This window comes from Sphingobium sp. Cam5-1, assembly GCF_015693305.1.
Taxonomy (GTDB): domain Bacteria; phylum Pseudomonadota; class Alphaproteobacteria; order Sphingomonadales; family Sphingomonadaceae; genus Sphingobium.
In genome coordinates this window covers 852844-965697 of sequence record NZ_CP065139.1, presented here as the reverse complement: position 1 = coordinate 965697, position 112854 = coordinate 852844, and the positions used below count along the sequence as shown (strand labels likewise).

112 protein-coding genes and 1 pseudogene (2 of these 113 cut by a window edge) are annotated in these 112854 nt (G+C 62.9%); 54 read left to right on the top strand and 59 right to left on the bottom strand.

Going from position 1 to position 112854, the window contains the following annotated elements:
- The 4 genes from IZV00_RS18375 to IZV00_RS18360 all read left to right on the top strand — a co-directional run.
- Positions 1-22, top strand: partial view of a Flp family type IVb pilin gene (locus IZV00_RS18375; RefSeq protein WP_230463425.1) — the end only. Its footprint begins 158 nt before the window's first position; the window shows 22 of its 180 coding nt (coding positions 159-180); its start codon lies off the left edge, out of view; the stop codon is at positions 20-22.
- A gap of 7 nt (positions 23-29) precedes the next feature.
- Positions 30-491, top strand: a complete 462-nt coding sequence (locus tag IZV00_RS18370; protein ID WP_196227035.1) for a TadE/TadG family type IV pilus assembly protein — start codon at positions 30-32, stop codon at positions 489-491.
- Between the two features lie 230 nt (positions 492-721).
- Entirely contained in the window at positions 722-1684 is a 963-nt protein-coding gene (locus IZV00_RS18365) for an aldo/keto reductase (protein ID WP_196227034.1), read from the top strand.
- A 199-nt stretch (positions 1685-1883) separates the two neighbouring features.
- Positions 1884-4034: an oxidoreductase gene (locus IZV00_RS18360; protein WP_196227033.1), complete on the top strand. Its 2151-nt coding sequence runs from the start codon at positions 1884-1886 to the stop codon at positions 4032-4034.
- 190 nt (positions 4035-4224) lie between these two features.
- On the opposite strand, the gene IZV00_RS18355 is transcribed toward IZV00_RS18360, so the two are convergent.
- From IZV00_RS18355 to IZV00_RS18325, 7 genes are all read right to left on the bottom strand, one after another.
- The gene (locus tag IZV00_RS18355) at positions 4225-5721 is read right to left on the bottom strand and encodes a flavin-containing monooxygenase (protein ID WP_196227032.1); all 1497 of its coding nucleotides are present in this window, start codon (positions 5719-5721) and stop codon (positions 4225-4227) included.
- Between the two features lie 99 nt (positions 5722-5820).
- Positions 5821-7284, bottom strand: a complete 1464-nt coding sequence (locus IZV00_RS18350; RefSeq protein WP_196227031.1) for an FAD-dependent oxidoreductase — start codon at positions 7282-7284, stop codon at positions 5821-5823.
- Positions 7285-7315: 31 nt separating this feature from the next.
- Positions 7316-8071 (bottom strand): SDR family NAD(P)-dependent oxidoreductase, encoded by a 756-nt coding sequence (locus IZV00_RS18345; RefSeq protein ID WP_196227030.1) that lies wholly within the window; start codon positions 8069-8071, stop codon positions 7316-7318.
- Between the two features lie 22 nt (positions 8072-8093).
- Positions 8094-8909, bottom strand: coding sequence for an SDR family NAD(P)-dependent oxidoreductase (locus IZV00_RS18340; RefSeq protein ID WP_196227029.1), 816 nt, complete (start codon positions 8907-8909; stop codon positions 8094-8096).
- A 5-nt stretch (positions 8910-8914) separates the two neighbouring features.
- The gene (locus tag IZV00_RS18335; RefSeq protein WP_196227028.1) at positions 8915-9706 is read right to left on the bottom strand and encodes an SDR family NAD(P)-dependent oxidoreductase; all 792 of its coding nucleotides are present in this window, start codon (positions 9704-9706) and stop codon (positions 8915-8917) included.
- 37 nt (positions 9707-9743) lie between these two features.
- On the bottom strand, positions 9744-10817 hold the full coding sequence (locus tag IZV00_RS18330; RefSeq protein WP_196227027.1) for an alkene reductase: 1074 nt from the start codon (positions 10815-10817) through the stop codon (positions 9744-9746).
- 5 nt (positions 10818-10822) lie between these two features.
- On the bottom strand, positions 10823-11452 hold the full coding sequence (locus IZV00_RS18325; protein WP_196227026.1) for a nuclear transport factor 2 family protein: 630 nt from the start codon (positions 11450-11452) through the stop codon (positions 10823-10825).
- A gap of 78 nt (positions 11453-11530) precedes the next feature.
- On the opposite strand from IZV00_RS18325, the gene IZV00_RS18320 reads away from it, so the two are divergent.
- Complete coding sequence (locus IZV00_RS18320) at positions 11531-12631, top strand: helix-turn-helix transcriptional regulator (RefSeq protein ID WP_196227025.1); 1101 nt, start codon at positions 11531-11533, stop codon at positions 12629-12631.
- Here IZV00_RS18320 and IZV00_RS18315 read toward each other — a convergent pair.
- On the bottom strand, positions 12618-13487 hold the full coding sequence (locus IZV00_RS18315; protein ID WP_196227024.1) for an LLM class flavin-dependent oxidoreductase: 870 nt from the start codon (positions 13485-13487) through the stop codon (positions 12618-12620). The two genes, IZV00_RS18320 and IZV00_RS18315, sit on opposite strands and share 14 nt — an antisense overlap.
- A 276-nt stretch (positions 13488-13763) precedes the next feature.
- On the opposite strand from IZV00_RS18315, the gene IZV00_RS18310 reads away from it, so the two are divergent.
- Together IZV00_RS18310 and IZV00_RS18305 are read left to right on the top strand one after the other, a co-directional pair.
- On the top strand, positions 13764-14552 hold the full coding sequence (locus IZV00_RS18310) for an SDR family oxidoreductase (RefSeq protein ID WP_196227023.1): 789 nt from the start codon (positions 13764-13766) through the stop codon (positions 14550-14552).
- Positions 14553-14679: 127 nt separating this feature from the next.
- Positions 14680-15144: a nuclear transport factor 2 family protein gene (locus tag IZV00_RS18305; protein ID WP_230463424.1), complete on the top strand. Its 465-nt coding sequence runs from the start codon at positions 14680-14682 to the stop codon at positions 15142-15144.
- A 146-nt stretch (positions 15145-15290) separates the two neighbouring features.
- On the opposite strand, the gene IZV00_RS18300 is transcribed toward IZV00_RS18305, so the two are convergent.
- The 14 genes from IZV00_RS18300 to IZV00_RS18235 form a co-directional block, all read right to left on the bottom strand.
- The gene (locus IZV00_RS18300) at positions 15291-15848 is read right to left on the bottom strand and encodes a carboxymuconolactone decarboxylase family protein (protein WP_196227021.1); all 558 of its coding nucleotides are present in this window, start codon (positions 15846-15848) and stop codon (positions 15291-15293) included.
- 49 nt (positions 15849-15897) lie between these two features.
- Positions 15898-16680: a glucose 1-dehydrogenase gene (locus IZV00_RS18295; protein ID WP_196227020.1), complete on the bottom strand. Its 783-nt coding sequence runs from the start codon at positions 16678-16680 to the stop codon at positions 15898-15900.
- A gap of 493 nt (positions 16681-17173) precedes the next feature.
- Positions 17174-17686: a DinB family protein gene (locus IZV00_RS18290; protein ID WP_230463423.1), complete on the bottom strand. Its 513-nt coding sequence runs from the start codon at positions 17684-17686 to the stop codon at positions 17174-17176.
- Between the two features lie 103 nt (positions 17687-17789).
- Positions 17790-18296, bottom strand: a complete 507-nt coding sequence (locus tag IZV00_RS18285; RefSeq protein ID WP_196227019.1) for a nuclear transport factor 2 family protein — start codon at positions 18294-18296, stop codon at positions 17790-17792.
- Between the two features lie 75 nt (positions 18297-18371).
- A complete protein-coding gene (locus IZV00_RS18280; protein ID WP_196227018.1) occupies positions 18372-18863 on the bottom strand; it encodes an Lrp/AsnC family transcriptional regulator in 492 nt (163 codons plus the stop codon).
- The gene (locus IZV00_RS18275) at positions 18860-19342 is read right to left on the bottom strand and encodes an Lrp/AsnC family transcriptional regulator (protein ID WP_196227017.1); all 483 of its coding nucleotides are present in this window, start codon (positions 19340-19342) and stop codon (positions 18860-18862) included. The genes IZV00_RS18280 and IZV00_RS18275 overlap by 4 nt, the downstream gene beginning before the upstream one ends.
- A 109-nt stretch (positions 19343-19451) precedes the next feature.
- A complete protein-coding gene (locus IZV00_RS18270) occupies positions 19452-20408 on the bottom strand; it encodes an alpha/beta hydrolase (RefSeq protein WP_230463422.1) in 957 nt (318 codons plus the stop codon).
- Positions 20409-20454: 46 nt separating this feature from the next.
- A complete protein-coding gene (locus tag IZV00_RS18265; protein ID WP_196227016.1) occupies positions 20455-21264 on the bottom strand; it encodes a sugar phosphate isomerase/epimerase family protein in 810 nt (269 codons plus the stop codon).
- A 65-nt stretch (positions 21265-21329) separates the two neighbouring features.
- A complete protein-coding gene (dmpG, locus tag IZV00_RS18260; protein ID WP_196227015.1) occupies positions 21330-22373 on the bottom strand; it encodes a 4-hydroxy-2-oxovalerate aldolase in 1044 nt (347 codons plus the stop codon).
- A 3-nt stretch (positions 22374-22376) separates the two neighbouring features.
- Positions 22377-23351, bottom strand: coding sequence for an acetaldehyde dehydrogenase (acetylating) (locus IZV00_RS18255; protein WP_196227014.1), 975 nt, complete (start codon positions 23349-23351; stop codon positions 22377-22379).
- Between the two features lie 52 nt (positions 23352-23403).
- Positions 23404-24108 carry a fumarylacetoacetate hydrolase family protein gene (locus IZV00_RS18250; RefSeq protein WP_230463483.1) on the bottom strand — a complete coding sequence of 235 codons (705 nt, stop codon included), beginning with the start codon at positions 24106-24108 and terminating at the stop codon, positions 23404-23406.
- Between the two features lie 71 nt (positions 24109-24179).
- Positions 24180-24695 (bottom strand): flavin reductase family protein, encoded by a 516-nt coding sequence (locus tag IZV00_RS18245; RefSeq protein ID WP_196227012.1) that lies wholly within the window; start codon positions 24693-24695, stop codon positions 24180-24182.
- Positions 24688-25524, bottom strand: coding sequence for an alpha/beta fold hydrolase (locus IZV00_RS18240; RefSeq protein ID WP_196227011.1), 837 nt, complete (start codon positions 25522-25524; stop codon positions 24688-24690). The genes IZV00_RS18245 and IZV00_RS18240 overlap by 8 nt, the downstream gene beginning before the upstream one ends.
- Positions 25525-25655: 131 nt before the next feature.
- Complete coding sequence (locus IZV00_RS18235) at positions 25656-26876, bottom strand: acyl-CoA dehydrogenase family protein (RefSeq protein ID WP_230463421.1); 1221 nt, start codon at positions 26874-26876, stop codon at positions 25656-25658.
- A 290-nt stretch (positions 26877-27166) separates the two neighbouring features.
- Between IZV00_RS18235 and IZV00_RS18230 the strand changes: the two genes are divergently transcribed.
- From IZV00_RS18230 to IZV00_RS18140, 19 genes are all read left to right on the top strand, one after another.
- A complete protein-coding gene (locus IZV00_RS18230; protein ID WP_196227010.1) occupies positions 27167-28093 on the top strand; it encodes a VOC family protein in 927 nt (308 codons plus the stop codon).
- A gap of 36 nt (positions 28094-28129) precedes the next feature.
- Positions 28130-29029, top strand: coding sequence for a CoA transferase subunit A (locus tag IZV00_RS18225; protein ID WP_196227009.1), 900 nt, complete (start codon positions 28130-28132; stop codon positions 29027-29029).
- Positions 29030-29040: 11 nt separating this feature from the next.
- Positions 29041-29838 (top strand): CoA-transferase subunit beta, encoded by a 798-nt coding sequence (locus IZV00_RS18220; RefSeq protein ID WP_196227008.1) that lies wholly within the window; start codon positions 29041-29043, stop codon positions 29836-29838.
- A gap of 1 nt (position 29839) precedes the next feature.
- Positions 29840-30742: an enoyl-CoA hydratase gene (locus IZV00_RS18215; protein ID WP_196227007.1), complete on the top strand. Its 903-nt coding sequence runs from the start codon at positions 29840-29842 to the stop codon at positions 30740-30742.
- Positions 30739-31830, top strand: a complete 1092-nt coding sequence (locus tag IZV00_RS18210; RefSeq protein ID WP_230463420.1) for an NAD(P)H-dependent flavin oxidoreductase — start codon at positions 30739-30741, stop codon at positions 31828-31830. The genes IZV00_RS18215 and IZV00_RS18210 overlap by 4 nt, the downstream gene beginning before the upstream one ends.
- Before the next feature lie 16 nt (positions 31831-31846).
- The gene (locus IZV00_RS18205) at positions 31847-32596 is read left to right on the top strand and encodes an enoyl-CoA hydratase family protein (protein ID WP_196227006.1); all 750 of its coding nucleotides are present in this window, start codon (positions 31847-31849) and stop codon (positions 32594-32596) included.
- Entirely contained in the window at positions 32596-33750 is a 1155-nt protein-coding gene (locus IZV00_RS18200) for an acyl-CoA dehydrogenase (protein ID WP_196227005.1), read from the top strand. The genes IZV00_RS18205 and IZV00_RS18200 overlap by 1 nt, the downstream gene beginning before the upstream one ends.
- Positions 33751-33762: 12 nt before the next feature.
- The gene (locus IZV00_RS18195; protein WP_196227004.1) at positions 33763-34794 is read left to right on the top strand and encodes an acyl-CoA dehydrogenase family protein; all 1032 of its coding nucleotides are present in this window, start codon (positions 33763-33765) and stop codon (positions 34792-34794) included.
- The gene (locus IZV00_RS18190; protein WP_196227524.1) at positions 34787-35938 is read left to right on the top strand and encodes an acetyl-CoA C-acetyltransferase; all 1152 of its coding nucleotides are present in this window, start codon (positions 34787-34789) and stop codon (positions 35936-35938) included. Before IZV00_RS18195 ends, IZV00_RS18190 begins: the two co-directional genes overlap by 8 nt.
- Positions 35939-35957: 19 nt before the next feature.
- Entirely contained in the window at positions 35958-36608 is a 651-nt protein-coding gene (locus IZV00_RS18185) for a gamma carbonic anhydrase family protein (protein ID WP_196227003.1), read from the top strand.
- Positions 36605-37048 carry a nuclear transport factor 2 family protein gene (locus tag IZV00_RS18180; RefSeq protein WP_196227002.1) on the top strand — a complete coding sequence of 148 codons (444 nt, stop codon included), beginning with the start codon at positions 36605-36607 and terminating at the stop codon, positions 37046-37048. The genes IZV00_RS18185 and IZV00_RS18180 overlap by 4 nt, the downstream gene beginning before the upstream one ends.
- A gap of 29 nt (positions 37049-37077) precedes the next feature.
- Entirely contained in the window at positions 37078-37983 is a 906-nt protein-coding gene (locus tag IZV00_RS18175; RefSeq protein WP_196227001.1) for an SDR family oxidoreductase, read from the top strand.
- A complete protein-coding gene (locus IZV00_RS18170; RefSeq protein ID WP_196227000.1) occupies positions 37983-39059 on the top strand; it encodes an acyl-CoA dehydrogenase family protein in 1077 nt (358 codons plus the stop codon). The genes IZV00_RS18175 and IZV00_RS18170 overlap by 1 nt, the downstream gene beginning before the upstream one ends.
- Positions 39056-39847, top strand: coding sequence for an SDR family oxidoreductase (locus tag IZV00_RS18165; RefSeq protein ID WP_196226999.1), 792 nt, complete (start codon positions 39056-39058; stop codon positions 39845-39847). Before IZV00_RS18170 ends, IZV00_RS18165 begins: the two co-directional genes overlap by 4 nt.
- Positions 39848-39849: 2 nt before the next feature.
- Entirely contained in the window at positions 39850-40314 is a 465-nt protein-coding gene (locus IZV00_RS18160; RefSeq protein ID WP_196226998.1) for a MaoC family dehydratase, read from the top strand.
- A 6-nt stretch (positions 40315-40320) separates the two neighbouring features.
- Positions 40321-40761, top strand: a complete 441-nt coding sequence (locus IZV00_RS18155) for a nuclear transport factor 2 family protein (RefSeq protein ID WP_230463419.1) — start codon at positions 40321-40323, stop codon at positions 40759-40761.
- A 17-nt stretch (positions 40762-40778) separates the two neighbouring features.
- Positions 40779-41981: an acetyl-CoA C-acyltransferase gene (locus IZV00_RS18150; protein ID WP_196226997.1), complete on the top strand. Its 1203-nt coding sequence runs from the start codon at positions 40779-40781 to the stop codon at positions 41979-41981.
- Positions 41982-41984: 3 nt separating this feature from the next.
- Positions 41985-43157, top strand: coding sequence for an acyl-CoA dehydrogenase family protein (locus IZV00_RS18145; protein ID WP_196226996.1), 1173 nt, complete (start codon positions 41985-41987; stop codon positions 43155-43157).
- An 82-nt stretch (positions 43158-43239) separates the two neighbouring features.
- The gene (locus IZV00_RS18140; protein WP_196226995.1) at positions 43240-44187 is read left to right on the top strand and encodes an alpha/beta hydrolase; all 948 of its coding nucleotides are present in this window, start codon (positions 43240-43242) and stop codon (positions 44185-44187) included.
- A gap of 269 nt (positions 44188-44456) precedes the next feature.
- Here IZV00_RS18140 and IZV00_RS18135 read toward each other — a convergent pair whose 3' ends face one another.
- On the bottom strand, positions 44457-44966 hold the full coding sequence (locus IZV00_RS18135; RefSeq protein WP_196226994.1) for a hypothetical protein: 510 nt from the start codon (positions 44964-44966) through the stop codon (positions 44457-44459).
- A 160-nt stretch (positions 44967-45126) separates the two neighbouring features.
- Between IZV00_RS18135 and IZV00_RS18130 the strand changes: the two genes are divergently transcribed.
- Positions 45127-45447 (top strand): hypothetical protein, encoded by a 321-nt coding sequence (locus tag IZV00_RS18130; RefSeq protein ID WP_196226993.1) that lies wholly within the window; start codon positions 45127-45129, stop codon positions 45445-45447.
- 58 nt (positions 45448-45505) lie between these two features.
- On the opposite strand, the pseudogene IZV00_RS18125 reads toward IZV00_RS18130, so the two are convergent.
- From IZV00_RS18125 to IZV00_RS18115, 3 genes and pseudogenes are all read right to left on the bottom strand, one after another.
- A pseudogene (locus tag IZV00_RS18125) lies at positions 45506-45938 on the bottom strand (transposase); the annotation flags it as partial.
- A 190-nt stretch (positions 45939-46128) separates the two neighbouring features.
- On the bottom strand, positions 46129-46611 hold the full coding sequence (locus tag IZV00_RS18120; RefSeq protein WP_196226992.1) for a nuclear transport factor 2 family protein: 483 nt from the start codon (positions 46609-46611) through the stop codon (positions 46129-46131).
- A complete protein-coding gene (locus IZV00_RS18115; protein WP_230463418.1) occupies positions 46590-47678 on the bottom strand; it encodes a DUF1214 domain-containing protein in 1089 nt (362 codons plus the stop codon). The genes IZV00_RS18120 and IZV00_RS18115 overlap by 22 nt, the downstream gene beginning before the upstream one ends.
- 103 nt (positions 47679-47781) lie before the next feature.
- Between IZV00_RS18115 and IZV00_RS18110 the strand changes: the two genes are divergently transcribed.
- Positions 47782-48183: a VOC family protein gene (locus IZV00_RS18110; protein WP_196226991.1), complete on the top strand. Its 402-nt coding sequence runs from the start codon at positions 47782-47784 to the stop codon at positions 48181-48183.
- Between the two features lie 292 nt (positions 48184-48475).
- Here the strand turns inward: IZV00_RS18110 and IZV00_RS18105 are convergent, their stop codons facing one another.
- Together IZV00_RS18105 and IZV00_RS18100 are read right to left on the bottom strand one after the other, a co-directional pair.
- Positions 48476-49549 carry an alcohol dehydrogenase catalytic domain-containing protein gene (locus tag IZV00_RS18105; RefSeq protein ID WP_196226990.1) on the bottom strand — a complete coding sequence of 358 codons (1074 nt, stop codon included), beginning with the start codon at positions 49547-49549 and terminating at the stop codon, positions 48476-48478.
- A complete protein-coding gene (locus IZV00_RS18100) occupies positions 49546-50061 on the bottom strand; it encodes a nuclear transport factor 2 family protein (RefSeq protein WP_196226989.1) in 516 nt (171 codons plus the stop codon). The genes IZV00_RS18105 and IZV00_RS18100 overlap by 4 nt, the downstream gene beginning before the upstream one ends.
- A gap of 394 nt (positions 50062-50455) precedes the next feature.
- On the opposite strand from IZV00_RS18100, the gene IZV00_RS18095 reads away from it, so the two are divergent.
- From IZV00_RS18095 to IZV00_RS18085, 3 genes are read left to right on the top strand one after another with little or no spacing between them, the layout of a single operon-like run.
- Complete coding sequence (locus IZV00_RS18095; RefSeq protein WP_196226988.1) at positions 50456-51634, top strand: HlyD family secretion protein; 1179 nt, start codon at positions 50456-50458, stop codon at positions 51632-51634.
- Positions 51631-53178, top strand: a complete 1548-nt coding sequence (locus IZV00_RS18090; RefSeq protein ID WP_230463417.1) for an MDR family MFS transporter — start codon at positions 51631-51633, stop codon at positions 53176-53178. The genes IZV00_RS18095 and IZV00_RS18090 overlap by 4 nt, the downstream gene beginning before the upstream one ends.
- A gap of 8 nt (positions 53179-53186) precedes the next feature.
- A complete protein-coding gene (locus IZV00_RS18085; RefSeq protein WP_196226987.1) occupies positions 53187-54596 on the top strand; it encodes an efflux transporter outer membrane subunit in 1410 nt (469 codons plus the stop codon).
- Positions 54597-54924: 328 nt separating this feature from the next.
- Here the strand turns inward: IZV00_RS18085 and IZV00_RS18080 are convergent, their stop codons facing one another.
- From IZV00_RS18080 to IZV00_RS18060, 5 genes are all read right to left on the bottom strand, one after another.
- A complete protein-coding gene (locus IZV00_RS18080) occupies positions 54925-57306 on the bottom strand; it encodes a TonB-dependent receptor (protein WP_196226986.1) in 2382 nt (793 codons plus the stop codon).
- Between the two features lie 230 nt (positions 57307-57536).
- Positions 57537-58154: an EthD domain-containing protein gene (locus IZV00_RS18075; protein WP_196226985.1), complete on the bottom strand. Its 618-nt coding sequence runs from the start codon at positions 58152-58154 to the stop codon at positions 57537-57539.
- The gene (gene meaB, locus IZV00_RS18070; protein ID WP_230463416.1) at positions 58151-59113 is read right to left on the bottom strand and encodes a methylmalonyl Co-A mutase-associated GTPase MeaB; all 963 of its coding nucleotides are present in this window, start codon (positions 59111-59113) and stop codon (positions 58151-58153) included. Before meaB ends, IZV00_RS18075 begins: the two co-directional genes overlap by 4 nt.
- A complete protein-coding gene (locus tag IZV00_RS18065) occupies positions 59113-59538 on the bottom strand; it encodes a cobalamin B12-binding domain-containing protein (RefSeq protein ID WP_196226984.1) in 426 nt (141 codons plus the stop codon). Before IZV00_RS18065 ends, meaB begins: the two co-directional genes overlap by 1 nt.
- Position 59539: 1 nt before the next feature.
- Positions 59540-61261, bottom strand: coding sequence for a methylmalonyl-CoA mutase family protein (locus IZV00_RS18060; protein WP_196226983.1), 1722 nt, complete (start codon positions 61259-61261; stop codon positions 59540-59542).
- 125 nt (positions 61262-61386) lie between these two features.
- On the opposite strand from IZV00_RS18060, the gene IZV00_RS18055 reads away from it, so the two are divergent.
- Complete coding sequence (locus tag IZV00_RS18055) at positions 61387-62256, top strand: helix-turn-helix domain-containing protein (RefSeq protein ID WP_196226982.1); 870 nt, start codon at positions 61387-61389, stop codon at positions 62254-62256.
- Positions 62257-62430: 174 nt separating this feature from the next.
- Positions 62431-63288, top strand: coding sequence for a helix-turn-helix transcriptional regulator (locus tag IZV00_RS18050; protein WP_196226981.1), 858 nt, complete (start codon positions 62431-62433; stop codon positions 63286-63288).
- A 40-nt stretch (positions 63289-63328) separates the two neighbouring features.
- Here IZV00_RS18050 and IZV00_RS18045 read toward each other — a convergent pair whose 3' ends face one another.
- From IZV00_RS18045 to IZV00_RS18000, 10 genes are all read right to left on the bottom strand, one after another.
- Complete coding sequence (locus IZV00_RS18045) at positions 63329-64546, bottom strand: cytochrome P450 (RefSeq protein ID WP_196226980.1); 1218 nt, start codon at positions 64544-64546, stop codon at positions 63329-63331.
- On the bottom strand, positions 64543-64749 hold the full coding sequence (locus IZV00_RS18040; RefSeq protein ID WP_196226979.1) for a ferredoxin: 207 nt from the start codon (positions 64747-64749) through the stop codon (positions 64543-64545). The genes IZV00_RS18045 and IZV00_RS18040 overlap by 4 nt, the downstream gene beginning before the upstream one ends.
- 108 nt (positions 64750-64857) lie before the next feature.
- The gene (locus IZV00_RS18035; RefSeq protein WP_196226978.1) at positions 64858-65685 is read right to left on the bottom strand and encodes a sugar phosphate isomerase/epimerase family protein; all 828 of its coding nucleotides are present in this window, start codon (positions 65683-65685) and stop codon (positions 64858-64860) included.
- Positions 65682-66722 carry an alpha/beta fold hydrolase gene (locus IZV00_RS18030; protein ID WP_196226977.1) on the bottom strand — a complete coding sequence of 347 codons (1041 nt, stop codon included), beginning with the start codon at positions 66720-66722 and terminating at the stop codon, positions 65682-65684. Before IZV00_RS18030 ends, IZV00_RS18035 begins: the two co-directional genes overlap by 4 nt.
- Positions 66719-67762: a phosphotransferase family protein gene (locus IZV00_RS18025; RefSeq protein WP_196226976.1), complete on the bottom strand. Its 1044-nt coding sequence runs from the start codon at positions 67760-67762 to the stop codon at positions 66719-66721. The genes IZV00_RS18030 and IZV00_RS18025 overlap by 4 nt, the downstream gene beginning before the upstream one ends.
- Positions 67755-68957, bottom strand: a complete 1203-nt coding sequence (locus tag IZV00_RS18020) for an acyl-CoA dehydrogenase family protein (protein WP_196226975.1) — start codon at positions 68955-68957, stop codon at positions 67755-67757. Before IZV00_RS18020 ends, IZV00_RS18025 begins: the two co-directional genes overlap by 8 nt.
- Positions 68954-71038: a 3-hydroxyacyl-CoA dehydrogenase NAD-binding domain-containing protein gene (locus IZV00_RS18015; protein WP_196226974.1), complete on the bottom strand. Its 2085-nt coding sequence runs from the start codon at positions 71036-71038 to the stop codon at positions 68954-68956. The genes IZV00_RS18020 and IZV00_RS18015 overlap by 4 nt, the downstream gene beginning before the upstream one ends.
- Before the next feature lie 14 nt (positions 71039-71052).
- On the bottom strand, positions 71053-72030 hold the full coding sequence (locus tag IZV00_RS18010; protein WP_230463482.1) for an NADPH:quinone oxidoreductase family protein: 978 nt from the start codon (positions 72028-72030) through the stop codon (positions 71053-71055).
- 133 nt (positions 72031-72163) lie between these two features.
- A complete protein-coding gene (locus IZV00_RS18005; protein ID WP_196226972.1) occupies positions 72164-73069 on the bottom strand; it encodes a LysR substrate-binding domain-containing protein in 906 nt (301 codons plus the stop codon).
- A gap of 16 nt (positions 73070-73085) precedes the next feature.
- Positions 73086-73604 carry an SRPBCC domain-containing protein gene (locus IZV00_RS18000; RefSeq protein WP_196226971.1) on the bottom strand — a complete coding sequence of 173 codons (519 nt, stop codon included), beginning with the start codon at positions 73602-73604 and terminating at the stop codon, positions 73086-73088.
- Positions 73605-73895: 291 nt separating this feature from the next.
- Here IZV00_RS18000 and IZV00_RS17995 point away from each other — a divergent pair, with 291 nt between their 5' ends.
- Genes IZV00_RS17995 through IZV00_RS17980 form a run of 4 tightly spaced genes read left to right on the top strand, consistent with a single transcriptional unit; the run spans position 73896 to position 78175 of the window.
- A complete protein-coding gene (locus IZV00_RS17995) occupies positions 73896-75488 on the top strand; it encodes a GMC family oxidoreductase (protein ID WP_196226970.1) in 1593 nt (530 codons plus the stop codon).
- Positions 75489-75522: 34 nt separating this feature from the next.
- Positions 75523-76467, top strand: a complete 945-nt coding sequence (locus tag IZV00_RS17990) for an SDR family NAD(P)-dependent oxidoreductase (protein ID WP_196226969.1) — start codon at positions 75523-75525, stop codon at positions 76465-76467.
- A 28-nt stretch (positions 76468-76495) separates the two neighbouring features.
- Positions 76496-77290 carry a glucose 1-dehydrogenase gene (locus tag IZV00_RS17985; RefSeq protein ID WP_196226968.1) on the top strand — a complete coding sequence of 265 codons (795 nt, stop codon included), beginning with the start codon at positions 76496-76498 and terminating at the stop codon, positions 77288-77290.
- A 30-nt stretch (positions 77291-77320) separates the two neighbouring features.
- Positions 77321-78175 (top strand): SDR family NAD(P)-dependent oxidoreductase, encoded by an 855-nt coding sequence (locus IZV00_RS17980; protein ID WP_196226967.1) that lies wholly within the window; start codon positions 77321-77323, stop codon positions 78173-78175.
- A gap of 42 nt (positions 78176-78217) precedes the next feature.
- Here IZV00_RS17980 and IZV00_RS17975 read toward each other — a convergent pair whose 3' ends face one another.
- On the bottom strand, positions 78218-78991 hold the full coding sequence (locus IZV00_RS17975; RefSeq protein ID WP_196226966.1) for an SDR family oxidoreductase: 774 nt from the start codon (positions 78989-78991) through the stop codon (positions 78218-78220).
- Positions 78992-79168: 177 nt separating this feature from the next.
- On the opposite strand from IZV00_RS17975, the gene IZV00_RS17970 reads away from it, so the two are divergent.
- The 4 genes from IZV00_RS17970 to IZV00_RS17955 all read left to right on the top strand — a co-directional run bounded on the left by IZV00_RS17970 (position 79169) and on the right by IZV00_RS17955 (position 84437).
- Entirely contained in the window at positions 79169-79702 is a 534-nt protein-coding gene (locus IZV00_RS17970) for a nuclear transport factor 2 family protein (RefSeq protein WP_196226965.1), read from the top strand.
- A gap of 123 nt (positions 79703-79825) precedes the next feature.
- A complete protein-coding gene (locus tag IZV00_RS17965; RefSeq protein WP_196226964.1) occupies positions 79826-82087 on the top strand; it encodes a TonB-dependent receptor in 2262 nt (753 codons plus the stop codon).
- Positions 82088-82143: 56 nt separating this feature from the next.
- On the top strand, positions 82144-83220 hold the full coding sequence (locus tag IZV00_RS17960; protein WP_196226963.1) for a helix-turn-helix transcriptional regulator: 1077 nt from the start codon (positions 82144-82146) through the stop codon (positions 83218-83220).
- A 74-nt stretch (positions 83221-83294) separates the two neighbouring features.
- The gene (locus IZV00_RS17955) at positions 83295-84437 is read left to right on the top strand and encodes an LLM class flavin-dependent oxidoreductase (protein ID WP_196227520.1); all 1143 of its coding nucleotides are present in this window, start codon (positions 83295-83297) and stop codon (positions 84435-84437) included.
- A gap of 207 nt (positions 84438-84644) precedes the next feature.
- Here IZV00_RS17955 and IZV00_RS17950 read toward each other — a convergent pair whose 3' ends face one another.
- Genes IZV00_RS17950 through IZV00_RS17935 form a run of 4 tightly spaced genes read right to left on the bottom strand, consistent with a single transcriptional unit; the run spans position 84645 to position 88193 of the window.
- Positions 84645-85442 (bottom strand): sugar phosphate isomerase/epimerase family protein, encoded by a 798-nt coding sequence (locus tag IZV00_RS17950; RefSeq protein ID WP_196226962.1) that lies wholly within the window; start codon positions 85440-85442, stop codon positions 84645-84647.
- 30 nt (positions 85443-85472) lie between these two features.
- Positions 85473-86225, bottom strand: a complete 753-nt coding sequence (locus IZV00_RS17945) for an SDR family NAD(P)-dependent oxidoreductase (RefSeq protein WP_196226961.1) — start codon at positions 86223-86225, stop codon at positions 85473-85475.
- 11 nt (positions 86226-86236) lie between these two features.
- A complete protein-coding gene (locus tag IZV00_RS17940; RefSeq protein WP_196226960.1) occupies positions 86237-87100 on the bottom strand; it encodes an SDR family NAD(P)-dependent oxidoreductase in 864 nt (287 codons plus the stop codon).
- 13 nt (positions 87101-87113) lie between these two features.
- On the bottom strand, positions 87114-88193 hold the full coding sequence (locus IZV00_RS17935) for a Rieske 2Fe-2S domain-containing protein (protein ID WP_196226959.1): 1080 nt from the start codon (positions 88191-88193) through the stop codon (positions 87114-87116).
- Positions 88194-88373: 180 nt separating this feature from the next.
- On the opposite strand from IZV00_RS17935, the gene IZV00_RS17930 reads away from it, so the two are divergent.
- A complete protein-coding gene (locus IZV00_RS17930; RefSeq protein WP_196226958.1) occupies positions 88374-88784 on the top strand; it encodes a nuclear transport factor 2 family protein in 411 nt (136 codons plus the stop codon).
- Positions 88785-88854: 70 nt separating this feature from the next.
- On the opposite strand, the gene IZV00_RS17925 is transcribed toward IZV00_RS17930, so the two are convergent.
- Positions 88855-89925 (bottom strand): hypothetical protein, encoded by a 1071-nt coding sequence (locus tag IZV00_RS17925; RefSeq protein WP_196226957.1) that lies wholly within the window; start codon positions 89923-89925, stop codon positions 88855-88857.
- Between the two features lie 241 nt (positions 89926-90166).
- Here IZV00_RS17925 and IZV00_RS17920 point away from each other — a divergent pair, with 241 nt between their 5' ends.
- Genes IZV00_RS17920 through IZV00_RS17900 form a run of 5 tightly spaced genes read left to right on the top strand, consistent with a single transcriptional unit; the run spans position 90167 to position 94577 of the window.
- On the top strand, positions 90167-91432 hold the full coding sequence (locus tag IZV00_RS17920) for a DUF1214 domain-containing protein (protein ID WP_230463415.1): 1266 nt from the start codon (positions 90167-90169) through the stop codon (positions 91430-91432).
- Positions 91433-91436: 4 nt separating this feature from the next.
- Positions 91437-91850, top strand: a complete 414-nt coding sequence (locus IZV00_RS17915) for a VOC family protein (protein WP_196226956.1) — start codon at positions 91437-91439, stop codon at positions 91848-91850.
- A complete protein-coding gene (locus IZV00_RS17910; RefSeq protein WP_196226955.1) occupies positions 91847-92701 on the top strand; it encodes a sugar phosphate isomerase/epimerase family protein in 855 nt (284 codons plus the stop codon). Before IZV00_RS17915 ends, IZV00_RS17910 begins: the two co-directional genes overlap by 4 nt.
- Complete coding sequence (locus IZV00_RS17905) at positions 92701-93828, top strand: Gfo/Idh/MocA family protein (RefSeq protein WP_196226954.1); 1128 nt, start codon at positions 92701-92703, stop codon at positions 93826-93828. Before IZV00_RS17910 ends, IZV00_RS17905 begins: the two co-directional genes overlap by 1 nt.
- Positions 93825-94577 carry an SDR family NAD(P)-dependent oxidoreductase gene (locus tag IZV00_RS17900; RefSeq protein ID WP_196226953.1) on the top strand — a complete coding sequence of 251 codons (753 nt, stop codon included), beginning with the start codon at positions 93825-93827 and terminating at the stop codon, positions 94575-94577. The genes IZV00_RS17905 and IZV00_RS17900 overlap by 4 nt, the downstream gene beginning before the upstream one ends.
- An 80-nt stretch (positions 94578-94657) precedes the next feature.
- Here IZV00_RS17900 and IZV00_RS17895 read toward each other — a convergent pair whose 3' ends face one another.
- From IZV00_RS17895 to IZV00_RS17860, 8 genes are all read right to left on the bottom strand, one after another.
- A complete protein-coding gene (locus IZV00_RS17895; RefSeq protein WP_230463414.1) occupies positions 94658-96601 on the bottom strand; it encodes a flavin-containing monooxygenase in 1944 nt (647 codons plus the stop codon).
- Between the two features lie 72 nt (positions 96602-96673).
- Positions 96674-97294, bottom strand: coding sequence for a TetR/AcrR family transcriptional regulator (locus IZV00_RS17890; protein ID WP_196226952.1), 621 nt, complete (start codon positions 97292-97294; stop codon positions 96674-96676).
- A gap of 38 nt (positions 97295-97332) precedes the next feature.
- Complete coding sequence (locus IZV00_RS17885; RefSeq protein WP_230463413.1) at positions 97333-98604, bottom strand: sulfotransferase family protein; 1272 nt, start codon at positions 98602-98604, stop codon at positions 97333-97335.
- Positions 98605-98635: 31 nt separating this feature from the next.
- Positions 98636-99715 (bottom strand): zinc-dependent alcohol dehydrogenase, encoded by a 1080-nt coding sequence (locus IZV00_RS17880; RefSeq protein WP_230463412.1) that lies wholly within the window; start codon positions 99713-99715, stop codon positions 98636-98638.
- A 190-nt stretch (positions 99716-99905) separates the two neighbouring features.
- Entirely contained in the window at positions 99906-101342 is a 1437-nt protein-coding gene (locus IZV00_RS17875; RefSeq protein WP_196226951.1) for an NAD-dependent succinate-semialdehyde dehydrogenase, read from the bottom strand.
- 131 nt (positions 101343-101473) lie between these two features.
- Positions 101474-102397, bottom strand: a complete 924-nt coding sequence (locus tag IZV00_RS17870; RefSeq protein ID WP_196226950.1) for an acyl-CoA dehydrogenase family protein — start codon at positions 102395-102397, stop codon at positions 101474-101476.
- A 13-nt stretch (positions 102398-102410) separates the two neighbouring features.
- Positions 102411-103565: an acyl-CoA dehydrogenase family protein gene (locus tag IZV00_RS17865; RefSeq protein ID WP_196226949.1), complete on the bottom strand. Its 1155-nt coding sequence runs from the start codon at positions 103563-103565 to the stop codon at positions 102411-102413.
- An 88-nt stretch (positions 103566-103653) separates the two neighbouring features.
- Entirely contained in the window at positions 103654-104523 is an 870-nt protein-coding gene (locus IZV00_RS17860; protein WP_196226948.1) for a LysR family transcriptional regulator, read from the bottom strand.
- Positions 104524-104622: 99 nt separating this feature from the next.
- On the opposite strand from IZV00_RS17860, the gene IZV00_RS17855 reads away from it, so the two are divergent.
- From IZV00_RS17855 to IZV00_RS17835, 5 genes are all read left to right on the top strand, one after another.
- The gene (locus IZV00_RS17855; protein ID WP_196226947.1) at positions 104623-105423 is read left to right on the top strand and encodes a crotonase/enoyl-CoA hydratase family protein; all 801 of its coding nucleotides are present in this window, start codon (positions 104623-104625) and stop codon (positions 105421-105423) included.
- Positions 105420-106664, top strand: a complete 1245-nt coding sequence (locus IZV00_RS17850; protein WP_196226946.1) for a CaiB/BaiF CoA transferase family protein — start codon at positions 105420-105422, stop codon at positions 106662-106664. The genes IZV00_RS17855 and IZV00_RS17850 overlap by 4 nt, the downstream gene beginning before the upstream one ends.
- Before the next feature lie 229 nt (positions 106665-106893).
- Complete coding sequence (locus IZV00_RS17845; protein ID WP_196226945.1) at positions 106894-107793, top strand: NAD(P)-dependent oxidoreductase; 900 nt, start codon at positions 106894-106896, stop codon at positions 107791-107793.
- A gap of 12 nt (positions 107794-107805) precedes the next feature.
- Positions 107806-108660, top strand: coding sequence for a sugar phosphate isomerase/epimerase family protein (locus IZV00_RS17840; RefSeq protein ID WP_196226944.1), 855 nt, complete (start codon positions 107806-107808; stop codon positions 108658-108660).
- A 116-nt stretch (positions 108661-108776) separates the two neighbouring features.
- The gene (locus tag IZV00_RS17835; protein WP_196226943.1) at positions 108777-109715 is read left to right on the top strand and encodes an AEC family transporter; all 939 of its coding nucleotides are present in this window, start codon (positions 108777-108779) and stop codon (positions 109713-109715) included.
- Here IZV00_RS17835 and IZV00_RS17830 read toward each other — a convergent pair.
- On the bottom strand, positions 109712-110449 hold the full coding sequence (locus IZV00_RS17830) for a helix-turn-helix domain-containing protein (RefSeq protein WP_196226942.1): 738 nt from the start codon (positions 110447-110449) through the stop codon (positions 109712-109714). The two genes, IZV00_RS17835 and IZV00_RS17830, sit on opposite strands and share 4 nt — an antisense overlap.
- 123 nt (positions 110450-110572) lie before the next feature.
- On the opposite strand from IZV00_RS17830, the gene IZV00_RS17825 reads away from it, so the two are divergent.
- Together IZV00_RS17825 and IZV00_RS17820 are read left to right on the top strand one after the other, a co-directional pair.
- Entirely contained in the window at positions 110573-111643 is a 1071-nt protein-coding gene (locus IZV00_RS17825) for a Rieske 2Fe-2S domain-containing protein (protein ID WP_196226941.1), read from the top strand.
- Between the two features lie 30 nt (positions 111644-111673).
- The gene (locus IZV00_RS17820) at positions 111674-112444 is read left to right on the top strand and encodes an SDR family NAD(P)-dependent oxidoreductase (RefSeq protein WP_196226940.1); all 771 of its coding nucleotides are present in this window, start codon (positions 111674-111676) and stop codon (positions 112442-112444) included.
- A gap of 180 nt (positions 112445-112624) precedes the next feature.
- Here the strand turns inward: IZV00_RS17820 and IZV00_RS17815 are convergent, their stop codons facing one another.
- Positions 112625-112854, bottom strand: the 3' portion of a protein-coding gene (locus tag IZV00_RS17815) for a low affinity iron permease family protein (protein WP_196226939.1). The gene runs 181 nt beyond the window's last position; the window shows 230 of its 411 coding nt (coding positions 182-411); its start codon lies off the right edge, out of view; it ends in the stop codon at positions 112625-112627.

Here is a 112854-nt window from a genome sequence, read left to right as displayed (position 1 = left end):
CCTGTTCAACAGCGTCACCTAAACCCCCGATGAAAGCCCATCGCAGGAGGAGCCGCGCGCCCGCGTCCCGGCTCCTCCCCCGGCTCCTCCATTGCCAGAAAGGCATCGCCGCGCTGGAGTTCGCGCTCGTCACTCCAGCGCTGCTGATGCTGATCTTCGCGATCATCATCTATTCTTTCTGGTTTTCCGCCCTGCTCGGCGTCCGCCATGCCGCTGCCGAAGGCGCGCGCGCCGCGATGGCGGGCCTTTCCTCCAGCGAACGCGCCACGCTGGCCCGCGCCCGCGCGCAGGCCGTCATAAACGGCTATGGCACGCTGCTCTCTTCTGGAGGGACGCCCGACATTCAGGCCGCGCCAGACGGCATAGGGCAGTTCAAGGTTCAGGTTCGCTACGACATGAGCGGATCGCCACTGATGCGCTACTCCACCTTCATCCCGCTCCCCTCGACCACCCTCGACGCGACGGTGATCGTCACCAACGGCAGCTACTGACCGCCCCGGCTGCCCGCTTTGCCGTGACAGCTACGAATATCAACAATCCCCCTTTCCTTTTCGCCGACGCCTGCGTAACTGTCCGCTCTCGCCATGACGCGCGCGCAACATTGATTGTCCGCGCGTCGCGGGATGTCCGGAGCGGCGCTTAGCACTAGCTCGGATGTCCGCGGGGTAGTTTAGGGCACGCTTTTGCACCCGCAAGAGACGCCGTCATGCAGGAGTTAGCCATGCTTTCAAAGGTCACGCTCGCCAATACCGACCTCTCGGTCAGCCGCCTGTGCTACGGCACCAACATGCTCGGCTGGTCGATCGACCAGGACCGCAGCAACGCCATTCTCGACAAGTTTCTGGAGCTGGGCGGCAATTTCGTCGATACCGCCCGTTCCTACGGTGACTGGATGCCCGACGCACCCAAGGGCGCCAGCGAACGCGCCATCGGCGCCTGGCTGAAGGGCAAGAAGCGCGAAGACGTGATCGTCGCGACCAAGGGCGGTCATTTCGACATGCGCGCTGGCGACTATCGCAACCGCGTCAACGCCACCGACATCGGCAGCGACCTCAATGAGAGCCTTGAGCATCTGGGCGTCGACACCATCGACCTCTACTGGGTCCACATGGACAATCCGGAAACCCCGGTTGCCGAACTGATCGACTTCCTGAACGAAGCGAAGAATGCGGGCAAGATCCGCTATTTCGGCGCGTCCAACTGGTCCGACACCCGCGTGCTGGAAGCCAACGAATACGCCAAGGCGAACGGCAAGGCGGGCTTCATCGCCGTCGAGCCCTTCTGGGGCCTCGCCAAGCCCAATGAAGAATCCGCCACCGCTCAGGGCTATCAGATGTATTTCGAAGATCATGGCGGCAAGCTCAAGGACGCCGGTCTCGCCATCATCCCCTATTGCTCGCAGAGCCGCGGCTACTTCGCCTTCGCCGAAAAGGGCGAAGTGCCCGAACATCTCCAGGGTTTCTACGACAACCCGGTCAACAAGGACCGCCTGGCCGCTGCCAAGGACGTGGCCGCCAAGCATGGCGTCAGCGTTTCGGACGTCGCGCTCGCCTATCTCCTGAACCAGCCGCAGCAGGTGATCCCCATCTTCGGCGCATCCAGCCCAGCCCGTATCGAGGAAGCCGTCAAGGCCGCCTCGCTCACCCTGTCGGCCGAGGAATTGGCGCAGCTGAAGGTCGGCTGATCTTCGCGGCCCAAAACATCATGAAAGGGGGCGATCCGGTGATCGCTCCCTTTTTTTTCCGACGGCGCGGCGGAAAAACTCGCTGCTTCGCGATCCGCGTAAATTATTACGCGATCATCGTTATTTTTGCCTGACTAACTACAAACAACGCGATAAAAGGAAGCAGACCATACGCATGTGGCGATTGTAGGAGACTGTCATGAATGCTGCCCCTGCCCTATCACAATCACGATCGGGCGCGGCGCCTGCATCTCTCACCACGCCCGGCCAAATTGGCACGCTCACCGTTCCCAACCGAATCATCGTCACCGCCATGGGCGTCAGCCTGGCCGAAGCAGACGGCACGGTCAGCCAGCGCCTGATCGATTACCATGTCGCGCAGGCAAAGGGCGGCGCGGGCCTTATCATCATGGGCGTAACCGGCGTCGCCTGGCCCGTGGGCGCGGTTCAGCCCAACCAGACCGCAATCTCGGACGACCGCTTCCTGCCGGGACTCACGAAACTCACCGAGGCCGTTCATGCGGCGGGCGGCCGGATCGCGGCACAGCTTCACCACGGCGGCCTCGTCGCAGGCCATAGCGCGCAGGACGGCCATCCCCTTTGGGGTCCAGCCTATCCGCCACCATTCGCGGGCGACTTCCCGGACTTTTTCCTGCCAGAGGAGATGGCGGCATTTGCCGGTGGCGCCGTGCCGGAGATCAAGGTTCTGGAAAAGGCCGACATTGATCTTGCCATCCGTCAGTTCGCGGAAGCGGGGCTGCGCGCCAAACGCGCCGGAATGGACGGTTTGGAAATTCACGGCGGCCATGGCTATCTCCTCTCCTCCTTCGTCTCGCCGTCCACCAATACGCGGCAGGATGAATATGGCGGCGACGTCCCGGGCCGCGCGCGCCTGTTGCTGGAGGTCGTACGCGCGGTGCGCGCGGCGGTCGGTCCCGACTTCCCGGTTTGGGTCAAGATGGACTCGCGCGAACTGGGCAAGAAGAACGGCATCACGATGGATCATGCCCTCGAACTGGCGCCATTGGTCGAAGCAGCGGGCGCCGACGCCCTCACCGTCACCGCCTATCATGACGTTGGCCAGGGCAAGCTCCACTCCGGCTCCAACATCCCGCACGAACCCGCCTTCAATCTGGAAGCCGCCGCCGCCATCCGGAAGGTCGTTTCCATCCCCGTGATCGCATCGGGCCGGGTAGAAATTGATCGCGGCGAAAAGGGACTGGCGCAGGGCGAATTCGACTTCCTCGCCATGGGGCGCAAGCTGCTCGCGGACCCCGACCTGCCCCGCAAGCTGGCGGAGGGCCGGGTCGCCGACATTCGCCCCTGCATCTACTGCTATACTTGCGTCAGCACCGCCTATCTGCGCGAACAGGTCCGCTGCGCCGTGCGCTCGGAAACCGGCTATGAGGACCTCGACTGGTCCCCGGCCAAGGTCCCCGGCCATGTCGTGATCGTGGGCGGCGGCCCCGGCGGCATGGAGGCCGCGCGCAGGCTGGAGCTTGCAGGGGCAAAGGCCACGCTCATTGAAAAGTCCGATCGTTTGGGCGGCACGCTACGCTTCGCGGGTCTCGCCTATGAACCCAATGAGCGGCTGCTCAACTGGCTGCGCGACCAGATCGGCAAGTCGAAGGTCGATGTGCGCCTGAAGACCGTGGCGACCCCGGAACTGATCGCCAGCCTCAAGCCCGACAAGGTCATCGTCGCGACCGGCGCCGTGCGCGACATGCCGCCAATCCCCGGCAATGATCAGGACTTTGTGCTGTCGGGCGATGATCTGCGCGGCATGATGCTGGGTGAAGACTCCGCTGAAATCCGCCGCAAGACCAGCTGGACGACCCGCGTGACAACAAAGCTCGGCGCGGCAACCGGCGCAACCGCCAATCTCGATCTGGTGCGAAAGGCGACCCACGCCTGGATGCCGCTCGGCAAGCGCGTCGTGATCATCGGCGGCGAACTGGTCGGCGTTGAACTCGCCGAATTCCTGATGGAACGCGGCCGTGAAGTGACGGTCGTAGGCGAAGCGCCGAGGTTCGGCGGCGGCCTGCTGCTGGTACGCCGCATGCGCCTGCTGGCGGAACTGCGCGAACATGGCGTGGCCATGTTCCCCGGCGCGAGCAACATCGCGATCGGCAAGAACAGCGTCAGCTTCACCAATGCGGACGGCGAGCAGGAGAGCGTCGCTGCCGACCATGTCGTGGTGGCCATGGGCGCCCACGGCGACTCCACCCTCGCCAACGCGCTCCGCGCGCAAGGCCATGATGTGGTGGAGGTCGGCGACGGCACTGGCGTCACCTATATCGAAGGCGCGATCCGTGGCGCGGCTGAAGCTGTGGCGGCAATGGGCCGCTGATCGGACGTTCAACGTCAAAGAAAAAGGGGAGCGCCACAACGCTCCCCTTTCCTATTTGATCTGCCCCCTCCCCCGTTCGGGCTGAGCTTGTCGAAGCCCTCTACTTCTAAAAAGAAGTAAGACCCTTCGACATTTGAACGAGACAAGCGACTCGTTCAAACAGCCGAACGGAATTGAGGAATCAAAATCCCTAGCGCCCAACCAATTCAGCCGCAGCCTCAACCCGATAATCCGCCATTACCGGAGCCGCCATCGCATCGGCAAACGCCTCATAGCTCCAAGGCCAGCTAGCCGGGACGCCCGTCGCATCCAGATACCAGCTGTTGCAGCCCGATCCGAAGATCGTCGTGCGCGCCGCCGCGATGCGCCTTTCCTCATAATCGGCATGAGCGTCAGCGCTCGGTTCAACCGTCCGCACCTCTCCAGACCGGAGCAGATCCAGCAACTGATCGACATAGCCCCATTGCTTCTCCGCAATGTCGATCAGCGAGAAATTGCCGACAGGTCCCGTCGGCCCATTCAACATGAAGAAGTTCGGAAAGCCCGGTATCGTCACAGCATAATAAGCGGTCGGCCGAACGGACCACACATCGTCCAGCGAAACGCCGCCCCGGCCCAGCACCGTTGTAGGCCGAATGAAACGGTCTGCATGGAAACCCGTCGCCAGCACCAGCGTGTCGAGTTCATGGAGCCGTCCATCCTCCATCCGCACGCCCTTGGCCTCGACGCGGGCAATACGGTCACGCTCCACCTCGACATTGGGGTGCTGGACGGCATCATAATAGGACCAGCTATAGATCAGCCGCTTGCACGCCGCCCGATAATTAGGGCGCAGCTTTTCCTTCAATTCAGGATCGCGGATGCTGTTTTCCAGATTATCGAGACAGATTTGCTCGATCGCCGCGATCTCCGGGCCATGTGTGTCCGTGATCGCGTGCGTAAAGCGGAAGATGTTGTCCCAATATTCCTTGTTGTTGCGAATATCGTCGATCAACGCGGGATCGCGACGGAATGCTTCCTTCTCTTCCTCGCTATACTGAAAATAGGGAACCGGCATGATCCACTGCGGCGACCGCTGGAAATGCACCAGTTTCGACGCGCGACTGCTCAGCGCCGTGATGATCTGCACGCCGGTAGACCCATTGCCGATCACGCCGACACGCGCGCCATCGACCGGAGCGTCATCCTGCCAGCGGGCACTATGGAAGGCCTGCCCCTCGAAACTGTCCAGCCCTTCAATGTCCGGCAGCTTGGGATGATGCAGCACGCCCGAAGCGGCAATCACGACTTCCGCCTTAACCTCCTCACCCGTGATCAGACCCAGTCGCCAGATGCCAGCGCCCTCATCCCACACCGTAGACACGACTTCGCTGTTGAAACGGACGTGCGGCATGATGCCGTATTTCTCGGCCGTCTTTTCGAAATAGGTCTGAATCTCGCCGCCCTTTGCATAATAGGCGTCCCATTCCGCGTACGGCTCGAAGCTATAGGTATAAGCGTGCGCTGGCACGTCGCAGGTCAGGCCCGGATAGCGGTTTTCCCGCCAGGTGCCGCCCAGCCGCCCGGCCTTTTCATATACGGTGAAATCCTCGCCCGCCTGGCGCAGGCGGATGGCGGCAAGGATGCCGGCCATGCCCGCTCCAATAACGGCGAAGCGCAGGCGCTTGCGGCCCTGATCGATGGACAAGTCACTCTCCTGTCGGTTGTGTTCCTGACCATCATGATGACGCAATGGCCAGGGCCGCACATCATGCAAATGGATCAGGCGTTCACCAACAGGCGAAGATCAGCCCCGCGCCGCCTTCCGCCCGGCCTGCCGCCCGAAGAAAGTGCAATCGGCAAGACTGAGGCCAGAGCTATAGCCATGCCCCCATGCCGGAAGACCCGAAGTGCAACGCCCCGCCGCGAACAGGCCCGCGACCGGCGCACCAGCCCGGTCCAGCACCTCGCCGTCGGTCGACGTCCGCAGTCCCCCCAGCGTGAAGAAGCTGAAATAGCTGGTCGCGAAATTCAGCTCCAGCGCCACGAACGGTCCCTGATCCAGCGGCGTCAGGATCGGCGCCCGCTTGTGGAACAGCGGATCGCGCCCCTCCCGCGCACGTTCGTTGTAGAAGGCCATGGTGGCCGACAGCGTACCCGGCGCCATTTCCAGTTCGGCTTCCACCTCTTCCCAGCTGTCGCCAGTCCCCGCGATCGTCATCCCCGCCATGGGGAGCGGCTCGTCAAAATGGGCGATGTCGAGCAACAGGTACACCCGGTCCCCCAACTGGTCGATCGCAGCGCGACTGACCCGGCCGTGATAGCAATCCTCATTGATGAAGCGCTGCCCCGCCTGATTGACGAATACGCCATAGGCCTGCGGTTCGGGCATGGTCCAGGGACAGGTGGTGAAAAACTGCTCCATATGGATGGCATCGCCACCCGCACCGACGCCCAGTTCGATGCCCACGCCATCATCCTGATCGCCGATCGGGCTGCTGATCTTGAACGTTTCAGGGCAATAGCGGCGGCGCATATCCTCGTTGAAGGCAAAGCCGCCGGTACACAGGATAACGCCCTTGCCCGCGCGGACAAAGCGATTGACATTATCGATGCGCACGATGACGCCCACGACCCGCCGCGCATCATCCTGCACCAGCGCCACGGCGCGTGCATCCGTCATCACTTCAACGCCAAGCGCCTTCGCGCGAGCCTCCAACAGGTCGACCATCGGCCGCCCGCCGCCCCAGCCCATATGGGCGATCACATGCCCGCGCGGCGCCGGCTTTGCCTGCTCGCAAAAGGGCCAAGCCGCTTCGCTACCCGACCAGATCAGGGTGGAATCGTCCGTCGGTTCGATATGCTTGCCCGGCAGATAATTGCCGCGATAGGGTATGCCCTGCTCCTTCAGCCAGGCATAGTGGCTGAGCGATTCCTGCGCATAAAGGTCGCACTTCGCCTCATCCGCGCACGGCCCGCCCGCCGCCTTCAGATAAGCGGCCATATCCTCCGTGCTGTCCTCGAACCCCGCCGCACGCTGGGCGTCCGTCCCACCACTGCCGCCAATATAAATCTCGCCGCCCGACAAGGCCGACGCACCGCCGCTGCCCGAACCCCGTTCGAACAGCATCACCCGCGCGCCGCCAGCCGCAGCTTCGATCGCCGCGCACGCACCCGTCGCGCCAAAGCCGATCACCGCGACGTCGGTTTCAAAATCCCACCGTTCGACCTTGCTGGCGGGATAGGGGCGGTGAAGCGAAATGTCGGCCACGAAAAACTGTCCTCTCCTTATGCGATCTGGATCAGAAAGCCTTTGTCTGCCCCCCATCCACCATCAGCGTTTGGCCGGTGATATAGCCTGCCGCATCGCTTGCCAAGAATACGGCGGCTGCTCCAATATCTTTTTCGCAATCGCCAATACGCTTCAGTGACACCTTGCTGATCTGCGTATCATAGTCCGCGGGCGCCCATTCCTTCCAAGCCATTACCCCCGGTGAATTGGCGAACGGGCAAATGATGTTCACCCGCACCGCTTGCCCGCCCCACTCGCTTGCGGCGATCTTGGAAATGGCGCGGATCGCTTCCTTCGCCGCGCAATAGGAGCCCTGCGTCGGGATCGCATCGAACGCCGCGCCCGTCGCGAAGTTGATGACCGATCCCTTGGCCTTAACCAGATGCGGATAGGCTTCACGCATCAGGACGAAGGTCGGCCAGAACCCCGTATCCAGCGCAATCTCCATCGCCTCATCGGTCGTCTCGGCAATCGGCAACTGGCGCGAAGCCTGCGCCGCGTTCACCAGCACATCCAGACCGCCAAAATGCCCGACCGCCGCCTCGATGATCTTCGGCAACTCCGCCCGCTGCGCCAGGTCGACGGCCAGGAAATGCGCCTCTCCACCGAGCGCCCGCAACTCAGCCTCGGTCGCGCGGCCAAGCTCCTCCTCCCGATCAACGATCAGGACACGCGCCCCCGCCTTGACGAAGGCGGTTGCCACACCTTTGGCCACACCGCGCGCGCCGCCGGTCACGATCGTTGCCTTGCCTTCCAGTGCCTTCATGTCCTGCTCCGATCCGCTGCAATTATGTGAAGTAAGCCCCGCCATTCACCGTCACGACGCTGCCGGTGGCAAAGCTGCCGTCATCCCCCGCCAGAAACGCCACCGCCCCGGCGATCTCGTCGGGATGCGCGAGCCGCTTCATCAAGCTGTCCGCCGCGATCATGTCCTTCATTTCGCTTGGCAAAGTGGCATAGATCGGCGTCTCGGTAGCCCCCGGATTGACCGCATTGACCCGGATGCCGCGATCGGCCAGTTCCCGCGCCATCGCCCGCGTCATGCCCAGCACTGCTGCCTTGGCCGCGCAGTAAGGTATAGGACCATCGCCCTTCACGCCAGACGTCGATCCGATGTTGACGATGCTCCCGCCACTCCCCTGTTCCGCCATCAACCGAACCGCCGCCCGGCTGCATTTGAACGTCCCGTCCAACGTCACCGCCAACACGCCCGACCAGCCCTCATCCTCGCAATATATGGTCTGATCGACAAAGGTCGTTGGCTCTTCGCCACGCGCGATTTGCGCACCACGCTCAGCCTGCGCCGCATAATAGCGGTCCATGCCGTCGCCCGCCGCGCTGCCCCGCCCGGCATTGTTGACCAGCACATCGACGCCGCCCAGAGCCTCTTTCACCTGTGCGAAGGCTGCATCCACCGAGGCGGTATCCGCCACGTTGCAGGCAATCCCCACATGCGGCGAGGGCAGCACCGCCCCAGCCGCCGCCGCATCCAGATCAAGCACCGCGACCGTCGCCCCTTCTGCAGCGAGCCGCCGCGCAATAGCCGCACCAATCCCCTGCGCGCCGCCAGTCACGACAGCGCGTTTTCCCTTCAACCGTTCCATGGCGATCAATCCTCTACTTCAGGCCGCCAGGCGACGCCGTTCACATGCGCGCCACCATCGGCAAAGAGGGTGTTGCCGCTCATATAGCCGCCGCCCTCGCTCGCTAGGAACACCGCGATCGGACCAATATCCGCTTCAGCGTCGCCAAAGCGCCCCGCCGGAACCTGTTGCAGGATCGCCTGCGTCATTTCCGGATTGGCCGCGAAATAATCCTTTGCCTGCGGACTGGTCGCCGAAGGACAGATTGTGTTGCAGGTGATGCCGTGCGGGCCCCACTCCACCGCCGCCGTCCGGGTCAGCGCGCGCATCGCTTCCTTGCTGGCATTATAGGCCACCGTGAACATGTGCGCGTTGACGCCGTTCAGCGATCCCAGGTTGATGACGCGGCCAAACCCTTGAGCCTTCATGATCGGGAAAGCCGCCTTCATCGCCCAGAACACGGCATAATAGTTGAGGGCAAACGCACCCTCCATATCCTCGTCGCTATGCTTCTCGATCCGCTTGGGGAAGCTGGCGCCAGCATTATTGACCAATATGTCCAGCCGCCCGAAGCGCTGGTGCGCGGCCTCCACCATCGCCTCCACCTCGGCGCGCTGCGTCACGTCGGTACGGATGAAAAATGCGTCGACGTCATGCGTATCCCGCAGATATTGCGCCTCTTCCTCGCCCTGATCAGCTTTGCGCTGGGCGATAGCGACATTCGCCCCGGCAGCGGCCAGCGCGCGGGCGATGCCCTGCCCCACGCCCTGCCCGCCCCCGGTGACGAGCGCGGTGCGCCCTTCCAGCAACTTTGCCATTCAACCTCTCCTATATTCTTGTGACGTTGCTCGGCGCTCAGGCGTCCAGCAGCGCATAATCCAGATAACCAATGCGATCGTCGCCATCGCCGGTGTAGAAGTTCGCCTTGTTGGCCTTATTGAGCGCAGCCCCCGTCTGGAAACGCTCCACCAGATCGGGATTGGCGATGTAGAGATAGCCGAAGGACACGGCCTCGGCCTTCCCTTGCTCGATCACCGCCGTAGCCTTGTCCAGATTCAGGCCGCCATTCTCGATGACCGCGCCACTCCAGTTGGCACGGACCAGTTCCAGCGCGTCCTGCCCCTCTAGCGGAATGTGGATCAGGTGACAGTAGGCCAGCCCCATGCCGTCCACGGCGTTCAACAACGCCGCATAGGTTTCATGCGGGTTCGCATCATCCATGCCGTTGAACTTGACGCCCGGACAGATGCGAAAGCCCACCCGGCCCGCACCCACGGCATCGGCCAGCGCCTCCAGCAACTCCACCACGAAACGAATGCGGTTCTCCACCGACCCGCCATAGCGATCCGTGCGCTGGTTGCTGTTGGAAGACAGAAACTGCATCGGCAGGTAACCGCTGGCGCAATGCAGCTCGATCCCGTCCAGACCAGCAGCAATCGCATTTCGCGCCGCCGTCACATATTCCGCGATGACGCCGGGAATCTCATCCGTTTCCAGCGCGCGCGGCACGACCGTTTCCACCGGAACACCATCGGGTCCGGGAATCTTGTCCGGGCACTGAATGGCGGACGGCGCAACCGTCTCTGCGTCCGCATCCTTGTTCGCCTGCACGGCGGCACGGCCGACATGCATCAGCTGCATGACGATCTTTCCGCCCCTACCATGCACGGCATCCGCGACCTTGCGCCATCCTTCGACCTGCGCCGCGCTATGGATGCCGGGCGTGCGCCAATATCCCTTGCCGACGGGCGAAGGCTGCGTTCCCTCCGTCACGATCAGCCCGGCGCTTGCGCGCTGACGATAATATTCAACCATGATGTCGGTCGGCACGTCGCCCGGTCCTGCCCGGTCGCGGGTCATCGGCGCCATCACGATCCGGTTGGCCAGCGCGATGTCGCCCAGCGTCACGGGCGAGAAAATATCCGTCATGTCGTTCAGCTCCGGACGCGCGGCTTGGGCAGCGGAGCGCCACGCCGCATCGTTTCAATGAATTTTTCCAGCGGCGCGGGCGGTTCGACCGGGCCGTTATGCGGCTGCCCCTGCCGGTCCCAATAGCTTTTCCAGCTTGGGAACAGATCATGGAAGCTGCCATGATAGGGCTGCACGCCCGGCCAGCGCATCTTGCGGTCACCGATCGGCGGCTTGTTGAGGTCGGTCGCGTACCAGTAAAGCGGCAGGCGGCGGCGGAAATACCAGCGGCCGTCGATCCGCTCATATTTGTCGAAATACATCATCTGCATGATGACCCATTCGGCGCCGGTCTCATGCTCATTCTTCGAATAGACGACGCCCTGCGCATGGTCGGGATCATCGAAATCGATGATGTGGCCGCCAATATGATGGGACGTGCCATCGAACTGCATCGAATGGGTTTCGTCGAACCAGTCGCGCAGTGCCTTCCGCCCCTGCTTGCCGCCGCCGACCTTAACGTCTTCGGGGAACAGGTTCACCCAGGCATCGGAGTCGCGCATGTCCAGCGCCAGCGAATATTTCGCGGCCAGCTGACGGATCGCATCCAGCGATTCCAATCGGTCTATGCGCGCAATCAGGCTCTCGTCCGCCACCCTCTCGATCCTTTCTGTTTGAAGCCTTTGTTTCCCCTTTCTCCCTGCCTCTGGAAATGCCAAAATAGCTCAAAGGTCATGACAAAAAAGCTCAACGCCAAACATCTGTCCCGCCCAGTGGCGACGCGTGTCCCCGTCGCCATCGCGCGTGATCTGCTACGGCTGGTGGCGGAAATCGGCGTCGATCCCGCCGATCTTCTCCGCCAAGCGAGCCTCCCCCACCTCATAGGGCCGCCGATCGGCGGAACCGCCGCGCAGCGCGGGCTTTCGCAGGATGATTTCACTCGCCTCTATGCCCATTGCACCTGGGCGCTCGATGCGCAGGCCGCCCGACAGGAAGGCCGCGAGCCACTGACCAAGGCGGGGGTGGACATGCTCTGCCACTGCATCATCACCTGCCGCACCTTGGCGGATGTGATCGATCGCACGGATCGCTTTTCCGCCCTTATCGGCCCGCGCGCAGGGCGGCTGCGGTTGAAGGTCGATGACGGCGCAGCGCGGCTCGACATGGCGACCCCGCGCCAGATCCGCAACGCCAGCGCCTATGTGTCCGACCTTGCGGGCCTTTCCACCTATTACCGGCTATTTGGCTGGCTGATTGGCGAGGATATTCCGCTGCTCGGCGCTGCGATGCGCTATCCTCCGCTGCTGGACGAACAGACCATTTCCTACCTCATGCCCGTGCCCATGCAGCATGGCGCGCCGGAAAACAGCCTGCGCTTCCCGGCCAGCTATCTCGACCGCCCGGTCCTGCGCAGTCATCACGAGCTGGAGCATCTGCTCGAACGTTTCCCCTTCGACGTCGAACAGGCCCAATCGCTGGACGCCCCGCTGTCCGAACGCATCCAGCACCTCTTCAGCGCGATGCTGGGAAGTGGCGAGGCGCCCGCCACCGCATCGCAACTCGCCCGCCAGTTCAGCATCAGCGTCGCTACGTTGAAGCGCCGCCTCGCCGATGAAGGCACCTCGCTCGTGCAGCTCAAGACAGAGGCACGGCGCGCCCTCGCAACCCGGCTGCTGGACGACCCCCGGCTCACCATCACCGAAGTCGGCCGCCGCACGCAGTTCAGCGACACGGGCGCCTTCCGCCGCGCCTTCCAGCAATGGACCGGATCATCGCCTAGCCGCTGGCGCGAATTGCGCCGGGGCGGCGGCGAAACGCCGATCAGTACCGGCTGATGATCTTGTCGGCAAAGCGGTTGAGATCGTCGATCTTCTCCTGCAACGGCTGACTATCCTCCTCCACCGCATAGAGATTGCGGAAAGAGGCGACGACATCGGTCACGCCCGCATCCTCCTGCCGCCGGATCATATCCAGATCGACCTCCCCCATGGCCGAACCAAAGATGCGGAACGGGGCATCCTTGCGCCCAAGTTCCTCCCGATACGTCGCCAGCTTCTCCAACATCGGCAGCATCATATCCATGCCACCCCCCGCGAACATCCAGCCATCATTGCGCGCCGCGCGCTTCAGCGCAGGGTCGGAATGGCCACCGATCAGGATCGGCACCGGCTTGGTCGGGACGGGATTGAGCTTCACAGGCGGCAAGTCGAAAAACTCGCCATGATATTCGAAATAGCCGCCATTGGTGAGGCCCCGGACGATGTCGATGCACTCATCGAACCGCTTGCCCCGCCCTTCCCACGGCACGCCCATGACCGCATAATCTTCCGGCCATACGCTCAGGCCCACGCCAAAGTTGAAGCGGTTGTCGAACAAGGCTTCGATCGACGCCACGATCTTCGCGACATAGAGCGGCGGCCGCACCGGCAGCTTGACGACATTGGTCGTGACCTCCAGCGTCTGCGTCACGGCGAGCATCGCGGTCACATGGATGAACGACTCCAGGAACGGCTTGTTCTCCAGGAATTCGCGCCCGCCATCGTCGGTATAGCTATATTTGGTGCCGGAACTTTTCGGATAGATCAGGCTGTCGGGCACCGTAACACCCGCATAGCCCGCCGCCTCCGCCGCCTTGGCCAGCGGCGCATAATATTGGATCGCGGTCATCGATTCGCCCAGATGAAAGCGCATCGTCCTCTCCTTCCACATTATTATATTCAGGCCCGGCGGGCTGCGCCGATCGGGGTCCCGACGCGTTCGACCTTATCCCTTCAGCGGGAAATTCAGTCAACTCCGCGGATGATTTGGTTCGTGCGCATTTGCGCACTCCACTACGCATATATCGGCCAAAAAGCGCTCAACGTCGCAAAAGGCGCATTGATCAAATGTTTTTTTCACCTATCTTGCGCGCCAAAGCGGCTGCCCGCATGACGGACAGACGGAACAAGGTTTAGGAAAGGAAAGAGGATGCTGCTCAAAGACAAGGTTGTGATCGTCAGTGGCGTTGGTCCCGGCATGGGTCAGGCGCTGGCCCGGCTAGCCGCAGCCGAAGGCGCGAGCGTCGTACTGGCCGCCCGTAACCAGGCCTTCCTCGATGAAGTGTGCGCCGACATCAAGGCAAAGGGCGGCAAAGCCATCGCCGTCCCCTGCGACGTCAGCGATGAAGCCCAGTGCAAGGCGCTGGCCGAGCGCGCCGCCGCAGAATTTGGCGGACGCGTCCACGGCCTCGTCAACAGCGCCTATTTCCACGGCGACTGGTGCTTTGTCGATAATGCCGACATGAGCGACTTCGCCAAGGCGTTCGACGTCAACTGCCTCGGCGCCCTGCGCCTGACGCGCGCCTGCGTCCCCTATCTGCGCGATGGCGGTGCGGTCGTGAACGTGTCCACCATGGCGACGGTCAATCCCTATGGCACCGAAGGCGGCATGGAAATGCCCTATGCCGTGGCGAAGGGCGCGCTCAACACGCTGGGCAAATATATGGCGTCCGACCTTGGCCGCCACGGCATCCGCGTCAACACCTGCCGCATGGGCTGGATCCATGGGGAGCCGGTCGAAGGCTTCATCGCGTCGCAGGTCGACGCCGGGCACAAGCGCGAGGATGTCGTCGCAGGCGTCACCAAGAATATCCCCATCGGCATCATCCCGCCCGAAGATGACTGCGCCCGCGCCGTGCTGATGATGATCTCCGACTATTCGCGCGTCGTCAGCGGCGCTTCGCTAGACGTCAATGGCGGCCAGTGGATGGCACCATAAGGAGCGCCGATGTTCAAAGGCGGCACGCGCCCCTCATCCGGCGCCTGCTGCCCGGCACCCTCCATTGTCGCCACAATTATGTGGTGTTGGAAAGCGCATGATGGTCATCGATAAAAAAGGCACAGACATGTCCAGCGCCATCACCCTCCAGACATTGCTGGACGAGCGGGAAATCATACGCGGCCTGTCCCGCTTCGCCCGCATCCTCGACAACAAGCAGTGGGACCACTTGAGCGACGTCTTCGCGCAGGACATCAGCTTCGACTATGGCACCGGCGGCGATCAGCATGGCATGGCGGCGCTCACCGCCAACATGCGCCGCTTCCTAGACCGCTGCGGCGGCACGCAGCATCTCATCGGCAGCATCCTGGTCGATGTCGATGGCGACCGCGCGACGAGCCGATCCTATGTGCAGGCCAGGCATCAGCGGGTGAACGACCCCGCCGGACCCATATTCGATTCCAACGGCGAATATGTCGATCAGTGGGAAAGGCGCCCCGAAGGCTGGCGCATCGTCCGCCGCGATGCCATCTGGGCCGCGCATACGGGCGATCCGATGATCCTGCACGCTGAACCCGGCAACCTCGGCTGATACCCAACTTCCCCTCTCCCCTTTAGGGGAGAGGGTGGCGAGCGCAGCGAAGCCGGGAGAGGGGCCTGCTCATTCCCCTCTCCCCGACCCTCTCCCCTAAAGGGGAGAGGGAGCAAGTCGCTTGGACACAACCAACCGTCTACTAATCAAGCCACCTCGGCAAAGGGCAGGCACACGCTGTCAAACCCCAGCACATGGGCAACACGGCCCAATCCAACCCACGCCGCCACGCTATGCGCCAGGTCGACAATCTCCTCGTCCGAAAACAGCGCATGCGCCCGCTCCCAGAAATTCTCATCCTGCGCGATCGACTTCGGCTCCTGCGCAAAACGCTCGGCAAATTCAATCGCCGTCCGCTCGCGAGGACTGAAGACCGCCGACGTCCGCCAATTCTCGACCGCCGCATAAAAGTCTTCATCGGGCGCTGATCCATTGTCGGCAACCGTATGCCCCGGCCGCTGCCCCGATGCGGCAAACATCGATTGAACGTCCCGCGCCGCCCGAAATTGCTGGCAGATGACACAGCCGTTGATCTGCGCCGTCCGTGACCGCGCACCTTCAAATTCCCGTAGCGACAACAGGCTGTGCTGATAGACCGCTTTCGAAAAGCCGCCCGCCGCCGCCATGATCTCACGCGCATAATTGCGCGATGCATAGCCATAGGGGTCGGCGGCATCCTGCTCGGGTAAGTCGATACGGATCATGGCATCTCTCCTTATGTCGCAATCTTGTCCTTGTTCACCCGCCCGCTATTCAATCCACGCCCGGCGCACCGGGAAATTGTGCATAATATTGCCCGGTCAGCATGCCGCCATCCACGGCAATCTCCGCGCCCGCCAGATAGGACGCCTCGTCGCTCGCCAGGAACAGGGTCGCGCGCGCCACTTCCTCCGGCGCGCCGACCCGTTGCAGCGGCACATTGCCGAACCGCTCGCTCACCTTTTCCCGCGTCGATCCGTCATGATTGGTCATCACCGTATCCACGCCGCCCGGATGCACCGAATTGACGCGAATGCCCCGATGGCCAAGCTCAAGCGCAGCGACACGGGTCAGCCCCCGCACGCCCCATTTGCTGGATGAATAGGCGGCAAGTCCGTTCGCCCCCTTCATCCCATCGACGGAAGAGATGTTGACGATCGCACCCTTGCCACGGGCGATCATCCCCGGCGCCACGGCCTTGATGCCCAGAAATTCGCCAGTCAAATTGACCTTCAACACCCGCTCATACTCGGCAAGGCTCGTGTCCAGCAGCGTGCGGAACAGTAGGATGCCCGCATTGTTCACCAATATGTCGACCGGCCCCAAATCCGCTTCGACCGCGCCGACCAGTTCAGCCCAGCCCTGCTCACTCGTCACATCATGATGATAGAAGCGCGCCGCCTCACCCAGTTCGGCCGCCAGTTGCGTGCCCACCTCATCCAGCACGTCGGTGATGGCGACCTTCGCGCCCTCCTCGACAAAGAGGCGGCTGGTAGCGGCACCCATGCCGCGAGCGCCCCCCGTGATGATCGCAACCTTACCCTGCAAACGGCCCATGCGCCCCGCCTCTCCAACAAATTTTCCGCGCTGCGATACGCATTTTGGCGTCTTTTCTTCGCAGGCATCCTGATACGCGTGGATAAACCCGCGCAAGAACATGGGCAACCGGAATCGGGCCTTGAACGACTTAGAGCATCGCGCCTTAAATCAGAATCGTCTTCTGTTACCGTTCGCCCTGAGCTTGTCGAAGGGCCTTTCTTCCTTTTTTTAAAGCGAAGGGCTTCGACAAGCTCAGCCCGAACGGGGTTGAATGATCCAGATTAAAGGCGCGATGCTCTAGGGACGCCAAGCTCGTCGGTCCAAAGCGGCGATAGCCAATGGCTTTATTGCATCTTTCTCAGTTTCGCGCAGAGGCGCAAAGGACGCCGAGCGAATTTCTCTCTGCGGCCTCTGCGCCTCTGCGCGAAATATCTCTATTTCCTGGTTCACGCGGAGACGCGGAGCCGCAGAGATAGCGCCTCCCGCTAAAGCCTTACTATAACGGCGCTATCTACACCTGTTCGGAAAATATCAGGAAGGGCAGATCAAGCGGTTCATACTGGAAGCCCAGCATGGACATCGCGGCGGTAATTTGGCCTCTGTGATGCGTGGCGTGATTGAAGACATGGAGCAGCGCGCTTGGCATGGGAAGCGCGCGAGCCTGCCCCGTCGTCATTATATAGCGAAGATCGTCAGCCAATGCGGCCTCGTCCAGATTATCGACATAGCCGCGCCAGCGGGCCGTTGCCGCGATCAAGCGGGACGCGAGTAGCGCGCGATTGCTCTCCAACTCTGCATCAAGGGAAAGGGCCGTTGTCGGCGCCTGCGTAAATCTCGGATACCAAATCTCGCTGTCTGTCAGCAGCAGGTGATTGAGCGTTCCGTGGATCGATCCGAAAAAGAGGCCGCATGAATTATGGTAAGGTTCGTCGGGTATCGACGCCACGGCCTTCAAAAGGCGTTCAGTCGCCCAACCATGATAGCGCGCCATCTGCATGAGCTGCATTTTGGCAGAGGCGGCCATACAATCCCCAATTTGCCGGAAGCTGCAATTCTCCAGTTCGGAAGTGCCAGCTAGTCCTCAAATGGAGGGCAGGAGCAACAATCGCGCCCCTGCCCTCTCGAACTCAAGCCGCAGCGGGCATCTCACCCCAGGCCAGGTAACGCGGCGTGCCATCTTCGCCAATCTCCTCCGTCAGCACGGAAGTAACGCGGCTCACCGACTCCGCGATCCACCAGCGCCCGTCCTGCTTGCGGTAAACATCCTGATATTCCACCGCGAGCCGGGTCACGGATCGGGTGGCAAGGATGATCGTCCGGAAATTGAGCGACCACAGCCCCCGCGCTTCATCCGCGCTCACCAATTCAATATCCGCATTGGTCGCATGGTGAATGTCATAAACGCCGCCTGCCATCGCCATTTTCTGGAAAATGGCGATGAACTCGTCGCGATCCGTGAATAGCGGGAAATTCTGATAATCCAGCCTTATGCCCTGCGGCAGAAACGTCTCACGCAATTCGTCCACCAGCTTCAGGTCGCAAGCACGCAGGTAGCGCGCCTTCAACTGACGGATGGCGTTGACATCCTCCAATGCCGTCACGCGGGCGGCAAGCTCTTCCAGATTGATCGACATGATACTCTCCTCAGGGGTTGAACCTCCCCCCTCTTTTTTCCGTGGCTGGACAGATCGACCGTCCCCGCCTGCTTTTTAGTCTTCGACGGCTTCCCGCGTAATCTTTGCGATGCCAGCCTCATATTTCAGATTATGGACCGATACCGACGTTTCCACCCGCTGGACGCCCGGCATCGGCCGAATGCGTTCCGTCACCAGATCGTTCAATTGCTCGATATTGGTGAACAGCCCCATCGCCAACAGGCTGTAACGGCCCAGCAGAACGATAACGCAGGTGATTTCCGGAATGTCGGATAGGCGGCGCGCCAATTCCGACACATGGGATGGATCGGCATCGATCCCCATCATGCAAAGGTTGGGCGATCCCGCCATGCGGAAATCGGTGACGACGGTGAACTGGATCAGCCCTTCATTCTGCAACCGCTTGACGCGTGTGCGAATGGTGCCCTCCGTCACGCCCAGTTCGGCGGCGATGGCGCGGTTGGAAATGCGCGCGTCACGGGCGAGCTTTTCGACGATCCCCTGGTCCAGCTTGTCCAGGCGTGCCCAATCGGCCTTCCCGGTCACAGCGGCACCACGTTGAATTCATATTTCACGATATCCACCGCTACCCCTGATGTGATGTGAACGACCCCGTCCACGCTGGCGATATGCTCGAACAACATCTCCTGCACCTCGCCAAAATCCCTTAGCGCGACGAGCAATTCCACATCATGGTCGCCGCTCATGACATTGACGCTCAGCACTTCGGGAAGATCGGCCAGATCACGACCGACCTCCTGAACATTGCGGCCCTGGACCTTCACGCCCAGGGCGATGATCACATTATAGCCATGGGCCGCAAAATCGGTGACGGCAACGACGCGCATCGCTTTCCCGTCGTCCATCTTTTGCAGCCGGGCTGAAACGGTGGCGGCGGTAACGGACAGCCGTTCTGCAATTTCCTGATTGGTTGCGCGGCCGTTGGTCCGGAGTATCTCTATGATATTCGTATCGAGAGTATCCAGCGATGGCGGCGTCGTTTTCCGCCCGCTTCTGATCTGCATTCTTGCCCCGCCTTCAAAAATGTAGCCGGTTTAATAGCGCGCACTTGCGGGCAGCACCAGTGTCAAAGCTGATGCCGCCGCAATTTGCTTAGGCTATCTGCCGCTCATCCTACCGTGTTTCGGCGGGATGCAGCGCCTTGCGAAGGGCCGCGACCGCGTCGCGCTTCATCTGGCGGACTGGCGCGGCGTCGGGCGTCACGTCAAAACCATGATAGGCCCCCGGATAGACGTGCAGTTCTGCCGCAACGCCTGCTTCGATCAGCCGCCGGGCATAATCCATGTCCTCGACCAGAAAGAGATCGAGCGCGCCCACGCAGATGAAGGCGGGCGGCAGGCCAGCCAGGCTCTCCGCCCGCGCGGGGGCCGCGTAGGGCGATATGTCCGCCGATCCTGGCTCCTTACCCAGCAGGGATCGCCAGCCAAAGGCGTTGGCCTGCGGCGTCCAGACAAATGCGCCCAGATGTTCGGGCTGGCGGGTGATGCAGGTGCGGTCGTCCAGCATCGGATAGATCAGGTTCTGGTGCGCGATCGCCGGGCCACCCCGGTCACGTGCCAGCAACGCCAGCGCCGCGGCCAACCCGCCGCCCGCGCTTTCGCCGCGAATGGCGATCCTCTTGGGATCGACGCCCAGCTGCGCCGCGCCGTCATGCAGCCATTGCAGCGCCGCGTAACAATCCTCAACCGAACCCGGCGCTACCGTCTCCGGCGCAAGGCGGTAATCAACCGAAACGATGAGGGCCGAAGCGGAAAGCGCAAGCTCTATGTTGGAAAGGTGATTGGTGCGCACCGACCCCATCACATAGCCGCCGCCATGAATATGCAGGATCGCGGGAAGCGCCCCTTGCGCATCGGCCGGACGATAAACCCTGACCAGCAGCTCATGCCCATCGGGCGCCGTGATCCGCTCCTCCCGCCATTCAACACCACTATCCTGCGGCTCGGGCGCCATCGCCGTCATCTGCTCCATGCCCTCGCGTATCGCAGGCACGCTTTCTGCCGTGATCTCGAACGAAGGCATGAAATCGAGCCCGGGCAACAAGGACGGGTCGATCAGGTCACGCATCATACTCTCCTATTTTCCTATTTTTCCTATTTTGTGTTTTTGAGTTTGTTCAATTCACCACTTCCTTCACGCAATCCACCGCCCACTTTGCCCGCTGGTTGGCGTTGATGCCTTGGTCGATGGCGTCTTGCTGGGGTATTTCGACGCTGATTGGTGTGCTGGGATTGAGGGCGTGGAGGAACGCTGGGATATTGAACGTGCCTTGTCCGGGGAGTTGGCGCTGGATGCCGGCTTCGCGTTCGAGTTCGCTGGGATCGATGGTTGGGGGGCCGTCGGCTATCTGGGCGATGGCGACGGCGGGGTGGGCAAGGAGGGGGAAGCTGGTGTCGGGTTCGGGTCCGCGCATGATGTGGAGGAGGTCTGCTGTGACCTTGATGTCGGATCGGCCGGAGCGGGCTATTTCCTCGAGGGCGGCGCTTAGGCTTTGGACCTGGGAGGGGGGATAAAATTCGATAGCGAGGGCGATGTTGAACGGGGCGGCAAGTTCGGCGAGTTCAATGAGCCTTTCGGTACGGCGGATGGGATCGCGATCGTAGCAGAGCACATTGGCAAGCGGCGCGCCGAGCGCGGCGCCTGCCTCGAGCGCGGGGATGAAGTCAGCGGGATTGGTGCGCCCTGCCATGGTGAAGGGGTAGATGAGGTCGACCGTGATCCCGGTGGCGGCGAGCGCGTCGCGGGTCTGGCGCAGCGCCTGGGGGTCGCGCACCAGGTCATAGGCGGGCATGGCGGGCAGCACCTCCATGGAATGGAGGAACGGGCAGATGCCCTGGCAGCCGACCTCTGCGGCGATTTGCGCGAGCTGCCAGGGGGTGGTGTCGGTGACGGTGATATGGTCGAGCGACAGGCGTCTTTCGGCCATATCCTCTCCTCCTTGCATGGCGTGTGAGCCGTGCCGGGCGCGGACAAGCCGCGCCCGGCGGCTGATCAGGCCGTTTGGCGCGCCTTGACCATATCCAATGCGACATCGACGATCATGTCTTCCTGCCCGCCAACCATCTTGCGACGGCCGAGCTCGACGAGGATGGTGCGGGTGTCGAGGCCGTAGGTTTCGGCGGCCTTTTCGGCATGGCGCAGGAACGAGGAATAGACCCCGGCATAGCCAAGCGCCAGGGTTTCGCGGTCGACCCGGACCGGGCGGTCCTGCAGCGGACGGACGAGGTCCTCAGCCGCGTCCATCAGCGCGTTGACATCGCAGCCATGGTTCCAGCCCTTGCGGTCGGCAGCGGCGATGAACACTTCGAGAGGCGCATTGCCCGCACCCGCACCCATGCCGGTCAGCGATGCGTCGATGCGCACCGCGCCGCACTGGGCTGCGACGATCGAGTTGGCGACGCCGAGCGAGAGGTTGTGGTGGGCGTGGATGCCGCGCTGGGTTTCGGGTTTCAGGACCCGGTCATAGGCTTCGAGCCGGGCCTTGACCCCATCCATGTCGAGCGCGCCGCCGCTGTCGGTCACATAGACGCACTGCGCGCCATAGCTTTCCATCAGCAGGGCCTGTTCAGCCAGCTTCTCCGCATCGATCATATGGCTCATCATCAGGAAGCCTGAGACGTCCATGCCAAGGTCGCGGGCGATGCCGATATGCTGCTTGGAGACGTCCGCCTCGGTGCAATGGGTGGCAACCCGCACCGACCGCACGCCGATGTCATAGGCGCGCCGCAGTTCCTCGACCGTGCCGACGCCCGGCAGGATGAGGGTGGTGAGCACCGATTTGGTCAGCACCGAAGCGACGGCTTCGAGCCATTCCCAATCGGTATGCGCGCCAAATCCATAGTTGAAGCTCGCGCCGTTGAGGCCATCGCCATGGGCGACCTCGATCGCATCGACGCCGGCATCGTCCAATGCCTTGGCGATCGATTTCACATGATCGATGCCATACATGTGGCGGATGGCGTGCATGCCATCGCGCAGGGTCACGTCCTGGATGTAGAGCTTGTCGCCCGCTTCGACGTTGAATGTGCTGGTCATGTCTTAATTCTCCGTCTCGGCAAGCGAGCCGGTGGCCGCCACCGTCTTTCCTTGTGCGATGCGCTGCGCGAGCAGCTCGCCGGTCGCCTTGGCGGCGGCGGTCATGATGTCGAGATTGCCCGAATAGCTGGGGAGATAATCGCCCGCCCCTTCGACCTCGAGCAGGATCATGGTCTTGATGCCGGTGAACTCGCCGCGGCCAGGAATCGTGAGCTTGTTATTGTCGCCGAAGCGCTCGAACTGCACCTCTTGCTTGAGGCGATAGCCCGGCACATAGGCCTGGACCTTCTTCACCATGGCTTCGACCGAGGCGCGGATGGTGTCCTCGTCGGCGCCTTCCGACAGGGTGAACACGGTGTCGCGCATGATCATCGGCGGTTCGGCGGGGTTCAAGATGATGATCGCCTTGCCCTGCGCCGCGCCGCCGACCTTTTCGATGGCGCCTGCGGTGGTACGGGTGAACTCGTCGATGTTTGCGCGGGTGCCGGGACCTGCCGAACGCGAGGAGACCGAGGCCACGATCTCGGCATAATGGACGGTCGCCACTTGCGAAACGGCGGCGACCATCGGGATCGTCGCCTGGCCGCCACAGGTCACCATGTTGACATTGCCAGCGTCGAGATTGGCTTCGCCATTGACCGTCGGGATGGTGTAGGGGCCGATCGCGGCGGGGGTGAGGTCGACCACCTGCTTGCCGTCCTTGCGCAGCGCCTCGTCATGCACCTTGTGGGCGTAAGCGCTGGTCGCGTCGAACACGATGCCGATTTCGGGATAGACGTCCATCTTCATGAGACCTTCTAAACCCTCATGGGTGGTGGCGACGCCGCGCTCGCGCGCCATGGCGAGGCCTTCGGACTTCTCGTCGATGCCCACGACCGCGACCAGTTCCATATTCTGGGGATATTTGATCATCTTGATCATGAGGTCGGTGCCGATATTGCCCGACCCGATGATCGCCGCCTTGACCTTGCCCGTCATTCTTCACTCCTCACGGCGATCGCGTCCAAGCGATGCGCCACATTCAAATCTTTCAGATAAAGCGCGCGGTGCAGCTGCCAACCCCGTGGAGCTGCATCTTAAACACGTCGCCTGCCTGTGCCGGTTCGAGCGGCACCAGGCTGCCTGACAATATCACATCCCCAGCATCAAGCGTTACCCCATAGGCGCCGAGCGTATTGGCGAGCCAGGCGACCGCCTGCGCGGGCGATCCCTGCACCGCATGGCCATAGCCTTCGCTGAGCGGCTGCCCGTTCTTGGTGACGGTGACATGGAGATTGGGAAGATCGTGCGCCCTGGGGTCGACACGCGCCTCGCCCAGCACATAGACGCCGCAGGACGCATTGTCGGCGACGGTATCGACGATGCCGATCTTCCAGTCCTGGATGCGGCTGTCGACGATCTCGAAACAGGGGACGATTCTGTCGGTGGCGGCGATCACGTCCTGCGCCGTCACCCCCGGCCCCTTGAGGCTGTCTTTGAGGATGAAGCCGATCTCGGCCTCGGCGCGCGGCGCGATGAGGCCGTTTGCCGCCACATCGATGTCGCCCTCGATAAACATGCGGTCGGTAAGGAACCCGAAGTCGGGCTGGTGGACGCCCAGCATGTCCTGCACGGCTTTTGAGGTGACGCCGATCTTCTTGCCGATGACGCGCTCGCCGTCCGCCTTGCGCCGTTCGAGCGCGCCCAGCGAGATCGCATAGGCATCATCGATGGTAAGCTCAGGGTGCCGCGCCATCAGCGGCGGCACGGTGCGCCCCTCGCGCAGCGCCTGGTAGAGCTCGTCTGCAAGCCGGTTGTTCAGATCGCTCACAGATAGGCTCCGTCCTGGAAGATGAGGGGATCGACCGCGTCGGACAGGCGCACCGCCTTGACCCGGGCGATGACGATGCTGTGGGTGCCAAAGGGGGTCATGCTCTCGACCGTGCAGCTAAGGTTGGCCTGCGCTTCATCGAGGATGGGGAGGCCATGGGCGTCAGCGGTCCAGCTACCAACGCCAAAGCGGGCCTCGCGGGCCACAGCGCCGCCGAACGCTGCCGACACTTCGCGCTGGTGGCGCGAGAGGAGGTTGATGCTGATCGGGCAGCCGGGCGAGAGATGGGCGTGGATGCCGGCCGTCTGGTTGACGCAGACGAGGACGGCGGGCGGGTCCATGGTAAGCGAGGTGATCGAGGTCGCCGCCATGCCGACGGGCGCCTTGCCTTCCCCAAGCGCGGTGACGATCGCCACGCCCGAGGGCAGGCGGCGCATCGCGCCCTTGAGGCCAGTGGTGACGTCGATAGGCTCTGGAACAGGCACGGATTGCGCAGGGAGGGCGTCAGCCATTCTTCAGGAAGTCCAGTGAGTAGCGGTTGAACTCCTGCGCCCGCTCGACCTGCACCCAATGGCCGGTCTGCGAGAAGGTAAGGCAGCGCACGTCAGGGCAGGCGTCGAGGAAGAGCCGCGCGTGGCTTTCGGGGCAGAATTCGTCATTGAGGCCCCAGAGCACGAAGATGGGTTGCTTCACCTCGCCAAGACGCGGCCCAAGGTCGGGGGTCTTGACGCGGGCGAGCACATCCTTGGGCTGGGTGCGCGCGACGGCAAAGCGTTCCTCGACCAGCGCGTCGGTCACATGATGCGCCGACGAGGGGTGCATGAGGTTGCCGATCAGACGGCGCTGTTCCTCAATGTTGAATTCCGGGCTGCCAAAGCCCGAGCGCATCTTGGCGATGCCGGGCATGGTGAAATAGCTCGCCTGTTCCGCGACGCAGCCGGGCGCCATCAGGACAAGCTTGCCGATGGTGAATTGCGGATGATCGAGCGCGATCTGGAGGGCGATGCCGCCGCCCAGCGAATTGCCGATGAGATGGCCGGAGGTGACGCCATGTTGCTTCAGCGCATCGAGCAAAGTCTCGGTAAACAGCTCGAGCGGATAGTCGGTCTCGGGCTTGGAGGAAGCGCCATAGCCGATAAGGTCAGGCAGGATGACGCGGTAGCCCGCGTCGGCAAAATCTTGCGCATTGTTGCGGAAGTTGGACGCGCCCGATGCGCCAGGACCACTGCCGTGGATGAAGATGACGGCGGGGGCGTTTGCCTGCGCCCCTGCGATTTCCGCGATCGAAATCTCATATCCACCCGCGACGCTGTAGCTCTTGCGGGTCACTTCACTGGCCATGGGGATCGTTCCTTTGGGGCATCGTGCGAAAAGCTTGGCCCTGGGTCTTGCCTGAGGGGGAGCTGGTTTTCCAGTCCCGCTGAACGTGACGGCAAGGCTGGAGCGCGCGGCGCGCGCTCCAGCGCAAGACGCTAGATAAAGGTGAAGGCGGGCGGTTCGCCGTTCATCGTGCCGATGACGTCGCTGGTGCGGTTGGCCGGATCGTTGGCGACATGGGCGCGCGCGGCGTGGAGGTCGAGCCAGGGCTGGAGGATCGGGCTTGTCATGTAGATCGCCCGGCCGCCCATGAGCTTGACCATGTCGTCGGCAAGGTCGGCCATGCGGCGCACGACATTGGCGGATTGATAGGCATAGAGCGCGCGCTTTTCCATCGGAATGGGCTCATTGCGTGTCGCATAGTCCATCAGTTCGTTGAACGTGGTCCTGTGCGTCAGTTCCATCTCGCCCGTTTCCGCGATCGCGCGGGCGATGGCGGCGTGGAGATGGGGGTCGGCCTTGGCGGCCTTGCCGGTGTTGGTCGAGACCCGGCTTGCCATGATCTCCATCGCGGCCGAGGTTGCGGCACGGATGCCGCCAAAGGCGGCGCTGGAGACCGAGCGGATGAAGAGCTGCGCCCAGGGGATGCGGTAGAGCGGCGCGGTATTGGTTTCCTGGCCCGGATTCGTCCCGGCAAAGCCGTCGCTCGCCTTGTGGGTGCGATGTTCGGGCACAAAGACGCGCTCGACCACGATGTCGAAGCTGCCGGTGCCCTGGAGGCCGAACGTATCCCAGGTGCCTTCGATCACCTGATAGTCCGAGCGCGGCAAGAGGAAGGTGCGCATGTCGGGCGGGCCGCCATCGGTGTCGAAATTGATCGCACCCAAGAGCACCCAACCGCAATGGGAGGAGCCCGACGAGAAGCCCCAGCGGCCCGAAAGGTAGAAGCCGCCTTCTGCCTTTTCCACCTTGCCGACCGGCTGATAGGTGGAGGAAACGAGCATGTCGGGATCATCGCCCCACACTTCCTTCTGCGCCTCGTCATGGAAGAGGGCGAGCTCATAAGGGTGGCAACCAAGCACGCCGTAGATCCAGCCTGTCGACATGCAGCCTTCGGCGAGCGCCTTCTGGATTTCGAAGAAGACATTGGGGTGCATCTCATAGCCGCCATAGCGCTTGGGCTGGAGCACGCGGAAGAAGCCGGCCGCCTTCATCTCGGCGACGGTTTCTTTCGGCACGTCATGGGCGATGGTGCAGGCGCGCGCGCGTTCCCGCAGCGTCGGGATCATGGCCCGGGCGCAGGCGATCAGACTTTCGGGTGAAGGTATCCCGGCATTCGCCTCGTCAATGGGTCGGCTTGCTACTGCCCCGGTCATGATCTTCTCCATTGTAGGCGACTCTTCTTCAAATTTGCTATATGCGTAGTTTATGTAAACTGCTATTACGCAAACTGTCAAGGCAAACAGGGCTTGCGCATTTGGGCCGTTGCTTATAGGCGGATCGGGAACGAATTGCCATAAGCTCGTTGAGCGTGCTTGATGGCCCCTCGCCAAGCGCGGATGCCAAGGCTTGAGCGCTTGCCATTTGCGTATGGGGAAGGCCATTTTGAAACGCTCCGCAAAGGCTATGGCGGCAGGCAGGCACAGATAAGGGCGAGGCGGCGGAAATGGCAGTGACAGCGCTGGGCTATGTGGTGATCGAAGCACGGGACCTTGGGGCCTGGCGGGACTTCGCCTGCAACATCGCGGGGCTGATGGAAGCCTCCTCGCCGGACGAGGACGCGGCGCTCTTTCGCATGGACGACCGGCCCTGGCGCCTGCGGGTGCAAAAAGGCGAACAGGACCGGTTCGTCGCGCCAGGCTGGGAATGCGCGAATCGCGAAGCCTTCGAATCGGTGCTGGCTGGCCTTGAGGCAGCGGGCCGTCCTGTGGAACGGGCCGGCGTCATGGAGGCGCGTGGCCGTCAGGTCTATGAACTCGCCCGTTCATCGGACCCTGCGGGCAATCCCATGGAAATCTTCTACGGCCGCTTCGTCGACTATGTCCCCTTCGTCTCGCCTGTGGGCGTCAGCCGCTTCGTGACCGGCAGCCCCAAGGGCGCGGACGGCGACATGGGGATGGGCCATGTCGTGCTGACCGCCCCCAATTTCGACGAGACCCACGCCTTCTACAGGCAAGTCATGGGCTTTGGCGACACCGACCTTGGCCGCTTCTACATGATGGGCGGGGGCGAGGATGATCCGGGCGTGGGCTTTGCCTTCCTCCACTGCAACCCGCGCCACCACAGCCTGGCGCTTGGCCAGCTGCCTGAAAGCCCCAATGGCGCTGTCCACATGATGCTGGAGGTCGGCTCTTTAGAGGATGTCGGCCGCGCCTATGACCGGGTCTTGAAGAGCAAGGGCAAGGTGCCGCTCTCGGCAACGCTTGGCCGTCATGTCAATGACAAGATGACCAGCTTTTACATGCAGACACCGGGCGGCTTCGACATTGAATATGGCTGGAACGGCCTCATCATAGACCCGGACACATGGGTTCCCACCACCAGCCTTTCGGTCAGCGACTGGGGCCATAAATGGGCCCACGAGCAGGACTAATCGCAGGGCTTGCCTTGCCAAGAGTGACGCAAAAGGATGACTGACATAATGCTCGACAAGCGCATGAGCGTCGACGACATCGTCGACCAGATTTCCGACGGGATGACCATCGGCATCGGCGGATGGGCAACGCGCCGCAAGCCCATGGCGCTCATTCGCGCCATCGCCCGGTCAAGCCTCAAGGACCTGACCGTCATGGCGGGCTATGGCGGCATGGACATCGGCCTGCTCGCCGCCACCGGCAAGATCAAAAAGCTGGTCTTCGCCTTTGCCAGCCTTGACCATTATCCGCTCGAACCGCATTTTCGCAACGCCCGCCAGGCAGGCAGCTTCGAGGTGCTGGAGCTTGACGAGGGCATGTATCATTGGGGCCTGCGCGCCGGCGCGATGAAGCTGCCCTTCCTCCCCACCCGCGTCGGCATCGGCACCGACATCATCACGCAATCGGGCTTCGACTTCAAATTTGTCAAAAGCCCCTATGAAGATGGCGAGGAATTCGTCGCCATGCCCGCGCTGGTGCCCGACATCGCGCTCATCCACGCCCACCGTTCCGACGAGCGCGGCAACCTGCTGACGCTGAGCAAGGACGCGCTGTTCGACGAACTGCTCGTGCGCGCGGCGAAGAAAAGCTATGTGACGGTCGAGAAGATCGTGCCGACGGCACAGCTCGATATGAAGGCCAACAGCCGCTACAACCTCGTCGAGCGCGCGATGATCACCGGCGTTGCAGAAGCGCCCTTGGGCGCGCACCCCTCAAGCGCTGACCCGGACTATCAGCTCGATCTCAAGCACATCAAGACCTATGTCGAAAGCGCCGCCTCACCCGAAGCCTGGGCCGAGTATAAGGCGAAATATATCGACGTGTCCGAAGCCGACTATCAGGCAGCGATCGGCGGCGCGGACGCCGTCAAGCAGCTCCCCGTCCCCATTTACTGAGCGAGACCGACATGACCCAGAACAGCTATTCGCTCGCCGAACTCGTCATCGCCGCCTGCGCCGAAGTCTGGCGCGACAATGGCGAGGTGATGGCGACCGGCATCGGCCCCCTCCCCCGCATCGGCGCAGGCCTTGCCAAGCTTTCCTTCGCGCCCGCGATCCAGACCACCGATGGCGAATGCTGGTACACCAGCGAGCCCGTCGGCCCTGGCAAGCGCACCGCCGAGCCTGAGTTTGAAGGCATCGCCAATTATGACCGCGTCTTCTCCGCCCTGTGGAGCGGCCGCCGCCATGCGCTGGTCGGCCCGGTGCAGATCGACCGCTTCGGCCAGGCGAACATCTCGGTGATCGGCGACCACAAGAAGCCCAAGGCGGCGATGCTCGGCGCGCGCGGTTTTCCGGGCAACTCGATCAGCCATCCAAACAGCTTCTTCTTTGCAAGCCACAACAAGCGCGCGTTCGTGGAAGGCGAAGTCGATTTCGTCTGCATGGCAGGCTACAACCCGGCGCGTTACCGCAATGGGCAGCCGCCTAAGGGCCTGGACCTGCGCCGCATCATCACCAATCTTTGCGTGATGGACTTTGGCGGCCCCGATCACCAGATCCGCGTGATCTCGCTGCATCCGGGCGTCACCTTCGAGGAAGTGCAGGACAATACCGGCTTCCCGCTGGCAAAGGTCGATGGCGAAATTCCGGTGACGCCTGCGCCGACGGCAGAGCAGCTGGAGCTGATCGCCAGGATCGATCCCAACAATGTCCGGGCGACCGTGTTCAAGGACAACCCGGCCGGAGACAGAAGGGCAGCCTGAGATGAACGAGACCGACCGCCTGGTCGAACCGCAGCAGGTCGACATTGTTTACGAAACGGATGAGCCGGTCACCTATGAGGTGATCGATCATGTCGCGTGGATCATGATGAACCGTCCGGGCTTCAACAATGCCCAGAACGGCCAGATGACCTATGCGCTTGATGACGCGTTCGTGCGCGCGGTGAACGATGACGATGTGCGCGCGATCGTGCTGGGCGGCAACGGCAAGCATTTCTCGGCGGGCCATGACATCGGTACGCCCGGCCGCGACGTGCACAAGCATTTCGAAAATCGCCTCATGGTGCCGGGCCATGTCAACAAGCCTGCCGCAGAATTGCTCTACACCCGCGAGAAGGAGCAATATGTCGGCATGTGCCGGCGCTGGCGCGATGCGCCAAAGCCCACCATCGCCATGGTGCAGGGGGCCTGTGTCGCGGGCGGGCTCATGCTCGCCTGGGTGTGCGATTTGATCGTCGCGACCGACGACGCCTTCTTCCAGGACCCGGTCAACCGCATGGGCATCCCTGGCGTTGAATATTTCGCCCACGCCTATGAACTCCCTCCGCGCGTCGCCAAGGAATTCCTGCTCTTGGGCGAGCGGATGAGCGCGCAGCGGGCCGAAAGCTTCGGCATGGTCAACAAGATCGTGCCCCGCGAGGCGTTGCGCGAAACCGTCGCGACGATGGCGGCCAAGCTCGTGGCGCAACCGCGCCTTGGCAACTGGCTCACCAAGCAGGCGATCAACCATGTCGAGGAGCTGATGGGCAAGCGCAACGCGATGGAGGCGCAATATCATATGCACCATTTCGCCCACGCCCAGAATGATCTTGTGCAAGGCAGCTCGATCGCAGGGCTGGACGCCAAGAAGATGGCAGAGGCCAATAAGAAACAGGCGAGCGAATGATGGGCGATCCGTTGCACACCATCCTTGTCGAGCGGTTGGGGTGCCGCTGGCCGATCATCCAGACCGCGATGGGCTGGGTCGCGGAACCCAGCCTCGTCATCGGGTCGAGCAACGCAGGCGCCTTCGGTTTTCTGGGCGCAGCGGTCATGACGCCGGACGAAGCGCGCGAAAAGATCCTCGCCGTGCGCCAGGGCACCGACCGGCCCTTTGGCGTCAATTTCCACAGCTTCCAGCCCGGCGCTGACCAAATCGTCGAGCTGATCCTTGCCAACAAGGATCAGGTGCGCGCTGTCAGCTTCGGCCGTGGTCCCAATGCCAAGATGATCGGCCGCTTCAAGGATGCAGGGATCCTCTGCGTCCCCACCGTCGGCGCGGTCAAGCATGCGCAGAAGATGGTCGAATTGGGCGTCGACATGGTCAATGTCCAGGGCGGCGAAGGCGGCGGCCATACCGGCTCTGTCCCCACCACCGTGCTGCTTCCCCAGGTACTCGATGCCGTCAAGGTGCCGGTGATCGCGAGCGGCGGCTTTGCCGACGGGCGCGGCCTTGCAGCTGCCCTCGCTTATGGCGCGGTCGGCATCGCCATGGGCACCCGCTTCCTGCTGACGAAAGAAAGCCCGGTGCCCGACACGACCAAGGCGGCTTATCTGAAAGCCACGACCGACGGCATCGTCGTCACCACCAAGCTTGACGGCATCCCCCAGCGGATGGTCCGCACCCGCCTCATGGACCGGATCGAAAAGTCCGGCCCGCTCGCCATGTGGCTGCGCGCGATCGAAGCAGGCATGGCGATGAAGAAGCAGACCGGCGCCAGCTGGATGGACTTCATCAAGTCCGCCCGCGGCATGACCGCCCATGGCGCCATGCCCTTGAAACAGGCGATGATGGCCGCAACCATGCCGATGCTGATCCAGAAGGCAGTGGTCGAAGGCGACATCGAACAAGGCGTGATGGCGACCGGCGTGGTTGGCGGGCGGATCGGCGAAATCCCGACCTGCCAGGAGCTTGTCGATCGTATCGTCGCCGAAGCGCACGAGCGCCTGGCCGCGCTTGCCGCGATGGGCCAGCAAACCGCCAGCGCCGCCTGAGAAAGAAGGAAGACCCATGCCGATCACGCTCAGCATCAACGGCGCCATCGCCGAAATCCTGTTCGACCACCCGCCGGTCAACGCCTTTGACACCAAGGGCTGGGAATCGATCCCGGCCATGGTGTACGAAGCAGCGGCGAACGAGGATGTGAAGGTCATCCTGATCCGCGCCGAAGGCCGTGGTTTCTGCGGCGGCGTCGACATCAAGGAAATGGCCGCCCACCCTGAGCGCATCGCAAAGCTCAACAAGGATAATTACCTCACCTTCAAGGCGATCCGCGAATGCGCGATCCCCGTGGTCGGCGCGCTCCACGGCTTCGTCATCGGCGGCGGCGTCAATATCGCGGGCGCCTGCGACGCGCTGATTGCAGCGGAAGGCGCCTATTTCTCGCTGCCCGAGATCGATCGCGGCGCGATGGGCGGCGCTGCCTTCATGAGCCGCATGCTGCCCGTCCAGATGGTGCGCGCCAATTTCTTCACCGGCGGCCGCATCCCGGTCGAGGACGCGCATCGCCATGGCTCGATCCACAAGGTCGTGCCGCTCGAGAAGCTGAAAGAGGAGGCCTACGCCTTTTGCGAGGTGATCGCATCCAAGAGCCGCGCGGCGCTCGTCATCGCCAAGCAGGCCTTGAACCTCATCGAGCCCACCGACCCCTCGGCCCATTACCGGATCGAACAGGGCTTCACCCTCGAAATGTACATGCATGAAGACAGCCAGAAGGCGCGCGACGCCTTCGTGGAAAACAAGGGCGCGGCGAAATTCTGATGGACCTGAACTATACTCCAGAGCAGCAGGCCTTCCGCGCCGAAGTGCGCAGCTGGCTTGAAGCCCATGTGCCTGAGCATCCGCTCGAACATTTCGACGCGACGCGCGAAGGGTTCGAGGCGCACCGGGAATGGGAAAAGACGCTCAAATCCGGCGATTGGGGCATGGTCACCTGGCCCCGCGAATATGGCGGCCGCGGCCTCGACCTTATCCAGTGGCTGATCTTCGAGGAAGAATATTATCGCGCAGGCGCGCCGGGCCGCGTCAACCAGAACGGCATCTTTCTGCTTGGGCCGACGCTGATCGAATTCGGCACGCACGAGCAGAAGCAGCGCTTCCTGCCCAAAATGGCGTCGGGTGAGGAAATCTGGGCGCAGGCCTGGTCCGAGCCGATGGCAGGTTCCGACCTTGCCGGCGTGCGCGCCACCGCCGTCCGCGAGGGCGACGACTATATCCTCAACGGCCACAAGATCTGGTCGAGCCGCGCGGTGTTCGCCGACTGGGCGTTCGGCCTGTTCCGCGAGCCGGGCTCCGAGCGGCATAAGGGGCTTAGCCTCATCTTCTTCCCCTTGAATGCGCCCGGCGTCACGGTGAACGCGATCAAGAAGATCAACGGCCATGTCGGTTTTGCCGAAATCTTCCTCGAAAATGTCCGCGTCCCCGCCTTCAATCGCCTCGGCGACGAGGGCCAGGGCTGGCACATCTGCATGGCGACCGCAGGCTTTGAACGCGGCCTCATGCTACGCTCGCCCGCCCGCTATCAGGTAGCAGCGAAGAAACTGGCCGAGCTGTGGACCGCCAACAAGGAAAGCGCCGACCCGGCCCTCGAAGCCGATGTCGTGCGCGCGCACATGAATGCCGACGCCTATGCGCTCAACATCTACCAAACCGCCTCGCGGCTGATGGCAGGCGCCAAGATCGGGCCGGAGGCGTCCACCAACAAGATCTTCTGGTCGGAATTGGACATTCACCTGACGCAAACCGCGCTCGCCATATTGGGTCCGCAAGCCGAACTCACCCATGAGGCGTCGGACGCGAACCCCGTCGACTGGATCGAGGACTATATCTTCGCACTCGCCGGGCCGATCTATGCCGGGTCGAACGAGATTCAGCGCAACATCATTGCCGAGCGCATGCTCGGCCTGCCGCGCTAAGGGAGAAGACAGATGGATTTCACCCTCAGCGACGAACAGCTGATGTTCGCCGAAACGGCGCGGACGCTGTTTGCCGACAGCTGCACGCCCGATCATTGGCGCCGTATGATGGAAGCGGGCGTCGCACGCGACGATGCGCGCTGGGCCTCGATCGTCGAGACCGGCCTCACGCTCGTCCTGCTACCCGAAAGCGCGGGCGGCATCGGGCTTGCCGAAATCGACTTTGCCCTGATCGCGCAAGAGGCGGGCTATGTCGCGCTGCCCGAACCGCTGGTTGAAAGCGCAGGCGTTGCCGCGCCGATGCTCGCCGCGTTGGCACCCGAACATCCACTGCTCGCTGACCCCGGCGCCACCATCGCCATCCAGCATCCGTCCAACCTCTATGTCGCGAACGCCGACAGCGCAGGCGGCATCCTCCTGCATGCCGATGGCGAGGCGTATCTCGCCACGCCCGACCAGGTGACGCTGACCGCGCAGCCGAGCATCGATCCCTTCCGCCGTCTCTTCTCGGTCGCGTGGAACAAGGACAAGGCGACGGCTCTCGGCAAGGCCGACTGGAATCTCGTCTTCGACCGCGCGGCCCTCTTCAACGCCGCCTTTGGCCTGGGCCTCGCCCAGCGCTCGGTCGACTTGGCCGTCGACTATGCCAAGGAACGCCAGCAGTTCGGCAAGCCCATCGGCAGCTATCAGGCGGTCAAGCATCACCTGGCCTCCGCCCAGGTCGCCATCGAATTTGCCAAGCCCGTGGTCGCTGCGGCGGCCGCCGAGATCGGCGCGCGTGACGTACAAGCCCGCGCCCGCGTCAGCCATGCCAAGCTCGTGGCCCTGGAAGCGGCCGACAAGGCCGCCCGCGCCTCGATCCAGGTGCATGGCGCGATGGGCTATAGCTGGGAGGTGGACGTCCACCTGTTCTTGAAGCGCGCCCTTGCGCTGACGCAAACATGGGGCACGCCCGCCCAGCACCGCGCGCGCATCGCCACGCGCATCTTCACCCAGCCCATGGGGCCGGACCAGACCTTTGCCCGGGAACATGAAAATGCCTGAAGCCTATATCATCGACGCCGTCCGTACGCCCGTTGGCCGCAAGAAGGGCAGCCTTGCCGCCGTTCACCCGGCCGACCTTGGCGCGCACCCGATCAAGGAACTGGTCAAGCGCACCGGCATCGATCCGTCCTGTGTCGAGGACGTGGTCTGGGGCTGCACCGAGACGATCGGCGGCCAGGCGGGCGATATCGGCCGCACCGCATGGCTGGTCGCAGGCCTCCCTGAAGAAATCCCCGGCGTCACCGTCGACCGCCAGTGCGGTTCCTCGCAGCAGGCCGTCCATTTCGCAGCCCAAGGCGTGATGAGCGGCACCCAGGACCTGGTCGTCGCGGGCGGCAGCCAGGCAATGAACCAGATCCCGATCATGGCGGCGATGATTGCGGGCGCGCAATATGGTTTCGACAGCCCGTTCCACGGGTCGAAGGGCTGGGTTGAGCGCTATGGCATGGAAGAGGTCAACCAGATCAGGTCGGCCGAGATGATCGCCGACAAATGGGGCATCAGCCGTGAAGCGATGGAAGCCTTCGCCCTCGCCTCCCACCAGCGCGCGCAGGCCGCCTGGGACAATGGCTGGTTCGATCATGAAGTAGCCCCCCTCGAAGGCCTCACCCGCGACGAAACCATCCGTCCGACTACATCGCTGGAGGGCCTGGCGTCCTTGAAGCCCGTCAATGAAGGCGGCATCATCACCGCAGGGGTCGCCAGCCAGAATTGCGACGCCGCCGCTGCCCTCCTCATCGCCAGTGAGCGGGCGGTGAAGGACCATGGCCTCACGCCCCGCGCGCGCATCCATCACCTCTCGGTCCGCGCCGCCAATCCGGTATGGATGCTGACCGGCCCCATCCCCGCCACCCAATATGCGCTCAAGAAGGCGGGCATGAGCATTGCCGACATCGACCTTTTCGAATGCAATGAGGCGTTCGCCAGCGTCACCATGGCCTGGATGAAGGAACTCGCCATCCCGCACGAAAAGGTCAATGTGCAGGGCGGCGCGATCGCGCTCGGCCATCCGATCGGCGCCACCGGCGCGCGGCTGATGACCACGCTGCTGGGCGCGCTCGAACGCACCGGCGGCCGCTATGGCCTCCAGACCATGTGCGAAGGCGGCGGCCAGGCCAACGTCACCATCATCGAGCGGCTCTAACGGGAAAGCGCGCGGCCCCATGCCCTGCTACGCCTATCAGGGGATCACACCCGTCGTCGATCCATCGAGCTACGTCCATCCGCTGGCGTCGCTGATCGGCGACGTGATCGTGGGGCCAGGCTGCTTCATCGCGCCGGGCGCCTCCCTGCGCGGCGACTTCGGGCGGATCGTGGTGGAGGGCGACAGCTCGATCCAGGACAGCGTCACCGTCCATGCCAACCAGCTGCGCGACACGGTGATCAAGCGCGGCGCGACGATCGCCCATGGGTCGATCATCCATGGCTGCGAGATCGGCGAAAATGCCCTGATCGGCATGAACGCGGTGATCCTCGACAATGCCATCATTGGTGACGAAAATCTCGTCGCCGCCCTTGCCCTTGTCAAGTCCGACACGGTGACCCCGCCGCGCAGCCTGGTCGTCGGCAACCCGGCCAAGGTGGTCAAGACCTTCGAGCCGCACCAGGTCACCTGGCGCAACAATGGCGAGGGGGAATATCAAAAGCTCGCCCGCGCCGCGCGGACTGGGCTGGTCGAAGCGCAGCCGCTGCGCGAGGCGAACGCAGAGCGGCTTGGCCAGCGCAGCCAGTCAGAAGCGGTGGCCGTGCGCCTGACCGGCGAGACCGCGCAGCATCGCGAGAAACAGGCGGCGGAGCGGGAAGCCAAGCCATGAACAGCGCCACCGCCATCACCAACCTCCTCTACCGCTATGCCGAACTGATGGACGAATGCGATCTTGAAGGCGTCGCCGCCCTGTTCGAACGCGCCCGGATCAAGACTGGCGGGGACGAGACGATCGAAGGGTCAGCACCGATGCTCGCGCTCTGGCAGGCCCATGTGCGCCTCTACCCCTGCGGCACGCCGCGCACCAAGCATGTCATCACCAATCCCATCGTCGAGGTGGACGAGGATGCAGGCACGGCAAGCTGCCGCTCCTACTACACCGTGTTCCAGGCGACCCCGGACCTGCCGCTCCAGGCGATCTGCGCGGGCCGCTATCATGACGCCTTCGTCCGCACCGACGGCGCATGGCATTTTTCGCAGCGGGATTATTCGCTGCTCGATCTTATCGGCGACGTGAGCCAGCATCTGCTGATCCCGGTCGCACCATGACGCGCAAGGCATTTTGAGGAGTAAGGCAAGTGGGTATCTGCGAAGGACGTGTTGCGATCGTGACCGGGGCGGGCAATGGGCTGGGCAAAGCCTATGCGCTGGGCCTCGCCGCAGAAGGCTGCAAGGTCGTCGTCAATGACCTTGGCGTTGGCACCCATGGCGAAGAAGGCGCGACCAAGGGCGCAGCCGAACAGGTGGTGGACGAGATCAAGGCGATGGGCGGGGAAGCCGTCGCCAACACCGACGACGTCGCTGAATGGGAGTCGGGCAAGCGCATGGTCGAACAGGCCCTCGACAGCTTCGGCGCGCTGCACGCCGTGGTCAATAATGCAGGCTTCGTGCGCGACCGCATGTTCTTCACCTGTAGCCCGGAAGAATGGGATGCGGTCATCCGCGTCCATCTGCGCGGCCATTTCTGTACCTCGCGCCATGCCGCCGAATATTGGCGCGCGCAGTCCAAGGCGGGCAATCCGGTCGATGCGCGCATCATCAACACGACAAGCGGCGCGGGCCTCCAAGGCTCGGTCGGCCAGTCGGCTTATTCGACCGCCAAGGGCGGCATCGCGACGCTCACCCTCGTCCAGGCCGCAGAGCTTGGCCGCCTTGGCATCACCGCCAACGCGCTCGCCCCCAACGCCCGTACCCGCATGACCAATACCGGCGCGTTCGACATGGAGGCGAAAGAAGGCGAGTTCGACCTGTTCGCGCCGGAAAACATGGCGCCGCTGGTCGCCTATCTGGTCTCGGAACAGTCCAAGGGCGTCACCGGCCAGGTGTTTGAACTCAAGGGCGGGCAGGTCTTCCTCTCGCAAGGCTGGACCGACAGCCCGGCCTTCGACAAGGGCGCGCGCCTGGAGGCAAGCGAAATGGACGCGATCGTACGCAAGCTCATCGAGACCCGCGAGCCTGCAAAGCCCGTCTACGGAGCCGCCTGATGGATTTCGCGCTCAGCGACGACCAGCGCGCGATCCAGGAAGCGGCCCGCGACTTCCTGACCGACGCCGCCAACCCCGACGTCATCCGCGCCGCCGTCGAAGGCGCCACGGGCTTTGATGAAAGCCTGTGGTCAAGCCTTGGTGAAATGGGCTTTGCCGGGCTCATGATACCCGAAGCCCAAGGCGGGCTTGGCCTTGGCGCTGTGGAAATGGCGCTGGTGCTCGAAGAAACCGGCCGGGTCCTTGCGCCCGTCCCCTTCTTCGAAACCGCCGTGCTCGCCGTCCAGGCGGTGCTGAGCGCAGGCAGCGAGGAACAGAAGGCAGCATTGCTGCCCCGCTTGGCATCGGGCACGCGCGCCTGTTTTGCAGGGACCGCAAGCCGCCCGACCTTGTCGAACGGCAAGCTCACCGGCACCGCGCAGTTCGTGACCTTCGGCCATGTCGCAGAGCTCATCGTGGTGGCCACCGCTGACGAGAGCCTCGTCGTCCTCGAAGCCGACACCCCCGGCCTCGTCATCGAGGCGCTGCCCGCGCTCGACCGCACTCGCCGCTTTGCCACCCTCACCTTCGATTGCGACGTGGCGCCGGAGCTGATCCTGGGCGTCCCCGGCAGCGCCAAGGCCGCGATCGAACGCACGCTGACCATCGGCGCAGGGCTGCTCGCCGCTGAACAGACCGGCGGCATGCAATACAGCCTCGACGCCACCGTCGATTATGCCAAGCAGCGCGTCCAGTTCGGCCGCCTCATCGGCTCATTCCAGGCGTACAAGCATATGCTCGCCGACATGATGCTGCTGGTCGAAGCCTCGCGCTCGGCCGCCTATTATGCCGCCGCCGCGATCGATGAAAATGGCGAGGAACTGGCTGAAGCGGCCCATGCCGCGCGCGCTTATGTGTCGGACGCCTATTGCTCGGTCACGGGCGACGCCATCCAGCTCCATGGCGGCATCGGTTTCACCTGGGAACATCACGCCCACCTCTATTTCAAGCGCGCCAGAGCTTGCGCCAGCTGGCTCGGCACCCCAGACCAGCATCGCGAAGCGCTCGCAAAGATCATCATGAAGGACGCCGCATGACCCCGACCTCGCCTGTTCCCCCCTATCCGACCCCGCTGGGCATGCTCAAGGGCAAGACCGTGGTCGTCACCGCGGCGGCCGGCACCGGCATCGGCTTTTCCGCCGCCAAGCGCGCCGCCGAGGAAGGCGCCAAGCTCCTCATCAGCGACTTCCACGAACGCCGCCTCAATGAAGCGGCCGACCGCATCGCCGACGAAGCCAAGGTCGAGCGGCCCGCTGTATTTGTGTGCGACGTCACCAGCGAGGAAGCCGTGCAGGGCTTGCGCGACGCCGCTCTCGCCGCGCTGGGCCGGGTCGATGTGCTCATCAACAATGCAGGCCTCGGCGGTGAAGCCGATATCGTCGATATGACCGACGAGCAGTGGGCCCGCGTGTTCGACGTGACGCTGACCTCGCTGTTCCGCATGACCCGCGCCTTCCTGCCCGCCATGTACGCCGCCAAGTCGGGCGTCATGGTCAACAACGCTTCCGTGCTGGGCTGGCGCGCGCAAAAGGGCCAGGCCCATTATGCCGCCGCAAAGGCTGGCGTCATGGCCTTCACCCGCTGCGCCGCGATCGAGGCGGCCGAACATGGCGTGCGCATCAATGCGGTCTCGCCATCCCTTGCCATGCACCCCTTCCTCGCCAAGGTGACGACCCAGGAAGCCTTGGACAAGCTGGTTGAAAAGGAAGCGTTCAAGCGCCCCGCCGAGGTCTGGGAAATCGCCAACGTCATGATGTTCCTCGCCTCTGACCTCTCCTCCTACATGACCGGCGAAATCGTCGCGGTCTCCAGCCAGCGAGCGTAAACATGGCGACCATCTTCGAAAATCCCCACGATCTTCTGGGCAAGGAAGGCACCAAGCTCGACACCTCGGAGTGGCTCACCATCGAGCAATCGCGCATCGACGCCTTTGCCGACTGCACCGGCGACCATCAGTGGATCCATGTCGATCCGGTGCGCGCGAAAGACGGGCCCTTCGGCGCGACCATCGCCCATGGTTACTTGACCCTCTCCCTCGTCAACCTGTTCATGCCGCAGATCGTCGAGGTCCGGCGCTTTTCCGCAGGCGTGAACGTCGGCATGGACAAGACCCGCTTCCTCAATCCGGTGGTGGTCGGATCGCGCATTCGGGGCACCGGTGAAATCGTCTCGGCCGAGGAAGTAAAGGGCGGCGCCATCCAGGCGGTGATCCGCGTCACCGTCGAGATCGAAGGAAAAGACAAGCCCGCCTGCGTGGTCGAAACCATCAACCGCTATTTTCCCGAAAGCTGAAGGACTATGAGCCGGGGCACCGTCATCGCCTGCGTCCTGGCTCTCCTCGCCACCCCTGCTGGAGCAAGACCCATGCCCGATCCTGTAAAAATGGAAGCCGCCGTCAACGCCTATGTCGCAGCGTTCGAAGCAGGCAGCGCCGACCAGGTCGCCGCCCTCTATGCCGCTGATGCAACCGTCGAAGACCCGATCGGCTCCCCCATCCACAAGGGCCGCGAAGCAATCCGCGCCTTCTACGCACAGTCCATGAAGACCGGCGCGAAGCTCAAGCTCGAAGGCCCGGTCCGGGTCGCGGGCGACTATGCCGTCTTTCCCTTCTCGGTGAACCTGAACTTCGATGGCGGGGCCAAGCGCATCGACGTCATCGACACCTTCCGCTTCAACGAAGCCAATGAGGTCGTCGAAATGCGCGCCTATTGGGGCCCCACCAACATGCACGGCTTTTAATCCAAGGATATTGTTCAATGCGTGAAGCAGCCATCATCTCCACCGCCCGCACTGGCGTTGGCAAAGCCTATCGCGGCGCGTTCAACGACACCGAAGCGCCGTTCATGTCCTCCCATGTGGTCGATGCCGCCATCGCCCGCGCCGGGATCGATCCCGCCCGCGTCGACGACGTCTATCTGGGCGTTGCCAACCAGTGGAACACGCAAAGCTACAATGTCGGGCGCCTCACCGTCCACGGATCGGTCCTCCCCGACACCACCAGCGGCTTTTCGATGGACCGCAAATGCTCGTCGGGCTTGAACGCGCTGGCGTTCGCGGCGCGCGGCATCATCGCCAACGAGATCGACTGCGCCGTCTCGGGTGGCGTGGAGAATGTCTCGCTCACCATCGACAAACATTATCCCGCCTTCCGCAACCGCTCCGAGTTCATCAAGGCGCGCGATCCCAACGCGTACATGGTGATGATCGAGACCGCCGAGATCGTCGCTGAACGCTATGGCATCAGCCGCGAGGACCAGGACCGCTTTGCCGCCCAGTCGCAGCAGCGCGCCGCCGCCGCCCAGGCAGCGGGCAAGTTCGACGATGAAATCGTGCCGATCACGGTCACGAAAGCCCTGTTCGACAAGGAAGGCAATGAGACCGGCAAGGAAGAGCTGACCCTGACCAAGGACGAGGGCATCCGCGCGGGCACCACTTACGAGAAGCTTTCTGAATTGAAGCCCGTGTTCAAAAACGGCACCGTCATCAAGGAAGGCAAGCATGTGACGGCGGGTAACGCCAGCCAGCTCTCCGACGGCGCGTCTGCCCAGGTCGTCATGGACCTTGCCACCGCGCAAAAGGAAGGGCTCCCTATCCTGGGCATCTATCGGGGTTTTCAGGTTGCAGGCTGCGGCGCTGACGAAATGGGCATCGGCCCGGTGTTCGCCATCCCCAAGCTCTTGGAACGCACCGGGGTCAAGATGGACGACATCGGCCTGTGGGAAATCAACGAAGCCTTTGCCAACCAGGCGATCTATTGCCAGCGCACGCTCGGCATCGATCCTGAGAAATTGAACGTCAATGGCGGCGGCATCGCCATTGGCCATCCCTTCGCCATGACCGGATCGCGCCTGGTTGGCCATGCCCTCATCGAAGGCAAGCGCCGCGGCGTCAAATATGTGGTCGTCTCCATGTGCGTCGCGGGCGGCATGGGTGCTGCCGGTCTGTTCGAGGTCGCCTGATCCATGCAACTCGCCTTCGCCCCTGAATTGAAAGCCTTTCGGCAAGAGGCCGCGAGCTGGCTCAACGAACAGCTTAGCGGTCCGTTCAAGGCCATTCGCGGCCAGACCAACCAGGTCGACAATGTCGAGGAGCGCCGCGCCTGGGAAGCAGCCCTGGGTGAGGCGCGCTGGAGCGTCATTGGCTGGCCTGAGCAATGGGGCGGGCGCGGCGCCTCGATCGCGCAGCAGATCATCTTCGCCGAGGAATATGCCAGAGCCAAGGGTCCGCCGCGCGCGGGGCATCTGGGGGTCGAACTGCTCGGGCCGACGCTGATCGCCATGGGCACCGAGGAGCAAAAGGCCCGGTTCCTCCCCGACATCGCCACCGGCAAGGCGATCTGGTGCCAGGGCTATTCTGAACCCGGCGCAGGATCGGACCTGGCCAATGTGAAGACCAAGGCACGCCTGGAAGGCGATACGTACATCATCGACGGGCAGAAGATCTGGACCTCGATGGGCACGATCGCCGACTGGTGCTTCGTCGTTGCCCGCACAGAGCCCGGCAGCGTCGGCAACAAGGGCCTCTCCTTCCTCATGGTCCCCATGGACCAGCCCGGGGTCACCCCCCGCCCCATCCGCCAGATGACCGGCGAGGCCGAATTTGCCGAGGTGTTCTTCGATGGAGCGCAAGCCCTCGCCATGGACCGCATCGGCGAAGAAGGCGAAGGCTGGAAGGTTGCCATGGCCCTCCTTGGCTTTGAACGCGGCGTCTCCACCCTCGCCCAGCAGATGCAGTTCAGGAACGAACTGGACGACATCATCGCCATCGCCAAGGCCAACGGCAAGGCACAAGACCCGCTCACCCGCCAGAAGATCGCCACCGCCCATGCCGGGCTCAAGATCATGCGCTACAACGCCCTGCGCATGCTCTCAGGCGGCGAAGCCAACCCCGAACTCACCGGCGCCGCATACACCTACAAACTCTACTGGTCCCGCTGGCATGTCGCGCTTGGCGACCTCGCCATGGCGGTAATGGGACAAGAGGGCGAAATAGGCATCAACGACGAACGCATGGGCGCCCTCACAACCATGCACCTCATGTCTCGATCCGATACCATCTACGCCGGAACCGACCAGATCCAGCGCAACATCATCGCCGAACGCGGATTAGCTATGCCAAGAGAACCTAGAGGATGAGGAATATTCAGTGCGTCGCTCCGGTGGCGCTCGCGAATTAAAGAAGAAGATGCACAATTGAAACGAAACGAGGAGAATCGAGATGCCGCTAGACCCGCAGCTTGAGGCCATGTTCGCCAATCAACCGGAATGGCCGCCGATCCGGACTGCTCCGGTTCCTGCGTTGCGGGAGGCGGTGCGGTCGAGTTCGATCCAGCTTCCGCCCCCTGCTGTATCCCTTGCCTCGATCGTCGATCGGACCATTCCGGGACCGAACGGTGAGATACCGGTGCGCATCTATACGCCCGAGGGCGCGGGACCTTTCCCAGTCACTGCCTATTTCCATGGCGGCGGATTCGTTGTCGGCGATCTGGACACGCAGGATATGATCGCGCGCGGGCTGGCGGCGGGTGCGGAGACCATCGTGGTGTCCGTCGACTATCGCCTGGCGCCCGAGCATAAATTCCCGGCGGCCTTCGAGGATTGCTGGGCCGCGACGCAGTGGGCGGCGGCGCATGCGGCCGAACTGGGGGGCGATCCCGCCCTGATCGCGGTGGCGGGCGATAGCGCGGGCGGCGTGCTGGCGAGCGCCTGCGCCCTTCTCGCAAGAGACGCGGGCGCGCCCCGTATCGCGGCGCAGATCAACTGGTATGGCCCCGGCATCCATCCGATCCCCGAAGAAGGGTCCGCGATCGAGTTCGCCAACGGCCCTGTGCTGCGCCTGGAAGATGCGCATTATTTCTGGGAATTGCACATCAAGGACGAGAGCGATTACGACGATTTCCGCGCCAGTCCGATGAAGGCGACGAGCCATCAGGGCCTGGCGCCCGCCTTTATCGCCAGCGCCGAATGCGACCCCATCCGCGACGCAGTGGAAGCCTATGCCCCGGTGCTGGAAAAGGCCGGGGTGGAAGTGGAAGTGAAGCGCTATCCCGGCATGGTCCATGGGTTCGTGTCATGGATCGGTTTTCTGCCGGGCGCGCAGGAGGCGATGGCGGATGCCTGCGCCTTTGCGAAAAAGCAGTTTGCGGTCGCTCGTCAGACCGCCTGAACCGCATAAGCGGAAGGGCGGCCCTAGAAAAGCTGGAGCCGTCCCTCGCTGGAGCATGACCATGTTTGAGTGATGGTCACCCCGGACTTGATTGGGAGTGATATACATGACAAAGCAAGAGCCTGCGTGACAGGCCGGTGGGTAATGAGATTACAGTGGAAACGGCAGAGGCGGAGGATGGGCGTTCCTTCACTGGTGCGCCCACTCTGATGAATATGACAATGCGTTAATGGCGCGTAGCATCTATGGCATTATCGAGGCAGTCCGCATCAAACACCTGTCTGTCCCTCAAGTGACAGACGGATTAGTTCATGCCAAAGCAGAGCAATTTTTTCGCGATTTTGCTTAATGGCGGAAATCTTTACCGGCCCGAAATCATGTTTCGTGGGTGAGTTCCAACTTTTAAAATAAATATGAACAGCAGCAGCAGAGTCTCCGTCTTTAAGAGGGTTTATAACTCCATGCGCCAATAGGTCTCTCCACCGATTTAGAGACGATAGTGTATCAAGTGCCTTTATCCAAGGTAACTTTTCTTCGTCAGATAGCTTGGACGTTTTAAAGTGAAGCCTTAATCTTTTGCACCGCCTTTTTATGCCGTGGGCCATTTCTTTGAATTTTGGGTCATCCATTGTCATGGATTCCTTGCCTTCCATCACAACAATCCTCAGGAAAATTAGGTCGAACACACTTTCAACCTGGGACCAGTTGATGATTAGACGTCCTATCTCTTGGAGGGCTTCAGCCGGTATAAGGGCGGCAATGTCAGGAGAATTAGCCATGTCGAGCACCGAACAAAAACAAGAGGATGATGTGCTGCGCCGGATGCTCAACACGCCACCTAAGCCGCATAAACCGCTGAAAAAGTCGAGTCCGAAAGAGAAGCCAAAAGATTAGTCAGTGATATGTTCCTCGCTCGGATGAGTCGGGGGGACGGTCAAAGTGAGATTTGAAGACGAACTAGAGGAAGCCGGAGAAGATGCCGTTCGGCAAAATCTCGCGCTAGGCCGCTATGGGCGCGGCAGAGGTAGGGACATCGCCGCCACCGCTTGGTTGGCACGAAAAGATCAAGAACGTGAAGCAGCCTCTAAAGCCGAAAGTCTAGAAATCGCGAGGTCAACCAAAGACGCGGGATGGGCTGCCGCCGAGGCGGCGCGATACGCTGCTCGGGAGGCAAAGAACGCCAACACAATTGCAACGCTGGCGCTCGTTGCTGCGGTTATTGCGATTGCCGTTTCTATCATCTCTACCTTCTTAGGATGATATCACAGGTATCTGGATACTTCTTTTCCTTGCCGCCGATGAAGGTTTCGTCGGCCTAAACGGTCTTGCCTTCGCCACCAAGCGGAGGCACGCCATCAACAGGGCGCATGGACTCACGAATGCGGTGCGACATGAACCACGCCGTTTTTTGCGTCACGCCAAGCATACGGGCAAGTTGGTGGCCCGACATGCCGCGCTTGGATGAGCAAAGAAGGAAGGTTGCGAGCACCCACTTGTGAAGGCCGATCTTGCTGCTCTCAAACACAGTGCCGACCGTAACAGTGTATTGTTCACGGCAATCATTGCACTGGGTCACGCCATGACGAAGCACACCTTCGGGGTGAGCCTTCGTCTTACGGCCACGCTGCGCAGGAAGGCGCTTGGAGTTGAACGAACCACAGCGCGGGCAATACCGGCCATCCGGCCAACGCAAGCTCATGATGCTCGCGGGCGGCGTTTTCATCGGTGAAGCGGGGTGCGGTGATGTCCATGCACATGCCATGCAGAATGCGGCTTGCTTTGTCACATATATCATTCCCGACTTGATCCGGCGTCCCGTTTCTTCTCTGACGTTGCCAAGGCAGCGGGACTCTGGGTCAAGCCCGGGGTGATGGAAAAAGAGCTTTGGTGTGGATACTTCCGGGTAAGACGGTCGCACCCACGGCGCGCCTTTACCCGCCGCTATCGTCCACCAATCAGCGCGCGGGCATCGGGTGATCCGTCAAGCAAACGGTTGATGCGGCGGGCCACCTTCCATTCCGTGCCGACCCGCACGAGGTGCCAGCTATTGGCGGAGGCGCGGTGGGCTTCCCAACTATCGCCCGTCTTGCGGAAGACGACGGAATAGGTTCGGGCGGTTGCGCTGTCGCCGTCCAGATCGATGACCGGCGGGCTGAGGACATGGGCGGCGCCGCCATGGATCAAGCTCTGGTGGCTTTCCCCTTCCAACAAAGCCTGGATCGCGGCACGGCCCGTGTAGCTGCCGAACCCGCCGACTTCATAGACGCCATCCTCGGCCCACAGAGCGGCGGCCCCGGCGCAATTGCCCGCGTCCACCAAAGGGCCATAGCGCGCGATGAGGTCGCGTATCGCCTCCCGGTCTTCCAATATGGCGATACGCGCGGGGAAGTCAGCCGAGGCGGTCAGAGCTTTACGACCTTGCATTGCGGCACGGGATGCTCATCAGCCTCTATCCAGCGCCAGAGGCCCGTTCCCTGGCGATGGCCCGACAGGTCGATCCAATTGCCGTAGCCGGGGTCCTTGTCGGCGCAGACCAGGATGACGCTGCCGTCCTCCTCATATTTGGCCTGTGCGCCATTGACCCACACCTTGCGGTTCACATGGTCCATGGATTCCATCCACCAATTGTCGATCTGGAAGTTCCAGAAGCGACATTGCGGTGGTTTCGCAGTGATGACGAGCGCTTCGTCGGGAGCGAGGTCGTAATAGATGTGACCATACCAGATTTTCGGATCGCCCCCGGCGCGCTGGTAAACCGACTGTTCCTTGCCTTCATAGATGCGGTTGGGCTGTTCCATGAACCATTGCGACCAGTCCGCGAAAGTATTCGCGGTTCCGCGCACCCACGCAGCAGCGCCGTTCAACTGCGCCTCGATCGTTTCCGGCGCCAGTATGACTGGCACGGCCGGGCCGTCACTGATCCGTTCGATATGCACGTCCGCCGCGACTTCGGCGCGCTTGTCATTGAAGGTCTGACGGATGATCAGCAAGGTCGTGTCATCCGCCATCGGCAGCCAATTGCCGGGCTTTTGCGTCTTGCTGACGATGATCTCGAAGCTGCCATCCGGCCCGAACTGCATGTCGGCCAGTTCGATCTCGCCCGTGGAGGCCATGGTGCCGTCGATGGCATAACGGTTTGCCTTCGACCCGATGGAAAAATAGGGCACGCTGTTCCGCTTGCCGGTGATGCGATAGTCGCGATCCCCCCGGACGACGATTTGCTGATAGAGATTGTCGGGATTATCGGCCCCGATCTTGATCGCGTCATCGGTCAGCAGGAAAATGCGCGGAAAATCCGGATCGCTGGAATCGACCAGCATGTTGAGCGCCGTACGCGTCAGCCGGGAAAGATAACGCAATCCCTCTGCCTGATCGATCGCAGTGCCGGGCGCGCTGGGGCGGTCCAGAACGTCGCCCGCCTGCGCCAGCTGGTCGCAGAAATTCCGCCAGACGGCCGATAACCGCAATTCTCCACCTTGCTGTCCGGTCACCCTACTCTCCTATATGCGTATTAGATGGAATGGTTTACGCCATTTTCAGGCGCTGATATGGAGATTGTCTCACATAAATGCGTAACATGAAAGGGGTTGAGGAATGACCGCGTTAGCCTTCAGTTTCACCAAGATCATCGTCAAGGACCTTGCAGCGGCCGAACATTTCTACACCCAGCTGTTCGGGCTTGAGGTGGTGGGGTATATCAATCTTGGCGAAGGCGAGGCGTTGATGAACGAGGTGATCCTGAAGACTGCGGGCGCTCAGCCCCCCGCCCCCAACTTCATTCTGGTCAGCTATCCCAACCGGAATTGCCCCGCCACCGGAGAGGCGACAACGGGGTTCGTGGTGGATGATCTTGACGCGACCCTGGCGGTTGCGACCGCCGCCGGTGCGACGATCGAACTCGGTGCGACCGACGTACCCGAACATGGTTTGCGCGCTGCCTATATCCTCGACCCTCAATGCCACAGGGTCGAGTTGCTACAAATGCTGAACGCGTAGCGCCTTTAATCTGCATCACTCAACCCGTTCGGGCTGCCCTAACGAGTCACTTGCCTCGTTAGAATGTCGAAGGGCTCTACTTCTATTTAGAAAAGGGAAGGGCTTCGACAGGCTCAGCCCGAACGGGGTTATGAGGTGGTGCCGAAATAAAGCACGAAGCTTTAGGATGCGTGGGGTTTGAATGATCGTCACCCCGGACTTGATCCGGGGTCCGGCTACCTCGGCAGCGTCGGAAAAGAAGCGGGACCCCGGGTCGAGCCCGGGGTGACGAAGGGAGTAGATTGCCCCTCAATCACATTTCGTGGTCGATGACGGCGCGGGTTACTTCCCCTGCCTTCAGCGCGGCGATGGCATCGTTGATCTGATCGAGCGGCCAGATGCCGCTGATCTGGTCGGCGATGTTCAACCGGCCGTCGCGCGCCTGCGCGATGAGTTCGGGATAATCCCGATCAGGCAGCGCGCCGCCGTTCATCGTTGCGATCACCTCACCGCCCATGACGAAGCTGCCAAGCGGGAGCGCCGCTTCTGCGCCGGGGCGCGACATGCCGATCAGCACCACCCGGCCGCCGCGCTTCGTGCAGCGCAAGGCGGTGTTGATGGCGCCGACCGCGCCGCTGCATTCCACCACCACATCGATAGGGCCGTATTTGCCAGCCAAAGCGGCGGCGGCCGTTTCGCTGTCCTGTGTGGGGTCCACCAGTACAAAGTCGGTCGCGCCAAATTGCCGCGCCGTCGCTTCCTTGGCGGGATTGGCGTCGACAGCGATTACATGGGCGCCGTTCCGGGCGGCGCCCTGGATCGCGTTGACGCCGATGCCGCCGACACCAAAAACGGCCACGGTGTCCCCGGCGCGCACGCGGCCCAGAACGCGGGCGGCGCAGACACCCGTCGAGACCGCGCACCCGATCAGCGCGCCCTGGTCCAACGGAAGATCATCGATGGCGAAGAGCTGCGACGCCTTCACCACGATTTCGCTGGCGAAGGAGGAGACGTTGGCAAAGGACGCCACGGGCTTTCCATCCAGCGTGAAGGGGAAGCCCGGCGCAAAGCCCCAATTGATGTCGCAATTATGCGGTTCGCCACGCTGGCACTCACGGCACTTTCCGCAAGGCGTTTGCGTGCCCACGCAGACATGGTCGCCTATGGCCCAGCCTTCGACGCCCGGACCCAATTCCGCAATCTCGCCAGCCGCTTCATGACCCAGGACGACAGGTAGATTGGGCAAATGCGGCGTCAACATCGCGATGTCGCTATGACAGATGCCCGACCGCAGTACGCGGACGCGCACCTCGCCGGGGCCGACAGGGCGAAGCGTCAATCGGTCGCTAACGAAGAGCGACTGTCCATCCCAGATCGCGGCCCTCATGCGCTCAACCCCGCCAGCAGGGGATAACGGAAGGACGGATCATCCCGATCCGTGCGGCCATTGGGTGCGTCCTTGCTCATGCGTTCAAAAGCCTCTTCATCAACAGGCACGATCGATCCATGATCGAACACCAGGCTGCGATATGTGAATTTCCATTCGCCATCGCGCCGTTCATATCGATCGAGATAGCGGCCAAGGGCGATGAACAGCTTTGCGCCCGGCCCGTGGGTCCGGTGCCATGCCTCCACATAATGTTCACCCTCGGCATGGTCGCCATCGATCACGAACAGGCTGTTCGTAATATTGTGGCGCGTCAGGTCCCAATGCGCGGTGATTTCGGGCAGCCAGGCAACGAAGTCGTCGGGACCTCCCTGAAACATTGCCCCATGATCGTCGATCGCGTCATCATGATACAGCGTTCGCACCAAGGCGAAGTCGCGGCGATCACATCCACGGCAGTAGCGCATGACCAGATCATGTAGTGCGATCCGGTCAAGCAATGGCTGCGACATCTATCTCTCCATTAGCGGGCGGTTACGCGCATATTATCGCTATGCGGGATAGCCCCCATCCCGCCGGTAAGGAAGGCGCAAAAGAACCTGTCTGCCGTTTTCTCGACAGGGCGACTGCTGGCCGTCCAAATCATTTGGCGATGGGGCGTAAATCGCCTATTATCCATACAACCCCGCCAGAAAAATGGGGATGAGGATGGAACCTGACAGCTCGGTATTTCTGCTCTGTCCATTTCGATTGCTGTGCCTGGCCAGCGGCCTGTCCGCGCTAGTAGGATTCAGCGTCATCCTTCTGCTGACATAAGTCATTTCCGATTCCGCGTCGGAAAAAACTTGCCTTCCGCCTGCGGCAAACTCTAAGTCATCGCTTCGAAGCCCAGACGGTAGGATTTCTATGAGTGAGCCAAAGGGGTCGTTGGCCGATGCGGTCGATGCAGAGCCCCTACCCGACGATGCGATTGACGAAGGGGCAGGCCGCCCGAAGCGGCGGAGGCTGGGCCTGGTTCTGGGCATTGCGGCCGTGGTTGTTCTTATAGCCGGTGCGTTCTGGTTTGCCCGCTATCAGCTGTACGGCAAATATCAGCAAAGCACGCAGGACGCCTATTTGCAGGCCGACAGCGTCACCGTTTCGGCGCGGGTGTCCGGCTACATCAGTGAAGTGCTGGTCCATGAAAATCAGGATGTGAAGCCCGGCCAGCCATTGTTGCGGATCGAGGCGCCCGATTATCCGGCGCAGGCGGCGCAGGGGCAGGCGCAGATCAACCTGGCGCAGGCGAACGCCGCCAATGCAGAAGCGATGATCGGGGAACAGGAAGCGGCGATCGAGCAGGCGCGGGCGATGCTGGCGGCGGCGCAGACGAAGGCGCGGTACGCAGCGTCCGAAGTCGCGCGATACGCCCCGCTGGCGGCGAGTGGCGCGGAACCGGCCGAAAAGCTGGCGACGCTTCGCACCCAGGCGGCGCAGGCGGCGCAGGATGTGGCGGCGCAGAAAGCATCGACGCAGGGCGCGGAGCGACGGATCGCCAGCCTGCGCGCCCAGATCGCGCAGGCGAAAGCGCAAGGCCAGAGCGCCCGTGCCCAGCTGGACGCGGCGCAGCGCAACGTCCGGGACATGGTGATACGCGCCAGCATTGCGGGACGAGTGGGTGATCTTTCGGCGCGCATCGGCCAGTTCGTGCAGCCCGGCCTGCGCCTGATGTCGGTCGTGCCGGTGGAGCAGCTTTATCTGGAAGCGAATTTCAAGGAGACGCAGCTGGGCCTGATGCGACAGGGGCAACCGGCGGAGATCGATGTGGACGCTCTGCCGGGGGTGACTCTGCATGGCCATGTCGCCAGCCTTGCGCCCGGTACTGGAGCGCAATTTTCGCTGCTGCCTCCGCAAAATGCGACCGGCAACTTCACCAAGATCGTGCAGCGCGTGCCCGTGCGTATCGCGATAGATGCGGACCCGTCGATCAAGAAGCTGCTGCTGCCCGGCATGTCGGTGGAGGTTTCGGTGGATACCCGATCGGCCCGCGAGGAGCTGGAACGGCTGAAGAATAGCAAGCAGGTCCGGCGGGACGCACATAAGTGAACGCAAGACTGCCTGAGACAGCCGAGCGCGCAAGCGTCGCGGACTGGCTCGCGGTGGCGGCTGGCACGCTGGGCGCAATGATGGCGATGCTCGACATTTCCATCGTCAACTCCGCCCTGCCGATCATCCAGGGCGAAATCGGCGCGAGCGGGACGGAAGGAACCTGGATCGCGACGTCGTTCATCGTCGCGGAAATCATCATCATTCCCTTGGCGGGCTGGTTGCAGCGGCTGCTGGGGCTGCGCAATTTCCTGCTGATCGCCACCGTGGGTTTCGTGGGATTTTCGATGATCTGCGGCATGGCGCAGACATTGCCGGTCATGATCGCGGGGCGGATCGGTCAGGGTATTACCGGCGGGGCGCTGATCCCCACGGCGATGACCATCATCGCGACGCGATTGCCGCGCCATCAGCAAGCTGTGGGTAATTCCCTGTTTGGGGCGACCGCGATCCTGGGACCTATCATGGGGCCGGTGCTGGGGGGATGGCTGACCGAGAATATCAGTTGGCACTATGCCTTTTTCCTCAACCTGCCGGTCGGGCTTGCCCTCCTTCTTCTGCTGCTGGTCGCGCTTCCCCATGAGCGGCCGCGCCTTGACCTGATCGGCGAGGCGGATTGGCTGGGCGTGTTCGGCCTTATCCTGGGGCTGGGCGGGCTTACCGTCGTGCTGGAGGAGGGCGAGCGGGAACAATGGTTCGAGTCATCGACGATCATATGGCTGACCATCACGGCTGTGGCCGGGTTCGCCATGCTGCTGGCCGGGCAGTTGCTGGCCAAGCGGCCCGTGATCCGGCTGCGCCTGCTGTTGGACCGGCAGTTTGGCGCGGTGTTCATCATGGCCATGATGATCGGCATGGTGATCTACGGCACATCCTATGTGATCCCCCAGTTCCTGACGCTGATCGCAGGCTATAATGCGCTTCAGTCGGGGCAGATCGTGCTGCTGTCGGGCGTGCCGATGGTGCTCATGATGCCGTTCATGCCATGGGCAATCCGCACTATACCGATCCATCTTTCCGTCTTGATCGGATTGGTCCTGCTGATCCTCAGCACCTATTTGGAAACATCACTGACGTCGGTGTCCACAGGCGCCGATTTCGTCGATTCCCAATTGATGCGAGGCGTCGGCACCATTTGCGTCATGATGTTCCTGAACCAGGCGGCAATCCGTTCCGTGCCGATGTCCTTGGCGGCCGATGCGTCGGGCCTCTACAACGCCGCGCGCAATCTGGGCGGTTCCTTTGCGCTGGCGGGCATCGCGGTGGTGCAGGACCAGCGGCTGTGGCTGCATGCGCGCAGGATGGAGGAGAATCTCGCGGCCAATGGCCTTGATCTTCAACATTATGTCGACGCGCAGGCACTCGCGCTGGGTGGGCGCGACGCGGCGTTCCGCGTGATCGAACAGGGCATTCAGACGCAGGCGCTCACCATGACCTTTATCGACCTGTTCTGGATGCTGATCATCGCCATCCTGTGTACCGCGCCGCTCGTCTTCTTCCTCCGCCCGCTGCCACAGCATGCCGCGCCTGTGGCCGCTCATTGAGATTGTCGATGCGTAACCGATCAGCCTTTGCCTTTGCCTTGATCCTGACCACGGCTTGCACCGCTGGCCCCGACTATCGCGGCCCTGCGGACGTGGCCCCTGCCCCACCGCCGCATTTCGTCCGGGGGGACGCCGGGGCCGGGCCAGTGGAAGCGGCCGCGCCATGGTGGACGAGCCTTGGCGATCCGGTGCTGAACCAGTTGATGGACCGGGCGCTGGCCGGGAACCCCCGCCTGGACGCCGCAGCCGCGCGCATTCGGCAGGCGCGCGCGGCTCTCCGCCAGAAAAGGGCGGAAGAGCTGCCGACAATCAACGGCTCGGTCATCTATGCCAAGGCGCGCTTGCCCGGACAGTCGGAGGATGGGAGCGCCAGCACGCTCGACCTGTACAATGTCGGTTTCGATGCGAGTTGGGAACTGGATCTTTTCGGCGGCGGCCGCCGGGCTATCGAGGCGACGCGCGCCGATGTCGCGGCGAGCGAGGCGGGGCTGGATGACGCCCGCGTCAGCCTGTCGGCAGAGGTTGCGCAAAGCTATGTCGAGCTGCGCGATCGGCAGCAGCGCCTGGCTATGGTTGTCGAGGCGTTGGCGTTGCAGGATGAGGAGGTTGCCCTAACTCGGCAGCGTTTTGAACGGGGGACGATTGCACGAGGCGAACTGCTGCAACAGGAGTCCGACAGAGATCGCGCGCGCGCGCAGTTGGCGCCGATGCGGGCCGAGATTGACGCGTTGAAGGACAAGCTGGCGGTGCTGACCGGCGCGGTGCCGGGGACGCTGGACGGCTTGCTCGACCCGTCGGCTGCTCTGCCGCTGCCCCCTGCCGAGGTCGCGGTGAGTGATCCGGCCGCCCTGTTGCAGCGCCGCCCCGATATACGCGCGGCGGAACGCAAGCTGGCCGCCCAGACCGCACGGATCGGCGTGGCGGATGCGGCGCGCTTTCCGCATATCAGCTTCCTGGGGCTTATCGGGCTGGGCGGATCGTCGCCGGAGGATCTGGTCGATCTGGACAAGTTCACGGTCGCGGCAGTGCCGCGGATCAGTTGGTCTTTCCTGGATTTCGGGAAAGCCCGCGCACGGATCGATGCGGCGGAGGCGCAGCGGGATGAGGCGGCGGCGGATTACCGCGCGGCGGTGCTGAATGCGTTGCAGGATGCCGAGGGTTCACTGGCGCGGTTTCAGCGGCAGCGCGAAAGCCTGGCCGATCTGGCGCGGGCCGAACGGCAGGCGAAGATCGGAGCGGAGCTTGCGCGGCAGCGGAGTCAGGCGGGGACGATTTCAGGAATAGACTATTTGAAGCAAAGGCGGCTGGTCTTGGCGGCTTCGCAGGCGAGGATGCAGGCGGCGGCAGGACTGACCGTGAGTTTTATCAATGTTCAGAAAGCTCTGGGACTTGGGTGGCAGGGGATGAGTAGCCGCTGAGGTCATTTAGAGCATCGTGCGCAAAAGTGGGAACCGGTTTTGCGCAACAAACGATGCGGCAACAAATAACTAGAGCGCGCGTCTTGCGTCCGATTTAACGCAGCGCGCTCTAGAGGCGTCTTTTCGTTGTTCGCTTGACCCGGTTCGGGCTAAGCAGTGCAAGGCAGTTCTTCGTTAAAGGGTGGAAGTGCGCACATTGATCCTCCCTATCGTGAGATGGGGAGGGGGACCGTTCGCGAAGCGAATGGTGGAGGGGAAATTTCACAGGTTGTGCCATTTTCCCCTCCCCCCTCCCCACGCTTCGCGCGGGGAGGATTTTTAGGTCTGATCAGAAGGCGATCTTGGCATCCACGCCGTAGGAGGTCGGCTTGTTGAACGTCGCCCCTGCGAAGCCCAGCGCGCCGAAGTCGATGCCGTAAACCAGCCGCTTCTGGTTCAGCAGATTGTCGCCCCAGATACCCACGTCGAGCTTGCCACCGCCGAGATCGAAGCCTTCGACCGACAGACGCGCCTTTACGTTGGTCTGGCTGGGCGAAACGATCTGTTCGTTGAACGGCGCGGTGTTGTCGAGCGCGTTGAAGTAGATCTTCGTGCGATAGGAATAGTCGCCACGCAGACGGACGAGCGTGTCGCCGCCGCCGATGGGATGCGAATATTCAGCGCCGACATGGACGTTCCACTTTGGCGTGTAGAGCGGCCGTGCTTCGTCAGCGACATCGACCACCGTGTTGGTGCCCGGATCGCGGAAGAGGAAGGTCTTATAGTCATGTTTCACATAACCGACCGAACCGTCGATCTGGAAGCCACGGAAGGGGGCTGCCGTCAGTTCCGCTTCGAAGCCCGACAGGCGCACCTTGCCCGCATTGACGATCAGCGAGGTGGCGCCGCCGCTGCCTGCGGCGAACTGCTGCACCTGAAGGTCGTCATAGTCGGTGATGTAGCCAGCGACGTTCAGGCGCAGGCGATTGTCGAACCATTGCGACTTGAAGCCCGCCTCATAAGAGGTCGCCTTTTCGGGATCGAAGCCGTTGATGCTGCCGCCGCGCGGGTTGATGCCGCCCGAGCGATAGCCGGTCGATACGCGGCCATAGACCATGACATCGTCCATCACCTCATAGCTGACCGATGCCAGCCAGGAGAAGTTGTCGAAGCTGCGGCGGCCACGCTGCACGGGGAAGACGTCACCGGCCAGATAGATGGTCTTGTCGTCGGCGGTATGGCGGCCACCCAGCGTGACTTCCAGCTTATCGTCGAGCGAGGACGGCTTCCAACTGACCTGGCCGAACAGGGCCATCGACTGTGACGTGCCGCCGAATGCCTGAACCGGCGTGGCGTTGATGCCAACGGTGGCCAGGCCCGGGTTGGCTGCCGCTACGGCTGCCGCAGTTCCGGCGGGGAAGCCATAGAAATCAAGCGCAGCTACCGGCGCCAGAATCGTCAATGCCTGCTGGTTATATTCCGACGATTTTTCGTAGAAATAATACATGCCGAGCAGGTAGCTGAGGTCACCGACCTTGCCGAGAGCCTGGAATTCTTGGCTGAACTGCCACTGCTTCTGCGGCGCATTGTTGCCGGTGTAGGGAACAACATCCTGCACAGAGACCAGAGTGGGTGAGTCGAAGTCTACGACTTGACCACGCAGCACGCCGTTACCCGACAGGTTCAGGATCGTGTCCTGGAAGAACTTCCGGTAGCCGGTGATCGACTTGAGCGTCAGCTCGGGAATTGCTTCATAGCTGAGCGTCAGGCCATGACCCTGAACGCGGGTCTTGCTGCCATAGCGGAAATTGCCGTTGCGGTCGGTGAAGCCCGCCTGCTGAACGGTGCCCTGACGATCCGGGCTGACGAGGAAAGGCGCGCCGCCGAAACTGGGCGACTGCGAATAATAGTCCTGCGCCAGCGGGGTGGCAGCGACGATCTGGAAGAAGGCAGGCGTGCCCTTACGATTGTCATAATCGAAGCTGTAATTGACCGTCAGATCGCCCAGATCCGCCTGCAAACCGATCGCGACCGAGTCCGCATTGAGCGAACCGGGGTCCTGCGAGGCCGGGGTGAGCGTATTGTTCACATAGCCGTCGCCCTCACGATGCTGATAGGCGATCGACGCCTTGAGCACGTCGCCCAGAATATAGCCGGTATCGAGCCGCGCGCGGGCATACCATTCGTTGAAGCGGCCGTAGCCCGCCTTCGCGGTGACATGCATGTCGTTGGCGGGCTTTTTCGTGATCAGCTGGAGCGCGCCGCCGATGGTGTTGCGGCCGAACAGCGTGCCCTGAGGACCGCGCAGCACTTCGATCCGTTCCAGATCGATAAGGTCGAACACGGCACCGGCCGCACGGGCGAGGTAGACGCCGTCGAGATAGACGCCCACGCCCTGTTCGGAAACGGCCGAAGGTTCGTTGTTGCCGATGCCGCGAATGTAGATGGTCGCGGCCGAAAGGCTGGACGGCTGCTGTTCGATCGTGATGTTCGGCGCGAAGTTCGGCACGTCGGTCGGATCAGAGATGTTCTGCCGTTCGATGAAGTCACCGCTGAGCGCGGTAACGGCGACAGGCACGTCCTGCAGCGTTTCCGCAGAGCGGCGCGCAGTCACGACGATATCACCGAGAGTGGCCGATGGTTCCTGAACGGCGCTTTGTTCCTGAGCGTTCGCCGAAACCGAGAAAGGCACCAAAATTGCGGTAACGCCCGCAAGCAATATGGATTTCATACATCCTCCCAAACACATGCTGCTCTTGGTCAACAGTCCCGGCTGTTTATCGTTATCTGCACGCGCCACACGGGAAAAAGCGCCTGTTGACCCCGAACATGGATAAACATGTCCGATGCAGCTCCGTTAGTCGCAATTATCGCTTACATCAAGGATGATCGTGCCAATCTGCGTAACATCTGATGTTTATCTCTACGCTGTTGCACATTTGCACTCCGGCAATTTCAGCGCTAACGAGAGGCGGAATGGGCGCCCAGCAACTGCGAAGGCGGAGTTGTGACATGGCGGATCAACAGCGCTTGAGTGGAAAGACCGTACGGAATGGCGGCCTGGGCTTGCCATCCCGGCAGCCACAGGACGGCCTTTGCTGGAAAGGCTTGGGCGGTCCAGTTGGTCGTAAAGTCGATCGAGACGCCGGGCATGTCCTTAGCGAATCCCTTCGCCCACGCCATCACCGCTGAGCGCAGATCGACGCCTTCGGCGGCATGCTGAACGAGCAAGGCTGTTCGGCGGCCGTCGCTTCCGGCGGGGTTTCCAGGGGAAAGGATGACTTCCTCCACTCCGGCGGAGGCGATGAGAGGCCGGTTCATGAAGCGTTCCTCGTCAGCGGCCATGATCTTTCCCACTGGTCCGGCCATGAGTGCCGCCGCTGCCTCTATGTCATCGGCCCAGAATTCGCTGATCGTGTCCCAGCGGAATAGCTGCGCCCCGGTGAGGTGATTGCGAGCATAAGCAGAGAAGGGGAAATGACTGATCGCCATCGGAGCGTGATTTTCTTCATAATAATGCTGGAAATCTTCGCGAGTGGTGCCCGGCTTGTGGGCCAGAGCGCAGATGGACTTGGTCATGCGGGGGCACTCTTGTCGGGAAGGACTGCGACAATTTGTTCTGCGGCGGCGTAGGGATCAAGCTGCCGCATCTCTACCTGATCGAGGATGGCGTCGCCGCACAGGGTCATTGCGCGGGATGCGAGGGCGTCGCGGACTAGCGAGAAGAGCTGTTCCCGCGCGCGCAGGCGGCTGCGGCTGATGAAGTCCCCTTGTTCTTGCAGGAAGGCGCGATGGGCGGCGATGGCGTCGACGATGGCGTCCGCGCCCTCCCCCTTTGCCGCGACAGCGCGTAGGAGGGGCACGTCCCAGCGCTGGTCCATGACGGTTTGGGCGCGCAGGTGGAGCATCAGTTCCATCTGGCGATGGGTGGCGTCATAGCCGTCGCGGTCGGCCTTGTTCACGACGAAGATGTCGCCTGCCTCCATGAGGCCCGCCTTCACCGCCTGAATTTCATCGCCAAGGCCGGGCACCGCGACGATGACGGTGGTGTGGGCGAGGTTCACGACATCGATTTCGTCCTGCCCGACGCCGACGGTTTCGATGAGGATGATGTCATAGCCCATCGCGTCGAAGACGAGGCAGGCGTCATGGGTGGAGCGGGACAGCCCGCCCGCGTGGCCCCGCGTGCCGAGCGAACGGATGAAGACGCCGGGGTCGAGCGCGTGGCGGCTCATGCGGACGCGGTCGCCGAGGATGGCGCCTCCGGTGAAGGGGCTGGATGGATCGACGGCGATGACGGCGACGCGCTGGTCCCGCTTGCGCCATTGCGTGACGAGCGTGTCGGTGAGGGTGGATTTGCCTGCGCCGGGCGGGCCGGTGACGCCGACCAGCTGGGCGCGGCCGGTGTGCGGGTAGATGAGGCCAAGCACCTGCGCGCCGCGCGGGTCGCGGTCGTCCAGCCAGCGGATCGCGCGCGCGCCTGCCGCCACGTCTCCGGCAAGGAGGCGGTCGGCAACCTCCGCCGGGTTTCGCATCATCAGGCGGCGTCCTCCGCCAGCCGCGCTGCCCACCAGCTTTCGAGATAGGCGACGATGTCGCGCGTGTCAGAACCCATGGTGAAGATGCGATCGACGCCTGCTTCCTCAAGGATCGGCTTGTCCTCTTCGGGGATGACGCCGCCCGCGACGAGCAGCTTGTCGCCCGCACCTGCTTCACGGAGCAGGCGAGCGAGCTTGGGCAGGCTGCGGGTGTGACCGGCGGATAGGGTGGAGATGCCGACGACGTCCACATCCTCCTGCACGGCGGCGGCGCAAACCATTTCGGGGGTCTGCTTGAGGCCAGTGAAGATGACCTCCATCCCCGCTTCGCGCAGGGCGTGGCCGATGACGGTGACGCCGACCGTGTGGGTGTCCATGCCGAGTTTTGCGAGCAGGACGCGCAAGGGGCGTTTGAATGTGGTCATGCTAAATCCCCATGAGCTGGCTGTCGGCGCTGTGGACGCCGAAGACGTCGCGCATCGCGTTGCAGATTTCGCCATGCGTGGCGTAGAGCTTTACCGCTTCGAGGCAGGGCGGGACCATGTTCGCGCCGGTGCGGGCGGCTTCGCGCACCTTCTCCAGCGCTGCATCGACGGCGGGCTGGTCTCGGCGGGCGCGCAGGTCGCGGACCTTGCGGATTTGCTCTTCCTCCATCGCGTCGTCGAGGCGGAAGATTTCGATTTCGCGTTCTTCGTCTTCGCGGGTGAGGTGGTTGACGCCGACCCATTTGCGGCGGCCTTCCTCTACGTCCTTGTTGCGCTCATATTGTTCGCGGCCGAGCGCGCGCTGGATATAGCCGGTCTCGATGGCTTTGAGCGCCCCGCCCATGGCGAAGATCTTGTCCATTTCGGCGAAGGCGGCATCCTCCATCTGCTTGGTGAGGGTCTCGACATAGTAGGAGCCTGCGAGGGGGTCGATCGTCTCCGCAACGCCGGTTTCGTAGGCGACGATATGCTGGATCGCGGCGCCAACGCGGATGGCGTTTTCGGCAGGCAGGGCGTGGGCCTCGTCATAAAGCGGCGTGGTCATCGCCTCCCCTGCCCCGCCCAGCGCGCAGGCTGTCGCCATGATGCCGAGCCGGGCGATATTGTTGAGCGGCTGCTGGAGCGTCAGCGCGATGGTGGTGGGCGAGGTCATCATGCGGATTTTTAGCGCTTCGGGCTTTGACGCGCCGTAACGCTCCTTCATCAACCGCGCCCAGCATTTGCGGAAGGCGCGCAGCTTGCAGACGCCTTCGAAGAAATCCATGTCCACATTGACGACGAAGTGATTGATGTAGGGCGCGACCGTGTCGATATCGAGCCCGCGCTCCAGCACCGCGTCGATATGGGCGCAGGCGATGGCGAGCGAATAGGCGATTTCCTGCACCGGGTTCGCCTTGGCGGGCTGGAGCTGGGCGGAGATGATCGAGATCGGCGCCCAATTGGGGTGGTTGCGGATGATATGGTCTATGCAGTCGGTGGCGATGCGCAATCCATGTTCAGGCGGGTATATGTAGCGGCCGACGCAGGTATATTCGATCAGGATGCCGTTGACGATGTGCAGCACGAAGTCCTTGGGATCGACGCCTTTCTTTTCGAGGGCGGCGATGATCATGGCGAGGTTCACTGGCTGCGGCGCGTTGCAGACGCTCATCAGATATTTGAGCTTGTCGAAGGGGAGGTCGAACGCTTTTTCGAGGTCTTCGAGGCTGTCGAGCGCCATGCCAGCGCGGCCGACTTCGCCCTCCACGACCGGATCGTCGCTGTCATAGCCGTTGGTGGTGGCGAGGTCATATTCGAGGATGAGGCCGGAGAGACCCTGATCCAGCATGTAGCGGGCGCGCTTGGCCCAATCCTCGCCTTTGCCGAAGCCGGTGACCTGGGTCATCGTCCAAAAGTCCGAGCGGTGGCCGTTGGGGCGGGTCGAGCGGGTGTAGGGATATTCGCCGGGGAAGCCGAGGTCGGCGCTATAGTCGAAGCCCACGGCATCGAGATCGGCGGGCGTGTAGAGCGGCTTGATCGGCCATTTGAGCGCCTGGGTGACGAAGGGGTCGCGCCGTTCCGGTCGCCCTTCGATGGCGGGGCCGCGCGTTTCCTGCTGCCAGCGGGCTTCTTCCTGCGCGATTGCGTTGGTGGCGGGGACGATGGGTCCGGTCGGGCGATTCATGGCGGCACTCTCCTTGGCTTTATTGCTATCCGGTGCGGGAGAGCAGGCTCAAGGAGCGTTGGGAGAATGCCACATGATTGTCGCATTATCTCGTAATTTCTCACGCTTTGTGATAACTGGTGGTGATGGATGCCATTTCGATCCGGCTGGCGCGGCAGAACGCCGATCTTGTGCGCGGATCGCTGGCGGTCGATGGGGCGGTTGTTGAAATATGCGCTTTTCCGGAAGTCCGGGAAGAGACGGTGCAGATGGTCGAGCCGCAGTCGGTTTTGATGCTGGGCCTGTCGCGGCTGCTAACCGGGTCGGAGGGGCGGAAGGCGGGTGATCCGCGCCGTCCTTTCGCGCGCATGGGGGCGCTGGCGCTGCGTCCGGCTGGCGTGCCGATGGAATTTCATGTCGCGAAGGGCGCGTTCGATACGATCCGCATTCGCTTTGAGGATAGACGGATCGCGCCAGCGCTGGCGGGGATCGGTTTTGACGATGCGACGCTGAGCGCCTGTTTTGACATGCATGCGCCGCCGATTGAGGAGGCGATGCTGCGGCTGGCGGCGGAGGTCGAACATCCCGGCGAGGACAGTGCGGATATTGGGGAGGCGCTGGTGTCGCTGATCCTGCTCGATCTCCGGCGGTTCCTTGCGCAGGCGACGGAGCGCGCGGGGCGACGGCGGGGCGGGCTATCCGCGCGGGCGCTGCGGGTGGCACTGGCGATGGTTGATGCGCCCGGCCCTGCCCCGTCGATCGATGCGATGGCGGAGCGGTGTGGGATCAGCCGGGATCATTTCATCCGCTGCTTTCACCAGACGACAGGCATCAGTCCGGGCGCGGCGATCCGGCGGCGGCGGATCGATCGGGCGAAGGCGATGCTGACCGAGGATAAGGGATCGATTGAGGAGGTTGCGCGGGCGTTGGGCTATGCGGGGGCGCCGTCTTTTTGCGCTGCGTTCCGGCGGGAGACGGGGCGGCCGCCTGGGGCTTGGCGGGCGTTGATGCGGTAGGGGTAAGATACCCTACCCCCGTTTGGGCTGAGCTAGTCGAAGCCCTTCACTTCCCCTCTGACGTGAAGCCTATGAAGAAGGAGAGCCCTTCGACAAGCTCAGGGCGAACGGAGGAGAAGTGGTCTTGAAACGACGGATCAAAACGGGGAGGAGAAATCCCGAGGACCAAGATCAATGAGCGAGATCGACTTCACCGCCACGGTCATCGAATCCTGCCCAGTGTCGGGCGGGCGGTTCGAGCTGGTGGAATGGCATTGGCCCGATATCGTAAGTTTCGAACGAACCGAGCAGCAGTTGATGCTGGAAATGTCGCTGCCCCCGATGGCGGCGGATGCATCGGCCTATTTCCCGGACATCGACCCCGACCGGCGCTGCTTCATGGGGGCGCTGTTTGTCCGTCATCCGGGCATCGCGATCGGTGGGCGGTCGGAAGGCAGGCAGATCCGCGTGATCCGGTGCGTTTTCGATGAGCCGCATGGCGCGGCGATCATCGGAGCGGGTGAGCCTTCGCTGCCATTTTTGCAAGGGCTGCTGAATATCCGCAACGACGCGCTGCGCAGCGTGATGCGGCTGGCGCATCGGGAGTTGATCAATCCGCTGGATCGATCAGCCGAGGCGATGGAGGCGTTTTTCCAGCTGGTGCGAGTTGAGTTGGGGCGGGTGTTCCATCAGGCGGAGGGTGCAGCCACGGCGAGCCGCCTTGCCCCATGGCAGTTCCGCCGCATCCGGGAGCGGATAGAGGCGGGTGCGCCCATGCCCGGCGTGGCTGAGCTTGCCGCCCTGTGTGGGATCAGCACCCGGCACCTGCACCGCCAGTTCCTGGCGCTGACGGGCAAGACCATTTCCGATTATATCGAAACCTATCGCATCGAGCAGTCCAAGCTGCTGTTGGCGCGAGGCGATGTGCCGATGAAGCAGGTCGCCGCGCAGGCCGGTTTTTCCCATGGCAACAGCTTCGCACGCGCTTTTCGGCGGGCGACGGGATTGTCGCCGCGCGAATATCGGCAGCGGTCGGCGGCTTTGACGGAGTGAGGGGCGCGGAGAGCTTGTGCGAAGCCCTCCGCGCCCTTCCTCACCAGCGCAGTTTGAGCGAGGTGAAGCCCATGACCGGGCCGCCGAAGACGGACCCCGCGTCCTGATTGGGGTCCAGTTCGAAATCGGGAATTTGCCGCAGCCATTCCTGTAGCGAGATCATGATCTCCCGCTTGGCGAGGTGCGATCCGATGCAGCGATGCGGTCCGAGGCCGAAGGTGACATGGTTATTGACCTTGCGATCAAGATCGATTGTCTGCGGGTCGTTGAACATTCTCGGGTCGCGATTGGCCACCGTGTTGGGCAGGACGACGCGGTCGTTGCGGCGGAACTGCACGCCCTTGAACTCGCAATCATGGGTGATGCGGCGGTAGATGTTGGAGACCGCGTTGATCCGCATCAGTTCCTCGATCGCGAGGAGGAAGGCGGACGGATCGTCCAGCCTGTCGCGAAACTTCTGCCGGGCGTCCGGTGATGTCGCGAGATAGCGCCAGACATAGGTCATGGTGTTGGTGACCGTGTCGAGCCCCGCGACGAAGAGCAGGAAACCGCAGTTGATGATGTCGGTCCAAGGGAAGGGATTGCCGTCCGCGTCCCGCGATTGCACCACGGTGGAGGCTATGTCGTTGCCGGGATTGCGCTCTTTCTCGCGGAACAGTTCTTCCAGCACGTCATAGATTTCGAGCAGGTTCGCGGCGCGAATGTCCGGGTCGGTACTGCGGAAGAAGGTGTCGGAGATGCGCAGGAATTCCGGCAGGCGCTCTTCCGGCAGGCCGAACAGTTCAAGGAAGGTGCCGGTCGGGAATTTGGCGGCGTAATCCTTGACGAAATCGCACCCGCCCTGCGCGGCGAAACCCGAGATGAGCCGTTCGGCGCGGCTTTGCAGGCCATCCGTCATCCGGCGGACGGCTAGCGGCGTGAACATGGGGGCCAGCAATTTGCGGAACACATCATGCTGTGGCGGATCGACGCCGTTGGGCTGAAGAACCGGATAGGGTTCCAGCGGGGGAATCTGCGCCTTGTGCGTCGAGAAAATCTCGTGATTGCGATAGGCTTCGGCGATGTCGGCGTAACGCAGGAACACCCAGTGGCCGCCATTGCGCGGCGTGTAGAAGATGGGCGGCGCACCTTTTTGGATAAGGCCGTGCCAGATCTGCACCGGATCGGACACGTCGGCAGGCATGTCGAAAAAGTCGAAATCGCGGATCAGGTCTTCAGGGACATGGGTTGGCGCGGCGGGGAAATAGGTGACGTTCATGCCGCTGTCCCCTTTGTGATGCGAAGTGCACCTTCGGGGCAATTGCGCACGGCTAGCCTGACTTTTTCCTCAAGCTCCGGGGGAAATTCGGGCTGTTCTATGACGACTTTGCCTTCGACGGCGTCAGTCGAAAACACCTCCGGGCACAGGTCTTCGCATCGGGCGTGCCCCTGACATTGGGCAAGATTGGCAACCACTCTCATCGAGCCAGACTCTCCTGATCTTCGTTGCCGCCTTTTTACCAAATTGGTGATCAAGGACTAGGAGCAGGATAAGTCACAAGGAGCAGATTAGGACATTGGGATTTGCTGTCAGAGGATGCTGAGTGCTTTCAGGCGGTCGAGCATCTGCGTTTCGCTGGTCGCGGTCGGGTCGACCGGTTCGAACTCAAGTTCGATCATGCCATCATAGCCGCCTATTGCTTGAAGGATCGCGGGCCAATCCAGTTCGCCAAGACCCGGATCGACGCGATCGGGGATGTCGGCGAACTGGATAAGGCCGGTTTCCTTCGCGCAGGAGGCGAAGGATGAGGGCACGTCATGACCCATCATCGCGACATGGCCGGTGTCGAACAGCAGGCGGACCGAGGGCATGGCGACGGCGCGGACCATCTCCGTCGCGTCCTCCAGCTGGTCGAGCAGGAGGCCGGGGATGCGGCTGGGCGCGATGGGTTCGACGAGCAGCGTCAATCCGCTGCGCGCGGCTTGTTCGGCATGGCGCTTCAGATTTTCCGTCATCGCATCGATTTGCGCCTTGCGGGGGCGTTGGTTGTCGAGGCCCGCCACGCAGACGACGCTGCCGCCGTTGAAGCGGGTGGCGATTTCGATGCTCAGCTCTACGCTGCTGCGCAGATGGTCGAGGCCTGTTTCATCTTCGGCGCTCCAAACCGGCTGGTTCCAATATTTGAGGTCGCTGAAGCTGGACAGGATAAGGCCGCGGCTCGCCATCCGGCCGGCTATCGCGACTTGCTCAGCCTCCGGCCGCAGCATCATGAACAGGTCTTGCACGCCGCTAAAGCCATGGTCGGCGAGTGCGTCGATCTGATCCAGTGGGCTCACGGAGCGGGCGAGGTGCGCCAGCATCGGCCGGTCGGGCGAGCTTAGGCCGAGATGGCCTGCTATGGGGCGACGCACCGTCATTGCGTCACCGAGCGGGCGAAGTCCAGAAGGGCCTTGTTGAAGGCGGCGGGCTGTTCCTGCTGCACGAAATGGCCTGCTTCCGGGACCGCGAGGATGTCGCGCAGGCCGGGGACGCGTTGGCGCATCCGCGCTTCCCAATCGGTGAAGAAACCGAAGGACGGGTCTTTTTCGCCATAGAGGAACAGGGTGGGCGTTTCGACATCATGGTCTGCCCATTTCTCGCCGATGCGCCAGTTTGCGTCGGCGGTGCGGTAGCTGTTGAGGCCGCCGATGAAGCGGAGCATCGGGTCGGCGGCGACATATTCGCTGACGAAGCGGTCGAACTCTGTCTGGGAGAGCCAGGGCCAGGGGAGTGGTGGTGCTGGCGGCAGGACGTCTAGATAGCCGCTGCCGACGGAGGAGACCGTTTTCCAGCTCCAGAGATCGCCCTTGGATGAGAGGGCGTAGAAGAGGCGGGCGAGGAATTCCGGTGCTCGGTTGGCGAGTTCGCGCTCGGCGGGGCCTGCTTCCATGAAATAGTGGAAGTGGACGAAATGCTCGGCGGCCATGGCGGCGAAGCGTTCGCTGGGGAGGCGATCGGGAGAAGAGGCTTCTGGCTTGGCTGGGGCGTCCGCTGGGAGGCGCGGGGCGCTGCCGAGCATGGCGCGTCCTGCCATGTCATAATCGTATGGGATGGTGGCGATGAGGCCCGCCACGCGTTCGGGCGCGCGGACGGCGAGGTTCCAGGCATATTGTGCGCCGAAATCCTGGCCGACGATCACGGCCTTGTCCGCTTCATAATGGTCGAGCAGGGCGAGCAGATAGGCCTGCATGCGGTCGGCGGTGTAGGCGGCGGGATCGGTGGGCCGGTCGCTGCCGCCATAGCCGAGGCTGTCGATGGCGACGGCGCGAAAGCCTCCTTGCGCGAGTGGTTCCATCTGGTGCCGCCATGACCAGGCGAGGCCGGGGAAGCCGTGGATCATGAAGACGAGAGGCCCGTCCCCCCGTTCCACCGCGCGGAGGTGGTAGCCGCCTACGTCGATCCGTTTTTCTATCATAGATGGGCATCCTCTTCCCCGCGGGCGATGCGCCATGCGAGGCCCGCTATTTCTCCGGCACGGGCGCCGTGGATGGCGGCGGCTTCGCTTGAGGCATTGCCGCTGATCGCGCGGTGATAGACGCCCTGGCGGATGGCGGCGTTGCGGAACATGGCGAAGGCGAGGGCGTAGCGCCAATGGGCGGGGTCGATCGGACCCGCGCCGCTGCGCTCTGCGTAGCGTTGGAGATAGTCGGTTTCGGAGGGGATGCCGAGTGCGGGGAGGTCTGCGTCCGACAGGCCGCGATAGCCTTCCTTTGGGACGCGCCACGCCATCAGATGCTGGGCAAGGTCGGCGAGGGGGTGGCCGAGGGTTGAGAGTTCCCAGTCTAGGACGGCGATGATGCGCGGCTCGTCAGCGGCGAAGATCATATTGTCGTTGCGATAGTCGCCGTGGACGATGCGGCTGGCTTCGAGGCCGGGATCGTTGGCGGGGAGCCAGTCGATCAGCTGCTCCATCGCGTCGAGCTGCTGCGTTTGCGTGGCGCGATATTGTTTGGTCCAGCGGGCGATCTGGCGGGCGAAATAATTGCCGGGCTTGCCATAGTCGGCGAGGCCGACCTGCGCCGGGTCGATGGCGTGGAGGGCGGCGAGGACGCGGTTCATCTCGTCATAGATGGCGGCGCGGTCTGCGGGGGTGAGGTCCGGCAGGCGGGCGTCCCAGAAGTTGCGGCCTTGCGCATAGTCCATGAGGAAGAAGGGCGTGCCGACTATGCTGGCGTCCTCGCACAGGGCGAGCGGGCGGGCGACGGGGACGGCGCTGTCCTTCAGCGCATCGGTGACGCGATATTCGCGCTCTATGGCATGGGCCGAGGGGAGAAGGACGCCGTCGGGCTTGCGGCGCAGGACGAAGCGGGCCTGGCCATCCACCGACAGGAGATAGGTGGGATTGGACTGGCCGCCTGCGAATTTCTCGGCACCGATCTCGCCGTCCGCGCCCGGCACATGGGCGCGGAGCCATGGGCCAAGGCGGCTGGTGTCGAGCGTGCGGACGTCAGTCATATTTGGCGAGTTCGAGGCGGCCCAGCTGGTGGCGGTGCACCTCGTCCGGGCCATCGGCGAAGCGGATCTTGCGGGCGTGGGCGTAGTAGCTGGCGAGGAAGAAATCCTGGCTGATGCCTGCCGCGCCGTGCGCCTGCATCGCCCAGTCGATGACCTGGCAGGCCATGTTGGGCGCGGCGACCTTGATCATCGCGATGTCCGCCTTCGCCACTTTGTTACCCACCGTGTCCATGCGATGTGCGGCGTGGAGGGTCAGGAGCCGCGCCTGATCGATCATGATGCGGCTGTTGGCGATGCGTTCGATGATGACGCCCTGCTCGGCAAGCGGCTTGCCGAAGGCGACGCGGCTCTTCACGCGGCGGCACATGGCTTCGAGCGCGCGTTCGGCCATGCCGATCATGCGCATGCAATGATGGATGCGGCCGGGGCCAAGGCGGGCCTGCGCGATCTCGAAGCCGCGTCCTTCGCCGAGCAGCATGTTGGAAGCGGGCACACGGACGTTCTCGAAGAGGATTTCCATGTGGCCGTGCGGCGCATCGTCATAGCCGAGGACGGTCATCGGGCGCAGCACGGTGATGCCGGGCGTGTCGCGGGGCACGAGGATCATCGACTGCTGCTTGTGCTTGGGTGCTGTGGGGTCTGTCTTGCCCATGAAGATCATGAGCGCGCAGTCCGCTTCCCCCATGCCCGAAATCCACCATTTGCGGCCGTTGATGACATAATCATCGCCGTCGCGGACGATCGAGCTTTCAATGTTGGTCGCGTCCGACGAAGCGACCTGCGGCTCCGTCATGGCAAAGGCGGAGCGCATCTCGCCCGCCAGCATGGGTTTCAGCCAGCGTTCCTTATGCTCTTCCGTGCCGAAGCGTTCGAGCGTTTCCATATTGCCGGTGTCGGGCGCGGCGCAGTTGAACACGGCGGGGCACCAGTGGACGCGGCCCATTTCCTCGCAGAGTGGGGCATATTCGAGGTTCGTCAGGCCAGCGCCATGGGTGCTTTCGGGGAGGAACAGGTTCCAGAGGCCTGCTTCCTTCGCCAGCGGCTTGAGCCTGTCGATCAGGGTGACGTGCGCCCAGCGGTCGCCAGTCGCGACCTCCTCATAATAGGCTTTCTCATTGGGATAGATGTGCGCGTCCATGAAGGCGCGCAGGCGGGCGAGCAGGTCGGCAGTCTTTGTGTTGGGATCGTAGCTCATGCGTAAAAGCCCCTGCCCTCGCGCGCATATTGGACGAGCAGCGGCGCGGGGGTCCAATAGGCGTCGCCCTGTTCGGCGCGGAATTGCTCGATGGTGGCGAGCAGCTTGTCGAGGCCGATCTGGTCGGCCCAATGCATGGGGCCGCCGGTGTAGCTGGGCCAGCCCAGGCCGTTCACCAGCGCGACGTCGATTTCATGCGGGCGCGGCACGATGCCTTCGCTCAGCAGCTTCGCGCCTTCATTGACCATTGCGTAGAGCAGGCGATCGCGGATTTCATCCTCGCCGACCTCTCGCAGCTTGAGGCCGTGGCGCTTCGCATGGGCTGCGATCATTTCGTCGGTCAGCGGGTTGGCGCTGGCCTTGCGGTTTTCGTCATAGCTGTACCAGCCGGAGCCGGTCTTTTGCCCGAGGCGTCCGGCGGCGACCATCTGTTCGGGGAAGTCGGCGCGCAATTCGCGCTCCGTCGCGGTGGCGGCGCGGGCCTTGCGGGCGGCGGCCTGAACGTCCAGCCCGGCGAGATCGCCCAGCGCGAACGGCCCCATGGGGAAGCCATAGGACAAAAGCACCTTGTCGATGGCGGCGGGCTTTGCGCCCTCCTCGACAAGGAAGAAGCCCTCGCGGGAGCGCTTGGATAGCATGCGGTTGACGATGAAACCGTCGCATACGCCCGACAGGACGGGCAATTTGCCGATGCGCTTGCCCAGCGCCATGATCGTCGCGACGACTTCGGGGTCCGTCTTTGCGGCGCGGACATTTTCCAGCAGGCGCATGACATTGGCGGGGTTGAAGAAGTGCATGCCGCACACATCTTCGGGCCGCCCCGATGCTTCCGCCAGCGTGTCGATATTGAGGAAGCTGGTGTTGGAGGCGAGGATGGTTCCGGCGGGCGTGACGTCGCCCAATTTCGCGAAGACGGCCTTCTTGGTTTCCAGATCCTCGGTCACCGCCTCGATCACCAGCTGCGTCGGTGAAAGGTCGCGGGGATCGGCACTGGTGGTGATGAGCGCGAGGCGCTTGTCCATCGTCTCTTGGGACATGCTCCCCTTGGCGACGGAGGAGGACCACATTTTGGTGATCGCCCTCATCGCGGCGTCGATGTTCGGTTGGTCGAGGCCGACGGCGATGACGGGAATGCCGACGCTGACGACCGCCATGACGATGCCGCGTCCCATGACGCCGAGGCCGATGACGCCTACCCGCTCGATGTTGCGGGTCAGCGTGTCGGGCGCGAGGCCGGGGATGCGGGCGACTTCGCGTTCGGCGGCGAAGAGGTGGCGCAGCGCCTTTGACTGCGACCCGTTCATGCATTCGCGGAAGATGGCGAGTTCCTGGCGAACGGCTTCGTCGAAGGGCAGTTCATAGCCTAGGCGCATGGCTTCGAGCGCGCGCAGGGGTGCGGTTTGGCCGCGCATCTTTTTGGCGACGGTCTTGCGGGCTTCTTCGAACAGGGCCGGATCATCGGCTGGCATGGGGAGCGTGGAAGAGCTGCGCGCGCCCTTCCCTTCCGCCACCAGCTTTTCCGCGAAGCTGCGGGCTTCGGCTGCGAGGTCGCCGCCAGATGCGACGGCATCGATGAGGTTGGACTTCAGCGCGTCATCCGTGCTGATCTGGTTGCCTTCGGTCACCAGCTTGATCGCGGTGGCGAGGCCAGCGAGGCGCGGCGTGCGCTGCGTGCCACCGCCGCCGGGCATCAGGCCGAGCTTCACTTCGGGAAAGCCGAATTTCGTGCCCGGTGCGGCGATGCGATAGTGGCAGGCGAGCGCGACTTCGAGACCGCCGCCCAGCACTGTGCCATGGACGGCGGCGATGATCGGCTTGGTCGAATGGTCCATCATTTCCATGACCAGCGCCAGGCCCGGATCGGCCATGGGCTTGCCGAATTCCTTGATGTCCGCGCCTGCGATGAAGGTCTTGCCTTCGCAACGGATGACGAGCGCCTGGAGGGCGGGATCGGACTCCAACTGGCGGAGCGCTTCGGCCAGGCCCTGCCGCACGCTGGCGGAGGTCGCGTTGACCGGGGGATTGTCGATCACCGCTTCGGCGATCGCGCCGTGGGTGTGGAAGCTGACTGTTTGCGACATGAGGGATTTCCTGTTCAGGATGCGGGCTGGAGGGTCAGGAGCACCTTGCCCTTCACCTTGCGTTTTTCGAGATGCTGGAGCGCGGCCACTGCGTCGGGCAGGGCGAAGCGCGTGTCGATGACGGGCTTCAGTGAGCCGTCCGCCAGCCAGGCGAGCAGCTGGCGCATGTTCGCGCCCTGCGCGACCGGATCGGCGCGGACGCTGTTGCCCCAGAGGACGCCAACGGCCGACGCGCTTTTCAAGAGCAGCAGATTGGCGGGGATGGAGGGGATTTCGCCACCGGCAAAACCGATGATCAGCAGGCGGCCGCCCCAGGCGAGGCTTTTGACGGCGGTCAGATTCATGGGGCCGCCGACCGGGTCATAGACGACATCGACGCCCTTTCCGTCCGTCAGCTGCTTGAGGCGTTCGCGCAGATCCTCCTGCGCATAGTCGATCAGCTCGTCCGCGCCCTGCGCATTGGCGAGCGCGAGCTTTTCCGCGCTGGAGGCGGCGGCGATGACGCGCGCTCCCATATGCTTGCCCAGTTCCACGGCGGTCAGGCCGACGCCTCCGCCCGCGCCGAGTACCAGCAGCGTTTCGCCGGGCTTGAGTTGTGCGCGGTCCTTTAGCGCATGATAGGATGTGCCATAGGTGATGGAGATGCCCGCCGCGACTTCCAGATCGACGCCGTCGGGCACCGGCCAGACTTGCGTCGCGGGGACGCGCACCTGCTCGGCGAAGGCTCCGCTGCCGGTGAAGGCGATGACGCGGTCCCCGGCGGTGAAGCCTGTAACGTCAGGCCCAACGGCGGCGATGCGCCCCGCTGCTTCACTACCGGGGACGAACGGCAGGGGTGGCTTTGTCTGATATTTGCCCTGCACGATCAGCACGTCGGGATAATTTACCCCGGCGGCTGCGACGTCGATCACCACTTCCCCCGGCCCTGCTTGTGGCGCGGGGAAATCGCCATGTTGCAACTCTTCGACTGGCGCGAATGCGGTGCAGATCATGGCTTTCACAACACTCTCCTTGAACACACCTACTGGGCGTGTCCCACCTGATTAGGCCTTTGGAGGCGATGCTACCATTTCGTAATTCCGACGCATGACATCAGAAAAACTGATGGATGATTGATCGGAGGCGCTATTTTCCTGATTGGCCCGATTGTTCGCCCCACTGGCGGGCGAATTGGTGGAAGGCGCGGCAAGCCTGGGGCTGCTGGGTGTCGCGGCGGCTTACCAAGCTGACGATGCGGGTGAAGTCGAGTTCCGGCACGGCCAGTTCGACGAGGTCGCCGCGCGCCAACTCATCGGCCACGGTCAGGCTGGACAGGCAGGCAAGCACAGCGCCGTCGCGGACGATGCGCTTGATCGCTTCGACGCTCTCGCCTTCGAATACGATGTTGAGCGAGTTCATGGATTTGAGCGTTTCGACGGTGAAGGAGATGCGTTCGCTCGACAGGGTCTTTTCCAGCGCCCAAGGCTCGTCCGTCAATTCGGCCAGCGGCACCGTGGGAAGGCCAGCGAGGGGATGGTCCGGGGCGGCGCACACGACCAGCCGGTCGCGCAGCCAGGGTTCGGCCTCCAGATAGCTCGAATTGACCGGCGCGCCGACGAAGCCGACGTCCAGCGCCATGTTGCGCACGCCCTCCATTACCTCATGGGACGGCATGATGCGCATCTCCACCCGAACGCCGGGATGCAGGCGCATGAAGGCGGCGCAAAGGCCGGGCAGCACATAATCGCCCACGGGCACCGCCGCGCCGATGCGCAACCGTCCGCGCACTTCTTCGGGCAGGGAGAGGGATTCAAGGTCCGCGACCTGCACCAATATGCCGCGCGCCATTTCCAGCATCGGCCGGCCCCGGTCGGTCAGCATCATGCGGCGGCCGGAGCGGGCGAACAGCTGGACGCCCAGATGGGTTTCGAGGTCCTTGAGCGACATGCTCGCCGCCGAGGGGCTGAGGCCGATTTCGTCAGCCGCGCCCGCCACGCTGCCGGTGCGGGCGACGGCTTCGAATACCGCGATCTGGCGTAAAGTTATCCTCACCCCTTGGCAGCGGCGATCAGCTTATTTCGCCGCGGTGCATCGCTTCGGCGCGTGCCTTCAGAGCCTTGGCCGAGTCGTTGAAGGCGCGCGTCACCCATGGGCCGCAAAAGCGCATGACATGGATGCCGTTCGGGCCGGTGAAGGCGTCGGTCGACTGATAGCGGCACTTTTCGGCCCCAAGTTCCTCGATGATCTGGTCGCGGCGGGCGGGATAGGGCCAAGCTTCACTATCCTTCAGTTCCCAGGACAAGAGGCGGCCCGGTTCGAACGCGCAGACATATTCGCAATTGGGCGCGAGCGAACCGGGATTGGCGTAATTGACCAGCCGCATATAGACGGGCGCGCCCATCTCCAGCGTGGATTCCGCCCAGACGCAGAAGGGATTCCATTCGCCATAACGCGGCATGTCGGTCAGTATCTTCCACACGACCATCGCGGGCGCGTCGATTTCGATGGGGTCGGACGCGACCAGCGTCTCGGGATCATAGACTTTGAAGGGATCGAAGCGATCAGCGGTCAGGGTTTCGGTGGACATCCTCTTCTCCTTGATATGTGCAAACCGGCAAGCGTGGCACGGCATTTGGGCGACGCGAATGCCGCAGATTCCGCTGAATGGCGCGTTTGTTTGCGTAGACAATAACAGGCGATGTCCGCCGGTCAATGGTAGCGGACAGGGTAAATCCGGCTTGACCTGCGTATCATATTGACCAATTCAGCACGCAAGACATCATCGGCAACCCCGCTTGCACCGGCATATTCGGCCGAGTCTCTGCGGCGCCGACATCGCACAGCACGACAGACGTCAGCATGACGCGCGGGAGAGATCATGGCCGATAGTTACGACTTCATCATCGCGGGCGGCGGATCGGCGGGATGCGCGCTGGCCGGGCGCCTGTCGGAAAATCCACGCAATCGCGTGCTGCTGCTGGAAGCGGGCGGCAAGGATAACAGCGTCTTCATCCATGCGCCGGGCGGGCTGCTGCCGATCATGTATCGCGGCATGTTCCAGTGGATGCATGTCAGCGTGCCGCAGGCCAATGCGGGCGGAAGGCAGATGTACACGCCGCGCGGCAAGGTGCTGGGCGGGTCCTCCTCCATCAACGGCATGGTCTATGACCGGGGCGCGGCGGCGGACTATGACGGCTGGCGGCAGTTGGGGAACGAAGGGTGGAGCTATGACGATGTGCTCCCCTATTTCAAGAAGCTGGAGGATTTCCAGCCCGGCGGCGAGGAAGGCTATCATGGCCGGGGCGGGCCGGTGCTGGTCTCTCGGCCGGGCATCCACAATCCACTGGCCAAAGCGTTCCGCGATGCATCGATCGCGGCGGGCGTGCCCTATAATGACGACCCCAGCGGATCGCAGCGCGAGGGCGTGGTGCCCGCCGATGTCACCGCGTCAGCCGGGCGGCGATGGAGCGCGGCGCGCGCTTATCTGACGCCTGCGCTCAAACGGCCGAATTTGCGTGTCATCACCGGCGCTAATGTGGAGCGCGTGATCATGGAGGACGGGCGTGCGACCGGCGTCAGCTGGCGGCGCGCGGGACAGCTTGAACAGGCGAACGCGACGCGCGAGGTCATCCTGTCGGCGGGCGCCATCCATTCGCCCTGGATATTGATGCTGTCCGGCATTGGTGACGCGGAGCATCTGCGTCAGGTTGGCGCGCCGGTGGTGCATCACTTGCCCGGCGTCGGTCAGAATTACCGGGATCATGTCGCGGTCAGCGTGAAGCAATATTGCACGCAGCCGGTGTCGCTCTTCAACGTCTTCCACCCGCTGGTCGCGGCGAAGGCGGTCGCGAACTTCCTGCTGTTCCGCAAGGGGCCGCTGGCCAGTCCTCCGGCGGAGATTGGCGCGTATCTGAAGACCATGCCGGGCGCGGAATATCCCGACGTGAAGGTGCATTTCGCGATGGCCCTTTACGAAGCGATGGGGCGCAAGCTGATCATGGATCATGGCTATTTCGCACATATCGACCTGCTGAACCCGGAAAGCGTGGGCGAGATAAAGCTGACGGGATCGGATGCGTCCGCGCCGCTGGCGATCGATCCCAACATCCTTTCGACGCCCAAGGACATGGCGATGGGCCGCGCCGCCATCCGCGCGGTGCGCAACATTTTCGCGCAGGCGCCCTTCGATCCCTTCCGGGGCGAGGAGCTGGCGCCCGGCGCAAGCATCCAGTCGGATGATGAACTGGACGCCTATCTGCGCGAGACCGCCATTTCCGACATTCATGCCGTGGGCACCTGCCGCATGGGGCATGATCCGATGGCGGTGGTCGATCCGCAGCTGCGGGTGCGCGGCATTGCCGGTCTGCGCGTCGTCGATGCGTCCGTCATGCCCCGCGTGCCCGGCGGCAACACCAATGTCCCGACCATGATGGTGGCCGAAAAGGCTGCCGACATGATTCTGAACGCCTGACGCCCTTGCGATCGGGAAGATAGAGGAGAGGCCGATGTCTGAGCTGCGTTTCGACGATAAGGTAGCGATCGTTACGGGTGCGGGCGGCGGATTGGGCAAGGCCTATGCCGCCCTGCTCGCCGCGCGCGGGGCCAAGGTGCTGGTCAACGACCTTGGCGGCAATTTTCAGGGCGAGGGCAAGGATGAGGGCTATGCCGAAGCCGCTGCCCGCGAGATCCGCGATGCTGGCGGCATTGCAGAGGCCAATGGCGACAGCGTGGCGACATCGGCTGGCGCGGAGGCAATCGTGCAGGACGCGCTGACGCGATGGGGCCGCGTCGACATATTGGTCAACAATGCGGGCATCGTCAGTGCGTCGGGGACATTGTCGACGGTGACCGATGAGCAGTGGGACAAGGACATGGCTGTTTCGGCCAGCGGCACCTTTTACCTGTGCCGCGCGGTATGGGACGGCATGCTGGGACGCAACTTCGGGCGGATCGTCAATATCTCGTCCGGGTCATGGTTCGGCATGGGCAGCGCGGTGCCCTATCCCGCCGCCAAGGGAGCTGTCTGGGCGATGACGCGCGCATTGGCCTCTGCAACGCAGGCGCAGGGCAAGGACGTCAAGATCAATGCCATCATGCCGATCGCGGGCAGCCGCATGACGCAGCTGATGGGACCGGAAATTCACGGCCTGATGGAGCGAGACTTCCCCGCGCGCGCGGTTGCGCCGGTCGTGGCGATGCTGGCCCATGACAGCGCACCATGCAATGGCGAGATGTTCACCGCTGGCGGGGGCGGCTATACACGGGTGTTCGCGGGCGTCACGCGCGGCTATCGCGCGACCGACAAGGACTGGACCCCCGAAACGGCGCTTGCACAATTCGATACAGTGATGGACACGAGCGGTTTCCATATTCCGGCTGGGTCGATGGACGAAGCCGCCCTCTACACCTCGGACGTGCCCTGGGCCGCGTTCAAGGCCTTTATTCAGTAAGTTTGATCAGCAAGGAAGAGCAGGAATCATGACTGGCAGGTTGCAAGACAAGGTCGCCATCGTCACCGGCGGCGCGCGTGGCATGGGCGAAGCGACGATCCGCCTGTTCGCGCGCGAGGGCGCGAAGGTGGTCATCGCCGACGTGCTGGAAGCCGAAGGCCAGGCATTGGCCGCCGATATTGGCGATGCGGCGATGTTCCAACGTCTGGACGTGTCGGACGAAGCCAGCTGGACCGCGCTGGTCGATGCGGTCATCGCCCGCCATGGCCGGATCGATGCGCTGGTCAACAATGCGGCGGTCGTGGCTTTCGGCCCGATCACCGAGCTTAGCGTCGCGGACATTGACCGCGTTCTGGGCATCAACGTCAAGGGCACGATGCTGGGGCTGAAGCATGTCGGCGCGAAGATGTGTGCGGCCAAGCGCGGGTCCATCGTCAACATATCGTCGGTGGACGGCCTTCGCGGCGTCAATTCGGTTTCGCTCTACAGCAGTTCCAAATGGGCGGTGCGCGGCTTCACCAAGAGCGCGGCGCTGGAATTTGGCCATCAGGGCGTGCGCGTGAATTCGGTGCATCCGGGCGGCGTCAACACGATGATGGGCAATCCGCAGGCGCTGGAAGGCGATGCCAAGAATTACGGCTATGAGCGCGTGCCGTTGCAGCGGATCGGCGAGCCTGAGGAGATCGCCGCCGCCAGCCTGTTCCTGTGTTCCGACGAGGCAAGCTATATCTGCGGCGCTGAATTGGCGGTCGATGGCGGCTGGGCGGCTGGTTACTATCATCATTATCTGCCCGCTGCGCCCGCATCGATAAGTTCGATCTGATCGCGACACAATTTTTGGAGAAGCATGAGCATGACTGAAGAAGAAAAGGTCTTTTCGGGCGGTGTCGCCGTCATTACCGGCGCGGGCGCTGGCATCGGCATGGGCTTTGCCCGCCGCTGCGGCCAGATCGGCATGACTGTCATCGTCACCGACATCGACAAGGGCCGCGCCGACAAGGTTGCCGCTGAGATCATCGCGGCTGGCGGCAAGGCGGAAGCGATCCAGCTGGATGTGTCAAAGCCCGAAGCGCTCGATGCGCTGGCGCAGGATGTGTTCGACCGGCATGGCGCGGTTCGCCTGCTGATCAACAATGCGGGCATCGAGACGATCGGCAATGTTTGGGAAATTCCCACGGCGCGCTGGGAAACGACGCTGAACGTCAACATCCATGGCGTCGTGCATGGCGTCCGCGCCTTCGTGCCGCACATGCTGCGCGTGGGTCAGGAAGCGTGGATCGCGAACCTCGCCTCCATCGGCTCGTTCGGCCAGATGCCGACGCAGACCGCCTATATCATGAGCAAGCACGCCATCCAGTCGTTCAGCGAATGCCTCTATCTGGAAATGCAGGTCGCAAAGGCGCCGATCAACGTCTGCTCGATCATTCCGGGCATGCTGAAGACCAGCATCTTTGACGCCGATGCAGGCGTTGGCGAGCCGGAGAGCGCTGCGGGGCACCGTGCGACGATGGCCCATATGATGGCCAATTACGGCATGGACCTGGACGAAGGCTGCCGCGTCTTTGTAGAGGGCCTTGCCGCGCGCAAATTCTGGATTTCGAGCCAGCCGGAAATGACCGAGCAGGCGGTCGCTGGCCGCATTGCCTTCTTCCAGAACCAGAGCAATCCGGAACTGGGCGAGCAGCAGCGCGCGCTGCTGGGTATCTGAAGCAAAGGCCGGGCGGGTTCAGGCTCGCCCGGCCCTTCTTTATCAGGCCTTCGCGGCCTCTTCCTTGACGATTTCCAGGAACAGCGGCCGTTCGCCACCGCCATGCACTTCAAGGCGCGCGCCGCTGACATAGGCGGCGGCTGGCGAACCCAGGAACACCACCGCTTCGGCGATGTCGCTGCCCCGGCCCATGCGCTTCAGCGGAATCGAAGACGCGATCCGATCCTGCGCCGCCTGCGTGCCATAGGTCATTTCTGCCGTCTCGGTCTCGATCAGGCCGACAATGATGGCGTTGACCCGCACCTCCGGCCCCCATTCCTGCGCCAGGCTGGTGGTCAGGCTGAGCAGGCCCGCCTTTGCCGCGCCATAGATCGCCGTGTCGGGCGAGGGCCGCGCGCCTGATACGCTGGCGATGTTGACGATCGATCCGCCCACCGCTTTCAGATGCGGATAGGCGGCCTGCGCGACATGCAGCGGCGCGAGCAGATTGAGTTGCAGGATGCGTTCGGAAAAGCGCGGGCTGGCCGTCGCGGCGTCGGCCTGCGGCGATCCGCCTGCATTGTTGACGACCAGGTCGATGCGGCCATGGCGCGCGACAAGCTGGGCAATCCAGTCCGACACCGCCGCAGGATCGCGAATGTCGCAGGATGCAAATTCCGCCGTCTTTCCTTCGGCCCCGATCGGTTCATCCGGAGCAGTGCGCCCGCAGGTCGCCACCGCATAGCCCTCCGCCAGCAAACGCCGGACGATCGCCGCGCCTATGCCGCGCGTGCCGCCTGTGACGATCGCAAACTTGCCAACTCCCGTTTCGCCCACGGCCCTATCCTTTCAGTTTCGAGAAATGCGCAGCGGGCGCATCGCATGGATAGGCCCCATACTCAATCTGCGCCATCCTTCGCCAGACATAATGCAGTGGTCATTGCAGATTGTTACGCAGATCAGGTATAGGGGACGCATAATAATCGCATATCGCGTCACATATGGAGAGGTTTGATGGCTTATACCGTGCAGCAGCTGAGCGATCTGGAAGATATCCGGATGCTCAAGCATCGCTATTTCCGGGGAATCGACACGGCCGATCTGACGCTGCTCGGCGCCCTGTTCACGGAAGACCTGACCGTTGATTATCGTGGCGGCACCTATCGCGTCCGGCTGGCTGGCCGTGACAATATGCTGGAGTTCCTTGCGAACAGCTTCCATTCCGGCGCGGTCGCCATGCATCACGGCCACATGCCCGAAATCACTCTGACCGGCGAAAATGACGCCGAGGGGCTGTGGTATCTGGAGGATATCTTCATCGATGTGGAACGGGGCAGCCACACCATCGGCAGCGCCATTTACCGCGACGTCTACCGGCGTGAAGATGGCGTGTGGAAGATCGCGCGCACCGAATATGACCGCGTGTTCGAAATGATCCGTCCGCTGGCCGCCGACGCGCAGATCACCTCGCACCACCTCGCCACCGCTGGCCGCAAGCCCGAACAGCGCAGCGACATCAGCCATTTGATTGAGTGGGAAGCGGCCTGAGCCGACGGATGATGCACGAACGCAACAGCTGCGCCATTTTTGCGGCGGGTTGCTGAAGAATAAGGCGGGCGGCGTTATAGTCGCCCGCAATAACAAAATTACGCTTTTTTTGGGGAGGAAAGCATGCGCAAGACGCTATATCCGATCGTATCGCTGATCGCTCTGGCCGCACCGGGGGCCGCGCTGTCGCAAACGGCAGCGGCGGGAGCAGACGCCGCCAGCGACAGTGACATCGTCGTAACGGCCCGCCGCCGCGAAGAACGGTTGCAGGATGTGCCGATCGCGGTGAGCGCGGTAGATGCTTCGGCTCTCGACAGCCGCGGCCTCGACAATGTGACGCAGATCAGCCAGATCGCGCCCAATATCCAGTTCACGCCGGGCCAGGGCGGCAATAGCGGTGGCATCGCGCCCTTTATTCGGGGCGTCGGCGAAAATGACTTCATCATCACGTCCGATCCGGCGGTCGGCGTCTATATTGATGGCGTCTATGTCGCCCGCACATTTGGCGCGACGACCGAGTTGCTGGGCATCGACCGCATCGAAGTGCTGCGCGGGCCACAGGGCACGCTGTTCGGCAAGAATACGGTCGGCGGCGCGATCAACATCGTGTCGGCGGTGCCGCAAGGCGAGCGGAAGATCGAAGCCGACCTGCGATATGGGTCGTTCAACACGGTGCGCGGGCGCGTCTATGCCGAAACGCCGCTGTCGGACAGCTGGTCACTGGGCGTCGCGGCGCTGGGCGAATTTGGCGAGGGGTGGCAGAAAATCCCCTCCGGCGACAATCTGGGCAACCGCAATGTCGTCGCGGGGAAGCTGGCGCTGCATTATGATGGCGAAGGGCTGGACGCGGTGTTGCAGGTCGATGGACTGCACCGGCGCCAGCACAGCGCGCCGCATAGCATGATCGCCTTCACGCCGACCTTCTTCTCCATCCTGCAATCGACCTTCATCGCGCCCTGCTGCACCGTGCCGGGCGACATCGACCGTACCGACAGCAATCCCGAGTTGAACAAGGATCAGACCGACGCGGTGAATGCATCGCTGACCCTGACAAAGGATCTGGGCGGGGCGACGTTGAAGTCGATCACCGCCTATCGCTATGTTGATGCGCTGTTCGGTCGGGACGGCGACGCGTCGTCGGCGGTCAATTATGCGGGCGACATTCATGACGAGCGGGCGCGGCAGATCAGTCAGGAATTGCAGCTGTCGCTCGATCTGGGCGGGCGCGGCACATTGTTGCTGGGCGCATTCGCCTACCGTGAAAAGACGCGCGACAATACGCGGCTGATCGTGGCGGATGGGTTGTTTGACGCGCTGGTGGCGGCAGGGCTTGATCCGTTCCCGATCGCGCCGAACTTCTCCATCCCTGCATCCTCGCTCGATTTCAACATCGATTTCCGCAACCGCCAGCGCACCGACAATCTCGCGCTGTTCGCGAACGGCAATTATGAGCTGACCGACGGCCTCTCGCTGGAACTGGGTGCGCGTTATACCTGGGAGAAGAAGAAGTTTTCCCAGTCGGCGATCCGCATCTATTCGGGCGAGCCGCTGCTGGCGGGGACGCCCAGCTATACGCTGGAAAAGAGCTGGGATGCCTTTACGCCCCGTGCCTCGCTTTCCTACAAGTTCCGGCCGAACCTGATGGCCTACGCCTCCTACTCGCGCGGCTTCCGGTCCGGCGGGTTCAACGGGCGGCCTACGTCGCTTGAGGAAATCGGTTCCTATGATCCGGAACATCTGACTTCCTACGAAGCAGGGGTGAAGGCGGGTTTTGGCCGCATCGCCACCATCAACCTTGCCGTGTTCCGCAACGAATATCGCGACCAGCAGATATTGGTATCCACCCTCAGTCCCACCGGCCTGATCGTCGTCCGTAACGAAAACGCAGGCCGGTCCCGCATTCAGGGCATCGAAGTTGAGGGCGCGTTCAAGGTGTCGCCGCGCTTTACCGTCACCGGCGCGCTCGGCTTGCTGGATGCCAAATATCTGGAATATGTTTCGATCATCAACAACGTGCCGACCGACGTCAGCAACCGCAAGCTGAAGCAGGCGCCCGATATCACCGCCAATGCCAGCGCGGTCTATCAAGCGCCGCTCAGCGACAATGTCGAAGGCGTGCTGCGGCTGGACGCAGCCTATAAGAGCCAGGTCTTTGTCGATGCGGAAAACACGCCGCTGCTGCGCCAGCCCGATCATGCGATCCTCAACGCCAGCGCCGAACTGCGCTTTGCGGACAGCGGCCTGTCGGTGCGCGTGGGCGTCGATAACATCACCGATCGCCGTATCATCACGGCGGGCTATGATGCATCGACCAGCTTCGGCTTTACGGAGGCCTATTATTCGCCGCCCCGCCGCTACAGCGTGACGCTGGCCCTGCGACGCTGAACCGGATACGGCCTCGACGGTGACTGCCATCGTCGAGGCTGGAGGCGGGGATCTGAATGATGAGCGACGATACCGCCTTTGCCGACCTGTTGCAGACGCTTTACGGCGGGCTGACGCGATCACCGCCGTGGGAGGATTTTCTGCGAGCCTTGGCGGCGATCACCAAGACGGCCTTCGCCACGCTGCTGATCGGGCGGGGGAGTGCCGGGATCGATGCCCATGTCACGCCGGGCGCGGACCCGGAACGCACGCAGGAATATCAGCGCATCTCGCAGGCCGATCCCTTCGTCGGCCTGCCGGAAGGGCAAGTCGTTTCCTTTCGTGATTTCGTGCACCATGTCCCGGCGCGCTTCCGCGATTGGCTGGACGTGGCGCGCAGCAGCGAAATTCTGGGCGTAGACCTGCATCGTCTGCCTGATATCGCCGTCCGGCTGCGCCTGACACGGGACGAAGGCCAGCCGCAATTTGGTGATGCCGAAAGGGAATTGCTCGAACGGCTGATCCCGCACCTGCGCATCGCGCTCGACCTTCACGCGCGGCTCACGAGCACGCAGGCGGAAAGCCAGCTGTTCAGCAGTGCCATGGCGGGTCTGGCGGTGGCGACCCTGATCCTTGATCGGGAAGGCCGCATTCTGCGCCGCAACACGCTCGCCACGTATATGCTGGAAGAAGGCAGCGTCATTGCTGAGCAGCACGGCAAGCTTGAGCCAAGGACGGGTTCCAGCACTGCCACGATCAACCGCATCCTTTCCTCCCCGCCGCCACTGGGCGAGGAAATCCTGTTCGAGATCGCCTCTGCCGTCGGGCAGCCGTTGCATGCGCGGGCGCGGGCCATCCCTTCCTCCGCCTATGGCGACGGGGCCTGGATCGCCCTGTTCATCGCGGACCCCAGCCGTCCCGCCGGTCCATCGGAAGAACTTTTGCGCGAGCGCTTTCACCTCACGCGGGCGGAAGCCGGACTCGCTCTCCACCTCGCCCACGGAGCCACGCTGGCGGACGCCGCCGACGCTTTGGGCATCGCCTACAACACGACGCGATCCCATCTGCGCGCGATATTTGCCAAGACCAACACGCATCGGCAGGTCGAGCTGATCACGCTGCTGCGTTCCATCGGCAGCGAGTCTGAAATCTGATCCATTTGGATGATGATGCGGCACGGCACTCGGCATAGCCTGTCTCCACGAAAGAAAGTTTTGTGGAGAAGATGATGAAATTCTCGATCATTTACGAAGCGCAGATGGCGGACACGTCGCGCCAGAACGAACAGCAGGTGTTCCGCGACATTATCGAGCAAGCCATCCATGCCGAGGAAATGGGCTTCGACACGATCTGGGCCGTCGAACATACCGCGCTGACCCAATATGCGCATATGTCCGCACCGGAAACTTTCCTCGCCTACCTCGCCGGGCGCACGTCGCGCATCGGCATCGGCCATGGCGTCGTCTGCCTGCCGCCCGCGATGAACCATCCGGTGAAGGTCGCCGAGCGCATCGCCACGCTGGACATCTTGTCGAATGGCCGTGTCCATTTCGGCATGGGCAAGGGCGGGACGCAGCAGGAAGCGGGCACCTTCGGCTATAACCTGCAAGACCTGCCGCCGATGATCGACGAAAGCATGTATCTGATCCCCAAGATCCTGAAGCATGGCGAGATCGAACATGATGGCGAGTTCGTGAAAATCCCGTTCCGTCCGATCCATCCCAGCCCGATGCAGGACCCGCATCCGCCGATCTACATGGCCTGCACCCGCGCCGACACGCTGACCACCGCCGGATCGCGCGGCATCGGCGCACTGGTCCTCGGCTTTGCCGGACCGAGCGACATTGCGCAGAAGAACGCCATTTATCGTGAGGCTTTCAAGAACCGGAAGGCCGAGGATCAGGTTGGCTATCGTCCGACCGAACATCTCGCGGCGCTTTGCCCCGCCGTGGTTCTGGAAGATCGGGAGAAGGCACGCCGCATCGGCCTGCGCGGGCAGCGCTTCTTTGTGGAATCGCTGGGGCACTGGTATTCGGGCGGTCCCGCTCCCGATGTGGAGGACCTGGACGCCAGCGAAAGCCTTGCCGCGCTTCAGCGCCACAAGGAAGAAACGGTGGCCTGGCTGTCGGAAGAGAAGATCACCATCGGTGGCCACCACACCGAAAGCTTCGAGGTGGTCGAGGACGCCTATGGCACGCCTGAAGACTGTATCCGGCAAGTCAAGCGTTTGCAGGATGCGGGCGCCGACGAAATCCTGTTCATGTTCCAGATGGGCGGCATCCCGCATGAAGTGATCATGGAGACCATCCGCAATATCGGCGAGAAGGTGATCCCCTATTTCCGTGAGCAGGCGACGCTGGCTGCGGAATGAAGTAACGGTGCAGGCGGGGCGAAATGCTCCGCCTGGCTCTGCGCTAACCCTCAAGCGCCGTGTCTTTTATGCCGATCCCCACCTCCGTTCGCCCTGAGCCTGTCGAGCCGAAGGTCGGCGAAGCCAACGGCTTTCCTTCTAAAAAAGAAGGGCTTCGACAAGCTCAGCCCGAACGGGGTGAGGGTAGTGTTGATATAGGATGACGCTCTAGCCGCGTGCGTACAGGGCCGTCATTGCCTGCATCAGCCGAGCCGCGCGCTCATGTGGTTCTCCCTTTGCAGAGGCACGCGATGGCGCCTCCACGGCGATAGTCGCATGGGCCGGGAGCAGCGGAAGCAAAGCTGCGAGACCGAATTCACCTTCACCGGGCAGCAGGCGGTCGAACACGGCTTCATTGACCCGGTCATGAGGCGCCTCAAGCGGACCATCGTTCAGCTGGACATGGCGGATACGCTCAGGCGGCAGGCAGGCCACATCGTCCCAGCTTCCGCCGCTGCGGATGACGTGGAGCGTGTCGATGCAAAGGCCCACCTCCGCGCCCAGGGAATGGGCGATCTCAAGCGCCTGTGAAGGCGACCGGATTGAGGATAGCGGATAGGGTTCGATGATGGCGGGAGCACCCGCCCGCTGGCAAATCTCCACCATGCGCGCCAGCGATTCCCGCAGCCGTGCATGATCCGGGTCGAGGCCCAATATATTGACTGTGCCGCCCAGTTCCGCCGTCAGTTCGGCGCTGCGTTCGAGCAAATCCCAATCGGGCTCGGCATCCAGCATGAAAGGTTCGATGACGCCTGCTCGAAGGCCGGTGTCGCGCAATGCGGAAATCACCGCCTTGCGTGCGCTCTTGTCCAGAATGAGGTCAGGCGTCGGGCTGATCGGGATCGGCGTGACGAACAGGCTGACGGCGGTGAAGCCTGCGCTGGCGGCCGCCTCGATCACTGTCAGGGCGTCGAGGTTCACCAGCGAAAGATGGTCCAGGCAAAGGCCATTTTCAGGAAGCGTCATGAGAGCCAGCCCCCTGCCGCGCCTGATACCTCAGGCGTGAACGCCACCGTCAACGCGCACGACTGTGCCATTCATGTGCCCTCCATCCTCACTCGCCAGCATGGCGATTACGCCCGCAATCTTGTCGGGTGTCGCAAATCCGTTGATCGGACCCAGGTGATTATACAACTCCCAATCGGCGCCTTCCACCATGCCGGTTTGGACACTGTTGGCGAGCGGCGTTTCAATGCCGCCCGGTGCAACCGCATTCACCCGCACGCCGCGCTTCACATATTCCCAGGCGAGGCTCTGGGTGTAGGCGGCAACGGCGCCTTTGCTGGCGGCATAGCCGGTGAGGAAGGGATGGCCGAAATGGCTGGAGGTGGACGCGGCGTTGACGATGTTGCCCTTCACCTTTTCCAGATGCGGCAAGGCTTCGCGGCACATCAGGAAGGTGCTGCCCATATTGACCGCGATGAGGGACATGAAGGCTTCGTAATCGGTCGTTGCCGCGTGGCTCGACCGGATGATGCCCGCCATGTTGACGAGGACGTCGAGTTGCCCGACCTCTTCCACCCATTGCGCCACGATCGAGCGGGCGGTCGGTTCGTCAGCCACTGACCCCGCGCGAATGGCAATTCCGGGCTGATCCTGCCGCAGCGTTTCCAGCCCCCGCTCATCCAAATCGACCGCCAGCACCCGACCGCCCTCTGCGGCAAGGCGGATCGCGGTCGCGCGTCCGATGCCGGACGCCGCGCCAGTGACGATGATCGACTTGCCTGCAAATCGGCGTCCAAAGTCCATGGCCTGCTCCTTCATGCCACGATGGCGGGATGAGGGATGCGCGGATCTCCCAACATCGCGCGGTAGGAGGGCGGCGTGCGACCGCCCGCTTCGGTTATGCCGTAACGCTGGGCGATTTCAGCCGTGATCAGCGTCTGGCCGTTCAACTCGTCACGCTTAGGATCATCATGGATGGCGGCGATCACGCGCCCGTTGAATTCCGGCGTTTCCGCGTCGACCATGAACTTTTCATATTGTTCGGGATGTTCCGACAGCGTTCGGGTGCTGCGTTCCGTCAGCAGGGGTCCCATCCACAGCGATATGGCCGCGACCCCCGTGCCCCGGAAATCGACACCCATGTCGGCGGCGAACTTGTCCACGCCCGCCTTTTGCGCGCCATAAGCCGCGCCGTGCATGTAGCAGACCGACCCGAAGGAGGAGGTGAAGGCGATCAGACCATCGCCCGCCGGAACCATCATGCGGGCGGCGTGCCAGCTCGCCAGATAGTGGGAGCGCAAGCCGACATTCAATATGTCAGCGAGGCCGGTGGACTTTTCCCAGAAGGGGCCGGGCTTGACCAGGTCGTCATTTAACGCAGCTACATTATTGACCAGAATGTCGAGGCGACCGCTTTCGTCGCGCACGCGATCAAACAGCGCGGCGATGGCGCTGTCATCGGCATGATCGACCTGCACCGCGCGGCCCTCGCCACCGGCTGCGTCCACTTGCGCTGCCGTGGCGCCTATAGTGCCGGGTAGTTCCGCGTCGCCTTCGCGTATCGAGCGGCCGGTCACATAGACGCGATAGCCCTTCTCTCCCAGCGCGACGGCAATGCCGCGACCCGCGCCCCGGCTGGCGCCCGTTACGATTGCGACCGGACGTTCACTTCTCTCCATTTTATTTTCTCCTTCAGGCCGCCTGCGTGGAACTACGCTTGTCGAGCGTGACATGCAGGCCGTTGGTGCGCTTGTGCATGTCGGGCGTCTTGTCGCGGGGGTTGTAGAACTGCTTGTACCAGCTGCGCACCTTGCCATAGGGGCCGTCATTGGGGATGACGAGCGGGTTGAGGCAGGCCCGCTTGTTCTGCCAGATCTCGACATCCTGGGCGAAGGCGAGGCGGCTGCCTTCCTGATATTCCAGCGCTGCGGCGCGCAGCTCGTCCGTCACCGGCGCGGTGCCATCATTCACCTGCACCATCAGGCCATGCCAGACGCGGATCTTGCCATCCTCGATCGGGGTGTGGGTGATCATGATGAAGCTGTCGAACGTCCCCGCCATCTCCGACTGGAGGATCGAGGGACCGGTGTACCAGGTGTCGAGCGTCAGCACGTCTTCGGGATTGAGCGTCAGCGTGCGGTGCCCGGCGGCATAATATTGGTGGACGATGTGATCCTTGAACTCATTGGCGAAGTAGACGAAGTCCTTCGCGCCATGGATCGGGATGAAGTGGCCAAAGTCGGCCATGTTGTCGACCACCTCGATCGGGTGGATATCAAGATCGCCCATATAGTCGATCTTCCAATTGACCCAGCCCGGCGCGTCATAATGGCCGCCGAAATCGGGCAGGTCGAAATTGGGCTCCAGCCCTTCGGGATCATGCCAGATCCAGATCGTGCCCGCCCGTTCCATCGCCGGGAAGGTCTTTAGCTTCGCCGCCTTGGGCACGAAGTCGGAATAGGGGATGTTCTTGCACTGGCCGTCGGGGCCATATTGCCAGCCATGGAAGGGGCAGCGGATCGACTCGCCCTGCACCTGCTCGCCATCGCGCACGATGTAGCTCGTCGTGTTCTTCGCCAGATGCGCGCCCATGTGCGGGCAATAGGCTTCGGTCACATAGACCTTGCCGCTCTCGCCACGGTACATCACCATGTCCTGGCCCAGATAGCGCATCGCCTTGGGCACGTTCGTCGCCTCGGCGCTCTCGCCCACCATGAACCAGCCACGAGGGAAGGTGAAGTCTCCCAGACGATAGTCCGACGATGTCGCCATTTCTTGATCCTCTCACTGCCCATGGCAAATTAGCAGCTAATGGGGCGAGTCACAGCCTCGCCTATAGCCTTTTTGAAATCTTCCGCTTTCTACGCAAAACATCATCATAAAGGCAAGTTGATATGTTAAATGCGCTATTAATGGCCGCTATAGCTCTATGGATAACGAGGTAGACAGGATATGTCCGAACCCTCTCCACCCGACGTGCCGGAACCTGACCAGGCGCACATGCGGGCCGCGCTTCAGGCATATGTGGATCGCATCAACGCGGGCGATCGGGACGGCGTTCTGGCGCTGTTCGCGTCCAATGCAGTGATCGAGGACCCGGTTGGTTCTCCCCCCAAGACTGGCGAGGAAATCCGTGCATGGTTCAGCGACACGATCGCGTTTGACACACACATCCGGCCGGTCGCACCCATCCGGGGATCGCATGCCAATGCGGCGGCGCTCGTGTTCGATGTGACGTTTCAGCCCCCGGAAGGCCCGCGCCTGCTCATCAGGTCGCTGGATGTCTGCACGTTCGATGGAGAGGGAAAGATCTCCAGCCTGAAGGCCTATTGGGGTCCGGAGGACCTGGAACCAGCCCCCTGAACGGTGGCCATGAAGAAAGGGGCGCCCTGACGGGACGCCCCTTATTCCTACTCCTGCTGTCCGCTTGCGCTCAGGCGGCGACCAGCTCGCGCGGCGCTTCGGCCGGATATTCGGCCGGGCCACCATAATCGTAAGCGGCGTTCAGCGCCTTGATGAAAACCGGATCGTTCAGTGGATCGGTCGGCGTCTCAATCTGGAAACCGCGCGAACGGACATCCTTGATCAGCGTGTCGAACACCTGATCATAGCTGAGGTTATCCGACCCATCCATGTTCTTCTTAAGCTCGGCATAATCTTCGAACACTTCGGCCGACCAGTGGACGAGGAAGCGCAGATCGTCGGTATGATAACGCTCGATGACTTCGTCCCCCGTCTTCACCAGCCAGCCATCGGGGTTGCCCGGTTCGCCGCTGAAAAGGGAGTCAAAGCCCAGGCCTTTCGGCTTGCGGCGCTCGATCGGGCCGTTGGCTTCGCCGCGATGGACGAGCATTTCGTTCTGCACAACCACGCCACGGTTATAGACGGGCGGCTGCAACCGCGCGGGCTTTTCCAGCGGACCCTTGGGCCAATAGGTGAAGCCGCTATTGGGATCATGGCTGAACCAGGTGATCACCTGCGCCATTTTGATCAGATAGTCCTGGAACAGGCCCGACCGGCCCATGATCGAACATAGCCAGGTGGGCGAGTTTTCGAAACGCACGCCACGGAAGCTGGGCGAATCCAGATGGCCCGGATCAGTATTGCCGCAGGGGCCGTTCACGTTGAACAACATCATCTGGGGTTTGGCATAATCCGCGTTCCAATAGGATTTGGCATATTCCAGGAACGTCGGATTATAGAAGGTATCCTGAATCTCCGGATACATGCATGTCGAATAATTGGCATAGAAGCCACGGAATGTCGGCGTCAGGAACATGTCCAGGGACGGTTCGAATCCTTCCGGAAAGCCGCCCGCGAAGGTCGCGATCAAGGATTCCGGCGTCGGAAAATGCTGCGCGATGATGAGCTTCCAGGCACCGCTGTGGACGACATCCAGCAGCCGCCGACGCTGATCCTCGGTATATACATTGTTCAGCTCGCGCGGTGGCGAAACAGGTTGCAGTATGTCGGACAACCGCCGCTTCTGCTCATTGCTCAACATGATTTTGCAACTCCTCTCCAAACACCGGACGAATCATTCCATCCGCCTTTAAACGCCGTAAAGTTATCGTATTATAACTTTTTGGTCAATCTTGGTTGGCACAGAAATGTACATTGGCCCCGGCGGGCATGTTTTGCGTCACACAGGAAGGATAATGGCACGGGATCGACAGAAGATTGGCTGGCCGCGCGACGGGGATGATGGCACCTTCCGCCATCCAATAAGGAGAGGATGCGGCGCGATGACTGACGCCTTGAAAGGATCGATGGACAAGCGCGAGATTGAATCGCGGGCCGCGCAACGGCTGTTGTCCGGCCAGTCATGGGAAGATTTCTGCGACGTCCTGAAAGTCGCCGGTAAAATGATAGACCGGTTCGGCGATGATCCGTCCGATCTCGACCGGGCAGAATGGTATCGTTTTCTGACGCGGGTCGCCCGGTCGAGCTTTGAGCGGCTGATCGAAAATGCCGAACCCACCCGGCCGCGCCTGCGCGACATGGTGTGGCGCCAGTCGATCAACGTGCAGACGGTCGATCAGGACCATCTGATGTGCCAGTTCGATGAAGCCCGCGATTACCGGATCATTGGCACACGAGGGACCATACCCTATTTCGTCCTCGCCATATTGACCGCCCCAGCGCCCGACGATTTGGGCGCGCGTGATTGGGCGCAGCTCGGCGTAGAGGGATTGAAACAGTTCGACCCTTCCAACCTGAAAACCACCGGCTTCCTCGGCAGTCAGCAGCTTCATATCGAAGCTGACGGGACGTTCGAAATCATCATGTCGCAAAATGATCCCGGCGAAGGCAAGAACTGGCTGAAGCTGCAACCCGATACCAACTGCATCCTCATCCGGCTCGTCTGGAGCGACCGGGAAAAGGAAATCGCTCCGGGTCTGCGGATCGAGCGGATGGATGGCGCGGCGCCCGAACCGGTGACGCCCGCGTTGATGGCGAACAATCTGGCCTGGGCGGCGCAGGGCGTGCTTGGCTATGCGGAACTGGTGCGCAACTGGTGGAACGGCACGCAGGGCAATTTCGCGGCGAAGCTGAACCGGCTGGACTATAGCCGCGCGCAATATCTGTCCAACGGTGGCGTGCCCGACCGCCATGTAGCTTTCGGCGGTTGGGAAAAGGGGCTGGACGAGGCGCTGGTGCTGGAATTCGTGCCGCCAGAGTGCGAATATTGGAACTTCCAGATCTGCAACATGTGGCAGGAAAATCTCGACACGTTCGAAGATGGCAACGGATGGGTCAACAATTACCGTTTCGTTGCAGAGCCAGATGGTCGGGTCCGCATCTTCATTGCTGAGCGCGACCCGGGTCTGGGCGGCAACTGGGTGAATAGCTATGGGCATGAACGGGGCATTTGGGGGCTTCGGCTGGTGCGCACCGAAAGCACGGCGGAAGTAAATCTGTGGCGCTTGCCGCTTGCGCGCCTGGAGGCAGAGGGCACGGCCGCACTCGATCCCGGCGCGGCAATCCTGACCGGTCAGTTCGCGGACTGATGTCATGACTGTACGAACGCTTGACCATGTGAACATCCGGACCGCCGACGTGCCTGGCACCGCCGCCTTCTTCCGCGACGTGCTGGGCCTGCGCGCCGATGTCGCGCCGGGGGCGGAGTCCATCGACAAGGGGTGCTGGATATATGATCCCGGCGATCGTCCGATCATCCATATCGGCCCTGTCGATGGTCACTACCCCAGCGACGACGCGTTTCCCTTCACCCCTGCACGGGGCAGCGGCGCTGTGCATCATGTTGCGTTGGGATGCGACGATTTGCCCACGATGCTGTCACGATTGGAAACCGCCGGTCTTGGCGTCGTGCGGAAGGATTATCCGCCCGCTAACCTGTGCCAACTGTTCGTGGAAGAGCGGAACGGGATCATCCTGGAACTCAACTTCCATCTGGAGGACGCATGACGAACGACCCGATGCTTGTCCTTTCTGCCCCGCCCTTCATCCATGTTCCGCTGCTGGAACGGCTGGCACCCGCGCGGGCAGCCGGGTTTTCCGCCATATCGCTGATGCCCGGCGACATCTGGGCGCTGGAGGAGGCGGGGATGAGCGCCGCCGACATCGGCAAGCGGATCGCGGATCATGGCCTGGCCGTGATGGAGATGGATTGCACGGCCTGTTGGTTACCCGGCCACCGCAGCGCCGGGGATGATGCCCCCATGGCCGCCCTGCTCCGCTCGCTGACGCCCGAGCGCGTAGTGGAAACCGCCGCGCGCATCGGGTCGCCTTCCGTCACGGCGGTGGAGATGATGGGGGTCACTCCGTCGCTTGATGAGGCTGCGGAAGCCTTTGCTCATCTCTGCGACCTCGCCGCCCGTCATGGCATGAAGGCGCATATCGAATTTCTGCCCTTTGGCGGCATTCCCGACCTGGCGAGTGCTTGGGCGATCGTTCAGGCGGCGGGCAGGCCTAACGGCGGCCTGACGCTCGACAGCTGGCATTTCTTCCGGAGCGGGGCGAACTTCGACTTGCTGGAGAGCATTCCGGGGGCGCGCATCCACACCATCCAGATAAACGACGCGCCCCCAGAGCCGCAATCCGACCTGATGCACGAGACGATGACCGCCCGCCTCGTGCCGGGACAGGCTAGCTTCGACCTTACTCGTTTCATCCGCACGCTCGATCGGATCGGGGCGACGGCACCCATATCGGTGGAGATTTTTTCGGCCGAGACCAGCTCGTTGCCCATGGCCGAAGCCATCGCTTCCTGGGCGCCAGCCGCCCGCGACATCATCAGAAAGGCCAGAGACACGTAATGAGTGAAGAGCAAACGCCAATAGGCGCAGTGGTCGTGGGCACGGGCTTTGGCCTGTTCACGCATGTCAGGGCTTTGCGGGAGGCGGGCTTCGAGGTTCGTGCCATTGTCGGGCGCAACCGGGAACGCACGGCGGAGCGTGCGGCGCCGATCGGCATCCCGCTGGCGTCGGATAATCTGGAACAGGTGCTTGCCGATGATCCGGCGATCCGGCTGGTGACGGTCGCAACGCCGCCGCACGCACACTACACGCCCGTCATGCAGGCGATTGCAGCCGGGCGTAACGTGATGTGCGAAAAGCCCTTTGCGCGCGATCTGGCGCAGGCGCGCGAGATGCTGGACGCGGCGAACAAGGCTGGCGTCGTCCATGCGCTGGGGGCGGAATTTCGGTTCGATAGCGCGCAGGCGCTGCTGCGCCGGGTGGTGCAAGACGGCCTTATCGGCGATCCGCTGATGTTCAGCCGCATCTACCAGCAGCCGGGCACGGGTGAGGAAGAACCGCTGGCCGATTGGTGGACGGATGCGGCGCAAGGCGGCGGCTTCCTGGGCGCGTTCGGCACGCACATGATCGATCAGGTTCGTTCGACCTTGGGAGAAATCGTGGCGGTCAACGCGATATTGCGCAAGCTGACCACGACTCGCCCCGCGATGACATCCGACGATTATTATAATGTGCAGTTCAGGACCGCGAACGGGTGCATGGGCGTGATCGAGGCGGCGATGAACTTCCCCGGCCCATTCGTCATGGCGACCAAGGTGGCGGGGACGAAGGGCGCGGCCTGGATTCAGTCGGGCAGCGCCTTTGGCGATCCCGAAGAGGTGTGGATCAAGGACGCGAACGGGGCGCGACAGGTTCCGATGCCTGCCGAACTGGTCAATCCTGCGCCCGAACCCTTTGCCGTCGCGGAGCTGATCCAGACGGAAATGGATCGCTGGCACACGCAGGGCTTTGATGTCGCCCCTTATGCCAAGCTGTTCCGCCAGTTGAAGGCAAGAATTGAAGGGTGCGCGCCGCCCCTGCCTGATCCGGCGGGCGATTTTCTTGATGCGGCGGTAGGACAGGCCGTGCTCGATGCCGCGCGCCTTTCGGCGGCGGAAGGCCGCTGGGTTGAAGTGGAGACTGTATGACGAACCCATCCTATGATTTTTCCGGGGCGCATGTCCTCGTCACCGGCGGCACCAGCGGCATTGGTGCCGCCGCCGCCGCCGCCTATCTTGAAGCCGGGGCGAATGTGACGATCACCGGCACGCGTGGCAGTGCCGCCGACTATGACGGCGATCTGTCAGGCTACCGCTATCTTCAGATGGATGTTGAGGACGGCCAAAGCATCGACGCGGTGGCGGCCAGCCTGGATAAGCTCGACATTCTGGTGAACAATGCCGGAGTGGCACTGCCCAGCCTCGGCCTTGACGAATATGAACCCGAGATATTCGCGCGCGCCGTCAACATGCTGCTGGTGGGCGCTTTCCGCATGGCGCGGCAGAGCGCGGACCTGCTGGCACAAAGCAGCATCGCAGGCGGCGCAAGCATCGTCAGCATCGCGTCGATGAGCAGCTATTTCGGCATTCCGATCGTGCCGGGCTATGGCGCTGCCAAGACCGGCCTGCTCGGCCTGACCCGGTCACTCGCGGTCAAATGGGGAGAGCGCGGGATCCGCGTCAACGCCGTCGCCGCAGGGCTGACGCGCAGCCGCATGACCGAAGGAACCTTCGCGCAGGAAGACTGGATGGCGCCCACGCTCGCAAGGACGCCCCTGGGTCGGCCGGGCGCGCCCGAAGATATCGCCAACGCGATCCTTTTCCTGTCGAGCCCCGGCGCGGCGTGGATCACGGGTCAGACCCTGGCTGTTGACGGCGGGTACACCGTTTCAGGCTGATCCCATAAGAAACGCGTAGAAACGACAAGAGCCGGTCCTTCCAGACCGGCTCTTGTCCTATGTCGTTTCGTTCGATCTGCTCAGTGCAGTTCGAAATTCTCCTTGGCGGGACCACGGGTCTGGTTCCAAAGGTCCACCAGTCGCCACGGCCATGACAGGAATACTCGGCCTGTCGAGTTGTTATAGTAGCTGTTCGCCCGCGGGTGGGTCCAGATCATATTCTTCATCTGTTCCTCGACCTCCCGGTTCCACTGTTCAAACGCCTGCTGCGTAGGTTCGACTGCACGAGCGCCGCTTTCGTTGATCCAGTCCAGGCATTCGATGATGTAGTTGACCTGCGCTTCCGAGATCAGGTTCTGGCCCGCCGCATGGTTGGGCGCGCTGTTGGGACCAACCGTCATGAAATAGTTGGGATAGCCCGGCACGGTCACGCCCAGATAGGAACGCGGGTCGTCGTTACCCCATTCGTCGCGCAGCGATCGGCCGCCCTTGCCATGGATTTCCAGCTTGCCCATCATATTGGCGACGTCGAAGCCAGTGGCGCAGACGATGATGTCGAACTCATACTCCTTGCCGTCCTTGGTGCGGATGCCCTTGGGCGTGAAGCATTCGATGCCGCCATCTTCCAGCGTGACATTGGGCTGCTTGAGCGCGTCGAACCAGCCCGCGTCCAGGATGATACGCTTGGAAAAGATCGGGAAGTCCGGCGTCAGCTTTTCCTTGAGGTCGGGACGGTCGTGGAACTTCGCTTCCAGATGGGCGAGCGCCCACTGCCGCGCGCCTTCATTAGCCGCCGAGACGGACGGGCTATCGACCGGCCATTCGGGGTCCTTCACGACATTGGCGTAGAGGCCGTCCGCCGCGAACCAGTAGACGCGAAAGCGGAACCATTCGCGGAAATGCGGAATGTAGCGCAGGGCGAACTTCATGCCCGGCGACACCTCATGATTGATCTCGGGATTGTAGATCGACCAGTAGCGCGTGCGCATGAAGACGGTGAGATCGCTGACCTGATCCGCGATCGCGCCGATCAACTGCGCGGCGCTGGCGCCAGTGCCGATGATGCCGACGCGTTTGCCCTCGATCCGGACGGACGGGTCCCAGGTCGCGGTGTGCATCATCTTGCCCTGAAATTCCTCGCGGCCGGGAATGTCGGGCCACTTCCAGCGGTTCACCGGACCATGGGCGTTGATGACGGCATTGGCACGGATGACTTCTTCCGTGCCATCCTTGCCGCGCACCGTGACGTTCCACACCGCCTCTGCATCGTCATAGCGCAAGGCGACGACTTCGGTATTGAAGCGGATGTTGCGGCGCAGGTCGTACTTGTCGGCTACGTGCAGCAGATATTTCTGCATATCCACGCCCTTGGGATGGTAATGCGACCATTCCGGCGTGATTTCGAAGGAATAGGAATAGAAGTGGCTGGGCGTATCCACGCCCACGCCGGGATAGCGGTTTTCGTACCAGGTGCCGCCGACTTCGGGATTCTTTTCGATCACGATATGCTCGTAACCCGCTTCTTCCAGTTTCAGCGAGGCGGCAAGGCCGGTCATGCCGGCGCCGATGACCAGCACCTTGAAGTCCGGCTGCGGTGCGACACGGCCTTCGATTTCCTTGCGCGGCTTGGGCAATTTGAAACCGATCTGGTCGAACAGCAGCGGCAGGAATTCGTCAGCCACTTCCTCGCCCACGCCGACGCTCATCATCCGCTTCATCAGCGCGTCGGACGGATCATCCTCGCGCGCGGCGCCGGGGGTCGTCAGCACGTGGAGCAGCTTGGTACGCAGTTCCTGGCTATATTCGTCGGGAATTTCCGTGTTGGGAACGGAGAAAGGCGGTTTGATATAGTTGGCGAAGATGTCCAGCATCGCCGAGTCATGGGTCAGATGCACATAGACCATCAGCAGCGTCTGGATGTTCGCTTCCTCCAGCGCGTTACGCAATTCTTCGCTATCGGCCATCGGCAGGCTGCGATCGTGCCAGTCCCGTGCCATCACCGCGCCATCAGCATGCTCAGCCATCGTCCGCAATCCTCTCCGACTCATCATTGTGAGTAAACGCTCACTTGTGGATAATCGGAGCTGCTTATTTAGTCAAGCGGCGCCGTCTTCCTTCCCCCTGCACCCTTGAAGAAAGGTGCGGACGACCATGCTCACATGACCCTCGCATTCCCTTTCATCCGGGAGCGCGGCATCGATCAGCAGATAATTGTGAACCGGTATAAGGAACATGCCGAGCAGCAATTTCGCCGCTGCTATTTTGTTACCGTTTGCAACCCCCGCGCGCTCAAGATGGTTGGCCAAGGGCAAGATAAGAAAATCGTCCTGACTCTGCCGGATCATCGGACCAAATTCGGTGAACTCATGTGCTTCCCGCAACAACAATCGCGCCATGCCGATGGTTGATGGCCTGGTGAATTCCATCAGCAGCGCGACACCAAAGGCGCGTAGATCAGCTTCCGGCTCGGCAGGATCGCTAAATTGCGGCAGCGGGAAACGCTCTACCCCGGCGGCAAGGCAGGCCCGGAAAAGGGCCGCCTTGTCTTCATGCCAAAGGTAGAGGGAGCGCTTGGACACGCCTGCCGCCTGTGCGATCGCATCCATCGTGACCGCCCGATAGCCTTGGCGGATGAACTCCTCACGCGCGATCTGGAGCAGGCGGCGCTTCTTCGCGAGCGTCTGGTCTGCCCGGCCTATCCGCGCCGGGACAGGCACTGATTTCCCTTCAGCAGATGCGGTTGGCGACGTTCCCATCAGGCCTCATGCCGCACTGGAAATCGGTCATAGTAAAAGGCGAAGCGTTCCCGCGCGGCGGCTTCGTTCAGGCCAAACACCCCTTCGAGGTCGTAGATCACCTTGCCATGCTTGTTCCGCGGATTTTCGTTGAGATAGCCAAGCAGCTGATTTTCGACCTCTGGGGTCAATTCCAGTCCCGCCAGCGCGTAAACTTCGCGCATCACCCGTTCCTGATCGGCCATATATTCGTGGAACAGCAGGTCGATCGACTGTTCCGGCCCCCATGCGTCCCGCTGATCGACACAGGCGCGCAGCAGCCGCTCGATCCGGTCCAGCCAGAGGCGAGCAAGCGCAGGAGGATCGACCGGATCGCGGCGGATACGGTCGCTATAGCCAAGCATGGTAGTCAGCGACCGCAGAACAGCGATGGGATCGCGATGCGTGATGACCATCGTGGCGTCGGGGAAAACAGCCTTGATCGCGGCCAGATTTTCCATGTGCTGCGGTGATTTCAGCAGCCAACGATTAGGCCCCCGGTGCCAGGTGAGCACCTGCAACACCTTCTTTTCATAGGCATAGCTGGGGGTCCGGTCATGGGCGAAATAATGGTCGATCCAGCGCGGAATGCGGGACTGGAACTCCCAGCTGTAACAGTTGAGATCCATATAGAGCAGCTCATTATCCTCATGGATCGATGCGGCATCCATACCATGCATCGCCGCCATGTGGGGCAGCATCGCTTCGAACGCGCTCCATAGTTCGGCACTGCGGGTTATGCGCGGGTCAACTTCGCCCGGCGCAAGTTCGCGCACCTGGACAGGCTCCTCGGCTTCCCACAGCGTCAGGGATCGCAGACGCTCATCCCGCGCGAGCCAGTTCACGAGATGCGTCGTCCCCGAACGCGGCAGCCCCGCGATGAACAGCGGACGATCGATCTGGATGTCGAGGATTTCCGGATGCCGTTTGACGATATCCTCGATCCGCAGGCGGTTCACCATCACGCGCACCAGATGGTCGAGCAGGGTGATGCGGCCGCCACGGGTCAGGCCTTCATCCTCATCCCACGCCTGAAGCGTCACCGCCATGCGCTCGCGAAAGCTCTGATCCTCACCAAAATCATCAAGGCCGCCGGAATTGGCGATGGCCTGGGCCAGAACATCGTCCACCGTCATGCGGTCAGGCCGGTCGGCGGGTCCCTGACGGGCTGCGGCGATCATCGGCGTGACGATCGGGTCCGCCATGTCGTCGATATGAATTTCCTGCGGCTCGGGCTGCATGGTTTCGCTCATTGTTGATCCTTTGGCGCGGCTGGAGCCAGCTTCACGCAGTCTGGGGGAAAGTGACGATGACCTTGGCCGACGCTTCGGTATCCGCAGCAATGCGGAAGGCCTCATCCAATTTGTCGAACGCGATACGATGGCTGATCAGCGGATCGACATTGATCTCGCCGCTCGCCAGCATCTGGAGGCATTCGTTGAACTCATCCTCGCGGTCGGTTGCGATCGACCCGGAAATGCTGAACTCATTGGCCATCATCTTCCACAGATTGACCGGCATCGGCTTCTTATGGAGCGCGACGATCACGATCCGCGCGCGGAATTTGGCGACGTCGAGCAACTCAGCCAGTGGCGGCTGCGCACCCGCCGCGTCGATGATGACGTCACTCCCGACAAAGGGCATGCCGAACCTCTCACCGGTTCCGTGCGCTTTCCCGATCGCCTCGACCAACGGTTCGCGCGATGGATTGACGGTGACGGCAGCGCCAAGCTGGCGCGCGCGTTCGAGCCGCGCGTCGGACAAGTCGGCGATCAATATGTCCTCCACGCCACGATGGCGAAGGCAGATGATCGTGCACAGGCCAATGGGACCCGCGCCGAGGATCACCACCTTGTCGCCCGGCTGTACCCGGCCGATATTCACGCCATGCAGGCCCACAGACAGGGGCTCGGCCAGCGCGGCCTTTTCAAGCGGGAGGCTGTCGGGGATGGGGCAGATGTCAGATCCGGCGCGCGCATCGGGCACAAGGATGAACGAAGCGAAGGCGCCCGTCGGCCCGCCCCCACCGATAAGGCCCGCATCGGGATTGACGGCACAGCGCTGGCCCGGCTGAATGCCGTGGACCTGCGACCCCACCTTTTCCACGATGCCTGCAAATTCATGGCCGATCGGCAGGGGTTCAGCGAGCGGCGCGCCGCCGCCCAGGCCGCCTGCGGCAACATAACCGATGTCGCTGCCACACACGCCCGTGGCGCCGATGCGCACCAGCACATCATGGGGACCGACGACCGGCATCGCGACCTGATCAACGCGCATGTCGCCAACGCCATGAACGCGCGCCAGCGGCATGGTTGCGGAATTTTGTTGATCCGGATTCGCGCCCGCGCCTTGGGAATCGCTCATGACGTCCTCTCCTCACTTTTTGCTCGGCAAAACTGGTAAACCAATCAGTTTCCGAGTCAAGAAGAGAAGCGGCTGACGGCGGCCGAATGCCGGGCGAACGAAAACTGCCCCGCACCTTTTTGACAGGCACGGGGCAGCATCATTCGATCAGCATTAGACGGCCCCTTCACGCCGGGGCATGACGGCTATTTCATCCGATTTTGGCGGAGATGAGGAAGGGCCGCAGATAGGCTTCCATGCCTTCGCTGCCGCCTTCGGACCCCATGCCGCTGTCGCCGACGCCACCAAAGGGCGTTTCCGGCATCGCCATCGCGAAATGGTTGATGCCCAACATGCCCGCATAGATTCCTTCGGAAATCTTGCGTTCGGTGCTCATGCTGTTGGTGAAGGCATAAGAGGCGAGACCATAGGGCAAGCGGTTCGCCTCCGTCAGCGCAGCGTCGATGTCATCGACCGGCATCACGAGCATGAGGGGACCGAACGGCTCCTCATTCATCGCGTCCATTTCGGGCGTCATGCCTGACAGGACGGTCGGCTGGAAGAAATAGCCGCGATTGCCGATCCGGGACCCGCCGGTTTCGATCTTAGCACCGCGCTGCACCGCGTCAGCCGCCAGCGCCTCGATCTTGGAAAGCTGACCCGCTGTCGTTAGCGGCCCCATCTGCGTGTCCGCAGCCATGCCGTCACCGACTCGCAGCTTGCTGGCCACTTCAGCCACACCCGCGACGAAATCGGCATAGAGCGGCTTTTCAACCAGGAAGCGCGTGGGCGAGACGCATACCTGTCCCGCATTGCGAAACTTGAATTCGGTCGCGAGCGGAACAACCGTGGCAAGGTCGGCATCCCGCGCGACGATCACCGGATTATGTCCGCCAAGCTCCATCGTCACCTTCTTCAGGTGCTGCCCGGCGGCGCTTGCGAGCAGGCGGCCGACGCGGGTCGATCCGGTCAGCGTCACCTTGTGAATTTCCGGCGCAGCGCAGAGGGTGGCGGAAATTGCCGCCGGATCGCCCCAGATCACGCTAATCGCGCGGGGTGGCAGGCCAGCAGCCAGCAGTGCCCGGCCAATGCGCCACCCGGCGCTCGGTGTTTCTTCCGCGCATTTAAGCACGACCGAACAACCTGCCGCCAATGCTGGTGCAACCTTCTGCATGACGGTCCAGGCCGGGAAGTTCCACGGCGTGAACGCAGCTACGGGACCAACGGGGCGGCGCTGCACCGCCCAGCGCATGTCGCTCGCCCGCGTGGGGATCAGACGGCCATAAGCGCGGCGGCCTTCTTCCGCATACCAGTCGAGCAGGTCCGCTGACCCCAGCCATTCGCCCCGCGCCTGCGCCAGCGGCTTGCCGCCCTCGCGCGTCATTTCGGCGGCGGCTTCGTCGGCCTCGGCGCGCATCAGGTCAGCGGCGCGGCGCAGGACCTTGCTGCGTTCGAAGGGCGAGATGGCGGACCATTGCGCGAAACCGTCAACCGACAGCCGCGCGGCCTCAGCGGCTTCCTCCGCCCCACAGGACGGCAGTGTCGCGATCAGTTCTTCGGTAGCCGGATTGACCAGCTTCATCGTGCCGAGCGAACCCTGGCTGCGTTCCTGACCGTCGATGATGGGGCGTGGCGTCGAATTGGTCATGTGCAGGGTTCTCCAGCTCTTGGGTGCGCTGCAAAGCTCATCCCTTGACGATCAGCGGCGCATGGGTTGGCGGCCTCTTACCCTTCCTGATCGGTAGGGGAAAGGTCCGGCCGCCAGCGAAAGGCGCGGGTTCAGGCGCCCCGAATGAAATCAGCGGTCGGCGATACAGCGGCCGCCAGCCTCAACTCACCCAGAACACCGGCCCAATAGCTTTCCGAACCATCGGCCAGCCGCCATCCATGCAGGCGGCGGGTGAGCAATTGCAGGTCATATTCCTCGCTGATGCCGATGGCGCCGTGGACGGCATGGGCGATCGCGGCGACCTGGCCTGCGGCGAGGCTTGCGCCATGCTTGGCGATCGCCGCGTCGGTGAGCTTGGGCTGAAGGCCCGAGCGTGCGCCGATGGCAGCGGCGATGCGGGCGGCTACGGCCTGTTCCGCCAGCACGGACAATTGCTGCTGCACCGCCTGCTGCTTGCCGATGGGCTTGCCGAACTGGACGCGTTCATTGGCGTAGGCGACGGTCATTTCCATGACCCGGCCAGCCGCGCCGGAGATGAGCTGCGCCCGAAGCACAGCCGCGATAGGACGCAGCGCCGCGCCATTGACACCACGCGCATAGGCATCGCCATCATGCGGAACACCGGTAGCCTCGACATTCGCGGGGGTCAGCACGGGCGCATCCGGGGTGCCAGACAGGATGTGGGAGGCGACTGCGGCGAAGGGCACTGCGCCCGCGCCCGTAGCGATGGCAATCGGGCCTTCGGGCGCTTCAACGCCAGCGGCGGCGAGAAGCGCGCGAGCAATCATCGTATCGCCGACCGGCAGAGGCACGGCATGGCGGCCGAGCAAGGCGATCAGCGGCGCGGCGTCCTCCAGCGAGAGCCCTGCCCCACCCTTCTCCTCGGCGACGAGGGCGTCGAGAAAGCCGGATTCGACAAAGGCGTTCCACATCGCGCTGCTGCCGCCGCCCCGCTCGATCTCGCGGATCGCGGCGGGGGTGCAGACGTCTTCGATCAGGCGAGCGAAGGGATCGATCAGTTCGGACATGTCCATGAAGTGGCTCCCTTCAGCGCAGGCCAAGGCCGCGGGCGATGATGCCGCGCAGGATTTCACGCGTGCCGCCGCGCAGCGAGAAACTGGGCGCGATATGGGTGACGTAAAGCAAGGTGCGGTAGAGTTCAGGATCGACCGGCTCGTCCGGATTGGCTGCCAGATCATCGCCGATCAGCTGCGGCACAGCCTGTTCGAAGCTGGTGCCGAGGTCCTTCATCAGCGATGCTTCGACCACCGGGCTTTCACCCGCGACGAGACGCGCGGTCACGGCGAGCGACATTTCGCGCAGCACCGCCTGCTGCGCCATCAGCGACCCGACGAGGCGCAGGGTGGCGCTGTCCTTCCGTCCGACCGCTTCCAGATGGCGAACCCAGGCGTCGATCAGCACGACGGAGGAATAGATGCGTTCCGGCCCGCTGCGTTCGAAGGCGAGTTCGGCGGTGACCTGCTTCCACCCCTGCCCTTCCGCACCGATGAGGGCATCAGGCGCGAGGCGGACGTCTTCGAAGAAGACTTCGGCGAAATGCGCGTCGCCGGTGAGGTCGACGATCGGACGGATGCTGACGCCCGGCGCCTTCAGGTCGACGATCAGCTGGGACAGCCCCTGCTGCCGATCGGCGCTGGTGCCCGATGTGCGGACGAGAGCGATCATATAATCGCTGTGCATCGCGTTGGTGGTCCAGATCTTCTGGCCGTTGAGCAGCCAGCCGCCGTCTGCCTGCTGCTCGGCGCGGCTGCGCACGCTGGCGAGGTCGGAGCCGGAGCCCGGCTCGCTCATGCCGATGCAGAAAAGCGCTTCGCCCTTCGAGATGCGGGGGAGGTAGAAGCGGCGCTGTTCTTCGGTGCCGTAATGCAGGATCAGTGGGCCGCTCTGGCGGTCGGCGATCCAGTGCCCGGCGACCGGGGCGCCTGCCGAAAGCAGTTCCTCGACCACGACGAAGCGGGTGAAGGGGCCGCGGCCAACGCCGCCATATTCCTTGGGGAGGGAGAGACCGAGATAACCCGCCTGCCCCAGTTTGCGGCTGAAGGCGGCGTCGAAACCCTGCCAGGATCGGGCGCGGCGGTGTACCGGCAGTTCGGCGATGGCTTCCTGAATGAGCGCGCGGAGGGCGGGGCGGATTGCCTCATCCTCGGGCGGCAGGGTGGAAAGGGTGAGTGTTTCGAACAAGCCGACCTCGTGAAACCATTAAGGAAGTAGCGAATAGATCGCGTTTTGTGGCTTTATAGTCCAATATCGAATTTGGCTATTTCGATACTTATTGGCTATTGGACGCGATGGCGGCGAAGTTTTTGGCTAGTGGGCTGGCGTCACGGGGGAGCGCTACGCCGGTGAGGACGGGCACCTGGCTTGCAAGGCGGACGAGGCGGACGCCCTGGGGCACGGAGCCTGCGGCGCGGGAGGGGACGAGCGCGACGCCGAGGCCGGAGCGGACCAGGGCGAGGACGGCGCTCAATTGCGCGGCTTCTTGGGCGACGATGGGCATGAAACCGGCCTTCTGGCAGGCGGTGAGCGTGATCGAGTGGAGGACGCTGATGCGGCTTTGCAGGATGAAGGGTTGCTGCGCCAGATCGCCCAGTTCCACGCTGTCGGCGTCGGCGAAGGGGCTGCCTTCGGGCAAGGCCGCGTGCAGTTCGTCGGGGTCAATGACCTGCGTGTCCACGGCCGCGATCTGGAGCAAGGGCAGGCGGACGAGGCCCACGTCCAGCTCGGCAGCGGCGAGCTTTCGCGCGATTTCGGCGCTGGTTGCTTCTTCCAGCACCAGTTCGACGGCGGGATAGCGGCGGCGATATTCGGCGATGAGGCGCGGGAGCAGTTCGAAGGTGGCCGATCCGACAAAGCCCACCCGCAACTGACCGCGTTCCCCCGCCGCGCCTTCCCGCGCAGCTTCCCGGAAGCGATCGGCCTGCGCCAGGGTCGCCCGCGCCATGTCGAGCGAAGCGCGGCCCGCCGCCGTCAGCGTGACGCCGCGCGCGCTTCGCACGAACAGGGCGGCGCCCAATTCTTCCTCCAGCTTGCGGATGGCGACCGTCAGCGGCGGCTGCGACATGTTGAGCCGCTCCGCCGCGCGATGGAAATTGCCGGTTTCGGCAAGCATGACGAAATAGCGGAGCTGGCGCAGTTCCATGATAGCTTCCATATATCGAACAATCGAAAATCAATATTAGCTTGATAGAAAGCGAGCGCCTAGCGTCCTTGCGATCTTTTCAGTTTGGGAGAGTCCCGCTTGGAACCGTTCCTTCTCGTCGAGCGCGACGGCCCCGTCGTCGTAGCCCGCTTCAACCGTCCCGACGAACGCAACACCATCACCGAGGTCGAGCAGAGCGAGGAAATCGTCGATTTCTGCCGCCAGATGGTGCGCGACAATTCGGTGCGGGCGATCGTCCTGACCGGCAATGGGAAGGCGTTCAGCGCGGGCGGCAACGTCAAATATATGGCCGAAAGAACGGGCATGTTCGGCGGCACGCCCTATGAGATTCGCAACGCCTATCGCACCAGCGTGCAGATGATTGGCCCGGCCATCCATGAACTGGAAGTGCCGATCATCGCCGCGATCAATGGCCCGGCGATCGGCCTTGGCCTGGACATCAGTTGCATGTGCGACATCCGCCTGATGGCCGACACCGCCGTGGTCGCAGAAAGCTACGTCAAGCTGGGCATCATTCCGGGTGGCGGCGGCGGGTGGCTGCTGCCGCGCCTGATCGGACCGCAGCGCGCCAATATCATGACGCTGACCGGCGATGCCATCGACGCCAAGACCGCGCTGGAATATGGGCTGGTCGCCGAAGTGCTGCCCGCCGACAAGCTGATGGACCGGGCGCTGGAACTGGCGGGCAAGATCGCCGCCAATCCGGGTCATGCGACGCGCATGGCCAAGCGGCTGATGCGCGAAGGAGCTGACATGAAGCTGCCGACGCTGCTGGAAATGGCGGCGGGCTATCAGTCGCTCGCCCATTATACCGAAGATCATCATGAGGCGATCGCCGCCTTCCTTGGCAAGCGCGCGCCGGAGTTCAAGAACAAGTGAGCGATCAGCAGACCTCAACCGGTCCCCTGGCGGGGATCAAGGTGCTCGACCTTTCGCGCGTATTGGCAGGGCCGTGGACCACGCAGATATTAGGCGATCTGGGCGCGGACGTGATCAAGGTCGAACAGCCGGGGCAAGGCGACGACACCCGCCGCTGGGGGCCTCCCTTCCTGGACGACGGGTCTAAGGACGCGGCCTATTATCTGTGCGCCAACCGCAACAAGCAGTCGGTCGCGATCAACCTTGCCGACCCGCGCGGCGCGGATTTGATCCGGCAGATCGCATTGGGCGCGGACATCGTGGTCGAGAATTTCCGCGTCGGTGGCCTGAACAAATATGGGCTGGATTATGCGTCGCTGTCGGCGATCAACCCGAAGCTGATCTATTGTTCGATCACCGGCTTTGGTCAGGATGGACCGTATAAGGATCGCGGCGGGTACGACTTCCTGATCCAGGGGATGAGCGGCCTGATGTCGATCACCGGCCGTCCCGACGGTGAGCCGGGCGGCGGGCCGATGAAGGTCGGCATCCCGATCAGCGATCTTGTGACGGGCCTGTATTCGGCGATTTCGATCCTCGCCGCGCTTGCTCATCGCGACCGCACGGGCGAGGGCCAGCATATCGACATGTCGCTGCTCGACACGCAGGTGGCGCTGCTCGCCAATCAGGCGTCCAACTATATGAACGGGGGGATGATCCCCCGGCGGCTGGGCAATGAGCATCCCAATACGGTGCCTTATCAGGATTTCTCCTGCTCTGACGGCGACATCCTCGTGGCGTTGGGCAATGACCGGCAGTTTCGCAGCTTTTGCGACCTGATCGGGCGGCCGGACCTGCCCGACGATCCGCGCTTTATCGACAATGGCAACCGGTCGCCCAACCGCAAGGCGTTGCAGGAGGAAATGGGGCCTGCCATCGCCAAGTGGAAGTCGGACGATCTGATCGCCGCGATGGAGGCCGCCAAGCTGCCCGGCGGGCGGGTCAATGAGATACCCGACATTTTGGCGGACGAGCATATTGCCGCGCGCGGGGTCATCAAGGACATGGCCCGATCGGACGGTACGCCGGTCAAGGTGCTGGGCTATCCGGGGAAATTTTCCAAGACGCCCGCCGATTATCGCCGTGCGCCGCCGCGTTCGGGGGAAGATACGCGCGATGTGTTGAGCGACGTGCTGGGGTTGTCCGAAGGGCAGATCGCGGCGCTTGTGGAAGCGGGGGTTATCGCGGAAAAGCTGCATTGATTTTTATTCGCGCAGAGGCGCAGAGGGCGCAGAGTTTATGGCGAAGCCCCATTCTCCATTCCCATCGCCTTTTGAGGCAAGGGTTCAAAGAGGGCACCTTCGGCGCGATCTGGTCTCTGCGATCTCTGCGCCTCTGCGCGAACAATCTTTAAGCCACTTCTGGAAAAGAGTGGGAGATCAGGGTTCACAATGCTGGGGACGCCCGGCTCAAATTTGAGAGGAATTTAGCATGACCACCAAGATCGGTTTCATCGGCCTGGGCGCCATGGGTCTGCCCATGTCATCGAACCTTCAGCGCAAGGGCTTTGCGGTCACCGTGTACGACATCGACGCGGAGAAGATGGACAAGGTCGCGGCGCTCGGCGCGGCCAAGGCGGCGAGCGTTGCCGAGGCGAGCCGGGGCCAGGACATCGTCATCACCGTGCTGCCCGCGACCCAGCATGTCGAGGCGGTGGTTCTGGGCGAGGATGGCGTGCTGGCGAATATCGACGCGGGATCGCTGCTGATGGACCTGTCGACGATCGACAGCAAGGGCACGGATCGCGTCGCAGCGGCATGCCGCGAGAAGGGCATTTCCTTCGTGGATTCTCCGATCGGCCGACTGTCTTTCCATGCCGAACGCGGAGAATCGCTGTTCATGGTCGGCGCCGAGGACGCGGATTTCGCGCGGGTGGAACCGGCGCTGAAAGCCATGGGCACCGACATCTACCGCTGCGGCAAACCGGGCATGGGCAGCCGCATGAAGATCATCAACAACCTGATGCTGCTGTCGACCGCGCAGATCGACGCGGAATGCATCGCCCTTGGCACGAAGCTGGGCCTCGACATCCAGACCATGCATGATGTTACCGGGGGCACTACGGCACGCAATGGTTCCTTCCATGTGCTGATGGCGAACAAGGTGCTGAAGGGTGATGTGGAGCCCGGCTTCACCATCGACCTCGCCTTCAAGGACCTGACGCTGGCGATGAATGCGGCGGCGGAAAACCGCGTCGGCCTGCCCATGGGCGCGGCGGCGCATGCGGCATTTGGCGGCGCGCGGGCGACGGACTATGCCACGAAGGATTATTCGGCGCTGCTCGACTATGCCTGCCGCAATGCGGGTATCAAGACGCCCCGGATGGACTGAACCGGCAAGGCCGTGGGCGCGCCGCACCTGATCGCCACCTGCTGGACCACGGCAGGCAATGTCCGGCCTGACCGGCCGGACAATCTGGGCCGCTTTCCGCTGGAGCAGCGGATCGAAGCGGCGGCGCGCGCGGGCTATGCAGGGACCGGCTTTTGGCTGGGCGACCTGCTCGCCTGGGAGGCGAGCGGGCGGGATTATGGCTCGCTCAAGCGGCTGTTGGATGACGCTGGGCACAAGATCGTTGAGCTGGAATATCTGGCGGATTGGTTTGCATCGGGGGAGCGGCGCACGCGGTCGGATGCGGCCAGGGCGGAGTTGTTGCGCGCCGCCGATGCGCTGGGTGCGCGGCATATCAAGGTGATGCCGCCGTTCCTGCCCGACGATCCGGCGGGTGACGATCTGGCTGGCGAGTTTGCGGCGCTTTGTGCGCAGGCGGCGGATCATGGGCTGATGATCGGGCTGGAGATGCTGCCCTTTTCCACGCTGCCGAACCTGGGCGCCGCGTTGGAGATGGTGGCTGCGGCGGACGCGGCCAATGGCGGGTTGCTGGTCGATATCTGGCATGTGATGCGCTCTGGCGGCACGATGGACGAGGTTGCGAGGTTGCCTGCGCGCTTCATCATCGCCGCTGAACTGTGCGACGCGATGATGGCGATGCAGGGCGAGATCACGGAAGATACGATGCGCCATCGCAAGCTGTGCGGCGAGGGTGAGTTTGATGTGCCGGGCTTCATCCGCGCGATGGGTCGGGCGGGTTATGAAGGCCCTTATGGCGTGGAAATCCTGTCGGATGCGTTTCGCCAGTTGCCTTTGGCCGAGGCCGTGCGGCGTAGTTTTGACAGCAGCGTTGCGCAGTTTGGCGCTTAGCTGATTGTCCTGCGCGCATTGACGATTGCGCAGAAAGGCGTTTCCGCCGCATTCGCCCTGTCATAGGAGGCGCATCGCGGCGGGAGCGACGCCGTCGAGCATGAGGGGCGCTTTTCATGGCTGTGACGATCCTGGGTGCTCTGGTCCCGGTGTTCGGGCTGATCCTGATCGGCTATGTGTGCGGGCGCTATGACATATTGGGCGATCGCGCATTCGAGGTGCTGAACCGCTTCGTCATCGCCATCACCCTGCCCATCCTGACCTTTCGTTCGATCGCGCATATGGACCCGAGCAACCTGGCCGTGCCGGGCATGTTCATCGCAGTGACGCTGGGCGCGCTGATCACCTATGCGCTGGCCTTTGCGATTGCGCGGCGGTTCGGGCGGTCGGGGGCGAATGCGAATATCGCGGCTTTGTGCGCCTGTTTCAGCAATACGGGCTTCATCGGCCTGCCGGTGGCGACGCTGGCCTGGGGGCCGGAGGCAGTCGCGCCGGTGTCCGTGACGATGCTGATTTACTCGGCGATCGTGTTCACGGTCGGCCTGGTGATGAGCGAGGTGACGGCGAGCCAGGGCCATGGGGTGGGCACGGGATTGAAGCTGGCGGCGCGGTCGACGGTGCGCAATCCGCTGATCTTCATGGCGGTGCTGGGGTGCGTTTGGTCGGTGCTGCGTCTGCCGCTGACGGGGCCGGCCGACATATTGATGCAGACGCTGGCGCAGGCGACGGCGCCGTGCGCGCTGACGGCGATCGGGATTTTCATCGCGCTGCCCCGTGAGACCGCGACGCCCGGGCCGATTGGGCGGGTCGTGGCGTTGAAGCTGCTTGTGCAACCGTTGATCACGGCGGGGCTGCTGTGGATGCTGCCGCCGATCCCGCCGCTTTGGGCAAAGGTCGCGATATTGATGGCGGCGATGCCGTGCGGAGCGTCGAGCTTTGTGCTGGCGGGCAAGGCGGGGCGATGGGCGATGGAACTGAGCGCCTGGGCGGTCACGCTGACCACGACGCTGGCGTCGATCACGCTGATCGGCATGCTGTGGTGGCTGGGGGCTTAAAGATCCTCGGTGACGCTGGTCATTGCCAAGGGGCGGACGAGGAGGAACAGCGCGGACCAATCGCCGATGTCCGCTGCCGCCTCGCGTTCCTGCCGGGCGATCAGATAGGCGTCGTCGCGCAGCCGTTCGAACAGGGCCTGCACCCGGTCGCGGCCGTTGGGGCCGAGCCAGAGCATGTCCGAGACATAGCGGGCATCCCCCTCCAGCAGCGAGGGGCCGAGGAAGAAATGCTTCACCACGCGGTTGAAGGCTTGGTCGAGCGGGCCGCCGGGGCGCCAGCGGACGGCGCGGCTGGTGAGTGGGCGCAGGCGTCCGCCGGGCAGGCTGTCGACCAGGCCGAGGCGCCGGAGCCGCTCAATCGCTTCGTCCAGGGTCGCGGTGTCGATGCCGAGCGTCGACTGACATTCCGCCCGCTGCGCGCCGTTGAGGATGAGGAAGAAGAGCAGCGCGAGGCTGCGGTCGGCGGCGAGGATGCGCTCCTGCGCCAGCGTGAAGCGGTCCGCGCCGCTGTCGGCTGATCGGGCGAGCAGGTCGCGCACGTCAATGCCGATGGCGAGGCAGAGGCGGTCGAGATTGTCGAGCGTCAGCCCCCTGCCCCGCAGCCAGCGCCAGAGGGTCGGCTCCGCGACGTCCATGCGGGCGGCGAGGTCTGCGACCCGGACACCTTGCACGCGCAGTTCGTGGCGCAGCTGGGCCAGGATGGCGGCGACGCCGGGGCTTTCATTCTGGGGCATGTCTGAGGTCCGATCATTAGGTGATCGCATGGGATCATATAATGATTGCCGGGGGCAAGCGTGAATTGATCCGGTGGCGTGCCTGTCCCACTATGCGCGCGCAATAAGAGAGAGGATGGACGGATGGCGACCACGGCCGACTATGGCTTGGGAGAGTTCACCTTTCCCCGTGGCTGGTTCATGATCGCGCGGGCCGAGGATGCCATTGCTGCGCCCACCGCGCTGCGCATGTTCGGGCGCGATCTGGTGCTGTATCGTGGGGAAAGCGGGCGGGCGGCGCTGCTCGATGCCTATTGCCCGCATATGGGCGCGCATCTGGCGGCCGAGCAAAGTTCGGGCGCGGGCGCGCGGCGGATCGAGGGGGACTCGATCCGTTGCCCCTATCATGCGTGGCGCTTTGGGCCGGATGGCATTTGCAACAATGTGCCCTATTTCGACGGGCCGCTGCCCCCGGCGGCGCGGGTGCGCGCCTTTCCGGTGGAGGAGCGGTTCGGATGCCTCTTCGCCTGGCATGATCCCGAGCAGATGGAGCCGGACTATCCCCTGCCCGACCTGCCGGAATGGGAGGATGCGGGCTGGGTGCGCTGCATCTATGATGATCTGGGGCAGATTCCTGTGCATCCGCAGGAGATTATCGACAATCTGGTCGATGCGCGGCATTTCGGGCCGGTCCATGGGCAGCGGCTTGCCTATTTCAACTCGCGTTTTGAGGGCGTCACCGGGCGGCAGCTGTCGGGCGGGGGCCATGAGACGATGACCAGCGAGGGCGGCGTGCTGGACGTCGATGCTTATTATACTGGGCCGGGCATATTGATCGCGCGCTTTTCGGGCGAGACGGATGCGGTGCAGATCGTGCTGCACACGCCCGTCGAGGATGGCGTGACCCATGTGTGGCATGGCATCATCACACGGGGACGGCAGGTGCCGCCCTCGGCAGAGGATGTCGAACTGCATGGGCAATATCAGCAGCTTGGCCTGTCCGCCTTCTCGCAGGATTTCGAGATTTGGCGGACGAAAGCGCCCGCGTTGCAGATATTGCGCTTGCCGACCGATGGGCCGTTCCACCGCAACCGTGCCTGGTATCGGCAATTCTACAATCCGCGCGCGCAGGCGGCGGGCCATCAGGGCCGCGCCAATGGCGACCATGCCACCAAAGGGCTGGATCAGGCGCCGACGGCCGCAGCGGCCGAATGATATTCATAACAAACAGAGGATAGTATAGAAATGAACAGGGATTTCCCGGAAGGCGCGGCGCTCATCTTTGGCGGCAGCGGCGGGATCGGCAAAGGCGTCGCGGTAGAGTTCGCCAAGTCGGGCACGGACGTCGCCATCTGCTATCGCAGCAAGAAGGACGTGGCCGAAGCGACGGCGCAGGCGATCGAAGCGCTGGGCGTCAAGGCCAGCCTGCATCAGGTCGATGTGCGCGATCGCGCTTCGGTGGATGCGGTCGTCGCGTCCGCCACCGCTGCCCATGGCCGCGTGCATAGCGTCGTGTGGGGCGCGGGGCCGCTGGTGCCGCAGGTCGCGATCGCCGAATGGAGCGATGAGCAGTTCCGTCAGGCGATGGAGGTCGAGGTGTTCGGCTTTTACAATGCCGCCCGCGCCTTCATCCCGCACATGCGCGAAAAGGGCGGCGGGTCGTTCGTCCATCTGGGATCGGCGGGGCATGATTGGTGGCCCAAGCTCGATGGCCTGTCGGTGGCGCCCAAGGCAGCGAACGAGGCGCTGATCAAGGGCATCGCCAAGGAAGAGGGCAGATATGAGATCCGCGCCAATTCGGTGCTGGTCGGCGTGATCGACGCGGGCATGTTCCATGAATTGACCGCGCAGGGCGTGTTCGACGATTATTGGATCGCGGAGACCAAGAAGCTGCTGTGCCTGAAGCGCTGGGGGCAGTCGGAGGATATCGGCCAGGCGGCGGTGTTCTTCGCATCCGAACGCGCCCGCTATGTGACCGGGCAGGTGATATCGGTGTCGGGCGGCTTCGGGGTCTGATGCTGTCGTAGGGCGGTTTGTGAGAGGTTCTTAGGAGGGAGGTTTTACCACCCTTTGCGTGATCGTCACCCCGGACTTGCTCCGGGGTCCTGCTTCTGTTCTGACGCCGCCGAGGCAGCGGGACCCCGGGTCGAACCCGGGGTGACGGAAAGGCATAAACTCATCCGCTTCGAACATGCTCTAAGTCCGCCGCAGGACATGTTCGACGCTATCGTCGGCTGTACCGGCCTTCCCTTCGTCGCGGCCGACTTCCTTTTCCAGCGCGGCGCGGATTTCTTCGACCTCGCTCGCGCTGCGATGCTCTATCCCGATGAACTGTTCGCGCGCGGCATCGAGAGCGCGGATGACCTCGTCCAGCTTTGCCTGCATGGCGGCGGCGTCGCGGTTCTGGCTGTTCTGGATCAGGAAGA

Bases quoted from the DNA above. Each gene is read 5' to 3' on its own strand.
- IZV00_RS18370 (WP_196227035.1), top strand. From the start codon at position 30: ATGAAAGCCCATCGCAGGAGGAGCCGCGCGCCCGCGTCCCGGCTCCTC.
- IZV00_RS18365 (WP_196227034.1), top strand. From the start codon at position 722: ATGCTTTCAAAGGTCACGCTCGCCAATACCGACCTCTCGGTCAGCCGC.
- IZV00_RS18360 (WP_196227033.1), top strand. From the start codon at position 1,884: ATGAATGCTGCCCCTGCCCTATCACAATCACGATCGGGCGCGGCGCCT.
- IZV00_RS18345 (WP_196227030.1), bottom strand. From the start codon at position 8,071: ATGAAGGCACTGGAAGGCAAGGCAACGATCGTGACCGGCGGCGCGCGC.
- IZV00_RS18340 (WP_196227029.1), bottom strand. From the start codon at position 8,909: ATGGAACGGTTGAAGGGAAAACGCGCTGTCGTGACTGGCGGCGCGCAG.
- IZV00_RS18335 (WP_196227028.1), bottom strand. From the start codon at position 9,706: ATGGCAAAGTTGCTGGAAGGGCGCACCGCGCTCGTCACCGGGGGCGGG.
- IZV00_RS18330 (WP_196227027.1), bottom strand. From the start codon at position 10,817: ATGACGGATATTTTCTCGCCCGTGACGCTGGGCGACATCGCGCTGGCC.
- IZV00_RS18320 (WP_196227025.1), top strand. From the start codon at position 11,531: ATGACAAAAAAGCTCAACGCCAAACATCTGTCCCGCCCAGTGGCGACG.
- IZV00_RS18315 (WP_196227024.1), bottom strand. From the start codon at position 13,487: ATGCGCTTTCATCTGGGCGAATCGATGACCGCGATCCAATATTATGCG.
- IZV00_RS18310 (WP_196227023.1), top strand. From the start codon at position 13,764: ATGCTGCTCAAAGACAAGGTTGTGATCGTCAGTGGCGTTGGTCCCGGC.
- IZV00_RS18305 (WP_230463424.1), top strand. From the start codon at position 14,680: ATGTCCAGCGCCATCACCCTCCAGACATTGCTGGACGAGCGGGAAATC.
- IZV00_RS18300 (WP_196227021.1), bottom strand. From the start codon at position 15,848: ATGATCCGTATCGACTTACCCGAGCAGGATGCCGCCGACCCCTATGGC.
- IZV00_RS18295 (WP_196227020.1), bottom strand. From the start codon at position 16,680: ATGGGCCGTTTGCAGGGTAAGGTTGCGATCATCACGGGGGGCGCTCGC.
- IZV00_RS18290 (WP_230463423.1), bottom strand. From the start codon at position 17,686: ATGGCCGCCTCTGCCAAAATGCAGCTCATGCAGATGGCGCGCTATCAT.
- IZV00_RS18285 (WP_196227019.1), bottom strand. From the start codon at position 18,296: ATGTCGATCAATCTGGAAGAGCTTGCCGCCCGCGTGACGGCATTGGAG.
- IZV00_RS18275 (WP_196227017.1), bottom strand. From the start codon at position 19,342: ATGCAGATCAGAAGCGGGCGGAAAACGACGCCGCCATCGCTGGATACT.
- IZV00_RS18270 (WP_230463422.1), bottom strand. From the start codon at position 20,408: ATGATGCGTGACCTGATCGACCCGTCCTTGTTGCCCGGGCTCGATTTC.
- IZV00_RS18265 (WP_196227016.1), bottom strand. From the start codon at position 21,264: ATGGCCGAAAGACGCCTGTCGCTCGACCATATCACCGTCACCGACACC.
- dmpG (WP_196227015.1), bottom strand. From the start codon at position 22,373: ATGACCAGCACATTCAACGTCGAAGCGGGCGACAAGCTCTACATCCAG.
- IZV00_RS18255 (WP_196227014.1), bottom strand. From the start codon at position 23,351: ATGACGGGCAAGGTCAAGGCGGCGATCATCGGGTCGGGCAATATCGGC.
- IZV00_RS18250 (WP_230463483.1), bottom strand. From the start codon at position 24,108: ATGGCGCGGCACCCTGAGCTTACCATCGATGATGCCTATGCGATCTCG.
- IZV00_RS18245 (WP_196227012.1), bottom strand. From the start codon at position 24,695: ATGGCTGACGCCCTCCCTGCGCAATCCGTGCCTGTTCCAGAGCCTATC.
- IZV00_RS18240 (WP_196227011.1), bottom strand. From the start codon at position 25,524: ATGGCCAGTGAAGTGACCCGCAAGAGCTACAGCGTCGCGGGTGGATAT.
- IZV00_RS18235 (WP_230463421.1), bottom strand. From the start codon at position 26,876: ATGACCGGGGCAGTAGCAAGCCGACCCATTGACGAGGCGAATGCCGGG.
- IZV00_RS18230 (WP_196227010.1), top strand. From the start codon at position 27,167: ATGGCAGTGACAGCGCTGGGCTATGTGGTGATCGAAGCACGGGACCTT.
- IZV00_RS18225 (WP_196227009.1), top strand. From the start codon at position 28,130: ATGACTGACATAATGCTCGACAAGCGCATGAGCGTCGACGACATCGTC.
- IZV00_RS18220 (WP_196227008.1), top strand. From the start codon at position 29,041: ATGACCCAGAACAGCTATTCGCTCGCCGAACTCGTCATCGCCGCCTGC.
- IZV00_RS18215 (WP_196227007.1), top strand. From the start codon at position 29,840: ATGAACGAGACCGACCGCCTGGTCGAACCGCAGCAGGTCGACATTGTT.
- IZV00_RS18210 (WP_230463420.1), top strand. From the start codon at position 30,739: ATGATGGGCGATCCGTTGCACACCATCCTTGTCGAGCGGTTGGGGTGC.
- IZV00_RS18205 (WP_196227006.1), top strand. From the start codon at position 31,847: ATGCCGATCACGCTCAGCATCAACGGCGCCATCGCCGAAATCCTGTTC.
- IZV00_RS18200 (WP_196227005.1), top strand. From the start codon at position 32,596: ATGGACCTGAACTATACTCCAGAGCAGCAGGCCTTCCGCGCCGAAGTG.
- IZV00_RS18195 (WP_196227004.1), top strand. From the start codon at position 33,763: ATGGATTTCACCCTCAGCGACGAACAGCTGATGTTCGCCGAAACGGCG.
- IZV00_RS18190 (WP_196227524.1), top strand. From the start codon at position 34,787: ATGCCTGAAGCCTATATCATCGACGCCGTCCGTACGCCCGTTGGCCGC.
- IZV00_RS18185 (WP_196227003.1), top strand. From the start codon at position 35,958: ATGCCCTGCTACGCCTATCAGGGGATCACACCCGTCGTCGATCCATCG.
- IZV00_RS18180 (WP_196227002.1), top strand. From the start codon at position 36,605: ATGAACAGCGCCACCGCCATCACCAACCTCCTCTACCGCTATGCCGAA.
- IZV00_RS18170 (WP_196227000.1), top strand. From the start codon at position 37,983: ATGGATTTCGCGCTCAGCGACGACCAGCGCGCGATCCAGGAAGCGGCC.
- IZV00_RS18165 (WP_196226999.1), top strand. From the start codon at position 39,056: ATGACCCCGACCTCGCCTGTTCCCCCCTATCCGACCCCGCTGGGCATG.
- IZV00_RS18160 (WP_196226998.1), top strand. From the start codon at position 39,850: ATGGCGACCATCTTCGAAAATCCCCACGATCTTCTGGGCAAGGAAGGC.
- IZV00_RS18155 (WP_230463419.1), top strand. From the start codon at position 40,321: ATGAGCCGGGGCACCGTCATCGCCTGCGTCCTGGCTCTCCTCGCCACC.
- IZV00_RS18150 (WP_196226997.1), top strand. From the start codon at position 40,779: ATGCGTGAAGCAGCCATCATCTCCACCGCCCGCACTGGCGTTGGCAAA.
- IZV00_RS18145 (WP_196226996.1), top strand. From the start codon at position 41,985: ATGCAACTCGCCTTCGCCCCTGAATTGAAAGCCTTTCGGCAAGAGGCC.
- IZV00_RS18140 (WP_196226995.1), top strand. From the start codon at position 43,240: ATGCCGCTAGACCCGCAGCTTGAGGCCATGTTCGCCAATCAACCGGAA.
- IZV00_RS18135 (WP_196226994.1), bottom strand. From the start codon at position 44,966: ATGGCTAATTCTCCTGACATTGCCGCCCTTATACCGGCTGAAGCCCTC.
- IZV00_RS18120 (WP_196226992.1), bottom strand. From the start codon at position 46,611: ATGCAAGGTCGTAAAGCTCTGACCGCCTCGGCTGACTTCCCCGCGCGT.
- IZV00_RS18110 (WP_196226991.1), top strand. From the start codon at position 47,782: ATGACCGCGTTAGCCTTCAGTTTCACCAAGATCATCGTCAAGGACCTT.
- IZV00_RS18105 (WP_196226990.1), bottom strand. From the start codon at position 49,549: ATGAGGGCCGCGATCTGGGATGGACAGTCGCTCTTCGTTAGCGACCGA.
- IZV00_RS18100 (WP_196226989.1), bottom strand. From the start codon at position 50,061: ATGTCGCAGCCATTGCTTGACCGGATCGCACTACATGATCTGGTCATG.
- IZV00_RS18095 (WP_196226988.1), top strand. From the start codon at position 50,456: ATGAGTGAGCCAAAGGGGTCGTTGGCCGATGCGGTCGATGCAGAGCCC.
- IZV00_RS18085 (WP_196226987.1), top strand. From the start codon at position 53,187: ATGCGTAACCGATCAGCCTTTGCCTTTGCCTTGATCCTGACCACGGCT.
- IZV00_RS18080 (WP_196226986.1), bottom strand. From the start codon at position 57,306: ATGAAATCCATATTGCTTGCGGGCGTTACCGCAATTTTGGTGCCTTTC.
- IZV00_RS18075 (WP_196226985.1), bottom strand. From the start codon at position 58,154: ATGACCAAGTCCATCTGCGCTCTGGCCCACAAGCCGGGCACCACTCGC.
- meaB (WP_230463416.1), bottom strand. From the start codon at position 59,113: ATGATGCGAAACCCGGCGGAGGTTGCCGACCGCCTCCTTGCCGGAGAC.
- IZV00_RS18065 (WP_196226984.1), bottom strand. From the start codon at position 59,538: ATGACCACATTCAAACGCCCCTTGCGCGTCCTGCTCGCAAAACTCGGC.
- IZV00_RS18060 (WP_196226983.1), bottom strand. From the start codon at position 61,261: ATGAATCGCCCGACCGGACCCATCGTCCCCGCCACCAACGCAATCGCG.
- IZV00_RS18055 (WP_196226982.1), top strand. From the start codon at position 61,387: ATGGATGCCATTTCGATCCGGCTGGCGCGGCAGAACGCCGATCTTGTG.
- IZV00_RS18050 (WP_196226981.1), top strand. From the start codon at position 62,431: ATGAGCGAGATCGACTTCACCGCCACGGTCATCGAATCCTGCCCAGTG.
- IZV00_RS18045 (WP_196226980.1), bottom strand. From the start codon at position 64,546: ATGAACGTCACCTATTTCCCCGCCGCGCCAACCCATGTCCCTGAAGAC.
- IZV00_RS18040 (WP_196226979.1), bottom strand. From the start codon at position 64,749: ATGAGAGTGGTTGCCAATCTTGCCCAATGTCAGGGGCACGCCCGATGC.
- IZV00_RS18035 (WP_196226978.1), bottom strand. From the start codon at position 65,685: ATGACGGTGCGTCGCCCCATAGCAGGCCATCTCGGCCTAAGCTCGCCC.
- IZV00_RS18030 (WP_196226977.1), bottom strand. From the start codon at position 66,722: ATGATAGAAAAACGGATCGACGTAGGCGGCTACCACCTCCGCGCGGTG.
- IZV00_RS18025 (WP_196226976.1), bottom strand. From the start codon at position 67,762: ATGACTGACGTCCGCACGCTCGACACCAGCCGCCTTGGCCCATGGCTC.
- IZV00_RS18020 (WP_196226975.1), bottom strand. From the start codon at position 68,957: ATGAGCTACGATCCCAACACAAAGACTGCCGACCTGCTCGCCCGCCTG.
- IZV00_RS18015 (WP_196226974.1), bottom strand. From the start codon at position 71,038: ATGTCGCAAACAGTCAGCTTCCACACCCACGGCGCGATCGCCGAAGCG.
- IZV00_RS18010 (WP_230463482.1), bottom strand. From the start codon at position 72,030: ATGATCTGCACCGCATTCGCGCCAGTCGAAGAGTTGCAACATGGCGAT.
- IZV00_RS18000 (WP_196226971.1), bottom strand. From the start codon at position 73,604: ATGTCCACCGAAACCCTGACCGCTGATCGCTTCGATCCCTTCAAAGTC.
- IZV00_RS17995 (WP_196226970.1), top strand. From the start codon at position 73,896: ATGGCCGATAGTTACGACTTCATCATCGCGGGCGGCGGATCGGCGGGA.
- IZV00_RS17990 (WP_196226969.1), top strand. From the start codon at position 75,523: ATGTCTGAGCTGCGTTTCGACGATAAGGTAGCGATCGTTACGGGTGCG.
- IZV00_RS17985 (WP_196226968.1), top strand. From the start codon at position 76,496: ATGACTGGCAGGTTGCAAGACAAGGTCGCCATCGTCACCGGCGGCGCG.
- IZV00_RS17980 (WP_196226967.1), top strand. From the start codon at position 77,321: ATGACTGAAGAAGAAAAGGTCTTTTCGGGCGGTGTCGCCGTCATTACC.
- IZV00_RS17970 (WP_196226965.1), top strand. From the start codon at position 79,169: ATGGCTTATACCGTGCAGCAGCTGAGCGATCTGGAAGATATCCGGATG.
- IZV00_RS17965 (WP_196226964.1), top strand. From the start codon at position 79,826: ATGCGCAAGACGCTATATCCGATCGTATCGCTGATCGCTCTGGCCGCA.
- IZV00_RS17960 (WP_196226963.1), top strand. From the start codon at position 82,144: ATGATGAGCGACGATACCGCCTTTGCCGACCTGTTGCAGACGCTTTAC.
- IZV00_RS17955 (WP_196227520.1), top strand. From the start codon at position 83,295: ATGAAATTCTCGATCATTTACGAAGCGCAGATGGCGGACACGTCGCGC.
- IZV00_RS17950 (WP_196226962.1), bottom strand. From the start codon at position 85,442: ATGACGCTTCCTGAAAATGGCCTTTGCCTGGACCATCTTTCGCTGGTG.
- IZV00_RS17945 (WP_196226961.1), bottom strand. From the start codon at position 86,225: ATGGACTTTGGACGCCGATTTGCAGGCAAGTCGATCATCGTCACTGGC.
- IZV00_RS17940 (WP_196226960.1), bottom strand. From the start codon at position 87,100: ATGGAGAGAAGTGAACGTCCGGTCGCAATCGTAACGGGCGCCAGCCGG.
- IZV00_RS17935 (WP_196226959.1), bottom strand. From the start codon at position 88,193: ATGGCGACATCGTCGGACTATCGTCTGGGAGACTTCACCTTCCCTCGT.
- IZV00_RS17930 (WP_196226958.1), top strand. From the start codon at position 88,374: ATGTCCGAACCCTCTCCACCCGACGTGCCGGAACCTGACCAGGCGCAC.
- IZV00_RS17925 (WP_196226957.1), bottom strand. From the start codon at position 89,925: ATGTTGAGCAATGAGCAGAAGCGGCGGTTGTCCGACATACTGCAACCT.
- IZV00_RS17920 (WP_230463415.1), top strand. From the start codon at position 90,167: ATGACTGACGCCTTGAAAGGATCGATGGACAAGCGCGAGATTGAATCG.
- IZV00_RS17915 (WP_196226956.1), top strand. From the start codon at position 91,437: ATGACTGTACGAACGCTTGACCATGTGAACATCCGGACCGCCGACGTG.
- IZV00_RS17910 (WP_196226955.1), top strand. From the start codon at position 91,847: ATGACGAACGACCCGATGCTTGTCCTTTCTGCCCCGCCCTTCATCCAT.
- IZV00_RS17905 (WP_196226954.1), top strand. From the start codon at position 92,701: ATGAGTGAAGAGCAAACGCCAATAGGCGCAGTGGTCGTGGGCACGGGC.
- IZV00_RS17900 (WP_196226953.1), top strand. From the start codon at position 93,825: ATGACGAACCCATCCTATGATTTTTCCGGGGCGCATGTCCTCGTCACC.
- IZV00_RS17895 (WP_230463414.1), bottom strand. From the start codon at position 96,601: ATGGCTGAGCATGCTGATGGCGCGGTGATGGCACGGGACTGGCACGAT.
- IZV00_RS17885 (WP_230463413.1), bottom strand. From the start codon at position 98,604: ATGAGCGAAACCATGCAGCCCGAGCCGCAGGAAATTCATATCGACGAC.
- IZV00_RS17880 (WP_230463412.1), bottom strand. From the start codon at position 99,715: ATGAGCGATTCCCAAGGCGCGGGCGCGAATCCGGATCAACAAAATTCC.
- IZV00_RS17875 (WP_196226951.1), bottom strand. From the start codon at position 101,342: ATGACCAATTCGACGCCACGCCCCATCATCGACGGTCAGGAACGCAGC.
- IZV00_RS17870 (WP_196226950.1), bottom strand. From the start codon at position 102,397: ATGGACATGTCCGAACTGATCGATCCCTTCGCTCGCCTGATCGAAGAC.
- IZV00_RS17860 (WP_196226948.1), bottom strand. From the start codon at position 104,523: ATGGAACTGCGCCAGCTCCGCTATTTCGTCATGCTTGCCGAAACCGGC.
- IZV00_RS17845 (WP_196226945.1), top strand. From the start codon at position 106,894: ATGACCACCAAGATCGGTTTCATCGGCCTGGGCGCCATGGGTCTGCCC.
- IZV00_RS17835 (WP_196226943.1), top strand. From the start codon at position 108,777: ATGGCTGTGACGATCCTGGGTGCTCTGGTCCCGGTGTTCGGGCTGATC.
- IZV00_RS17830 (WP_196226942.1), bottom strand. From the start codon at position 110,449: ATGCCCCAGAATGAAAGCCCCGGCGTCGCCGCCATCCTGGCCCAGCTG.
- IZV00_RS17825 (WP_196226941.1), top strand. From the start codon at position 110,573: ATGGCGACCACGGCCGACTATGGCTTGGGAGAGTTCACCTTTCCCCGT.
- IZV00_RS17820 (WP_196226940.1), top strand. From the start codon at position 111,674: ATGAACAGGGATTTCCCGGAAGGCGCGGCGCTCATCTTTGGCGGCAGC.